The 114995-nt window shown below is 70.2% G+C and carries 94 protein-coding genes, 2 tRNA genes and 2 pseudogenes (2 of these 98 cut by a window edge); 44 read left to right on the top strand and 54 right to left on the bottom strand.

Annotation, left to right across the window (positions count from 1 at the left end; translation table 11 throughout):
* Positions 1–1032, bottom strand: the 5' portion of a protein-coding gene (gene dacB, locus ACWCQ6_RS06110; RefSeq protein WP_451085888.1) for a D-alanyl-D-alanine carboxypeptidase/D-alanyl-D-alanine endopeptidase. The gene continues 474 nt to the left of window position 1, outside the view; 1032 of the gene's 1506 nt are visible here — the first part of the coding sequence; it begins with the start codon at positions 1030–1032; its stop codon lies off the left edge, out of view.
* Between the two features lie 86 nt (positions 1033–1118).
* On the opposite strand from dacB, the gene ACWCQ6_RS06105 reads away from it, so the two are divergent.
* Both ACWCQ6_RS06105 and ACWCQ6_RS06100 read left to right on the top strand, forming a co-directional pair.
* The gene (locus ACWCQ6_RS06105; protein ID WP_031090989.1) at positions 1119–1613 is read left to right on the top strand and encodes an inorganic diphosphatase; all 495 of its coding nucleotides are present in this window, start codon (positions 1119–1121) and stop codon (positions 1611–1613) included.
* A 203-nt stretch (positions 1614–1816) separates the two neighbouring features.
* Entirely contained in the window at positions 1817–3526 is a 1710-nt protein-coding gene (locus tag ACWCQ6_RS06100) for a threonine/serine ThrE exporter family protein (RefSeq protein ID WP_451085886.1), read from the top strand.
* Between the two features lie 19 nt (positions 3527–3545).
* Here ACWCQ6_RS06100 and ACWCQ6_RS06095 read toward each other — a convergent pair whose 3' ends face one another.
* On the bottom strand, positions 3546–4256 hold the full coding sequence (locus tag ACWCQ6_RS06095) for a DedA family protein (protein WP_451085884.1): 711 nt from the start codon (positions 4254–4256) through the stop codon (positions 3546–3548).
* A gap of 334 nt (positions 4257–4590) precedes the next feature.
* The gene (locus ACWCQ6_RS06090) at positions 4591–5349 is read right to left on the bottom strand and encodes a MerR family transcriptional regulator (RefSeq protein WP_451085882.1); all 759 of its coding nucleotides are present in this window, start codon (positions 5347–5349) and stop codon (positions 4591–4593) included.
* A 133-nt stretch (positions 5350–5482) separates the two neighbouring features.
* On the opposite strand from ACWCQ6_RS06090, the gene ACWCQ6_RS06085 reads away from it, so the two are divergent.
* The 3 genes and pseudogenes from ACWCQ6_RS06085 (at position 5483) to ACWCQ6_RS06075 (ending at position 8653) form a co-directional block, all read left to right on the top strand.
* Positions 5483–6769 carry an ion channel protein gene (locus ACWCQ6_RS06085; RefSeq protein ID WP_451085880.1) on the top strand — a complete coding sequence of 429 codons (1287 nt, stop codon included), beginning with the start codon at positions 5483–5485 and terminating at the stop codon, positions 6767–6769.
* 148 nt (positions 6770–6917) lie between these two features.
* Positions 6918–7160: pseudogene (locus ACWCQ6_RS06080) on the top strand (NAD(P)H dehydrogenase); the annotation flags it as partial.
* Positions 7161–7228: 68 nt separating this feature from the next.
* Positions 7229–8653 (top strand): glutamate decarboxylase, encoded by a 1425-nt coding sequence (locus ACWCQ6_RS06075; RefSeq protein WP_451085878.1) that lies wholly within the window; start codon positions 7229–7231, stop codon positions 8651–8653.
* Positions 8654–8670: 17 nt separating this feature from the next.
* On the opposite strand, the gene ACWCQ6_RS06070 is transcribed toward ACWCQ6_RS06075, so the two are convergent.
* From ACWCQ6_RS06070 to ACWCQ6_RS06055, 4 genes and pseudogenes are all read right to left on the bottom strand, one after another.
* Positions 8671–9312: a PadR family transcriptional regulator gene (locus tag ACWCQ6_RS06070; RefSeq protein WP_451085915.1), complete on the bottom strand. Its 642-nt coding sequence runs from the start codon at positions 9310–9312 to the stop codon at positions 8671–8673.
* Positions 9313–9330: 18 nt separating this feature from the next.
* Positions 9331–9561 (bottom strand): annotated as a pseudogene (locus tag ACWCQ6_RS06065) (mycothiol transferase); the annotation flags it as partial.
* A 5-nt stretch (positions 9562–9566) separates the two neighbouring features.
* Positions 9567–11024 carry an aldehyde dehydrogenase family protein gene (locus ACWCQ6_RS06060; RefSeq protein WP_451085876.1) on the bottom strand — a complete coding sequence of 486 codons (1458 nt, stop codon included), beginning with the start codon at positions 11022–11024 and terminating at the stop codon, positions 9567–9569.
* A 53-nt stretch (positions 11025–11077) separates the two neighbouring features.
* Entirely contained in the window at positions 11078–11959 is an 882-nt protein-coding gene (locus ACWCQ6_RS06055) for a helix-turn-helix domain-containing protein (RefSeq protein ID WP_451085874.1), read from the bottom strand.
* Between the two features lie 329 nt (positions 11960–12288).
* Here ACWCQ6_RS06055 and ACWCQ6_RS06050 point away from each other — a divergent pair, with 329 nt between their 5' ends.
* Positions 12289–12786, top strand: a complete 498-nt coding sequence (locus tag ACWCQ6_RS06050) for an ATP-binding protein (RefSeq protein ID WP_451085872.1) — start codon at positions 12289–12291, stop codon at positions 12784–12786.
* A gap of 96 nt (positions 12787–12882) precedes the next feature.
* Here the strand turns inward: ACWCQ6_RS06050 and ACWCQ6_RS06045 are convergent, their stop codons facing one another.
* Positions 12883–13125 carry a DUF397 domain-containing protein gene (locus tag ACWCQ6_RS06045; protein ID WP_037690973.1) on the bottom strand — a complete coding sequence of 81 codons (243 nt, stop codon included), beginning with the start codon at positions 13123–13125 and terminating at the stop codon, positions 12883–12885.
* 263 nt (positions 13126–13388) lie between these two features.
* Between ACWCQ6_RS06045 and ACWCQ6_RS06040 the strand changes: the two genes are divergently transcribed.
* Complete coding sequence (locus ACWCQ6_RS06040; protein ID WP_451085870.1) at positions 13389–13871, top strand: hypothetical protein; 483 nt, start codon at positions 13389–13391, stop codon at positions 13869–13871.
* A gap of 18 nt (positions 13872–13889) precedes the next feature.
* Here the strand turns inward: ACWCQ6_RS06040 and ACWCQ6_RS06035 are convergent, their stop codons facing one another.
* Together ACWCQ6_RS06035 and ACWCQ6_RS06030 are read right to left on the bottom strand one after the other, a co-directional pair.
* Complete coding sequence (locus ACWCQ6_RS06035) at positions 13890–16061, bottom strand: FUSC family protein (protein ID WP_451085868.1); 2172 nt, start codon at positions 16059–16061, stop codon at positions 13890–13892.
* Between the two features lie 169 nt (positions 16062–16230).
* Entirely contained in the window at positions 16231–17427 is a 1197-nt protein-coding gene (locus tag ACWCQ6_RS06030) for a DUF2786 domain-containing protein (protein WP_451085866.1), read from the bottom strand.
* Between the two features lie 548 nt (positions 17428–17975).
* On the opposite strand from ACWCQ6_RS06030, the gene ACWCQ6_RS06025 reads away from it, so the two are divergent.
* From ACWCQ6_RS06025 to ACWCQ6_RS06010, 4 genes are all read left to right on the top strand, one after another.
* On the top strand, positions 17976–18995 hold the full coding sequence (locus ACWCQ6_RS06025) for a DUF1259 domain-containing protein (RefSeq protein WP_451085864.1): 1020 nt from the start codon (positions 17976–17978) through the stop codon (positions 18993–18995).
* A 211-nt stretch (positions 18996–19206) separates the two neighbouring features.
* Positions 19207–20412 (top strand): cytochrome P450, encoded by a 1206-nt coding sequence (locus ACWCQ6_RS06020; RefSeq protein WP_451085862.1) that lies wholly within the window; start codon positions 19207–19209, stop codon positions 20410–20412.
* A gap of 496 nt (positions 20413–20908) precedes the next feature.
* On the top strand, positions 20909–21967 hold the full coding sequence (locus ACWCQ6_RS06015) for a type III polyketide synthase (RefSeq protein WP_451085860.1): 1059 nt from the start codon (positions 20909–20911) through the stop codon (positions 21965–21967).
* A 124-nt stretch (positions 21968–22091) separates the two neighbouring features.
* Positions 22092–23786, top strand: coding sequence for a bifunctional 3'-5' exonuclease/DNA polymerase (locus ACWCQ6_RS06010; protein ID WP_451085858.1), 1695 nt, complete (start codon positions 22092–22094; stop codon positions 23784–23786).
* Here the strand turns inward: ACWCQ6_RS06010 and ACWCQ6_RS06005 are convergent.
* A complete protein-coding gene (locus ACWCQ6_RS06005) occupies positions 23749–23955 on the bottom strand; it encodes a hypothetical protein (RefSeq protein ID WP_451085856.1) in 207 nt (68 codons plus the stop codon). The two genes, ACWCQ6_RS06010 and ACWCQ6_RS06005, sit on opposite strands and share 38 nt — an antisense overlap.
* A gap of 67 nt (positions 23956–24022) precedes the next feature.
* Entirely contained in the window at positions 24023–24202 is a 180-nt protein-coding gene (locus ACWCQ6_RS06000) for a hypothetical protein (protein ID WP_451085854.1), read from the bottom strand.
* A gap of 185 nt (positions 24203–24387) precedes the next feature.
* Here ACWCQ6_RS06000 and ACWCQ6_RS05995 point away from each other — a divergent pair, with 185 nt between their 5' ends.
* From ACWCQ6_RS05995 to ACWCQ6_RS05985, 3 genes are all read left to right on the top strand, one after another.
* Positions 24388–25068: a phosphotransferase gene (locus ACWCQ6_RS05995; protein WP_451085852.1), complete on the top strand. Its 681-nt coding sequence runs from the start codon at positions 24388–24390 to the stop codon at positions 25066–25068.
* A gap of 597 nt (positions 25069–25665) precedes the next feature.
* A complete protein-coding gene (locus ACWCQ6_RS05990; RefSeq protein ID WP_451085850.1) occupies positions 25666–27090 on the top strand; it encodes a helix-turn-helix transcriptional regulator in 1425 nt (474 codons plus the stop codon).
* A 755-nt stretch (positions 27091–27845) separates the two neighbouring features.
* The gene (locus tag ACWCQ6_RS05985) at positions 27846–29267 is read left to right on the top strand and encodes an aldehyde dehydrogenase family protein (RefSeq protein ID WP_451085848.1); all 1422 of its coding nucleotides are present in this window, start codon (positions 27846–27848) and stop codon (positions 29265–29267) included.
* Positions 29268–29337: 70 nt separating this feature from the next.
* Here the strand turns inward: ACWCQ6_RS05985 and ACWCQ6_RS05980 are convergent, their stop codons facing one another.
* Positions 29338–30000: a LuxR C-terminal-related transcriptional regulator gene (locus tag ACWCQ6_RS05980; protein WP_451085846.1), complete on the bottom strand. Its 663-nt coding sequence runs from the start codon at positions 29998–30000 to the stop codon at positions 29338–29340.
* 433 nt (positions 30001–30433) lie between these two features.
* Between ACWCQ6_RS05980 and ACWCQ6_RS05975 the strand changes: the two genes are divergently transcribed.
* Complete coding sequence (locus ACWCQ6_RS05975; protein ID WP_451085844.1) at positions 30434–31129, top strand: response regulator transcription factor; 696 nt, start codon at positions 30434–30436, stop codon at positions 31127–31129.
* Between the two features lie 54 nt (positions 31130–31183).
* Here the strand turns inward: ACWCQ6_RS05975 and ACWCQ6_RS05970 are convergent, their stop codons facing one another.
* From ACWCQ6_RS05970 to ACWCQ6_RS05950, 5 genes are all read right to left on the bottom strand, one after another.
* Positions 31184–32812, bottom strand: a complete 1629-nt coding sequence (locus ACWCQ6_RS05970) for a sensor histidine kinase (protein ID WP_451085842.1) — start codon at positions 32810–32812, stop codon at positions 31184–31186.
* 571 nt (positions 32813–33383) lie between these two features.
* Complete coding sequence (locus tag ACWCQ6_RS05965; protein WP_451085913.1) at positions 33384–34622, bottom strand: ABC transporter permease; 1239 nt, start codon at positions 34620–34622, stop codon at positions 33384–33386.
* A gap of 71 nt (positions 34623–34693) precedes the next feature.
* A complete protein-coding gene (locus ACWCQ6_RS05960) occupies positions 34694–35404 on the bottom strand; it encodes an ABC transporter ATP-binding protein (protein ID WP_451085840.1) in 711 nt (236 codons plus the stop codon).
* Positions 35401–36690: a peptidoglycan-binding protein gene (locus ACWCQ6_RS05955; protein ID WP_451085838.1), complete on the bottom strand. Its 1290-nt coding sequence runs from the start codon at positions 36688–36690 to the stop codon at positions 35401–35403. The genes ACWCQ6_RS05960 and ACWCQ6_RS05955 overlap by 4 nt, the downstream gene beginning before the upstream one ends.
* A 2-nt stretch (positions 36691–36692) precedes the next feature.
* Positions 36693–37295 (bottom strand): hypothetical protein, encoded by a 603-nt coding sequence (locus ACWCQ6_RS05950; RefSeq protein ID WP_451085836.1) that lies wholly within the window; start codon positions 37293–37295, stop codon positions 36693–36695.
* Positions 37296–37574: 279 nt separating this feature from the next.
* Here ACWCQ6_RS05950 and ACWCQ6_RS05945 point away from each other — a divergent pair, with 279 nt between their 5' ends.
* A complete protein-coding gene (locus ACWCQ6_RS05945) occupies positions 37575–37745 on the top strand; it encodes a hypothetical protein (RefSeq protein WP_451085834.1) in 171 nt (56 codons plus the stop codon).
* 63 nt (positions 37746–37808) lie between these two features.
* Here ACWCQ6_RS05945 and ACWCQ6_RS05940 read toward each other — a convergent pair.
* The 11 genes from ACWCQ6_RS05940 to ACWCQ6_RS05890 all read right to left on the bottom strand — a co-directional run bounded on the left by ACWCQ6_RS05940 (position 37809) and on the right by ACWCQ6_RS05890 (position 55139).
* Positions 37809–37882, bottom strand: a tRNA-Thr gene (locus ACWCQ6_RS05940).
* 127 nt (positions 37883–38009) lie between these two features.
* Entirely contained in the window at positions 38010–39536 is a 1527-nt protein-coding gene (locus ACWCQ6_RS05935) for an alpha/beta hydrolase (RefSeq protein ID WP_451085832.1), read from the bottom strand.
* Between the two features lie 211 nt (positions 39537–39747).
* Positions 39748–40953 carry a DNA polymerase III subunit delta' gene (locus tag ACWCQ6_RS05930; RefSeq protein WP_451085830.1) on the bottom strand — a complete coding sequence of 402 codons (1206 nt, stop codon included), beginning with the start codon at positions 40951–40953 and terminating at the stop codon, positions 39748–39750.
* A 424-nt stretch (positions 40954–41377) separates the two neighbouring features.
* On the bottom strand, positions 41378–44542 hold the full coding sequence (tmk, locus tag ACWCQ6_RS05925; RefSeq protein WP_451085828.1) for a dTMP kinase: 3165 nt from the start codon (positions 44540–44542) through the stop codon (positions 41378–41380).
* Positions 44543–44738: 196 nt separating this feature from the next.
* Positions 44739–47597, bottom strand: a complete 2859-nt coding sequence (gene topA, locus ACWCQ6_RS05920) for a type I DNA topoisomerase (RefSeq protein WP_451085826.1) — start codon at positions 47595–47597, stop codon at positions 44739–44741.
* 329 nt (positions 47598–47926) lie between these two features.
* On the bottom strand, positions 47927–48124 hold the full coding sequence (locus ACWCQ6_RS05915; protein ID WP_451085824.1) for a hypothetical protein: 198 nt from the start codon (positions 48122–48124) through the stop codon (positions 47927–47929).
* 382 nt (positions 48125–48506) lie between these two features.
* A complete protein-coding gene (locus tag ACWCQ6_RS05910; RefSeq protein ID WP_451085822.1) occupies positions 48507–50021 on the bottom strand; it encodes a DUF7059 domain-containing protein in 1515 nt (504 codons plus the stop codon).
* A gap of 52 nt (positions 50022–50073) precedes the next feature.
* Positions 50074–50685 (bottom strand): small secreted protein, encoded by a 612-nt coding sequence (locus ACWCQ6_RS05905; RefSeq protein WP_451085820.1) that lies wholly within the window; start codon positions 50683–50685, stop codon positions 50074–50076.
* 325 nt (positions 50686–51010) lie between these two features.
* Positions 51011–53461 (bottom strand): sodium-translocating pyrophosphatase, encoded by a 2451-nt coding sequence (locus ACWCQ6_RS05900; protein ID WP_451085818.1) that lies wholly within the window; start codon positions 53459–53461, stop codon positions 51011–51013.
* Between the two features lie 344 nt (positions 53462–53805).
* A complete protein-coding gene (locus ACWCQ6_RS05895; RefSeq protein ID WP_451085816.1) occupies positions 53806–54288 on the bottom strand; it encodes an ATP-binding protein in 483 nt (160 codons plus the stop codon).
* A gap of 497 nt (positions 54289–54785) precedes the next feature.
* On the bottom strand, positions 54786–55139 hold the full coding sequence (locus tag ACWCQ6_RS05890) for an STAS domain-containing protein (RefSeq protein ID WP_003967428.1): 354 nt from the start codon (positions 55137–55139) through the stop codon (positions 54786–54788).
* Between the two features lie 78 nt (positions 55140–55217).
* Between ACWCQ6_RS05890 and ACWCQ6_RS05885 the strand changes: the two genes are divergently transcribed.
* Complete coding sequence (locus ACWCQ6_RS05885) at positions 55218–57707, top strand: DEAD/DEAH box helicase (RefSeq protein ID WP_451085814.1); 2490 nt, start codon at positions 55218–55220, stop codon at positions 57705–57707.
* On the opposite strand, the gene ACWCQ6_RS05880 is transcribed toward ACWCQ6_RS05885, so the two are convergent.
* From ACWCQ6_RS05880 to ssd, 7 genes are read right to left on the bottom strand one after another with little or no spacing between them, the layout of a single operon-like run.
* The gene (locus ACWCQ6_RS05880; RefSeq protein WP_451085812.1) at positions 57637–58233 is read right to left on the bottom strand and encodes an Rv3654c family TadE-like protein; all 597 of its coding nucleotides are present in this window, start codon (positions 58231–58233) and stop codon (positions 57637–57639) included. The genes ACWCQ6_RS05885 and ACWCQ6_RS05880 overlap by 71 nt on opposite strands.
* Positions 58230–58628: a TadE family type IV pilus minor pilin gene (locus tag ACWCQ6_RS05875; RefSeq protein ID WP_451085810.1), complete on the bottom strand. Its 399-nt coding sequence runs from the start codon at positions 58626–58628 to the stop codon at positions 58230–58232. Before ACWCQ6_RS05875 ends, ACWCQ6_RS05880 begins: the two co-directional genes overlap by 4 nt.
* On the bottom strand, positions 58615–58815 hold the full coding sequence (locus ACWCQ6_RS05870; RefSeq protein WP_451085808.1) for a DUF4244 domain-containing protein: 201 nt from the start codon (positions 58813–58815) through the stop codon (positions 58615–58617). The genes ACWCQ6_RS05875 and ACWCQ6_RS05870 overlap by 14 nt, the downstream gene beginning before the upstream one ends.
* A 57-nt stretch (positions 58816–58872) precedes the next feature.
* On the bottom strand, positions 58873–59697 hold the full coding sequence (locus ACWCQ6_RS05865; protein ID WP_451085806.1) for a type II secretion system F family protein: 825 nt from the start codon (positions 59695–59697) through the stop codon (positions 58873–58875).
* The gene (locus tag ACWCQ6_RS05860) at positions 59694–60575 is read right to left on the bottom strand and encodes a type II secretion system F family protein (RefSeq protein WP_451085804.1); all 882 of its coding nucleotides are present in this window, start codon (positions 60573–60575) and stop codon (positions 59694–59696) included. Before ACWCQ6_RS05860 ends, ACWCQ6_RS05865 begins: the two co-directional genes overlap by 4 nt.
* Entirely contained in the window at positions 60572–61720 is a 1149-nt protein-coding gene (locus tag ACWCQ6_RS05855; protein WP_451085802.1) for a TadA family conjugal transfer-associated ATPase, read from the bottom strand. The genes ACWCQ6_RS05860 and ACWCQ6_RS05855 overlap by 4 nt, the downstream gene beginning before the upstream one ends.
* A complete protein-coding gene (gene ssd, locus ACWCQ6_RS05850) occupies positions 61717–62778 on the bottom strand; it encodes a septum site-determining protein Ssd (RefSeq protein ID WP_451085911.1) in 1062 nt (353 codons plus the stop codon). The genes ACWCQ6_RS05855 and ssd overlap by 4 nt, the downstream gene beginning before the upstream one ends.
* Before the next feature lie 564 nt (positions 62779–63342).
* Between ssd and ACWCQ6_RS05845 the strand changes: the two genes are divergently transcribed.
* Positions 63343–64182 carry an HAD family hydrolase gene (locus tag ACWCQ6_RS05845; protein WP_451085800.1) on the top strand — a complete coding sequence of 280 codons (840 nt, stop codon included), beginning with the start codon at positions 63343–63345 and terminating at the stop codon, positions 64180–64182.
* A 511-nt stretch (positions 64183–64693) separates the two neighbouring features.
* Here the strand turns inward: ACWCQ6_RS05845 and ACWCQ6_RS05840 are convergent.
* Positions 64694–65518, bottom strand: a complete 825-nt coding sequence (locus tag ACWCQ6_RS05840) for an oxidoreductase (protein WP_451085798.1) — start codon at positions 65516–65518, stop codon at positions 64694–64696.
* Positions 65519–65620: 102 nt separating this feature from the next.
* Between ACWCQ6_RS05840 and ACWCQ6_RS05835 the strand changes: the two genes are divergently transcribed.
* A complete protein-coding gene (locus ACWCQ6_RS05835) occupies positions 65621–66616 on the top strand; it encodes an ATP-binding protein (RefSeq protein WP_451085796.1) in 996 nt (331 codons plus the stop codon).
* Between the two features lie 104 nt (positions 66617–66720).
* On the opposite strand, the gene ACWCQ6_RS05830 is transcribed toward ACWCQ6_RS05835, so the two are convergent.
* Entirely contained in the window at positions 66721–68064 is a 1344-nt protein-coding gene (locus ACWCQ6_RS05830; RefSeq protein ID WP_451085909.1) for a hypothetical protein, read from the bottom strand.
* A 390-nt stretch (positions 68065–68454) separates the two neighbouring features.
* Between ACWCQ6_RS05830 and ACWCQ6_RS05825 the strand changes: the two genes are divergently transcribed.
* The 6 genes from ACWCQ6_RS05825 (at position 68455) to ACWCQ6_RS05800 (ending at position 77098) form a co-directional block, all read left to right on the top strand.
* A complete protein-coding gene (locus ACWCQ6_RS05825) occupies positions 68455–71106 on the top strand; it encodes a SulP family inorganic anion transporter (protein ID WP_451085794.1) in 2652 nt (883 codons plus the stop codon).
* Between the two features lie 194 nt (positions 71107–71300).
* Positions 71301–73298 (top strand): acetate--CoA ligase, encoded by a 1998-nt coding sequence (gene acs / locus ACWCQ6_RS05820; RefSeq protein WP_451085792.1) that lies wholly within the window; start codon positions 71301–71303, stop codon positions 73296–73298.
* A 321-nt stretch (positions 73299–73619) separates the two neighbouring features.
* Positions 73620–75035: a Na+/H+ antiporter NhaA gene (nhaA, locus tag ACWCQ6_RS05815; protein ID WP_451085790.1), complete on the top strand. Its 1416-nt coding sequence runs from the start codon at positions 73620–73622 to the stop codon at positions 75033–75035.
* 47 nt (positions 75036–75082) lie between these two features.
* On the top strand, positions 75083–75616 hold the full coding sequence (locus ACWCQ6_RS05810; RefSeq protein WP_451085788.1) for a phage holin family protein: 534 nt from the start codon (positions 75083–75085) through the stop codon (positions 75614–75616).
* Complete coding sequence (locus ACWCQ6_RS05805; protein WP_451085786.1) at positions 75613–76788, top strand: alpha/beta fold hydrolase; 1176 nt, start codon at positions 75613–75615, stop codon at positions 76786–76788. Before ACWCQ6_RS05810 ends, ACWCQ6_RS05805 begins: the two co-directional genes overlap by 4 nt.
* 106 nt (positions 76789–76894) lie before the next feature.
* Positions 76895–77098, top strand: coding sequence for a hypothetical protein (locus tag ACWCQ6_RS05800; RefSeq protein ID WP_451085784.1), 204 nt, complete (start codon positions 76895–76897; stop codon positions 77096–77098).
* 155 nt (positions 77099–77253) lie between these two features.
* On the opposite strand, the gene ACWCQ6_RS05795 is transcribed toward ACWCQ6_RS05800, so the two are convergent.
* The 3 genes from ACWCQ6_RS05795 to nth form a co-directional block, all read right to left on the bottom strand.
* The gene (locus ACWCQ6_RS05795; protein ID WP_451085782.1) at positions 77254–78459 is read right to left on the bottom strand and encodes a MarP family serine protease; all 1206 of its coding nucleotides are present in this window, start codon (positions 78457–78459) and stop codon (positions 77254–77256) included.
* Positions 78460–78547: 88 nt separating this feature from the next.
* A complete protein-coding gene (locus ACWCQ6_RS05790; RefSeq protein ID WP_451085780.1) occupies positions 78548–79420 on the bottom strand; it encodes an NUDIX hydrolase in 873 nt (290 codons plus the stop codon).
* A 94-nt stretch (positions 79421–79514) separates the two neighbouring features.
* Positions 79515–80345 (bottom strand): endonuclease III, encoded by an 831-nt coding sequence (gene nth, locus ACWCQ6_RS05785; protein ID WP_451085778.1) that lies wholly within the window; start codon positions 80343–80345, stop codon positions 79515–79517.
* A 313-nt stretch (positions 80346–80658) separates the two neighbouring features.
* On the opposite strand from nth, the gene ACWCQ6_RS05780 reads away from it, so the two are divergent.
* Positions 80659–81333, top strand: a complete 675-nt coding sequence (locus ACWCQ6_RS05780) for a Crp/Fnr family transcriptional regulator (RefSeq protein WP_014046869.1) — start codon at positions 80659–80661, stop codon at positions 81331–81333.
* Positions 81334–81551: 218 nt separating this feature from the next.
* Here ACWCQ6_RS05780 and ACWCQ6_RS05775 read toward each other — a convergent pair whose 3' ends face one another.
* The 4 genes from ACWCQ6_RS05775 to ACWCQ6_RS05760 all read right to left on the bottom strand — a co-directional run bounded on the left by ACWCQ6_RS05775 (position 81552) and on the right by ACWCQ6_RS05760 (position 84084).
* Positions 81552–82382, bottom strand: a complete 831-nt coding sequence (locus ACWCQ6_RS05775; protein ID WP_451085776.1) for an MBL fold metallo-hydrolase — start codon at positions 82380–82382, stop codon at positions 81552–81554.
* The gene (locus tag ACWCQ6_RS05770; RefSeq protein ID WP_451085774.1) at positions 82379–83272 is read right to left on the bottom strand and encodes an NUDIX hydrolase; all 894 of its coding nucleotides are present in this window, start codon (positions 83270–83272) and stop codon (positions 82379–82381) included. Before ACWCQ6_RS05770 ends, ACWCQ6_RS05775 begins: the two co-directional genes overlap by 4 nt.
* Before the next feature lie 183 nt (positions 83273–83455).
* Entirely contained in the window at positions 83456–83926 is a 471-nt protein-coding gene (locus ACWCQ6_RS05765) for a RidA family protein (RefSeq protein ID WP_451085772.1), read from the bottom strand.
* Positions 83926–84084: a DUF4177 domain-containing protein gene (locus ACWCQ6_RS05760; RefSeq protein ID WP_003967454.1), complete on the bottom strand. Its 159-nt coding sequence runs from the start codon at positions 84082–84084 to the stop codon at positions 83926–83928. The genes ACWCQ6_RS05765 and ACWCQ6_RS05760 overlap by 1 nt, the downstream gene beginning before the upstream one ends.
* 71 nt (positions 84085–84155) lie before the next feature.
* Between ACWCQ6_RS05760 and ACWCQ6_RS05755 the strand changes: the two genes are divergently transcribed.
* Positions 84156–85142, top strand: coding sequence for an ArsA family ATPase (locus ACWCQ6_RS05755; RefSeq protein ID WP_451085770.1), 987 nt, complete (start codon positions 84156–84158; stop codon positions 85140–85142).
* A complete protein-coding gene (locus ACWCQ6_RS05750) occupies positions 85139–86557 on the top strand; it encodes an ArsA family ATPase (RefSeq protein WP_451085768.1) in 1419 nt (472 codons plus the stop codon). The genes ACWCQ6_RS05755 and ACWCQ6_RS05750 overlap by 4 nt, the downstream gene beginning before the upstream one ends.
* 13 nt (positions 86558–86570) lie before the next feature.
* Here ACWCQ6_RS05750 and ACWCQ6_RS05745 read toward each other — a convergent pair whose 3' ends face one another.
* Positions 86571–86921, bottom strand: a complete 351-nt coding sequence (locus tag ACWCQ6_RS05745) for a WhiB family transcriptional regulator (protein ID WP_187438703.1) — start codon at positions 86919–86921, stop codon at positions 86571–86573.
* A gap of 386 nt (positions 86922–87307) precedes the next feature.
* Between ACWCQ6_RS05745 and ACWCQ6_RS05740 the strand changes: the two genes are divergently transcribed.
* The gene (locus ACWCQ6_RS05740; protein ID WP_451085766.1) at positions 87308–89536 is read left to right on the top strand and encodes a transglycosylase domain-containing protein; all 2229 of its coding nucleotides are present in this window, start codon (positions 87308–87310) and stop codon (positions 89534–89536) included.
* 108 nt (positions 89537–89644) lie between these two features.
* Here ACWCQ6_RS05740 and ACWCQ6_RS05735 read toward each other — a convergent pair whose 3' ends face one another.
* Positions 89645–90109, bottom strand: coding sequence for a GatB/YqeY domain-containing protein (locus tag ACWCQ6_RS05735; RefSeq protein WP_451085764.1), 465 nt, complete (start codon positions 90107–90109; stop codon positions 89645–89647).
* Between the two features lie 79 nt (positions 90110–90188).
* Here ACWCQ6_RS05735 and ACWCQ6_RS05730 point away from each other — a divergent pair, with 79 nt between their 5' ends.
* The gene (locus tag ACWCQ6_RS05730) at positions 90189–91127 is read left to right on the top strand and encodes a metallophosphoesterase (RefSeq protein ID WP_451085762.1); all 939 of its coding nucleotides are present in this window, start codon (positions 90189–90191) and stop codon (positions 91125–91127) included.
* Positions 91128–91228: 101 nt separating this feature from the next.
* Positions 91229–91302, top strand: a tRNA-Pro gene (locus tag ACWCQ6_RS05725).
* Between the two features lie 191 nt (positions 91303–91493).
* Here the strand turns inward: ACWCQ6_RS05725 and ACWCQ6_RS05720 are convergent.
* Complete coding sequence (locus tag ACWCQ6_RS05720) at positions 91494–92366, bottom strand: hypothetical protein (protein WP_451085760.1); 873 nt, start codon at positions 92364–92366, stop codon at positions 91494–91496.
* A 585-nt stretch (positions 92367–92951) separates the two neighbouring features.
* Between ACWCQ6_RS05720 and ACWCQ6_RS05715 the strand changes: the two genes are divergently transcribed.
* The 7 genes from ACWCQ6_RS05715 (at position 92952) to ACWCQ6_RS05685 (ending at position 99770) form a co-directional block, all read left to right on the top strand.
* Positions 92952–93485 carry a hypothetical protein gene (locus ACWCQ6_RS05715; protein WP_451085758.1) on the top strand — a complete coding sequence of 178 codons (534 nt, stop codon included), beginning with the start codon at positions 92952–92954 and terminating at the stop codon, positions 93483–93485.
* A gap of 353 nt (positions 93486–93838) precedes the next feature.
* On the top strand, positions 93839–94516 hold the full coding sequence (locus ACWCQ6_RS05710) for a class I SAM-dependent methyltransferase (protein WP_451085907.1): 678 nt from the start codon (positions 93839–93841) through the stop codon (positions 94514–94516).
* Positions 94513–95829, top strand: a complete 1317-nt coding sequence (locus ACWCQ6_RS05705; RefSeq protein ID WP_451085756.1) for a N,N-dimethylformamidase beta subunit family domain-containing protein — start codon at positions 94513–94515, stop codon at positions 95827–95829. The genes ACWCQ6_RS05710 and ACWCQ6_RS05705 overlap by 4 nt, the downstream gene beginning before the upstream one ends.
* Positions 95830–95848: 19 nt before the next feature.
* Positions 95849–96997: a glycosyltransferase family protein gene (locus ACWCQ6_RS05700; RefSeq protein ID WP_451085754.1), complete on the top strand. Its 1149-nt coding sequence runs from the start codon at positions 95849–95851 to the stop codon at positions 96995–96997.
* A 6-nt stretch (positions 96998–97003) separates the two neighbouring features.
* On the top strand, positions 97004–98602 hold the full coding sequence (locus ACWCQ6_RS05695) for a hypothetical protein (protein WP_451085752.1): 1599 nt from the start codon (positions 97004–97006) through the stop codon (positions 98600–98602).
* A complete protein-coding gene (locus tag ACWCQ6_RS05690) occupies positions 98554–99108 on the top strand; it encodes an FkbM family methyltransferase (RefSeq protein WP_451085750.1) in 555 nt (184 codons plus the stop codon). The genes ACWCQ6_RS05695 and ACWCQ6_RS05690 overlap by 49 nt, the downstream gene beginning before the upstream one ends.
* A gap of 23 nt (positions 99109–99131) precedes the next feature.
* Positions 99132–99770: a histidine phosphatase family protein gene (locus ACWCQ6_RS05685; protein ID WP_451085748.1), complete on the top strand. Its 639-nt coding sequence runs from the start codon at positions 99132–99134 to the stop codon at positions 99768–99770.
* Between the two features lie 32 nt (positions 99771–99802).
* Here ACWCQ6_RS05685 and metG read toward each other — a convergent pair whose 3' ends face one another.
* On the bottom strand, positions 99803–101527 hold the full coding sequence (gene metG / locus ACWCQ6_RS05680) for a methionine--tRNA ligase (protein WP_451085746.1): 1725 nt from the start codon (positions 101525–101527) through the stop codon (positions 99803–99805).
* 354 nt (positions 101528–101881) lie between these two features.
* Between metG and ACWCQ6_RS05675 the strand changes: the two genes are divergently transcribed.
* The 4 genes from ACWCQ6_RS05675 (at position 101882) to ACWCQ6_RS05660 (ending at position 106740) form a co-directional block, all read left to right on the top strand.
* Complete coding sequence (locus ACWCQ6_RS05675; protein ID WP_451085744.1) at positions 101882–103177, top strand: nucleotide sugar dehydrogenase; 1296 nt, start codon at positions 101882–101884, stop codon at positions 103175–103177.
* A gap of 11 nt (positions 103178–103188) precedes the next feature.
* Positions 103189–104139 carry an NAD-dependent epimerase/dehydratase family protein gene (locus ACWCQ6_RS05670; protein WP_451085742.1) on the top strand — a complete coding sequence of 317 codons (951 nt, stop codon included), beginning with the start codon at positions 103189–103191 and terminating at the stop codon, positions 104137–104139.
* 147 nt (positions 104140–104286) lie between these two features.
* Positions 104287–104913, top strand: a complete 627-nt coding sequence (locus tag ACWCQ6_RS05665; protein ID WP_451085740.1) for a hypothetical protein — start codon at positions 104287–104289, stop codon at positions 104911–104913.
* A 168-nt stretch (positions 104914–105081) separates the two neighbouring features.
* Positions 105082–106740: an N-6 DNA methylase gene (locus ACWCQ6_RS05660; protein WP_451085738.1), complete on the top strand. Its 1659-nt coding sequence runs from the start codon at positions 105082–105084 to the stop codon at positions 106738–106740.
* Here ACWCQ6_RS05660 and ACWCQ6_RS05655 read toward each other — a convergent pair.
* Together ACWCQ6_RS05655 and ACWCQ6_RS05650 are read right to left on the bottom strand one after the other, a co-directional pair.
* Positions 106700–107953, bottom strand: a complete 1254-nt coding sequence (locus ACWCQ6_RS05655) for an McrC family protein (protein WP_451085736.1) — start codon at positions 107951–107953, stop codon at positions 106700–106702. The two genes, ACWCQ6_RS05660 and ACWCQ6_RS05655, sit on opposite strands and share 41 nt — an antisense overlap.
* A complete protein-coding gene (locus tag ACWCQ6_RS05650) occupies positions 107950–109818 on the bottom strand; it encodes a DUF4357 domain-containing protein (protein ID WP_451085734.1) in 1869 nt (622 codons plus the stop codon). Before ACWCQ6_RS05650 ends, ACWCQ6_RS05655 begins: the two co-directional genes overlap by 4 nt.
* A gap of 136 nt (positions 109819–109954) precedes the next feature.
* On the opposite strand from ACWCQ6_RS05650, the gene ACWCQ6_RS05645 reads away from it, so the two are divergent.
* A complete protein-coding gene (locus ACWCQ6_RS05645) occupies positions 109955–110575 on the top strand; it encodes a hypothetical protein (RefSeq protein ID WP_451085732.1) in 621 nt (206 codons plus the stop codon).
* 58 nt (positions 110576–110633) lie between these two features.
* On the opposite strand, the gene ACWCQ6_RS05640 is transcribed toward ACWCQ6_RS05645, so the two are convergent.
* The 3 genes from ACWCQ6_RS05640 to ACWCQ6_RS05630 form a co-directional block, all read right to left on the bottom strand.
* Entirely contained in the window at positions 110634–111188 is a 555-nt protein-coding gene (locus ACWCQ6_RS05640; protein ID WP_451085730.1) for a hypothetical protein, read from the bottom strand.
* Positions 111185–113626, bottom strand: coding sequence for an AAA family ATPase (locus ACWCQ6_RS05635; RefSeq protein WP_451085728.1), 2442 nt, complete (start codon positions 113624–113626; stop codon positions 111185–111187). The genes ACWCQ6_RS05640 and ACWCQ6_RS05635 overlap by 4 nt, the downstream gene beginning before the upstream one ends.
* A 472-nt stretch (positions 113627–114098) precedes the next feature.
* Entirely contained in the window at positions 114099–114521 is a 423-nt protein-coding gene (locus tag ACWCQ6_RS05630; RefSeq protein ID WP_451085726.1) for a hypothetical protein, read from the bottom strand.
* Between the two features lie 305 nt (positions 114522–114826).
* On the opposite strand from ACWCQ6_RS05630, the gene ACWCQ6_RS05625 reads away from it, so the two are divergent.
* Positions 114827–114995, top strand: partial view of a helix-turn-helix domain-containing protein gene (locus ACWCQ6_RS05625; protein ID WP_451085724.1) — the beginning only. The gene runs 680 nt beyond the window's last position; the window shows 169 of its 849 coding nt (coding positions 1–169); it begins with the start codon at positions 114827–114829; its stop codon lies beyond the right edge, outside the window.

The raw sequence follows: 114995 nt of genomic DNA, 5'->3' as shown, positions 1-114995 counted from the left end.
GGCGATGTCGTTGTCGCTGTTGGTCAGGGCCCGTTCGACCAGGGCGGAGAGCGGGGCCGAGCGGTGTTCGGCCACCTTCTCGGAGCCGGCGGCCGGGCGGCCGCGCTTCGGGCCGGACCCGGTGGCGATCCCGGCGTCGTCGAGGAACTTCGCGAAGGTGCGGGCGGTGTCGCCGGCCGGGTCGTCGCTGCGCGGGGCGGGTCCGCTGTCGCTGTTGTCGAGCCTGCCCTCGTCGGTCATCAGGGCGCTGACGGGTGCGATGTTCTCGTTGGGGCCGATCGGGTGCCGGGCGGGCCCGGAGTAGCGGGAGGTGTCGTATCCGAGGCGGACCTTGTCGACGCCGCGGTCCTTCAGGGCGCGGGCGGTGTCGGCGGCCAGTTCGCGCAGGGCGGCCTTGTCGAGCGTGGGGTCGCCGCCGCCGACCAGGACGATGCTGCGGGAGTCGGCGGAGGCCCGGACTGTCGTGGCGATGCGGTGCTCGGGGCCGAGGGCGCTCAGGGCGGCGACCGCGGTGGCGATCTTGACGGTGGAGGCAGGCGTCATGGGTGTGTCGGCGCCCTGGTCGTACAGCCGCTCGCCGCTGGCGGTGTCGATGACGACGGCGGTGCGCCGCTTGCCCAGGGCGGGGTCCTCCAGCAGCGGGTCGAGGGCGTCACGGAGCGCGGCATCTGCGCCGTCCGGGGCGGTGCGGGCGTCGGGGGCGGAGTTGTCGACGGCGGCGGCGGAGAGGGCCGTGAGGACGGCCGGGGCGCTGGGTGCGGGGGCCGGTCCGAACGGGGCGGCGGGCTCGTGATGTGCGCCACCTGTTCGGTTCCGGGCGGCGGCCAGGTCCGTCTCGGCCTTACGCTGACCCGAGTCCCAGGGGCCGGCGGCAAGGACGACGCCGGCTGCGAGCACCAGGCCGAGACCGGCGAAGACGGCGGTGAACTGCCGGTCGTTCAGTCCCTTCGACCTGATCACGGCGGCCCGAGGGGTGAGCCTGCTCAGCTTGTCCAGCGGGTTGACCGACGGTCTTTTCACCGGCTCGTCCACCGTTGACCAGCCCCTTTCGCGAGCACACATCTGCGTGGGGGACACTTAATCACCAGTCGTATGTGTTGATCATGGAGGAGCCACCCGTGGAGTTCGACGTCGTTATCGAGATCCCGAAGGGTTCGCGGAACAAGTACGAGGTGGACCACGAGACCGGTCGGATCCGTCTGGACCGTCGGCTCTTCACCTCGACCAGCTACCCGGCGGACTACGGCTTCGTCGAGAACACCCTCGGCGAGGACGGCGACCCGCTGGACGCGCTGGTCATCCTGGAGGAGCCGACCTTCCCCGGCTGCCTCATCAAGTGCCGCGCCATCGGCATGTTCCGCATGACGGACGAGGCCGGCGGCGACGACAAGCTGCTGTGCGTGCCGGCCTCCGACCCCCGGGTGGAGCACCTGCGCGACATCCACCACGTGTCGGAGTTCGACCGTCTGGAGATCCAGCACTTCTTCGAGGTCTACAAGGACCTGGAGCCCGGCAAGTCCGTCGAGGGCGCCGACTGGGTCGGCCGTGCCGAGGCCGAGGCCGAGATCGAGGCCTCCTACAAGCGTCTTGAGGCACAGGGCGGCGCGCACTGACCCGAGGGTCGTGACCCGGTTCCGTTTCCACGGTTCCGGGCAGGGAACGGGCGGTACTCCTTCCGAGGGGTACCGCCCGTTCCGCATGTCCGCCCGGCCCGCGCGCCGGCCTCTTTCCGTCCGTGGGAGGCCCTCTCTCGTCCCCGCCCCGGCCCGTGGCCATACTGGGCACAAAGGGCGCAGCCAACGAGGAGCGAGATCGAGTGGTGGCGGAACAGGGCGGTCCCGAGGACCAGAAGCCCCAGTCCGACGAGGCGCGCAGCGCCTTCGTCCCGCCGGCCGGGGTGGACCGGCGCACGTCCGCCTCCGAAGACGACCAGCCGACCTCGGAATTCGCGATTCCGGCAGGTCTGACGACCGAGACCCAGGCGCCGACGGCGGGTTCCGCTTCGGGTTCCGCACCGGGGTCGGGATCGGGTTCGGACACGATCGGATCCGCCTTCGCCCCGCCGCGCACCTACAGTGCCCGGCACGCGCCGCCCGCCTTCACTCCGGCACACGGCAGCCCGATGATCCGGCTGACCAAGGAGGCCCCCTGGCAGGACCGGATGCGCACGATGCTGCGGATGCCGGTCACCGAACGCCCGGCGCCCGAGACGGTGCAGAAGCCCGACGAGACGGGTCCCGCGGTGCCGCGCGTGCTCGACCTGACGCTGCGCATCGGGGAGTTGCTGCTGGCGGGCGGCGAGGGCGCCGAGGACGTCGAGGCGGCCATGTTCGCGGTGACCCGCAGCTACGGACTGGACCGCTGCGAGCCCACGGTCACCTTCACCCTGCTGTCGATCTCGCACCAGCCGTCACTGGTCGACGACCCGGTGACGGCGAGCCGTACCGTACGCCGCCGCGCCACCGACTACACCCGGCTGGCCGCCGTCTTCCGGCTGATCGACGACATCACCACCGAGGACGCCGAGGTCTCGCTGGAGGAGGCCTACCGGCGGCTGGCGGAGATCCGGCGCAACCGGCATCCGTACTCCGGCTGGGTGCTGACGCTGGCCGCCGGCGGTCTCGCGGGGGCGGCTTCGGTGCTGCTCGGCGGCGGTCCGCTGGTGTTCCTGGTGGCGGCGGTCGGCGCGATGCTCGGCGACCGGCTCGCCTGGCTGTGCGCCGGGCGGGGACTGCCGGAGTTCTACCAGTTCGTGGCGGCGGCGATGCCGCCTGCCGCGCTGGGGGTGGCGCTGACCCTCACCCACTGGTCGGACCTGCAGCCGTCCGCGGTCATCACCGGTGGGCTGTTCGCGCTGCTGCCGGGACGGGCCCTGGTGGCGGGTGTGCAGGACGGGCTGACCGGTTTCTACATCACCGCGGCCGCGCGGCTGCTCGAAGTCATGTACTTGTTCATCGGCATCGTCGTCGGTGTGCTGATGGTGCTGTATCTGGGGCTCCAGCTGGGCGCCCAGCTGGATCCCGGGGCCGGGTTCATCGCCCACGAACGGCCGGTGGTGCAGATCCTGGCGTCGATGGCGCTCTGCTTCGCCTTCGCGATCCTGCTCCAGCAGGACCGGTCCACGGTGCTGGCGGTGACCCTCAACGGCGGTGTGGCCTGGGTGGTCTACGGGGCGATGGCCCTTACCGGCAATATCTCGCCGGTGGCCGCGACGGCGACGGCAGCCGGTCTGGTGGGCCTGTTCGGGCAACTGCTCTCGCGCTACCGGCACACCTCGTCGCTGCCGTTCATCACAGCGGCGATCGGCCCGCTGCTGCCCGGTTCGGCCACGTACTTCGGTCTGCTGGCCGTGGCTCAGGGGCGGGTGAACGCCGGGCTCGCCTCGCTGTCGACCGCGGTGGCCACGGCGCTGGCCATCGCGATCGGGGTGAATCTGGGGAGCGAGATCTCCCGGCTGTTCATGCGGGTGCCGGGTGCGGTCGGCGGGGCCGAGCGCCGCGCGGCCAAACGGACGCGCGGCTTCTGAGAGGCTGTCGGGGCGTACGTCAGCGCTTGGCGTGCCGGCCGCGCTGGCCCGAGGACGGGCTGCCCCCGATGGACGGGTTGGGGCGCTCGCCGCCGGACGCCGCTTCCTTCTTCGACCTGGAGCGGGCCCGCAGGTACTCGACCGCGATCGGCAGCACCGAGATGAGCACGATCAGGATGAGAATCGCTTCGATGTGCTTGTGGACGAATGCGATCTGGCCGAGGGCCGCGCCGAGCAGCGTGACACCGACGCCCCAGAGCACTCCGCCGATGATGTTGAACAGGATGAACGAGCGGTAGTTCATCCGGCTCACACCGGCGATGATCGGGGTGAACGTACGCACCACGGGCACGAAGCGGGCCAGGATCAGCGACTTCGGTCCGTACTTCTCGAAGAACTCGTGCGCCTTCTCGACGTTCTCCTGCTTGAAGAGGCGGGAGTCCGGGCGCTTGAAGAGCGCGGGGCCGACCTTGCGGCCGAAGAGATAGCCCACCTGGTCGCCGACGATCGCGGCCAGTGCCACCAGGACGCAGACCAGCCAGAGCGGTGTGTGCAGCTTGCCCGCCGTCACCAGCAGCCCCGTGGTGAACAGCAGGGAGTCGCCGGGCAGGAAGAAACCGATCAGCAGTCCTGATTCGGCGAAAACGATGACCAGCACACCGATCAGTCCGAACTGCCCGATGAGATAGTCCGGGTCCAGCCAGCTCGGTCCGAGCGCAAGCGTATTCAAGGGTCCGGGCTCCTGGATCGTTCGATGGCGGCTGCGTGGCTGCCCAAAGCTATCAACGCCGGATGACGCCCCCGGGTTCCAGATGGCCCCCACGAAGCCCGGCCGGGGACACACTCCGGATCAACCGGGACAAAGCTGCCCCCGGAGGTGCCGCACGACGGAAATTGAGGACTACGGCGGCGGCCGGACGCGGCCGACGTGGGCACGGAAGTGTGCGCGTACGGCACCGCGGCCGTGATCAGCCGGGGCCAGGGTCTTCCGTTCGGATCGTGCCGGGCTCGCGGGGTCCGGCGCGCACGCCCGCCGCGGGGCGGGGTGCCCCGCCCCGCGGCGCTCAGGCCAGGCGCCGGGCGTTGGCGTCGATCGCGTCCCGCAGATGCTCGGCCAGGCCCGGCCGCACCGAGTCGTAGAACGCGCGGAACCGCGGGTCGGACACATACATCTCACCGAGCCCCCGGTGCATCTCGGCGGAGCACTCGTAGAACCACTTGCCGATGTGGAGCCGGTGGGCCTCGGCCAGCTCCATCGCCCGTTCTCCGGCGGCCGGCTCCCCGGCCTCCATCAGCGCGTCGTAGGCGGCGCCCCATTCGGCCGCCTCCGCCTGCATTCGCTTCCAGTCGTCCTTGGTGTATCGGGCGACCCGGCGCTGCGACTCGGCGTACGCGTCGGTGCCGCCCCAGCGGCGTTCGGCCTCCTCGGCGTGCTCCTCGGGGTCCTTGCCCCCGAAGACCTCGAACTTCTCCTCGGGTGTGAGGTTGATGCCCATCTTCCGTGCCTCCATGGCTGTCTCGACGGCGTCGGCCATCCTTCGCAGCTCGGCGATCCGGTCGAACAGCAGCCGGTGCTGGCGCCGCAGATGCTCCTGCGGGTCCGCCCGCGGATCGTCGAGCAGTACCGCGATCTCGTCGAGCGGGAAGCCGAGCTCCCGGTAGAACAGGATCTGCTGGAGCCGGTCGAGATCACCGTCGTCGTAACGGCGGTGCCCGGACCGGCTGCGCCCACTGGGCGAGAGCAGTCCGATGCCGTCGTAGTGGTGCAGGGTGCGCACCGTGACTCCGGCGAATCCGGCGACCTGTCCCACGGGGTACTCCATGACTCCCCCGCTCCCTTCTTCGATCGGGTGCGTCCCGAGCCTGGGTCCTGACGCGACGTGAGGTGCAAGTCCGCAGTGCCGCCCGACACCATTCGAGGGGTTGTATATCTTTTTAGGCCGTTATGGTGATCCGGTGCCCACCGAATCCTCCGCTCTCGCCGAATCCGCTCCCGAGCCCACCCCCGTACGACGGCTGCTGCCCGTCATCGTGCCCGCCGTGGCCGTCGGGATCCTCTGCGCCCTCGTCCTGCTCGGCATCGACCTGCTTGCGGAGAAACTCCAGGGCGTGCTCTGGGAGACGCTCCCCGACGCACTCTCCGTAGACCGCCACTCCTCGCTGTGGATCATCGTGATGCTCACCGCGAGCGGGCTGGCGGTCGGGCTGCTCATCCGGGTGGTGCCCGGTCACGCGGGTCCCGATCCGGCGACCACCGGGCTGGTCGATCCGCCGCTGCCGCCGGGCGCGGTCCCGGGGCTGCTGCTCGTGACAATCCTCACCCTGGCGGGCGGGATCAGCCTCGGCCCGGAGAACCCGATCACGGCCGCCAACATCGCGCTGGCCTTCTGGCTCGGCCGCCGATTCATGCCCAGCGCGCCCGCAAAGCTCTGGCTCTCCCTCGCCGCGTCCGGCACCATCGGGGCGCTCTTCGGCACCCCGGTCGCCGCCGCGCTGATCCTCTCCGAGATCCTCGCCTCCCGCGCCGAACCGGGCCCGCTCTGGGACCGCCTCTTCGGCCCGCTCGCGGCGGGCGCCATGGGCGCGCTCACCATGACCCTGCTGGCCCGTCCCAGCTTCGACCTGGCACTGCCGGCCTACACCGACCCGCACTGGGGCGACCTGCTCTCCTCCATCGTCATCGCACTGGCGGGCGCGGCGCTCGGACTGCTGGCGGTGTACGCGTTCCCGTACGTGCACCGGTTCTTCCGGACCCTGAAACACCCGGTCCTGGCGCTGACCACCGGCGGGCTGCTGCTCGGCCTGCTGGGCGCCCTGGGCGGCCCGCTCACCCTGTTCAAGGGGCTCGAAGAGGTGAAGGAGCTCGCCGCCGACCCGAGTGGCTGGTCGGCCTGGCAGTTCGCGGGCATGGCCCTGGTGAAGACGGCCGCACTACTGATCGCGGCGAGCTGCGGCTTCCGGGGCGGGCGGATCTTCCCCGCCGTCTTCGTCGGGGTCGCCCTGGGGTTCTGTGCCCACGCCCTGGTCCCGTCGGTGCCGGTGACGCTCGCGGTGACCTGCGGGGTGCTGGGAATCCTGCTGGCCATCACCCGGCAGGGCTGGCTGAGCCTGTTCACCGCGGCGGTGCTGGTCGGCGACACGGCCGTGCTCCCGATACTGTGCATCGCCTCACTGCCCGCCTGGCTGCTGGTGACCGGACGGCCGCAGATGCAACTGCACGAGGACGGTACGCCGCTGAGGTGAGCCGGGCCGCCCGCCCGACGCGCCGGATGCCCACCCCTTCCGTATCGTCGCATCCGTACGGATTCGTCCCGTCAGGTCCGTCGGAGGACTCCGCCATGCCCACGCCCCTCAACGTCGCCGTCGTCTGCTCGTCGACCGGAACCGTCGCCAGGAGTCCACGCTGCCGGCGCTCCACAACACGATCCGTCACTTCGGCGGCATCCTGGTCGCCCCCGACGGCCGCACGGACCCGTCGAAGTTCGTCGACGGCAATCCGTACGGCACCTCGCACGTGGCCGGCCAGGGCGACATCCAGGCCGGCGAGCAGACCCTGGCCGCCGCCCGGGTCCAGGCCGAGCTGGTCGTGAAGTTCACCCGGGCCGTCAAGGAAGGCCCCGCCGCCGAGAGCTGACGGCACCGCACACCGACCGGACCACGGGTCCCACAAGACCGCCGAGAGCCGAGAAGGGCTGTCCGCCGATGCCTCTCCACAAGGGTTCGCCCCCAAGTACGGAAATGCCCGAAGGGCGCCGCAGGCTCGCCCTCAACCCGTTCTACGGGGAGGCCGACCCGGCCGCCGGCATGGAGTCGGCGCCGCCCCGGCACCGGCTGCCCGACGGGCCGATGCCGCCGTCGACCGCGTACGGGCTGGTCCACGACGAGCTGATGCTCGACGGCAACGCACGGCTCAACCTCGCCACCTTCGTCACCACCTGGATGGAGCCCCAGGCCGGGGTGCTGATGGGCGAGTGCCGCGACAAGAACATGATCGACAAGGACGAGTACCCGCGCACGGCCGAGCTGGAGCGGCGCTGTGTGGCGATGCTCGCCGATCTCTGGAACGCCCCCGATCCCTCGGCGACCGTGGGCTGTTCGACGACGGGATCCAGCGAGGCCTGCATGCTCGCGGGGCTGGCGCTGAAGCGCCGCTGGGCGGCCAGGAACGCCGACCGCTATCCGGCGACCGCCCGGCCGAACCTGGTCATGGGCATCAATGTGCAGGTCTGCTGGGAGAAGTTCTGCACCTTCTGGGAGATCGAGCCGCGGACGGTCCCGATGGAGGGCGACCGCTTCCACCTCGACCCGCAGGCCGCGGCCGACCTCTGCGACGAGAACACCATCGGTGTCGTCGGCATCCTCGGCTCCACCTTCGACGGTTCCTACGAGCCGGTCGCGGAGCTGTGCGCGGCGCTGGACGCCCTTCAGGAACGCACCGGTCTCGACATCCCCGTCCATGTGGACGGGGCTTCCGGGGCGATGGTGGCTCCGTTCCTGGACGAGGACCTGGTGTGGGACTTCCGGCTGCCGAGGGTCGCCTCCATCAACACCTCCGGGCACAAGTACGGCCTGGTCTACCCGGGCGTCGGCTGGGTGCTGTGGCGCTCGCCCGCCGAGCTGCCCGAGGAGCTGGTGTTCCGGGTCAACTACCTGGGCGGCGACATGCCGACCTTCGCGCTGAACTTCTCCCGGCCCGGCGCGCAGGTGGTCGCGCAGTACTACACCTTCCTGCGGCTGGGCCGGGAGGGCTACCGGGCCGTTCAGCAGGCGTCCCGGGACGTGGCCTGCGGGCTCGCGCGGCGGATCGAGGAGATCGGCGACTTCCGGCTCCTGACCCGGGGCGACCAGCTGCCCGTCTTCGCGCTGACGACCGGGCCGGACGTGACGGCGTACGACGTCTTCGACCTGTCGCGGCGGCTGCGCGAACAGGGATGGCTGGTGCCCGCGTACACCTTCCCGGCCAACCGGCAGGACCTGGCGGTGCTGCGGGTGGTGTGCCGCAACGGCTTCTCGTCGGACCTCGCCGAGCTGCTGCTGGAGGACATCGGGCTGATCCTGCCCGGCCTGCGCCGCCAGCCGCACCCGATGAGCCACGACCGGCAGGCGGCGACGGCCTTCCACCACTGAGCGGGACCGGCGCCCGCTCACTCGTCGTCGCCGGGGTCCGGCACCCCCGTCGCGTACGGATTGCGCTGCCCCTCGGCGAGCACGCCGACGAAGGGCTCGCCCTCCCCCGCGAAGGTGTACGCCCCGTCCTCGATACGGGCGATCAGCCCGCGCGTCCACTCGGCCCCGGCGTCTGCCGAATGGACCCACAGGTTCATGATCTCGCCGATGTGGCCGATGGACCCGAGCCCGGCCTCCGGCACGTAGTGCTCGGTGACCGTGGCCCGCCAGGCCGCGAGACCGGCGACCCGCTCCTTGAGCAGCGCGACCGCCTCGGACCGCTCCAGGTCGACGATGCCGCCGAGGGCCGCCGACAGCACGTCCGGCTTCTGGTCGTACGAGGTCAGCGCCGCACGCAGCAGCGTGAAGTACTCCTCGTCGCCCCGCTCGGTGATCTCGTACTCGGTACGGGGCGGGCCGCCCGCCGTGCTCGGGGCGGTCTCGTGGGCGAGCAGCAGCCCTTGCTTCGCCATCTGCTTCAGCGCGTGGTAGACCGACCCGGGCTTGGCATTGGACCACTCGTGCGCACCCCAGTACTCCAGGTCGTTGCGGACCTGATAGCCGTGCGCCCGGCCGTGCTGGCGCACGGCGCAGAGGACCAGCAGCCGGATCGCGGACATCTCACGCACCCTTTCTACTCAACTTTGACGAGAGTAGCCCCCCGCCTCGGCGACCAGCTCGAAGGCGGTCCGGCCGTCCAGGGACTCCCGGATGATGTCGGCGTGCCCGGCGTGCCGGGCGTGCTCCTCGACCAGATGGGCCAGCAGCCACCTCATCGAGACCCGCTCGTCCTTCGGGAACCAGGGCGCCTCCGGCAGCGGGAAGGTGTCGTCCAGGCTGGGCACCGAGCGGATGAACCCCTCCATCTCGACCATCAGAAGGGGAAGGCCGCCCGGCCGTGCTGGATGGAGATCCACTTCCGGGTGGTGAACGCGTCGACGGTCGCCTCACCGTTCAGCCGGCCGGACCCGGAGGACTTCTCGCCGCCGAAGGCCACCAGCGGATCGTCCTGGACGGTGGAGTCGTTGACGTGGAACATCCCGCTGACCACGCGCCGCGCGAACCGCACCCCGCGTTCGGTGCTGCGGGTGTGCACGGCGCCGCTCAGCCCGTACGGGGTGTCGTTGGCGATCCGCACGGCCTCCTCCTCGCCGTCGAAGGTCACCAGCAGCGCCACCGGGCCGAATATCTCCTGGGACATCAGCGGGGAGTCCTCGGGGAGCCCGGCGAGCACCGTCGGCTCCACGAGGTTGCCGCGGGTCCGGCCGCGGACGAGCGCGGTGGCTCCGTCGGCGACCGCCTGGTCGACCAGGGCGGTCAGCGCGTCGGCATGGAAGGTGTTGATGACGGGACCGATCCGGGTCTCCGGGTCGCGCGGGTCACCGGTCCTGAGCGCGGCCACCCTGGCGGTGAACTTCTCGGTGAACTCCCGCTCGACGCGACGGTCCACCAGGATGCGGTTGGCGGCCATGCAGACCTGCCCCTGGTACACGAAACGGCTGAAGACGGCGGCATCGACCGCGTAGTCGATGTCCGCGTCCGCGAGCACCACCAGGGCGCTGTTGCCGCTGAGTTCGAGGATCGTCCGCTTGAAGTGCCCGGCCGCGACCGCGCCGACATGGCGGCCGACCCGGTCCGAGCCCGCGAACGAGATCACCTTGGGCACGGGGTGCTCGATGAACGCGTCCCCGATCTCGGCGACATCGGTGATCACGACATTGAGCAGCCCGGCGGGCAGTCCGGCGTCCGCGAAGATCTTCGCGATCAGCGTGCCGCCGACGACCGGGGCGTTCTGATTGGGCTTGACGACGACCGCGTTGCCGAGCGCGAGGGCGGGGGCGACGGACTTCATCGCCACCAGGAAGGGGAAGTTGAAGGGGCTGATCACGCCGACGACGCCGACCGGCAGCCGGTAGAGGCGGTTCTCCCTGGAGTCCGCCGGGGCGGGCAGGACGCTGCCCGGCGGGCGCAGCGCCCGGTGGATCGCGTCGCGCAGGAACTCCTCGGCGACACGGACCTCGTACTCCGCCTTGACCCGGGTACCGCCCAGTTCGTCGATGATCGCGTCGACTATGTCGTCGTGCAGTTCCCCGACGATCCGCAGCGCGCGGTCCAGGACTTCGCGGCGCTCGTACGGTCCGGTGGTGGCCCAGGAGCGCTGGGCGCGTTCGGCGGCGCGGTAGGCCAGGTCGACCTCCTGCGCGGTCGCGATGGTGATCGCGGCGAGTTTCTCCCCGTTGTAGGGGTTGAAATCGATGATGTCCCACGAGCCGGTACCGGTCCGCCACTCACCGTCGATGTATTGGTCGGCCAGCTCGTAGAAGAAGGACATGCGATCCCTTAACTCAGGTGCAGACTCCGTCGAACCGTCATCGTACTGACGAATCAGATGAGTTGAAGCAGACCGCGAAGCAGATCACGGCTCCCCTCGGGCCCCGGGCTGTCCTCGTGCAGCCGCGTCATGGCCTTTTCGTACTGGGCGACGTCCTCGGCCTTGTCCAGATAGAGCGAACTTGTCAGCTGCTCCAAATAGACAATGTCCGACAGATCGGATTCGGGGAATCGCAGCATCGTAAAGGAACCGCCCTCGCCGGCATGCCCGCCAAAACTGAAGGGCATGACCTGGAGAGTGATGTTGGGCTGCTCCGACATTTCGATCAGATGCCGCAATTGCCCGCGCATCACTTCACGGTCGCCGTACGGCCGGCGCAGCGCCGCCTCGTCCAGTACGGCATGGAAGTGGGGGGCGCGTTCGGAGACGAGGGCCTTCTGGCGCTCCAGCCGCAGCGCCACGCGGCGGTCGATCTCGACGGCGGGCGCGGCGCCCATGCCGCGGGTGACGACCGCGTGCGCGTAGGCCTCGGTCTGCAACAGGCCGTGGACGAACTGGACTTCGTACACCCGGATGAGCGACGCCGCACCCTCCAGGCCGATGTATGTCTGGAACCAGCCGGGCAGCACGTCTCCGTAACTGTGCCACCAGCCCGCCACATTGGCCTCACGGGCCAGGCCGAGCAGAGCGTCCCGCTCCGCTTCGTCCGTGACTCCGTAGAGCGTGAGCAGGTCCTCGACGTCCCTGGCCTTGAAGCTCACCCGTCCCAACTCCATGCGGCTGATCTTCGATTCGGAAGCCCGGATGGAGTAGCCGGCCGCCTCACGGGTTATGCCGCGCGAGTCGCGCAGCCGCCTGAGCTGCGAGCCCAGCAGGATGCGCCGCACCACAGATCCACTCGACTCGCCTGCCGCCACTGGCCCGGTCCTCCCCATCGCTTCCTGGACACCGGGGCTCCCCCCTGAACCCCAAGTGCCGGATTCTGCCATCAAAACGCTTCAGCCCGTACTCATTCGATTACGGAAATGAGAAGCCTTACAGAGAGCCGCGAAAATACCCGTGGGAAGAAATGACCAAGAACCGGCACGGGTTCGGACAGGTCAGGCGCGTGCACGTGCATCTGCCCTTGCATCTGCCCAGGGCATTGGGAACCATGGGGCTCGCGCACCTGCGTGCTCGTTCGTGTTGTGCCGCTGTACCCCCCGCAGTACCGATACAGCCGCGAATCCCGGGAGTGCCTCGCATGGGGACGAATGGATCGACGATGCTCGAGCCGTTACGGCAGGGGCTTCCCCCCATCGATCCCTCAGCCGTCTCCGGATCGGCGACCTGCACCCTGCCCGCCCGCTACGAAGCGGTGGGCGGAGCAAGGCGGTTCACCCGGACGACGCTGAACGCATGGGGTCTTTCCGAGCGCTTCGACGATGTCGCACTCGTGGTCTCCGAACTCGTCACCAACGCCCTGCGGCATGCCCTGCCCCCGGACAGCGGCGCACCCGATTCACAGGATCCGCCCGTACGGCTGCACTTGATGCGCTGGAGTTCACGCCTGGTGTGTGCCGTGCGCGATCCCAGCCAGGAGAGCCCGATCGCCTCCGAGGCGCCGGACTGCGCCGAATCCGGCCGCGGTCTCTTCCTCGTGGAGTCCTTCAGCGACTCCTGGGGCTGGCACCCCTCTCCTGAGCCGGAGGTCCCGGGCGCGCTGTCGGCACCGCGCGGCAAGGTGGTCTGGGCGCTGTTCCGGCTCTCCGACGGCGTGTGACCCGGCCGGCCGCGACGAGGGCTCCCGCTCGGACCGTGCCGGGCGGGAGAGCCGCCGGCCGGCGGTCCGGGCCGGACTACGGCCCGCGGAATGTACTCAGCCGCCCGCTATGAGGTGGTCGAACTCCCCGTCCTTCACCCCGAGCAGCAGTGCTTCTATCTCCGCCGGTGTATAGACCAGCGCCGGCCCGTCGGGGTGGCGCGAATTCCGCATCGCCACATCCCCGTCGGGCAGTTTCGCGAACTCCACGCAGGAACCCTGGGAGTTGCTGTGTCTGCTCTTCTGCCAGACGACTCCGCGAAGCTCTGTGGCCGCCATGCCGTTGTACACGTGGTGCACAGGACGCTCCCCGATTTGCAAGGTGCAAGTGTCAACTGTCCGGGATCATAGCTGTGTTCAAATTTCCCTGCATGGGCAGATGCATGCGCGGATGCACGTGCACACGGGGTGTTCTCGCGATTACAGCTTTACCGTACGGACATCCACATGGACAGACGCATCTGATGCCGTTTCGGCTCCGTCTACCCCTGTTCGAGCTCACCATCCCGCCGTATCCCGCTGATAACTTGGCCCGGTCTTTCGTCGACAAGGGGGAATTAAGGATGCGCAGAGGTGTACGTACCGGTGCCGTGATCGCCACCGGAATCCTCACCGCGGTGGCACTGACCGGCTGCAGCAGTGACAGCAAGAAGAACGACGAACCGGCCGGCGGCTCCGGCGCCGGGCAGACCGCCCCGGCTCCCGGCGACGACAGCGGCTCCGAGACGGACGCCGCGGCGCTGGAGGGCGGTTGGGCCGGAAAGACCGACGGCAAGGCAGTCGTCCTGTCGGTGTCGTCGGGGAAGGCCGCACTCCTCACCGAACAGCACGCCTGCACGGGCACCGCACAGGGCACGGGCAAGGTGACACTCACGCTGAAGTGCGTCGACGGCGGCGAAGACCGCACCACGGGGTCCGTCGAGTCCAACGACGGCAAGACCGTCGTGGTGTCCTGGGACAGCGGGGTCAAGGACACCCTGGCCAAGACCGACCCGGGCGCACTGCCGTCCGGCCTGCCGGACCTGGAGGGCCTGCCGACACCCTGACGGATTCCGCACGCTCCGTCAGACCGCTGTATCCCCGGGCGGGTTGCGGGCCGGCTCGGGCTTCCTCCCCGGTTTCCCGTCCAGTCCCCGGGAGAACTCCTCCAGGGCATCGAGGAGGAGGTGGGCCCCTTCCCGTACGAAGGGGTCCGCCTCGCCCTCGTCCGTGCGCTGCCGCGCGTCCCACTGCGCCAGCGCCTCGCGCACCTCGGTCCAGTCCGGCACCCGCCGCTCCCGCACCGCCTTCGCGCCCTGTTCGGTGGCCCGGCGCAACGCCTCGGCCAGGCGTGCCGCGTCCGGTACGGGGGTGGCGCCGCCGCCCGGCAGATGGGCCTCCAGCAGCATCGCGGCCCGGCCGAGCTGGGCGAGCGCGTGCTGGGTGTCGTCGGCGGCGGCGCGGGAGAGGCCGCGGTTGCGCACCGGTTCGTGCTGGGCGGCGGCCAGCGCCTCCTGCCAGGCGACCCGGGCCTCACGGGTGTCGAGCAGCGCGGAACGCACGTCGTCGTGGCCGCGCGCGGCCGGCTCGGCGTACTGGTCGACCACCGAGGCGGCGTACCGCCCGTCCGCCTTCAGCCAGTCGCCGAGCCGGCCCCGGAGCCTCGGCGTCTCCCAGGCCGGGTAGAGGGCGTACGAGATCATCGCCAGGAGGCCGCCCGCGAGGGTGAGGACGACCCGTTCGAGCACGGTCTGCGACCAGTCGTCGCCCGCCATGCCGAGCAGGAAGACGACATACGCCGAGATGCAGGCCTGGCCGACCACGTACCCGGTGCGCATCAGCAGATACATCAGCAGGGCGCAGAACACGGAGAACACCGCGGCCATGGTCACCCCGGGGCTGGTGGTCTCGACGATCGCGGTGGCGAGCGAGACGCCGACGATCGTGCCGCCGAACCGGGCCACGGACCGCCCGTACGTCTGGGAGAACTCCGGCCGCATGACCATGACGGCGGCCATCGGCGCCCAGTAACCGTGACCGAACGGCAGCGCGGTGCCGATGAGATAGCCTCCGGCCACGACGACGGAGACCCGGACGGCGTGCCGCAGGATCGGTGACCCCGGGCGCAGTTCGGCGCGCATCGCCCTCAGGGCGACGGGGAGCAGCCGCAGCAGGGTGGGGCGGCGGCGGTGCGGGGCCGCGGGAGTCCCGTCCGCGGGCGCCTTGATGGCCTCGGCGGCCTCCTCGGCCCTGGCGTCCTGCTCCTTCGTGCCCTCGCCCTCGGCCGTTTCGATGACGTCGGAGAGCAGCGCGCCGAGCCGGTCGGCGGCGCGCAGCGGCGGGCCGGTGAGGAGCGTCCCGGTGTCCGGGGTCTTCAGCGCGGCCACGGCGGACGGGGCGAGTTCGACCGGGTCTCCGTGCCGGATCGCGCGGGCGGCCGAGTCGAGCACCGATCCGGCGGCGGCGAGCAGCTCGCGGACCCGTTCCCGCTCCGGCCCTTCGGACGGCACGCCCAGCGACGGGTCGGCGAGCGAGGCGAGCACCGGCCTGATCCGCTCGGCGACCCCTCGCGGACCCCGCAGCTCGGGCGGCCGGCGGCGGGCCTGGCGCGGGGTGACCGCGGCGGCGCTGCGGGCCGTCATCAGCGGAACCGGGTCGAAGGGGGCGAGCGGGTCGTGGCGCAGCCGGCGGGCGTAGTCGGCCTCGGCGGCCAGCGCGTCGGCGAGCGCGTCACGCTGGGCGCCCCATCTCCGTACCGGGAACAGGACGATCAACGCCGCCTGCACCAGGCCGCCGAACAGGATCATCACGGCGTGCAGGGCCGAGTCCGCGACGGAGGTGGGCAGGGTGACCGTGACCAGCATGATCGCCACGTTCGACGCCGCGATGATGCCTGCCGTCGGCCCGGCCGCCCAGGCCAGGCCCGCGAGGAACGTCCAGAGCACCAGCAGGGCGAGGAACAACAACAGCCGGGAGCCGGTGAGATAGCCGAGGAACGTCGACACGGCGAGGCTCGCCCCGGAGACCAGGGCGAGCACGGGCCGGGGGCGCCAGCTGCGCTGGAAGGTGGCGATGGCCGCCTGGAACGCGCCGAACGCGGAGCTCGCGGCGACCACGGGCCCGAAGAACGCGAGGCTGATCCCGATGACGAGGGCGAGACCGGCCGCGCCGCGGATCGCGATGAGCGGTTCGAGGCGCCGCCGCTCGATCGACAGGCCCGAGCGGGCGGTCTCCTTCAGCGCCCGGAGCCAGCTCATGCCCAGAGCCTAACCGGAATCACCGTTTGGTCCGAGTTGCCGGAAATCCGCTCGCGATGGCGGCGCCTACCACTTGCCGCGCCCGTCTCGCAGCTCCGGACCGCTCGCGGCGGCGCCTACCACTTGCCACGCCCACCCCGCAGCTCCCCACCGCTCGCGGTGGCGGCGCCTACCGCTTCCCGCGCCCGCCGCCGAGCTGCGGACCGTTCCCGCCCATCCGCGCCCGGTCCGCCGCGGCCGTGCCGTGGGTCCAGCCGTCCAGGTCGGTGGCGCCCCGGACCCGGGTGGTCGTGGTCTCGGGGAACATCCGCTCGGCGGTGTCCGTGACGGCCATGTCGCGGGCGGCGAGCACCGGGAGCAGATGAGGGGCGCCGGACCCGGCCGGACCGGCCCCGCCCCCACCCTCGGCCTCGGCCTCGGCGGTGACACGGGCAGCGTCGGCGGCGAGCCTGCTGCCCAGGCGCTGGGCGTACGCCATCAGGAACGACTGCCGGAACGTCTTGGTCCGCTTGCGTCCGCCGGCCCGCTGTCCCGCCTCCGCCTTCGTCATCGCCGCCGTGCCCTGGACCAGCAGGGAGGTGTACAGCAGTTCCACGGCGTCCAGGTCCGGCTCGAAGCCGACCACCGTGGAGAAGCCGAGGTCACTGTTCCACACCGCACGGCAGCGGTTGGCGGCGGCCACCGCGTCGAGCAGGATCGCCTTCGCCGTCTCGTACGGCGCGTCGACCCCGATCCGGCACGCGCCCGGCGCCTCCTTGCTGTGGGTGCGGGCAGCGAGCAGGGCCTCGTCGATGGAGTGCCGGGCCATCAGCTCCTGCGCCTTGGTGGTCAGGGCCTCCGCCTCCTCGGGGAAGCCGGTCGCCTCCGCCTTGGCGAGCAGGGCACGGATCCGGGTCAGCATCCGGGGCTCGTCGTGCGCGGGCGGCAGCCGAAGTCCGTGCGGGGCGGCGCCGGGCGGGGGCCCGACCGGCTCGATGGCGGGAAGCCGGAGCAGCAGCCGGTACAGGCCGAGGACGGCGCAGGCATAGGAGAAGCGGTCCGGGCGGTTGCGGGGCGGGGCGTCCGGGAGTGCGTCGAGCTGGGACCGCCAGCGCGGCGGAAGCCTCTCGTACCGGGCGGTCTCCGAGCCGATCAGCCCGGCGGCGAGGCCGGCCGCGTTCTCGTCGAGCTCGCGGCGGACGAGGCGTACGACATCGGCGGGCTGCCAGCCGCGCTCCCAGGCCCGGCGGACGAACTCCTCGCCGCGCCGGAACAGTTCCGCGTCGGCCGCCGGGTCGGCGGCGAGAAGGGAGGCCCCGGTGTCGAGACCGGCGTCGCCGTCCGAGTAGAGGGCTGCCGCGAATGCCTGATCGACCACCGGTTCCATGAGGTCAGGGTAGGCAGGGCGGTGTCCCCTCCTACGGCTGGCCCCGCCCCTGGCCGGCCCTGCCCCGTGGACGGGCTCCGGTGGTCGTGACCACGGGGCTCGGAGACGCTTCGACAGCGAGGCCGGCCACAGACTCACTCATCCACACCCTGTGGATATCGAACCCCCGCACGATCCCGGAGGCTCGCCCCGGTGACGCGGGACGACGGCGGGGGCGCCGTACGCGCCCGGCACGCGCCCGACGCCGTGGGTGCGGACGCGCCCGTCGCCGAGGTGTGCGCACATCTGCCGCGTTGTCGCCGATCGACAACGCACTTTCCCTCACCTCTCAGCTGCGTTCGAGCAGGGGAGACCCCACCCGCCTCGATCCTCCGCCTCGCAGCTGCACGCACCCGGCCCCGCCCCTTCTCCCGCCCTCCCATTGCCGACCGGTCTTAGTCCATCCAGCGACACCCGCTGACGGTGCATCCGCTTTCTTCCTTTTGTCGCGATTTCGCATGCTTTCATCTCGCCATGAAGGCGACCAGGCGACCCATGGAGGCGAACCGATGATGACCGGAGACCGACAGCAGGACAGCGGCGCAGGGGCGATCACGTCACGACGGCGGATCCTTGCCGCCGCCGCCCTCGCGCCCGTACTGACGGTGGCGAGCCCCACCACCGCCCGTGCGCTGCCCACCGGGACGGCCGGGGCGAGGCACAACGAAGCGGGGCACGGAAAGCGGGTCAGGCCGGTGCCGACCGGCCTCGCCGACTGGGCGGACGTGGCGAACGCACTGGGCCGCACCGGCAGCATGCTGCGCGACACGATCTACCACACGAGCTTCCCCCGACGGGATCTCCGCGTGGTCTCCGACGGCATCGTCGTCACCCCGGGGCTCGCGCTGGGCACGCATGTGGCCTTCGTCCGCTACGCCGACGGCACCACGATGCTCATGGGCGACGTGGTGGTCACCGAGCAGGAGCTCCAGCAGGTGACCGACGCATGGCAGGCGCACGGGATCGAGCAGACCGCGCTCCACAAGCACCTGCTCTCCCACACCCCCGACGTCTGGTGGGCCCATGTCCACGGACACGGTCACGACGCGGTCGCCATGGCCCGCGGGCTGCGCGCGGGCTTCGACCGCACCGGCACCCCGCCGCCCGCGCCACCGCTGCCGTCGGCCCCGGTCGACCTGGACATCGCCAGGATGGAGGCGGTGCTCGGCGCCAAGGGCTCCATCGACGGCGAGATCTACAAGATCACCTTCCGCCGCCGCGAGACCATCGCGGACGGCCATCTGATCCTGCCTGCCGGCCTGGGGTCGACCAGCGCGTTCAACTTCCTGCCGGTGGGTGGCGGCCGGGCCGCGCTCAGCGGCGACTGCGCCATGATCGCCGACGAGGTCCCGCACGTGCTGCGGGCCCTGCGACGCGGCGGGATCAAGCTCGTCGAGCTGCACAACCACCATCTGTCGGAGGACCCCCGCCTGCTCTTCGTCCACTTCTGGGCGGTGGGCGACGGCGTCGAGCTCGCCCGCGCCCTGCGCCCCGCGGTGGATGCCACCGACGTCGTACCGAACGCCTGAGACCCCGGCCGCGCCGGTCGTACACCACCGGACCCGTGCCGGTCGCCGGACCGCATTGCGCCGGTCCAGCGACCGGCACCGTCGAATCCGTTCTGCATATGGACCAATCGGCCCGGACCGGCGCGTGGCCCCGTCGGCGATCGGGCACCCATGTCCCGTCCAGCCCGCACCTTCCATGAACCACCCGTCAGACCCCCATCTGGAGCTCCGCATGGAACCAGTCGCCGGCGCACGGCACTGCCCGTTCGACTACGCCGAGGCCCTTGAATTCGACCCGGTGCTCAGGCACTTGATGACCGAAGAACCCGTATCCCGCATCCGTCTCCCGCACGGCGACGGCGAGGCGTGGCTCGTCACCGGCTACGACGACGTGCGTACGGTGACCACCGACCGGCGCTTCAGCCGCAGCGCCATCATCGGCCGGGACTTCCCGCGCATGACCCCCGAGCCGATCGTCCAGGACGAAGCCATCAACGTCATGGACCCGCCGGGCAGCAGCCGCCTGCGCAGCCTGATCTCGAAGGGCTTCGCTCCCCGCCACATGGAGCGCATGCGGGTACGTACGCAACATGTGGTCGACGAGCTGCTGGACCGCATGGAGGAGCACGGCGCCCCGGCCGACCTGTTCGCGCATCTGGCCGCCCCGCTGCCACTGACCACCATCTGCGAGGTCCTCGACATCCCGGAGGCCGACCACGCGCAACTGCGCGGCCACGCCCGGACCATGATGGACACCACGGTCGAGAACAAGGAGGCGGCGATCCGGTCCAAGGCCGAGCTCCGCGCCTACTTCGGGGAGTTGACCGCCGAACGGCGTGCCAACCCGGGTGACGACCTGATCAGCGCACTGGCCACCGCGCGCGACGGGGACGAGATCCTGAACGACCAGGAACTGACCGTCATGGCCATGGTCCTGCTCATCACCGGCCAGGACACCACCACGTACGAGATCGGGAACATCGCCTACACGCTGCTCACCAGGCCCGATGAGCTCGCCACGGTGCGCGATCGCCCCGAGATGCTCCCGCAGGCCATCGAGGAGCTGCTGCGCTTCATCCCCTTCCGCAAGGGCGTCGGCATCCCCCGTGTCGCCACCGAGGACGTGGAGCTGAGCGGAGTGCGGATCCGGAAGGGGGACATCGTGCACGTCTCCTATCTGACGGCCAACCGGGACGGCCGCAAGTTCGACCGCCCCGACGAGCTGGACCTGGAGCGCCAGGGACCGTCCCACATGACCTTCGGGTGGGGCGGGCACCACTGCCTCGGCGCCCCGCTCGCGGCCACGGAACTGGAGGTCGCCATCGGAACGCTGCTGAAGCGCTTCCCCGCCCTGAAGCTGGCGACACCGGCCGAGGAAGTGCGCTGGAACAAGACGTCGATCTGGCGCTATCCCCTGGAACTGCCCGTCACCTGGTGACCGGGGACCGCGGGGTGACTCGCCCGTCGTGGGCGACTCACCCGTCGCGGCCGTGGCCGACGCCGGGCCGTCATCGATCATGCGTCGGCCCACGGCGTCCGGCAACCGGGGAGGTCCCGGGGCGCCGGACGCCCCGGAGACTCCCGGCACGAAGCCCAGCCGCACGGCGATGTACGCACCGCCCGCGACGGGCCGTGCGTACATCGCCGTGCGGCTCGACATGCGGCCCCGATCCGCCTGCCGTAGCGTGTACCCGACGGCCACCCCAGCCGTGGCGGAACCTCCTTTCCGCCCACGAACGGCTAGGACTCAGTCTTCCGACGGTCGGCCCGTCCGCGCCCGTTCCAGGGGTACCTGACCCGGCGCCGGAATCCACCACAGCTCCACGTCCGCGCAACGCCGCGCGTACGGAGCCGCAGTGGCCGTCTCCGGCAGGCGAACGCCCCGGAACCCTTCGGGCCCGGCCGTGTGGACCATGTCCGCTAGGAGGAGTTCCATGGCGGTTCTCTGCAAGCCGGCCATCGCGGTTCCCGAGTACATCATCACCAACGAGGAAACCCTTGAGCTGGCTGAACGGTTGCACGGCGACCATCCGCAGCTCGACCTGGTTCTTCGTCTGATCGAACACACCGGGGTGCAGAAGCGGCATCTGATCCAGCCGATCGACAAGGTGTTGCAGCACCCGGGCTTCGACGCCCGCAGCATCACGTACGAGGAACACACCAAGGCCCGGGTCCCGGCGGTCGTGCGCCGGGCGCTCGACCACGCCGAACTGGAGCCGCAGCAGATCGACTTGATCGTCTACGTCTCCTGCACCGGCTTCATGATGCCGCCCCCGACCGCGTGGCTCATCGGGGAGATGGGCTTCCGGCCGGAGACCCGGCAACTGCCGATCGCACAGCTCGGCTGCGCGGCGGGCGGTGCGGCCGTCAACCGGGCGCACGACTTCTGCACGGCCTACCCCGACGCCAATGTGCTGATCGTGGCCTGCGAGTTCTGCTCGCTCTGCTATCAGCCCACCGACCTCGGTGTGGGTTCGCTGCTGTCCAACGGTCTGTTCGGCGACGGCATAGCCGCCGTCGTGCTCCGCGGCAGCGGCGGCACGGGAGTACGCCTGGAACGCAACGGCTCGTACGTCATCCCGGCCACCGAGGACTGGATCTCCTACGCGGTCCGGTCCACCGGGTTCCACTTCCAGCTCGACAAGCGGGTGCCCGGAACCATGGAACCCCTCGCACCGGCCCTGGAGGCGCTCGCCGAGGAGCACCAGTGGAACGCCGGAAAGATGGACTTCTACATCATCCACGCGGGCGGTCCGCGCATCCTGGACGACCTGAGCCACTTCCTGGACGTGCCGCCCGAGGCGTTCCGCTTCAGCCGCGCCACGCTCACCGAGTACGGCAACATAGCCAGCGCCGTGGTGCTCGACGCCCTCGGTCGCATGTTCGACGAGGCCTCGGCTCTCGACGGTCACCGCGGCCTGATGGCCGGCTTCGGCCCCGGCATCACCGCCGAGATCTCCCTGGGCACCTGGACCTCCGAATCCGATTCCTGACGCCCTGCGCTCCCCCGGTCCCGGCGCCGTCCCCGGCGCCTGCGGACCGGGGGACACCCGCCACCCGCCACCGTGCGTCCGAGTACCAGCATCGATGTCAGTGCCGGGTGCCAGACTCACAGGCATGACCGAACGTTGGGCTCTGGCCATGACGGAGACCGGCGGCGCCGTCCTGGCCCCGCTGACCGCCTCCGGCCTGCCCGCCGCCCCGGTCGTCACCGAGCCCGATCTCGTGGCGGCGGTCCGCGCCCGCCCGGACGTCACCCGCTGGGTGTGGCGCTCCACCGCCGAGATCTACCCACGGCTGCTCGCGGCCGGCGTCCCCCTGAGCCGCTGCTACGACATCGAGGTCGCCGAATCCCTCCTGCTCGCCCATGAGGGCCGCCTCGGCGAGCCCCGCTCGGCGTCCGCCGCCCACGCCCGACTGCACAACGCCCCCGTACCGCCCGACCCCCCGCCCCGCTCCGCGGAGCCCGGCTCGCAGTCCTCGCTCTTCGAGCCCCCGTCCGGCACCCAGCTGCCCTTCGACGGCCTGCTCCAGGTCTACGCCGACCAGCTCCGCCGCCACGACGCCACCGAGCACCCCGGCAGAATGCGCCTGCTCACGGCCGCGGAATCGGCCGGAATGCTGGTCGCCGCCGAGATGAACCGGTCCGGCCTCCCCTGGCGCGCAGACGTCCACCGGGAGGTCCTCCACGAGTTGCTCGGCGAGCGTTACGCGGGCGGCGGTGAGCCCCGCAGACTGGCCGAGCTGGCCGACGAGGTGTCGGCCGCCTTCGGCAGACGGGTCCGCCCCGACCTCCCCGCCGACGTGGTGAAGGCCTTCGCGCAGGCCGGCATCAAGGTGAAGTCCACCCGCCGCTGGGAGCTGGAGGAGCTGGACCACCCGGCGGTGCAGCCCCTCATCCAGTACAAGAAGCTGTACCGGATCTGGACGGCGCACGGCTGGAGCTGGCTCCAGGACTGGGTGCGCGACGGCCGCTTCCGCCCCGAGTACCTGCCGGGCGGCACGGTCAGCGGCCGCTGGACGACCAACGGCGGAGGAGCGCTGCAGATCCCCAAGGTGATACGGCAGGCGGTCGTCGCCGACGAGGGCTGGAGCCTGGTCGTAGCGGACGCCGACCAGATGGAGCCCCGGGTGCTCGCCGCGATCTCCCGGGACCCCGGTCTGATGGAGGTGGCGGGCCACGACGGCGACCTGTACACGGCCCTGTCGGACCGGGCGTTCCACGGCGACCGGGACCACGCCAAGCTCGCGCTCCTCGGCGCGGTCTACGGCCAGACCTCGGGCGACGGCCTGAAGAACCTGGCCGCCCTGCGCCGGAGGTTCCCGCTGGCCGTGGCCTATGTCGACGATGCCGCGAAGGCGGGCGAGGAGGGACGCCTGGTACGGACCTGGCTGGGCCGAACCAGCCCCCCGGCGGCCGGGAGCGAGGCGTACGAGGAGGCCGGCATCCCGCAGGAGAGCGCCGAGACCTCATCCACCGACGGCGGGTTCACCCCTGGTCACGCATCGGCGAACGCCCGCGCGCGGGGCCGCTTCACCCGCAACTTCGTGGTGCAGGGCAGCGCGGCCGACTGGGCGCTGCTGCTCCTGGCCGCCCTGCGCGGCTCGCTCCGCTCCGCCGGCCTCCGCGCCGAGCTGGTCTTCTTCCAGCACGACGAGGTGATCGTGCACTGCCCCCGGGAGGAGGCGGAGGCGGTGGTGGCGGCGATCCGGGCGGCCGGTGAGCTCGCCGGGCGGACCGCCTTCGGTGGGACTCCGGTGCGTTTTCCGTTCACTACGGCGGTGGTGGAGCGCTATTCGGACGCGAAGTAGAAGCGCTGCCCGGTCCCTTGCCCGGCACCTCGTCGAACCCGGCCAGCCCTTGGTCGTAGTGCGCCGGAGGCAGATGCCGATGCCGATGCCGGGTATTGAGCAGATGGATGACGAACGCCGCGACCGCGATCATCGCCAGGACGACCACGACCATGACCAAGGTGTCCATGCGATACCGGCCCCCTTCGATGCCCAAGGCCGACCCAGCGGCTCACCGGGAGCCGTAGGTATTCAGGCTACTCCGCCGCCCGGCCCCCCGCTCCGACAGGAACCGGGGCCGGGAAGGGATCCGGGCCGGTGGGGGTACGGAGGTCGGGGACCGGATCGGCGGACGCGCTGCCGGTCAGACCTGCCAGCGCGAGCACACCGACGGCCACGGCGGCGGTGCACGCGGCCAGGGCACGTCTGCGGAGCATGGATCTCTCCACGGAACTCTCCTTGACTTCGGGGGAATTGCCGCCAAGGTAGCCGCGTACACGTCATCCCCAGGAGATCCCGTCCGCCCCCTCACTTCGCGTTATGGGGCCCCTGACCAGCGCCTTCGGTCCCCATCTCGCCACCACGCCGCCACATCCGGCGTCCGCCCCCGTAGGTTCGCCTCATGCGAATTGGTGAGCTGCTGGGTGCGGGACGGTCCGCCGATGTGTACGCCCTCGACGAGAAGTGGGTCCTGCGCCGTTACCGCGACGGCATGGACGCCACCCCCGAATGGATGGTCATGTCCTACCTCGGCGCACACGGCTACCCGCTCCCCCGACTCGGACCCCGGGACTCGGAGACGCCCCCCTGCGACCTGGTGCTGCAACGCCTGAACGGCCCGACGATGCTGGACTCCATGCTGACCGGCGACCTGTCGGCGGCCGACGCGGCGGCCATGCTGGCCGGCCTGCTCGCCGAACTCCACACCGTCCCGGCCCGGCTCTCCCCGCACCCCGAGGACCGGATCCTCCACCTCGACCTGCACCCGGACAATGTGATGCTGACGGACCGGGGCCCGATGGTGATCGACTGGGGCAACACCAGGGAGGGCGATCCGGCCGCGGACCGGGCCATGTCGTCCCTGATCCTGGCCCAGGTGGCGGTCGACCACGACTCCCCCGCTTCGGCGGGCGCCCGCGCACTGCTGGACGCCCTGCTGCCGCACCTCTCCGCCTCCGGCGGCATCCCCGACCGTCGCCTCGCCGAGGCCGCCTCGCAGCGCGCCGCCAACCCGACGATGAGCCCGCACGAGGTGGCGCTCATCGGCCGGGCAGCATCCCTGATCACGGAGCTGACGCCCTGAAAGGCGCCCCCGCCGCCCGGCTCACTTCTCGGCAGGACGCACCGGCAGCGAACAGACGTGCTGCGGGGTCGTCCTGGACTCACCGGGCGAACGAGGACGCGACGACGGCGATCGGGGTGCAGGTCAGGGTCGAACTCATGGACGGCACGGTCGAGACCGAGGAGTGCGGGGAGTGCGAGGTGTTCGCCGGCTCCGCAGGAGCTTCGACCGACTCGGCCCGGAAATGACATCCGCGGCCGCGGAGAAGGCCATGGACATGGCGGTGCGATGTTTCAGCCAACGCTGATCTTGTCAGGTGACCGCGGTGGGCCTTCTCTCGCCCCTCCCGTCCCTTCACTTTTCGAAATTCCGAACGACAAAGTCGCCATATCCCCGCTTTTCGGCCACCTTGCCCGATGGCCTGAATCCATAGCCCCCGGCGGCAAGTGCCTGGTGCCGGCAGAGGGGCGGAATTAACGTGGCAGGGGGCACCGGCACGAGGGGGACGCGGGCATGACTGGCAAAGGGGAGGGGAATTTCGAGAAGTTTTCGAATTCACCACCCTTCGATATCTCCTCACTGAGCGACATACTTTATCTCATCAATTCCCGGAACCTGTTGGATTCCGAAGCCGAGCCTCTCGCAGAACTCGACGAGGCCCGGATCAGTTTCATCCGCGGGCACAGCCGCCTCGCGCTGCGCTCGATCGACGCCATGCTGCGCGGCATGGATCCGTCGGCCCGCGAGTACCTCGACATCGTCGCCCTCCGGCTCCTGGTCGTGGCGATGACGGGGGAGGACGCCGGATCCCTGATCGCCGAGGCCGGTAAGTCGTACCAGACCGGTTCCAAGGCTCTGGATGTCATGGCGCTCTGCCTGAAGGCGAACAGGTGCTGGTACGCGGGAGACCTCATCCAGGGGCTCTGGCTGAATCAGGTCGCGGTCGAGCAGGCCCGCAATGCCGCTCCGATGTGGAAGTTCTACGCGAATTTCCTACTCGCGAAGCGGCTCATCGACATCCACGTCCCTTATCAGGCGGACCGGATCATCCAGGACACGCGGGAACTCGCCGGCAGCGCGGGCCTCTTCGTGTTCGGGCCGATGCCCGAAGCTCTCGAGGCGGTGCGGCACTGGCAGGAGGGACGGCTGGACGAGGCCGAGCGATCCGCCCAGCTCACCATTCGGCTCAGTCAGCAGTACGCCTCGACCTTCGGGGTCAAGATAGCGCTGTCGGTCCTGGCGATGGTGAGCCTGGGGCGTGCGGACTGGGCGAAGACCGCGGAATACCTGGAGGTTTCTCGTACCAGGTCCGAGCTGTACGGCATGCCGGATTCCGTCGCGCGCGCCGAGTGCGGGGAGGTGGCCCTGGCCTACGCCCAGGCAGGACCGCGCGCCGCGGCCGAGCAGATCCGGGTGCGTTGGGCCCGGCTGGGCACCGGTTCGGGGTTCTTCGTCGAGGACCCCGCCCGCCCGGCGTGGCTGATCGCCGTCGCCGGGCAGGCGGGTGACATCGCGCTGGGCGAACGGCTGCTGGGAGAGATCGAGCATCTGGTCGAGATCAATCCCGGCGTGGCCGTGCTGGAGACGGCGGCGGACAGTGCGCGTGCGGCGATGGCGGGAGACCGGCTGGAGCTGTCGACGGTGCTGCCGCTCACCCACCCCACCGCGGCACCGGCTTCCTTCCCGGGCGGGCAGAGCGCGCCGAACGTGCGGCGAACCGCCCGGGAACAGACGGACACCGACGCCGTGGCGAGCACATCGGACGCATCGGCTCTCGTCGCCCGGCTCACCCGTCGGGAGCTCGAGATCGCCCGGCTCGTGGGACGCGGCATGACCAATCAGGGGGCCGCGCAGCAACTCGGGCTCTCTCCGCACACGGTGAACTTCCACCTTCGCAACGTCTTCAGGAAACTCTCGATATCGACGAGGGTCAGGCTGAGCACGATCATGTTGCAGGCGGAGCCGATCATGTTGCAGGCCGAGCACAACCAGCCGGGCGGCGTGGCCACGGCCTCTGCACGACGCCATGACACCCGGCGTTGAGCTGGATCGATCTCCAGCTCTGCGCCGGGGACCGGAGCGCCTGAGTGGACCGGTCGAGCGGACCACGGTGAGTGCTGTGCGGTTCGGCCCCGGCCAGGAGTTCACAGGAGACGGCGAGATCGCCGAAGACCTGCACCAGCGGCCCCGCCAAGCGCGTGGGACGCGGCCCGGTCGACGACGAGTCCCAGGTCGTCCCTGTCGCGCAGCCCGGTAGGAGCGCCGGCCGGCCAGGAAATGCACCCACGGGAGTGCCGCTCCGCGAAGGGCTGTCCCGTAATCCCCGGTGGATCAGCGCGCGGCGTCAGATGCGGTGCATCGCAAGGCGGAGGGGCGTCCGCGTACTGGACGCATGCGGACGTTCCGACAACGCGGCGAGGAGTGGGGTCTCCCCTGCTCGAGCGCAGCCGAGAGCTTGGGGAAGCAGCTGTCGTCGCGCGCCCGCCGGGGATTACGGGACAGCCCTGAGGAGAGGCCGAACATCTTGGCGGAAAGTCGCAGCCCCTTTGCGACGGTCGGCGGAAGCCGGAATGCCGGGCGAAGGCAACCATCGAGGAGCACGGCCACGCGAGGCCACGCGGGACGCCCTGGGACGGAACACCTGCCGATGAGCGGGTTCGACGACCTCCGGGCGACGCTGAGCAAGGCGGCGAAGACCGACGCCTACGAAGCGACCCGTCCTGGCTGGCTGCCGACGACGCTCGGGTCATGACAGAGCCCGATCGTGGAGAACGAGGAAGAAGAGAGCTGGAAAGACGATGGCACATCTGTACGGCATCGATGCCCGGTCCGGCGAGCGTCTGGAGCCCCCGGTCCCGGAGACCACGCCCGAGGAGGTGGCGGAGCGGTGCGCGGCGGCCGACCGAGCGACACCTGTCCTGGCCGCGCTGCCGCTCGGTACCCGAGCCCGGATGCTCGAGGCCGTCGCCGCAGCCCTCGACGCCGTGGCGGACGAACTGATCGCCTCGGCCGACACGGAGACCGCGCTGGGGCGTGCCACCCTGGAGGCCGAACTGGTGCGGACCACCAACCAGTTGCGCCTTCTGGCCGAGGAGGTGCGACGCCCCGACTTCCTGGGCGGACGCACCGAGCCGGGCCCGGACGGCACGCCGTCGTTCCACCGGACCCTGCTGCCCGTCGGCCCGGTCGCGGTGTACGCGGCGAGCAACTTCCCCTTCGCACTGGCCGTCGCCGGTTCGGACACCGCCGCGGCGCTGGCCGCGGGGTGCCCCGTCGTCGTCAAGGCGCACCCCGGCCACCCCCTCACCTCGCGGCGCATCGGCGACATCGTCACCGAGGCACTGCGGGACGCCGGAGCGCCGGACGGCACGTTCTTCGTGGTGCACGGGATGGCGGCCGGACAGGCGCTGATCACGGATCCGCACATCAGGGCCGCCTCGTTCACCGGTTCCCAGACCGGCGGCCGCGCGCTGTTCGACGCTGCCGCCTCCCGCCCCGACCCGATCCCGTTCTTCGGTGAGCTGGGCAGCGTCAACCCCGTGTTCATCACCCGGGCGGCCGTCTCGGCCCATCGGGCGGAGATCGTGTCCGGCTTCGTCACGGCAGCCACCCGCTATGTCGGCCAGCTGTGCACCAACCCGGGGCTGCTGTTCCTGCCCGCAGGCCACAGTCTGGAGGAGGCTCTGGCGGCCGAGCTGTCCACGATCCCTGCGGCCCCCCTGCTCAACCAGCGGATCCTGGAAGGCTTCCGCCAGGGCATCCAGCGCCTGACCAAGGCCGCGGACCCGCTGGTGGCCACCGTCGACGGTCCCCATCTTTTCCGTACGACGCTCCAGGACTTCCTGGAGCGCCCGGAACTCACGGAGGAGTGTTTCGGCCCGGCGTCCGTCCTCGTCGCCTACGACGACGAGGCGGAACTGCTCGCGGCAGCTGCGCGGTTGCCGGGGTCCCTGACTGCCACCCTGCACGCCGAACCGTCCGATGCCGCGCTCGTGGGGCAGCTTCTTCCCGTGCTGACCCGCAAGGTGGGGCGCGTGGTGTGGAACGGCTGGCCCACCGGCGTGGCGGTGAACCGGACGATGCACCACGGCGGACCGTGGCCGGCGACCACCGGGGCCGCTCACACCTCCATCGGCACCGAGTCCGTCCGCCGCTTCCAGGTTCCGGTGACGTTCCAGGACTTTCCCGGAGAACTGCTTCCGGCCGCACTGCAGGCGTAGTCGCCGATGGCGTGAGGCGGGACGCGGTGGCCGAACGACCGCGTCCGCCCCACGCCGCCGTGCTCGCTGATCAGGAGGCGGAGGGCTGCCGTCGCAGCGTCAGCAGCCGCATCCTCTCCGCCTTGTTCATCGCGCCGATGCGGGTGTCGACATCCAACTTCAGGTAGATGTTGGTCAGATGACGCTTCACCGTTCCTTCGGAGATGAACAGCGACCGGGCGATGTCGGAGTTGCGCAGCCCCTGCGCGACCAGTTCGATCACCTCGATCTCCCGCTCGGTGAGGATCCCTCCGTCCGGATCGCTCAGCCGCTCCATCATCCTGCGCGGCACGGACAGCAGGACACGGTCGTGGCTGCGCGCCGCACCACGGATCGTGGCGACCAGGTCGGCGCCGGTCGACTCCTTGGAGATGAAGGCGTGCACACCGAGACCCATCGCCTTGCTCACCGTGCGGACGTCCTCATCCGCGTGCAGGACGGCGATGCTCACCGAGGGCCCGAGATCGAGGAGTTGACGCAGCAGCGTCATGAGTGGCGGCCCCGGCAGCTCCGCGTCGACCAGCACGACATCGGGACACTGCCGCGTCGCCGCCGCGAGTACCGCTGACCCGGTGTCGCCCTGTCCGACGACGTGCACATCCGACGTGGCGTCCAGGATCTTGGCGACTCCCTCCCTGAAGAGATCACGCCGACCGCCCACCAGCACACGAATCCGCTCCTCAGCCCTCAGCACGCAGCCTCCAAGACTCTGCAGAGCGATCCCCGCTCAGATCCATACGTGCGATCGTAGGCACTCCCACCTGGCCCGCGCAGCCCGCACATTCATGCCGATGAACCCACTCGATTCAACGGCCACCCATGCTGGAGACGCACTCGACCAGTACCCGGCATCCGGTCGGAGACAACGACGAAGAACGGGAGCAAATGAACCTGACTCCCGCTCTCCCCTGTCGACATTCGCACAGGTCAGAACTTGTTTGCCGCAGTCCGGCCGGCGGGTGCCGCGGTCAGGACCCGAACCTGCACGCACGCCCGGAGGCGCGGCGGCCGGCCCCGGTGGGATGGGGAAGGGGCGGTTTCGGCCGGGCGGCCGAAGGGCGACGAAAATTCTCGGCCGGTTCTGCATTACGGTGCTGGAGTTCACAGATCTCGCTGGGGGAGAAGCGTTGAGCGCTCGAATTCTGATCGCCGAGGATGACATAAACCAGTCTCGGCTGATCCGGATTTATCTGGAACGGGAGGGCAATGCGGTGCAGGTCGTGGCCGACGGTCGCGCCGCGTTGGAGAAGGCGCGGTCGGTCCGGCCCGACCTGATCGTGCTCGACGTGATGCTGCCGTACGTCGACGGACTCGACGTGTGCCGCATCCTGAGAACCGAGCCGGGCACCGAGGACATCCCCATCCTGCTCCTGACCGCCCGCACGACCGAGGAGGACATGCTCCTCGGGCTCGACCTCGGCGCGGACGACTACCTCACCAAGCCCTACAGCCCGCGCGAACTGACCGCGCGGGTACGGGCGCTGCTGCGGCGGGCCAAGAAGTCGGCGTCGTCCGGGACGACGCTGCTGCGGGTCGGCGAGGTGGAGCTGGACACCGCGCGGTTCGAGGTCCGGGTCGCGGGCCGGCCGGTGGCGCTGACCTCGAAGGAGTTCTCCATCCTGGAGTCGCTGGCCCGCGAGCCCGGGCGCGTCTTCACCCGGGCCCAGATCATCGAGCGGGTCTTCGGCTTCGACCAGGACGTGCTGGAGCGGACTGTCGACGCGCACGTGATGAACCTGCGGCGGAAGCTGGAAGCACCGGGGAGCCCACGGCTGCTGGAGACGGTGTACGGACGGGGCTACCGGCTCGCGGATGAAACCTGAGCGGCTCCGGGGCGCCGGACGTGCGCGGCTTCGAAGCGCCGGGACCTGAGCGGTTCAGAGGGCCGGGGCCGGGCACGTGCCCAGGACGATGGTGAACGTCGTGCCCACCCCGACCGTGCTCGCCACGTCGATGGTTCCCTGGTGGTCGGTCACGATCTGCCGGGCGATCGACAGGCCGAGACCGCTGCCGCCGGTTGCCCGGCCCCGTGACGCGTCCGCCCTCCAGAAGCGGTCGAAGAGGTGCGGCAGGTGCTCCGCCGGTATCCCCCTGCCGGTGTCCCGCACCTCGACGACGGCCAGCTCGCCGCGCGGGACGAGGGCCAGCGTCACGCGCCCGCCGGACGGCGTGGCGCGCAGCGCGTTGCCGACGAGGTTGCTGACGACCTGGCGGAGCCGGTCCGCGTCAGCGGTCACGTACACCGGGTGCGGGGCCTCCACCTCCAGCGCCACGCCCGCCGTCCCGGCGTGGGCGCGGTGCGCGGTGCGGGCGGCTTCGAGGAGGTCCCGCAGATCGACCTCGGAGCGGTGGTAGGTGAGCGCGCCGGCCTCGGCGAGCGCGAGGTCCTGGAGGTCGTCCACGATCCGCTGCTGGAGCAGCGCCTCCTCGTGGAGCAAGTCGAGCAGTTCGGGCGTCGGCTCGACGACCCCGTCCCGCAGGGCCTCCAAGTAGCCGCGCAGGTTGGCGAGCGGGGTGCGCAGCTCGTGCGCGATGTCGCCGGTGAGGCGGCGCTGGCGATCCTCGCCGGCCTGGATGGAGTCGGCCATGCGGTTGAACGCCCTGCCGAGCTGGGTGATCTCGTCCTGCCCGGAGACCGGCACGCGCCGCTCCAGATCCCCCTCGCCGAGCCCCTCGGCGGCGAGCGTCATGGCCCGCACGGGCCGCAGCACGGCCCGGCTCAGCAGCAGCGCCCCGAGGATCGCGGCGAGGACGACCCCGACGGCGACGGCGACGGTGGGGGCGGCGGCGATCGTGGGCGGGGACTCGTCCTGGTACCCGAGGCGCACTTCGAGGCGGGGCGGGGCGACGGAGGCGGTGCGCTCGTTGAAAACGCGCTGGAGGCAGGGGACGAGCGGCTGGACGGGCTCGCATGCCTTGGCCGCGGCCACATCCCGGGCTCGCTGCGGATCGCGGGCGGGCTGCGGCTCCTTGCACCGGTCCGGCCGGCTCTCGACGGCGACCACGGGGATGCCCATGCGGTCGGTGCGGACCGTCACCTCCGCCCCTGCCCGGGTCAGGCACGCCGCGTCGGCCGCTGCCGCGCGGTATCCGGCGATCGCCACCACGGTCAGCTTCTCGACGGCGCTCGGCACCAGACCCTGGTCGAACCGCAGCACCGGGCGCGGGTCGACCAGAACCGGGGGCTGGCTGCCCAGCGGGCGCGGCTCGCGGCCCGCGAGGGTGTCGGAGTCGGCGAGCAGGACGCCGGTCTCCGTGGCGACCCGGACGCGCTGCCCGGTGTCCCTCGACAGCGCGCCCACTGCCGGTGCGAACCCGTCCCAGGTGCCGTGCGCGAAGCCGTACGCACGCAGCTCGCCGATGACCCGGGAGACCTCCTCCTGGCCGGCCGTCACGGCCTCCTGCACCTGCCGGTTGGCCTGCCGCAGGGTGAGCCAGGCGGTGGCGGCCGTGGCAGTCACGGCGATCAGCATCAGCACACCGAGCACCCGAAGTCGGAAGCTCATCGCGTGCTTCCCACCCCGGACTTCGGGACGTGTGCGCTCAACGGGACTCCTTCGGTCGGGTTTCCCAAACTACGGGACGGTCGCTGGGTTGCGGGGATCACTCCGGTTGATGCGAAGGCCGCTGTATTTCCACTGAGTTCCGTCAGGTTCCTGAGTGCAGCGCTGACGAACGACACCATTGGGCGTTCCGAATGAAGCATCGACTCGCAGCAATTCTTCCCGCCGTCGCCATGGCCGCCCTGGCCGTCCCGACGGTCACTGCCACCCCGGCCGCTGCGCACACCAACTGCGGCACCGGCGCCTCGGACAAGGACGGCGGTTCGTGGGGCAAGTGGGCCAACGGCGCCAACAAGCGCAGCGGCTCCAGTACCGGCTGTGATATCAACGGTGCGGCCTGCTCGGCCCGGACGCTGGACCACCACTGCTGCACGGTGGGCAACGACGGCTGCACCTGGACGTTCGCCCGCAACGTGAACACCGGGCAACCGGGCTGGATCCATGACGACGTACTGCCCTACGGCGGCTCGTACGTGTACTGCGGCTTCCGGCCCCGCTCCAGGCGCTGTCCGGCTCAGGTGCCGGACAGCGCCTGGGTCGGTGACAGCCTGCTCGCCCGGACCGCCGGGTACAGGCCGGCGATCATGCCGATGAGCAGCGTCGAGCCGATACCGGCCGCGCTCGCCCAGGCCGGGACGACCGTCGGCCAGTCCCGGCTGAAGGCGTATCCGGCCGTGATCAGCGTCCCGAGCACGGTTCCGCCGAGGCCGCCGATCAGCGACAGCAGCAGGGACTCCGTCACGAACTGGGTGCGGATCTGGCCCTTCGTGGCCCCCAGGGCCCGGCGCAGACCGATCTCCGGCCGGCGTTCCAGGACCGAGATGACCATGGTGTTGCCGACGCCGACCCCGCCGACCAGGAGCGCGACGCCGCCGAGGCCGAGCAGCAGGCCGGTGAGCGCCGACTGGGTCGCCTCGCGGGCCGCGAGCGCGTCGGAGGGCCGGGAGATCTGCACCTCGCCGGGCTTCGCGGGATTGGCCGTGGCCGCGAGCACCGCCCGTACCGACGTGACCTGGCTGTCCTCCGCCCGGACGTAGATCGTCGACGGATGCCCGTCGAAGCGGAGGTACGTCCTGGCCGCAGGCCGGCCGACCAGCGCGGCGCTGTCGAGTTCCGGCGCGAGCGGCACCTGATCGAGGACGCCCACCAGCGAGAACCAACGGCCGCCGAGCCAGACCCGGGTGCCCGGGGTGTACACGTCGAGCCGCTGGGCGGCGGTCGCGCCGAGCACGACGGCCGGGTACTTCTCCGTCGCGGAGTCCAGCCAGCGGCCCTTGCGGACGTGGCCGCCGACGGCCGGGAGCAGGTCGGAGCCGGCCGCCAGCACGTCGAGGGAGCCGGTGCGGCCGATGGCGATGCGGTCATTGCGGTAGATGTGCGCCCCCGTCGACCCGGTGGCGGCGACCTGCTGCACGGGCGGGACCCGCCCGATCATCGCCACGGACTCCACGGGGAGCTTGGCCTCGGCGCCGTCGAGCGTCTCTCCCGGGGCGACCCGCAGCAGGTTCGTGCCGAGTGCGTCGAGCCGGCGGTCCACCTCCGCCCGTCCGGAGCCTGAGATGCCGACCACCGCGATCACGGCGGCGACGCCGAGGGCGATGCCGAGGGCGGACAGGAAGACCCGCAGCGGGCGGGTCCGCAGACCGGTGCCGCCGAGCCGGACGACGTCCGCGGGAGCGAGCCGGGCGGCGCGCAGCCTGGCCTGCGGCCGTGACGGTTCCCGAGCCCCGACGGCCGGGGACTCGGGCGTCAGTGCACGGATCCGGACGGTCTCGGGGTCCGCCTTCCGGCTGCCCTGCCGGGAGGAGTCGGTGGTGTGGTCCGTCACCGGGGCGCCCCGATCGTCGTGCTCTGTGCGATGTCGGCGACCAGGCGGCCGTCGCGCATCTCGATGCGGCGTGGCAGCTCGGCGGCGATCTCACGGTCGTGGGTGATGACGACGACGGTCGTGCCTGCGGCGTTCAGCTCGCGCAGCAGGGTCAGCACCACCGCGCCCGATATCGAGTCGAGGTTGCCGGTCGGCTCATCCGCCAGCAGCACCGACGGCTCGCCGACCACGGCGCGGGCCACGGCGACGCGCTGGCGCTCGCCACCGGAGAGCTGATGCGGGAGGTGGTGGACGCGGTGGCTGAGCCCGACCCGTTCCAGGGCGGCCGACGCTTTGGCCCGGCGCCGGCGCATGGGCACGCCCGCGTAGAGCAGTCCGTCCGCGACCGAGTCCAGTACAGGGACGCCCACGGCCAGGTGGAACTGCTGGAAGACGAAGCCGATCCGGGTGGCCCGCAGCGCGGAGACCTCCCGGTCCGACAGGCTCGCGACGTCGTGGCCGTCGACGAGGACCCGGCCCGCGGACGGGCGATCGAGGCTGCCCATGAGGTTGAGCATGCTCGACTTGCCCGAGCCCGACGGGCCGACGATCGCGACCAGTTCGTCCCGCTCGATGCGCAGGCTCACGTCGCGTACGGCGGCCACGCCGCCCGGATAGGTCTTGGAGACCGCGTCGAACTCCACGACAGTCGTCGCGTCGCCGCTCACTCGGGGATCCTCACCTTCATGCCCTCGCGGACCGCGGCGCCGCTGATCTCGACGTTGCCGTCGGCGAACAGCCCGGTCCTCACAGCGACGAATCGGCCGTCCGCGGTCTCCAAACCGTGTCCGCCCTCGGCGAGGGCGACGAGCGCGGAGACGGGGACGGTCAGCGCGTCCTTGACCTCCTTGCCCACGTACTCGACCGTGACGGGTCCGCTCTCCAGCTGACCGACGGCCTTCTGGTCCTCGATGGTGACGGTCACCGGGATCGTGGCGGGCCGGCCCAACCCGCCGCCCTCGCCTCCGCCGTCGCCCCCCTCGGGCGCGGTCGCCTGCTTGCCGATCGCCGCCACCTCGCCCTGCACAGGGTTGCCGTTGGGCAGCCTGACCGCGACGCGCGCGCTGCGGACAGCCCAAGCGGCGTCTGCGGCAGAGGCGTTGACGGTCACCTTGCGGGCCGTTCCGGTGTACGTGAGGGTGTTCTCCCCGACGGCGGAGCCGAGCCGGGTGCCGGGCCGGCCGATCCGTACCTTGCTCGCGGAGTAGATGACGTCGCCCACGTCGACCGTGCCGGTCCGGGCCACACCGAGCGACTTCTGCCAGCGCTTGACGGCGTCGGCCGTGCCGCTCGTGAACTTCTCGTCCACGGTGAAGCCGGTGTAGCCCAGGGCGGCGAGATTCGTCTCGAACTGCATGACATCCATGCCCTTGAGCTCGCGCGGCGCCCGGGAGGAGCCGGGGTCCTCCCCGGTTCCGGTGCCCCCCGGCGCCGTTGATCCAGAGGGATTCGGGGACTTGCCGTCCCTGCCTCCGTCACTCTGCTGCTGCTCGTCCGAGTTCCGGTCGTCGGAGCCCTGCGCGTTCTCCTGGGCCGTCAGCCCCAGGGACCGGTACATCGGCAGGCTTCCGTACATCAGGACCACCGGCCGGTCGTCGACCCGGAGCAGCTCGTCGCCGCGCTCGACCGTGGCGCCTGTCTCGGGCAGCCAGGTCACGGTTCCCTGCGCCTTGACGGGCAGCGGAAGCTCCGTACCGTACCCCAACTGACCGTCTACCGTGGTGCGTTCGGTCAGCGTCGCCCGGGTCACCGAGACGACGGATCCGGTCCGGGGCGGGGCGCTCGGAGCTTCGTCCTCCCCGCCGCCGAGTCCGAGCGCGCCGACCACGGCGACCGCCGCCACGACGACCACGGCGGAGGCGATCAGCGCCGTACGCCGACCCCGCCTGCCGCGCGGCGGCGGCGTGGAAGCCGTTCCGGGCTCGTCATCGATATGCGTCACCGTCTCGGTCATCGTCAGCCCCTGCCCACCGGGGGGTTGGCCGGGTCGCCGATGACGGGTGCGCAGGTGCGCGTCGCGCGCTGCGCACCGGCCGAGCTCTGGTTCCACTCCGGCACACCGGAGTTGTTGTCGCCGGCGTAGCCGTCGGGGCCCGGGTCAGGGAAGTCCGGGGCGCCGTTCTTCTGCATGCACTCGGCGTATTCGCGCTTGGCCTTGATCTGCTCGGGAGTGAGCTTGGGCCGGTTGGCCGCCTCGACGCTCTCGGGGACGGCGGGCTTCTTCGCGGAGCACTTCTTCGAGGCATCGATGAACTTCGGGTTCTTTTTGAGGGCGAGACCCTGACCGGAGAGGTCGACCTGCCCGGTCTCGTCCGGGTCGGGGACATCGACGCCGTTGTCGCGCACGCACTTCACCCACTCGCGCTGCCCCCTCACGTACGCGGCCAGTTCGTCCTCGCCGCCACCCCCGCTGCCGCCACCGGTCGCCCCCGCCGAGGCGGACTTGTCGGCACCGCCCGCCGAAGGAACCTTCGCACCGTCGTCGTCGTTGCCGCAGCCGGTCAGCGCGAAGACCAGGACCGACGCCGTCGCGGCCAGTAGTACCCGGTTCGTCCTCATCGGTTCTCCCGCTCCTCCTGTCGCACCCGGCCGCGGGTGCGACAGGCAGGGTGACCGTAGGCCGGAGACCATGAAGAACTTTTGAAGAACCTGTCACGCGATCATGCGGTCCTCTCGTCTCCGGCGAGGTCAGTTCCTGGCCGGGGGTGCGTCACTCGGGACCGGGTTGCCGCCGACGGCCCCGCGGTGGCGCTTCGCGCGCTGAGCGCCTCGCGTGTACCTGAAACCGCGCATCGGAAACCGGCGTCCGGACCGGCTGCGTGTCAGCCACCTCAGCTGATGTTCACGGACATCCGCGACGCCAACGCCCAGATCCTGGAGGCCAACGCCCAGCGGCGAGCCCCGATCGACAAACTGGCCGCGCGCCGAGCGCCCAAGAAGCAGGTCTCCGGGCGGCTCCGCTCATGCATCGCTCACGCAAGCAAGGTCACAGCGTCCCAGCTCGCGTGACGTGTCATGCCCCGAGCAACAGAAAACCCCAGGTCATAAGCTATGTGACCTGGGGTTTCTCTGAGCCGCCTTCGGGATTCGAACCCGAGACCTACGCATTACGAGTGCGTTGCTCTGGCCAACTGAGCTAAGGCGGCACGCCCTGTCGCACTATGGTGCGATCAGCAGCGTCGCCAAGTCTACACAGTTTCCAGGGGTGCTCCGCACCACCCTCGTGCCGAGCCGTTTTCGCAGGTCAGCGGCGGGGGCGGGTTGATCAGGCGATCAGGAGCACGTCTTGCCCTCGGCCGGCGGGGTGCCTTCCAGGAGGTAGGTGTTGATCGCCGTGTCGATGCAGTCGCTGCCACGGCCGTACGCCGTGTGGCCGTCGCCCTGGTAGGTGAGGAGGATGCCGGAGTCGAGCTGGTCGGCGAGGGACCGGGCCCACTCGTACGGGGTGGCCGGGTCGCGGGTCGTGCCGACGACGACGATCGGGGCGGCGCCCTTCGCCTCGATGCGGTGGGGGGTGCCCGTGGGCGGGACCGGCCAGTCGGCGCAGTTCAGGGCGGCCCACGCGAAGGACTCACCGAAGACCGGGGACGCCTTCTCGAAGCTGGGAACGGCCTGGGTCACGGCCTCGGGGTCGGCGAAGGCGGGCGGCAGGTCCAGACAGTTCACGGCGGCGTTGGCGAACATGAGGTTGGCGTACGTGCCGTTCGGCCGGCGTTCGTAGTAGTTGTCCGACAGCGCGAGCAGGCCGGAGCCGTCGCCGTTCCGGGCGGCCGAGAGGGCCTCGCGGAGCTGGGGCCAGGCCGACTCGTCGTACATGGCGGCGATGACCCCCGTGGTGGCCAGGGACTCGGTGAGCCTGCGGGAGTCACCGGTGGCGATCGGGTGGGCGTCCAGGTCGGCGAAGAACCTCTTCATACGGTTGGCGGCATCGGTGGTCGAGGTGGTGCCGAGCGGGCAGCCCTTCTTCTTCACGCAGTCGGCGGCGAAGGCCTGGAACGCCGTCTCGAAGCCTGCGGTCTGCTGACGGTTGAGCTCGACGGCGTCGAGCGACGGGTCCATCGCACCGTCGAGGACCAGTCGGCCGACCCGGGCGGGGAAGAGTCCGGCGTAGGTCGCGCCGAGGAAGGTGCCGTACGACGCCCCGACGTAGTGCAGCTTCTCGTCGCCGAGCAGGGCTCGCAGCATGTCCATGTCGCGGGCGGTCTCGACGGTGGAGACATGGGGCAGGATCTCGCCGGAGCGCTCCTCGCAGCCACCCGCGAACTGCTGGAACGAGTTGTTCAGCGTGGTGACCTCGCGGGCGTCGTCCGGAGTCTGGTCGACCTGGGTGTAGGCGTCCATCTGAGGACCGGTGAGGCATACGACGGGCTCGCTGCGGGCCACTCCGCGCGGGTCGACGGCGACCATGTCGTAGCGGGCCCGGACCTGGGCCGGGTAGCCGACGCCCGCGTAGCTCTGGAGGTACTCGATGGCGGAGCCGCCGGGGCCGCCAGGATTCACCAGGAGGGAGCCGATCCGCTCGCCGGGGCCGGTGGCCGTCTTGCGGGCGACGGCCAGCTTGATGTCGCCGTCGTCCGGCTCCTCGTAGTCCAGCGGCGCGATCATCGTGGTGCACTGGAATCCCTCGACGCCGCAGTCCCGCCACGTCAGTTGCTGCGCGTAATACGGCTTGAGCGCCGCGGGGACGGGCGATGCGGACGGCGGGGCGCTCGTCGAACTGCCGCTGGAGCAGCCGGAGATGAGCAGGCCGGCAGTGCCGAGCGCGGTGGCGAGAATGCGGAGCGAGCGCCTGGAGTCCATCCCCGGAGGGTAGTCGCCGCAAGGCGGTTCGCCCCGATTCGCTCCCCGTACGGGTGAATGAGCCATCATGAACGGGCGATCACGAACGCACCGGATGCGGATCGACGGCCACGAACGGGCTGGATGCGGATGTGCGGCCACGAACCGGCCGGATGCGGATGGACGGCCACGAACCGGCCGGATGCGGATGCGCGGCCACGAACGGGCCGTGTCAGCCCGCGCGCAGTGCCATCGTCATCGCCTCCACCGCGAGCAGCGGCGCCACATTGCGGTCCAGCGCCCGGCGGCAGGCGATCACCGCCTCTATCCGGCGCAGGGTGCGCTCGGGCGTGGAGGAGCGGGCGATGCGGTCGAGGGCGTCCTGGGCGTCCACGTTGGCGATGGCGATCCGCGAGCCCAGCTGGATGGCCAGGACGTCGCGGTAGAAGCCGGTCAGATCGGTGAGCGCGAGATCGAGGCTGTCGCGCTGCGTACGCGTCTTGCGGCGCTTCTGTCTGTCCTCCAGCTCCTTCATCACCCCCGCGGTTCCGCGCGGCAGCCGTCCCCCCGCGGCGGCGCCGAGCGCGGCCTTCATCTCCTCCGTCTCCTTGGCGTCGACCTCCTCGGAGACCTGCTTGGCGTCATCGGTGGCGGTGTCGATCAGCTCCTGGGCGGCCTTGAGGCAGCCCCCGATGTCCTCGACCCGCAACGGCAGCTTGAGCACGGCGGCGCGGCGCGAGCGGGCCCGCTCGTCGGTCGCGAGGCGGCGGGCCCTGCCGATGTGGCCCTGGGTGGCCCGGGCGGCGGACGCGGCCCGCTCCGGATCGATGCCGTCACGCCTGATCAGGACATCGGCGACCGCGTCGACCGGGGGTGTGCGCAGCGTGAGGTGGCGGCAGCGGGAGCGGATGGTGGGCAGCACGTCTTCGAGGGAGGGCGCGCAGAGCAGCCACACCGTGCGGGGCGCGGGCTCCTCGACCGCCTTCAGCAGTACGTTGCCCGCGCCCTCGGTGAGCCGGTCGGCGTCCTCCAGGACGATGACCTGCCAGCGGCCGACGGCCGGGGAGAGCTGGGCGCGGCGGACCAGATCGCGGGTCTCCTTCACACCGATGGAGAGCAGGTCGGTCCGGACCACCTCGACGTCGGCGTGCGTGCCGATGAGGCTGGTGTGGCAGCCGTCGCAGAAGCCGCAGCCGGGCGCGCCGCCCAGGGCGCGGTCGGGGCTGGTGCACTGGAGGGCCGCGGCGAAGGCACGCGCGGCGGTGGAACGGCCGGAGCCCGGCGGCCCCGTGAACAGCCAGGCGTGGGTCATCTTCGACCCCGGCGGGACCGGCTCCCCCGCGGCGTCGGCGGTGACCAGCGCATCGGCGTCCCGGGCGGCGGCGCCGAGCTGCTCCTGCACCCGGTCCTGGCCGACCAGGTCGTCCCATACGGTCATGAGTCACCGCCCTTCCGGTGGTGTGCGCGCCGCGCGGCCGTCGTGCGATGCCACCGCGCAGCTTCGATGTCGCTGGTTGCGGCGCTGATGCCGCCGCTCGTCGGTCCGGCTTCCCCGAGCCGCCTCCCATTGTGGGGGACGGGTCCGACAACCCCGGCGACAAGGCGGTCCGGCTGCCGGGCCGGGCCCAGGGTGTGTTTCGCAGGTTCCGCCGGGCCGACAACGCCCGGCGCTTCCCCAAGCTCTCGGCTTCGCTCGAGCAGGGGAGACCCCATCGCTCGCCGCGTTGTCGGTCGTCGGTGCGGCCCGCCGCGCTCCCCTCCCTCCGCCTTGCGATCGCACGCACCGGACGTCCCCGCCCTCCGGGCGGACGACGCCACTTCCGCAACACGCCCTGAATCGCCCGCCCGGCAGCCGTCGCACATCAGCGGCGCGGGCGGCGTCCCCGGCCCGAGCGGCCCGAGTCCCCGTCGTCGTGCTGGTCGCGATGATCGCCCAGCAGTTCGTCCGCCAGCGTCGGCAGATCGTCCAGCGGGGTCTCCTCGGCCCAGTCGGGGCGAGGACGGCGGGCGAGGCGTTCCTGGCGCTCCCGGCTCTCCCAGTGTTCCTGGACGGGTTGCGGGCCACCCGCGCGCGGATCGCCGATCTGCGGAAGCTCACGGGTGCGCTCGTTCTCGCTCTCCGGTACGGAGCCCGCCGGGCGCTCGTCGCGGAAGATGCCTCGCGGAATCCGGTCCGCCGGGTCCGCGTCCCGAACCGGAGGAAGGACCGCCGTCTCGTCCGCCGCACCGGCAGCACCGGCCGCACCGGGCCGCTCCGGCCGCTTCGGCCTGTCCTGGATCTTGGGGATCATCGCCGTCTCGGCCTCGTCGGAGGGCGTGGCCGAGCTGTCCGGTGCGGGCACCTGCTGCGTCACGTCGTTCGGGTCGACGATCGGCGTGGGCACCGTGATCTCGTTGTCCGGCACGGACGCCGCCGCAGCGGCCTCCGCCCGGGCCTTCTCCGCCGCGGCGGCGGCCTCGGCCTCAGCACGCCTGCGCGCCTCCTCGGCCCGCACCAGCGCCTCCTCGGCCTTGCGCTGCTTCTCCAGCCGCAGGGCCTCGGCCTCCTTGCGGAGCCGCGCCTCCTCCTCGGCCTGCTTGCGGAGCCTGGCCTGCTCGGCCTCGCGGGCCGCTTCCTCGGCCTCTCGCCGGGCCCGCTCCTCCTCGGCCACCCGGCGGGCCTCCTCGGCCCGCTGCCGGGCTTCCTCCGCCTGGCGTTCGGCCTCGCGGCGGCGGGCCTCCTCCAGCTCGCGGGCCTTGCGCTCCTCCTCCTCGGCACGGAGCTTGGCGAGCTGCTCCTGCCGCTCGCGCTCCAGCCGCTCCTCCTCGGCCTTGCGGGCCGCCTCTTCCTCGGCCTTGCGCCTGGCCTCCTCCTCGGCCGCCTTGCGCGCCTCCTCCTGGGCCTTGATCTCGGCCTCGGAGAGCGGCAGGAGCTGGTCGAGCCGGTGACGTACGACCGTGGTGATCGCCTCCGGTTCCTGGCCGGCGTCCACGACCAGGTAGCGGGTCGGGTCGGCCGCGGCCAGAGTCAGGAAGCCGGACCGCACCCGGGCGTGGAACTCCGGAGGCTCGGACTCCAGCCGGTCGGGCGCCTCGGTGAACCGTTCGCGCGCGGTCTCCGGATCGACGTCCAGCAGCACCGTCAGATGCGGTACGAGCCCGCCCGTCGCCCAGCGCGAGATCCGGGCGATCTCGGTCGGGGAGAGGTCGCGGCCCGCGCCCTGGTAGGCGACGGACGAGTCGATGTAGCGGTCGGAGATGACGATCGCACCGCGCTCCAGCGCCGGGCGGACGACCGAGTCGACGTGCTCGGCGCGGTCGGCGGCGTACAGCAGCGCCTCGGCCCGGTTGGACAGCCCGGCCGACGAGACGTCGAGCAGGATCGAGCGCAGCCGCTTGCCGACCGGCGTCGCGCCCGGCTCACGGGTGACGACGACCTCGTGGCCCTTGGCGCGGATCCACTCGGCGAGCGCCTCGACCTGGGTGGACTTGCCCGCGCCGTCGCCGCCCTCCAGGGCGATGAAGAATCCGGTCGCGGCGGGAGCGACGGCCGGTTCGCCGCCGCGCAGTGCCTCGCGCAGATCGCGGCGCAGCGGAACCCCGGAGCGGTCGTCCGTCCTGGCGAGGACGATCACGGCGACCGGCAGCAGCAGCGCGCCGATCAGCATCAGGGCGAAGGCCGCTCCGCCGTGCTCGAAGACGAAGTCGCCCGAGGCCAGCCGGTGGGTGCCGATCGCGGCGGCCAGCAGCGGGCCCGCGAGCGCGCCGAGCGCGATGAGGACCCGTACGACGGCCTGGAGGTGCTCGGTGGTCCTGGCCCGGCGGGACTCCTCGGTCTCCTGGTCGATCAGCACATGCCCGGTGCGGGCGGCGACGCCCGCGGCGTATCCGGCGAGCACCGCGGTCATCAGCACGGTCGCCGTGTCCGGCACGAGGCCCATGGCGAGCAGCGCGATGCCGGTGACGGCGGTGGCCAGAGCGAGCAGCCTGCGCCGCGACAGGGTGGGCAGCACCTTCCCCGCGGTACGGATGCCGACTCCCGTGGCGCCGGTCAGGGCGAGGATCAGCAGCGCGAGGGTGACGGGTCCGCCGCCCAGGTCCGCGGCGTGCAGCACCGAGACCGCGGCAGCGGCGGCGATGGCCCCGGCGACCGCGGCCGACGCGCCGACGACCAGCGGGACGGCTCCGGTGCGGCCCCGGTCGGGTCCGCTGCCGGTCGACGGCCGCCGCAGGCCCTCCAGCGGCGAGCGCGGGCGGGGTGTCTGCGTACCGGGCAGTTCCAGGAAGTACAGGACGGAGATCGACGCCGAGAAGAGCCCGGCCGCGACGTACGAGCCGAGGGCCGCCTGGTGGATCGAGAACCACTCCAGGCCCGAGCCCAGCAGGTTGCCGACGAGCGTGGCGACCAGCAGGACGGCCGCCGCGAGCGGGATCGCGGCGAAGTCGGTACGGATGAAGAGCCGGCGCAGTGCGTCGAGGTGGTCGGGCAGCGGGCGTACCGCGGCGCCCTCGGGGGGCGGGGCGGGCAGCAGTGCGGGGGCGGCGCCGTCCTTGGCTACCGTCCACAGGCGCTCGGCCGCGCCGACGACGAAGACGGTGATGAGGATCATCATGAGTGCCTTGTCGGGCATCCAGTCGATCCACAGCGGTGCGACGACCAGCAGCGCGAGCCGCAGGCCGTCCGTCCCGATCATCAGCCACCGCCGGTCAAGCGGCCCTCCGGGCGCGGTGAGGGTCGTCAGCGGTCCGAGAAGTACGGCTCCGAAGAGCAGGGTGGCAAGGGTCCGGGCACCGAACACCGCGGCGACGGCAAAGGCCGCGCCTCGGTACCCGGCTCCGAATGAGCCCTCCAGGACCGCCGCTTGCAGCGACAGCAGCACCAGCACGAGAAGGGCGAGTGCATCGCCGGTACTGCCGACGAGCTGCGCGCTCCACAACCGCTTCAGCGGGGGAACACGCAACAGGGCACGTACGGCACGCTCGCGTGAGTCTGCGGCAAGTGTGTCGGAGGTGGGGCTCACGACCGTTGGCTGCTCGGCTCGCGTCATCCGCCCAGCCTATCCGGAGCGGCGGGGTCCCCGGAGGCCCCGTCCGAACATGTGGGCGCCCGAGCCGTCCCGGCGCTTACGGCCCGCCCCGCCGGGACCGGCGCGTACGCGGGAGGGGCCGGGTGTCCCGGCCCCTCCCGCGTACTCGACGCGCAGCGCTCAGTACCTTGGCTCAGTACTCCGTCCGGTCCTGCGCTCAGTCCTCCACGGAGGTCACGACAGCCGTCTTCTTCGCCGCGGTCGCCTTCTTGGCGGTCGTCTTCTTCGCGGCAGTCGTCTTCTTCGCCGCGGTCTTCTTGGCCGCCGTCGTCTTCTTCGCGGCGGTCTTCTTCGTGGCCGCGGACTTCTTGGCCGGGGCCTTCTTCGCCGTCTTCTTCTTGGCGGGCCCCTTGGCGCGCTTCTCGGCGAGCAGCTCGTAGCCGCGCTCCGGCGTGATGTCCTCGACGCTGTCGCCGGTGCGCAGCGTCGCATTGGTCTCGCCGTCGGTGACGTACGCGCCGAATCGGCCGTCCTTGACCACGACCGGAGCCCCGCTCACCGGGTCCGTGCCCAGTTCCTTCAGCGGCGGCTTGGCGGCGGCCCGGCCGCGCTGCTTGGGCTGGGCGTAGATCGCGAGGGCCTCTTCGAGGGTGATGTCGAACAGCTGGTCCTCGGAGGTGAGCGACCGCGAGTCCGTGCCCTTCTTCAGGTACGGGCCGTAGCGGCCGTTCTGCGCGGTGATCTCGACACCCTCGGCGTCCTCACCGACGACGCGCGGCAGCGACATCAGCCTGAGTGCGTCGGCCAGCGTCACCGTGTCCAGGGACATGGTCTTGAAGAGCGAGGCGGTCCGCGGCTTCACCGCGTTCTTGCCGGTCTTCGGGGTGCCCTCGGGCAGCACCTCGGTGACGTACGGGCCGTAGCGCCCGGCCTTGGCGATGATCTGGTGGCCGGTGACCGGGTCCGTGCCGAGCTCGAAGTCGCCGCTCGGCTTGGCCAGCAACTCCTCCGCGTACTCCACGGACAGCTCGTCGGGCGCCAGGTCCTCCGGCACGTCCGCGCGCTGGTGGCCCTCGGCGTCCTTCTCACCGCGCTCGATGTAGGGGCCGTAGCGGCCGACACGGAGCTTGATGTCGTTGCCGACGGGGAAGGAGGAGATCTCCCGCGCGTCGATCGCACCGAGGTCGGTGACGAGGTCCTTCAGACCGCCGAGATGGTCACCGTCGCCGTTGCCCGCGTCGGAGGCCGCGCCCGCGCCCGCCGTGTCGTCGTCGCCCGCGCCGAAGTAGAAGCGCTTGAGCCACGGCACGGCCTGGGCCTCACCGCGCGCGATGCGGTCGAGGTCGTCCTCCATCTTCGCGGTGAAGTCGTAGTCGACGAGCCGGCCGAAGTGCTTCTCCAGCAGGTTGACCACGGCGAAGGAGAGGAACGACGGGACGAGCGCCGTGCCCTTCTTGAAGACGTAGCCGCGGTCCAGGATCGTGCCGATGATCGACGCGTACGTCGACGGGCGACCGATCTCCCGCTCTTCCAGCTCCTTGACCAGCGAGGCCTCGGTGTAGCGGGCCGGCGGCTTGGTGGCGTGGCCGTCGGCCGAGATCTCCTCTGCGGACAGCGCGTCGCCCTCGGCGACCTGCGGCAGCCGCCGCTCGCGGTCGTCGAGCTCGGCGTTCGGGTCGTCGGCGCCCTCGACGTACGCCTTCATGAAGCCGTGGAAGGTGATCGTCTTGCCGGACGCGGAGAACTCGGCGTCCCGGCCGTCGCTCGCCCGGCCCCCGATCCGGACGGTGACGGAGTTACCGACCGCGTCCTTCATCTGGGAGGCGACGGTCCGCTTCCAGATCAGCTCGTACAGCCGGAACTGGTCGCCGCTCAGGCCGGTCTCGGCGGGAGTGCGGAAACGGTCGCCGGAGGGGCGGATCGCCTCGTGCGCCTCCTGCGCGTTCTTGACCTTCCCGGCGTACGTGCGCGGCTTGTCCGGCAGGTAGTCGGCGCCGTAGAGCTGGGTGACCTGCGCGCGGGCCGCGGCGACCGCGGTGTCCGAGAGGGTCGTGGAGTCGGTACGCATGTAGGTGATGAAGCCGTTCTCGTACAGCTTCTGTGCGACCTGCATGGTGGCCTTGGCCCCGAAGCCCAGCTTCCGGCTCGCCTCCTGCTGGAGGGTCGTCGTACGGAACGGGGCGTACGGGGAGCGGCGGTACGGCTTCGACTCGACGGACCGTACGGCGAACGTGGCGTCGGCGAGCGCGGCGGCCAGGGCGCGGGCGGTCGTCTCGTCCAGGTGCAGCACCTGGCCGGAGCCGGGCTTCAGCTGCCCGTCCGGACCGAAGTCACGGCCCTGCGCGACGCGGCGGCCGTCGACCGTGCTGAGCCGGGCGGCGAGCGCCGAGGGGTCGGAGGAGTCACCGGCACGGCCGGTGGCGAAGGTGCCGGTGAGGTCCCAGTACTCGGCGGAACGGAAGGCGATGCGCTCGCGCTCCCGCTCGACGACGAGCCGGGTCGCCACGGACTGGACACGGCCGGCCGACAGGCGCGGCATGACCTTCTTCCACAGGACCGGCGAGACCTCGTAGCCGTAGAGGCGGTCGAGGATACGGCGGGTCTCCTGGGCGTCGACCATGCGCTGGTTGAGCTCGCGCGGGTTGGCGACGGCGGCCCGGATCGCGTCCTTGGTGATCTCGTGGAACACCATCCGGTGGACCGGGACCTTGGGCTTCAGGACTTCCTGCAGATGCCACGCGATGGCTTCGCCCTCGCGGTCCTCATCGGTGGCGAGGAAGAGTTCGTCGGACTCGGCCAGCAGCTGCTTGAGCTTCCTGACCTGCGCTTTCTTGTCCGCGTTGACGACATATACGGGCTGGAAGTCATGCTCGACGTCGACGCCGAGCCGACGGACCTCGCCGGTGTACTCGTCCGGAACCTCTGCGGCGCCGTTCGGCAGGTCGCGGATGTGCCCGACGCTCGCCTCGACGACGTATCCGGGGCCGAGGTAGCCCTTGATCGTCTTCGCCTTGGCAGGCGACTCGACGATGACGAGTCGGCGGCCGCCCTGTGCGGTCTCGCTGGTCGGGGACAACTTCGCTCTTCTCTCCGGTCGACGCTCGGTGGGCATCCGGGCAACGCGATGACGCTGCCGGCGGTGCTGTCGCTGCGGAGTGTGACGGTACAACCCGCCCCCGTGTCAAACGGCAAAAGCCCGCAACGGCCACTCGAACGGTAACCCGACTTCCGCCATTCCTGCCGCCCGGACCGTCCGGTACGCCGTGTGCGCGGTCGCTGCCTGCGGGTTTCCGGGAGCTGTTGCGGCATTGCGGGCCTCGGCGGCGGGCCGTGCACGGTTCGGGCGTGTTCCCCGTCACTGCCTGCCGCGTTCTGCCGGTCCCGGCCGGGCCGGTGGGAAGTGGATCAGATACGGGTGAAGCACCACACGCCGAGGACGAGAAAAAGTACGCCGAACACAGTGGCGAGAGTGACGGAGGCGACGGGGCTCACCCCATGCGCCACCGGCGCGCGGTGCAGCACGCGCGACCCCGTCCACAGCAGCAGCGCGGCACCGAACAGCGCGAACGCCGCCCCGGCGAAGACCGCAGGTCCGCTCTCCATACCCGTACGCCTCCCTGTCCCTGCCCGGCCGGGGCGGATGCCCTCCGGTCCGGGGGAGGCTGCCACCCCGGGGCGTCGCCGATGCGAACCCCGGGTGAATGGCCGGATTCGCCCACCTCCGCCCCGTCTCACGGATATGGGGCGAGCGGACGGGCGGGCGCCCGGGCCAAGGGCTGTCCCGAGCGCCGTCCGGACCCCTCGCCCGCGCGTCATCCGGAATCCGCGGCCCCGTCCACGCACCGGTCGGCGACGAGCCGGAAGCCGCTGATCGCAGCGCTCCTTCGTTACGCACGGCAGTACGCGCCCGCAAGGGAGCGGAGCCCGGGAGAACCGGCAGCACGACCGGCGCACCACCGGCCCTGCCCGACCGGCCCGGCGCCGATCAGCTCGCCGGAGGAACCGGTTCCAGGAAGCCCTCCTCGACCAGCAGCCGGATCGCCTGCGGGGTCCGGTCACGCAGCAGCACCGGGTCCTCGTTCATCAACTGGGCGATCGCGTCCAGAATCCGGCCCGCGGGCAGTGACCCGTCGCACACGCCCGCGAAGCCCGCGCCGACGGCGTCGACCTTCGTCGCGCGCCGCATGCCCCGGTGCTGACGGAGCACCACGTGCTCCGGGTCCTCCGCGCCCGGCAGGCCGACCTGCTCCTGGACGACCTCGGCGGCCAGGGTGAAGTGCCCGGCCAGGAGCGCCGCGTCGTCCTGCTCGCGGAGGTAGTCCTGACGGGCGAAATGGGCCTCGACGGCCGGGCCGAGCGGCTGCTCCACCGCGTGCGGCCACTCCTCGATCACGACGGACGGATTGCCGGCGGCGGCTGCGGCGGACTTGCGCAGGGTGATCCAGCCGAAGCCGACGCCCTTGGTCTTGCGGGCCTCGAACTCGTCCAGCCAGGCGTCGTACCGCGCGGCGTACTCGGCGGGGTCCGTGCGGTGGTCGCCGCTGTCGCGCAGCCACAGCTCGGCGTACTGCGTGACGTCCTGGACCTCTCGCTGCACGATCCAGGCGTCGCAGCCGTACGGAATCCAGGAACTCAGCCGGCTCTGCCACTCCTCGCCCTCGACGTGCTGCCAGTTGGCGAGGAAGTGGGCGTATCCGCCCTCGTTCAGCCGGTCACCTGTCTGCTGCACCAGAGTCCGGCACAGGTCGTCGCCGCCCATGCCGCCGTCGCGGTAGGTGAGACGGGCGCCGGGCGAGATGACGAACGGGGGATTGGAAACGATCAGGTCGTACGTCTCGGCGCCGACCGGTTCGTACAGCGATCCCTGGTGCAGTTCGGCCGGGGCGGCGCCGGACAGCGCGAGCGTCAGCCGGGTGAAGCCCAGCGCACGCGGGTTGAGGTCGGTGGCCGTGACCCGGGTGGCGTGCTGCGAGGCGTGCAGCGCCTGGATGCCGGAGCCCGTACCGATGTCGAGCGCGGAGGCGACAGACGTACGGACGGTGATCCCGGCGAGCGTGGTGGACGCCCCGCCGACCCCCAGGACCACGCCCTCCTCGCGCGAACCGATGCCGCCCGCGCCGCCCACCGCACAGCCCAGGTCGGAGACGATGTACCAGTCCTGTCCCTCGGGCCCGCTGTACGGCCGTACGTCGACCGTGGCCCGCACCTCGTCGTCGACGTGGGTGACCCAGCCGTCCTCGACGCACTCGGCCAGCGGGAGCGCGGCGCGGGCCCGCTCGTACGGCACGGGGTGCTGGAGCAGGAAGAGCCGCACCAGCGTGTCGAGCGGGGAGTCGCCCCGGGTGGCGCGCAGCGCCGGGACCGTCTCGCTGCGGGCGAGCGCGGCGTAGGCGGGCGCACCGAGCAGGTCGAGGAGCCCATCGGCGGTGAAGGCGGCGGCAAGCAGGGCTTCGCGGAGCCGGGGCGAACGGTCGGGCACGGGGAGACTGGTCGTACTCACCCACCCATTGTGGCCGCTCCCGCTGACAACCGCTGCTGCTGCCGCCGCCCGGTCACGACTTCTTGCTGGGCGAGGCGGAAGGCGCCGTGGACGGCGACGTGGTGGACTTCGGCGGCACCGAGGCCGTCGGCTTCTGGCAGCCCTTCTGCTTCGCCATCGCGGTGCCGACCTCGCCGGACTGAAGCTTCTTCAACGCCTCGTCACCACTGGTGCTGATCTTGTTCAGCTCGTCCGCGATGCCCTTGAGCCCGTCGGCGAACTTCGCCTGGTCCTTCGTTTCGAGGGCGTCGACCTTCTTCTGCAGGTTCGCGTACGCCGCGGAGGACGCTTCGAGCTCCTTCACGGCCTCCTTCTGCGTGGCCTCAGCGTCGTCGACCGGCGGCGGGCCCGCGGATTCGACCGCCGCACCCAGCGCCTTGTACGCCTCCGAGATCTGCTGGAAGGCGGCCGAGTCGGTCTTCTGGACATCGGCGGGCTTGCTGTTGTCGGCGGTCTGCTGCTGGATGGCGGCGTTGGCGTTCGCGATCTTCTGGAGCTGGGGCTGCACCTGGTCGCAGACCTTCTTGGCCCAGTCGTTCACCTTGTCGCTGTCGTCGCTGCAGCCCGACAGCGTAAGTACCAGTACCGCACCACCGGACAGCGCGGCCGCAAGCTTCTTGTTCACCGGATCGGTCCCTTCCAAGGCTCTCGGCCCCGGAACTTACACGGCGAGCGCCCTCCGTCCGGGTGCCGGGCGTCCGATGAGTTACCTTTTGCAGCCATTTGCACCAAGGGAAATGAGGGAGATACAACTCACCCACACAACCCCCGGAAGTCGGGAACATCTGAACGAGCAATCACGCGAACGGATGTCAGATCGGCGACAGGCCGGCAGTGGACCGGCGCGTCGGCCGAGATGCGACGGGACGGGCGGTGCATCAGACTGCGCCGCCCGCCCCGTCATTGGGCCGAGGCCGGCCATGCACCGGCAACCCGCCCCGGCCGCGGTGTCACGAAAGGGCCGCCTGGCCCGGCGACTTGGCCGGCCGGTCCCCCTCTCCGTCCCCGTCGCCGGGGTCTTCCCCGTCGCTCACGGCGATTCCGCGCCTCTTGGAGACGTAGACCGCGCCGACGATGACCGCGACGGCCAGCACCGCCACCACGGCGCGCACGCCGGCACTCGCGTCCTGCCCGTGGCTGAACTGCACCACCGCCGGGGCGATGAGCAGGGCGACCAGGTTCATCACCTTGAGCAGCGGGTTGATCGCCGGCCCCGCCGTGTCCTTGAACGGGTCACCGACCGTGTCGCCGATGACGGTCGCGGCATGGGCCTCGCTGCCCTTGCCGCCGTGATGACCGTCCTCGACGAGCTTCTTGGCGTTGTCCCACGCGCCACCCGAGTTGGCGAGGAATACCGCCATCAGGGTGCCGGTCCCGATGGCACCCGCGAGATAGGACCCGAGCGCTCCGACACCGAGCGTGAAGCCGACGGCGATGGGCGCCATGACAGCCAGCAGGCCGGGCGTGGCGAGCTCGCGCAGGGCGTCCTTGGTGCAGATGTCGACCACGCGCCCGTACTCCGGCTTCTCGCTGTGGTCCATGATCCCGGGGTGCTCGCGGAACTGCCGCCGCACCTCGTAGACCACGGCCCCGGCCGACCGCGACACCGCGTTGATGGCGAGACCGGAGAAGAGGAAGACGACCGCGGCACCGAGGATCAGGCCCACCAGGTTGTTGGGCTGCGAGATGTCCAGGCTGAGCGTCATCTCCCCGGCCTTGGCACCGACCTCGCCGACCGCCGTGGCGATCGCGTCGCGGTACGAACCGAAGAGCGCCGACGCCGCCAGGACGGCGGTGGCGATGGCGATGCCCTTGGTGATGGCCTTGGTGGTGTTGCCGACGGCGTCCAGGTCGGTGAGGACCTGCGCACCGGCGCCCGTGACATCACCGGACATCTCGGCGATGCCCTGCGCGTTGTCCGAGACCGGGCCGAAGGTGTCCATGGCGACGATGACACCGACAGTGGTGAGCAGCCCGGTCCCCGCCAGGGCCACCGCGAAGAGCGCCAGCATGATCGACGTACCGCCGAGCAGGAACGCCCCGTAGACGCCCAGGCCGATCAGCAGCGCCGTGTAGACGGCGGACTCCAGACCGATGGAGATACCGGCGAGTACGACGGTGGCCGGACCGGTCAACGAGGACTTGCCGATGTCCTTGACGGGACGCCGGCCGGTCTCGGTGAAGTAACCGGTCAGCTGCTGGATCAGGGCGGCCAGCACGATACCGATGGCCACGGCGACCAGGGCGAAGATCCGCGGGTCACCGCCGTGCGAGGTGATGGCGCCGTCGGTGACCCCGTCCAGATCCGCGTACGAGGACGGCAGATAGGCGAAGACACCCACGGCCACCAGCACCAGCGAGATCACCGCGGAGATGAAGAATCCGCGGTTGATGGCGGTCATACCGCTGCGGTCGGCGCGCCGCGGGGCGACCGCGAAGATCCCGATCATCGCGGTGATCACACCGATCGCCGGAACGATCAGCGGGAAGGCCAGCCCGGCGTCGCCGAAGGCGGCCTTGCCGAGGATGAGCGCGGCGACGAGCGTCACGGCATACGACTCGAAGAGGTCGGCCGCCATTCCGGCGCAGTCACCGACGTTGTCGCCCACGTTGTCGGCGATGGTGGCCGCGTTGCGCGGGTCGTCCTCGGGGATGCCCTGCTCGACCTTGCCGACGAGGTCGGCGCCGACGTCCGCCGCCTTGGTGAAGATGCCACCGCCGACCCTCATGAACATGGCGATCAGCGCGGCACCGAGGCCGAAGCCCTCCAGCACCTTCGGGGCGTCGGCAGCGTAGACGAGCACGACACAGGACGCGCCGAGCAAGCCGAGGCCCACAGTGATCATGCCGACCACGCCACCGGTACGAAAAGCGATCTTCATCGCTTTGTGCGAAACAGCGGTGAGATCTTTTTCCGGCTCACCGTCTGCCGGAGTCGCCTCACGCGCAGCAGCGGCCACACGGACATTACTGCGTACCGCGAGCCGCATCCCGATGTATCCGGTGGTCGCCGAGAAAAGCGCACCCACCAGGAAGAACAACGAACGGCCGACGCGTTGCGACCAGTTGTCGGCCGGCAGCAGCAGAAGCAGGAAGAAGACCACAGCGGCAAAGATGCCGACGGTGCGCAACTGCCGAGCCAGATAGGCATTCGCGCCTTCCTGTACGGCTGCCGCGATCTCCTTCATGCGGTCGGTGCCCTCGCCGGCCGCCAGCACCTGGCGCACCAGCAGTCTGGCGACGATCAGGGCGGCGACGGCGACGACCGCGATGACGATCACGATGACGCGATTGTCATCGGTGAGAACCGCGGCCGCCAGAGAAGCGGATCGGCCGGAAGGTGCGGAAAATGCGGAATCTTGTGCGGGTCCTGCCAGTGGGGTGTTGAAGAACTCCGCCATACGTCCTCCTTGACGCTCAGCGCTCAAGACGTGGACGGATTGTAGGGAGCGGAAGCCGATCAAAACAGTGTGCCATAAATGCAATTGACCTTCACCAGCCGATCGGCAAATGATCGAAGCCCCGGATCAACCCGAATGCAGTAATGGGGCAGGCGCATTTTCCGCAGATCAACGATCCCACATAAATGATCACACATAAATGAATAAGGCCCTGCTCGGCAGGGCCTCAAAAGGCGGATCAAGAAACGGATCGGGGAAGGAACCCCGGGTGCCTGGGGCGCCCGCGACGCCCGGGGCACCTCGCAGGAGCCTTCAGAAGGGCAAGGGGTGCCCGGGGAGCATCGTCACGGCAGCACTGTCGCGGGCGTCTTCGGCCAGCTCATACGGATCACTCCGCCATTGGCTCCCGATCTGACTTCCACATCGTCGACGAGGCCACTGATGACCGCGAGGCCCATCTCGTCCTCGCCGTCCGCGTCACTTTCGTGATCCGGCTCATCGAGCCCCGCGCCGGGCGTGGCGCCGCGTGTCGCGGAGGCCACGGCCGGTCCACCGAGAGCGGGATCGTCCCCCGGTCCGGGGACCTCGTCGCCGACCTCGGCGGAGAAGGACTTCTCCTCCTCGATCAGGGCGACGGAGACGGGAGCGGTGATGCCATGGCTGCGGTGCAGCCCGACTGCACGGCTGCAGGCCTCACCGACTGCGAGTCTGACCTCGTCGAGCACGGCTTCGTCGACCCCTGCCCGGCGCGCCACGGCGGCCGCCACGAGGCGGGCCGTCCTGACGTGTTCGGGCTGGGCGCTGAAGCGGAGTTCAACGGTGGTCATGCGATCCCCCTCAGACGTACGGGCGTGCATCCCAGGGGCCCGGGCACGCTGCCCGGTGTCCCTGCTGTCTTTTTCTCTTCTTCCGGGCCGACGGCTCGTCTTTCGTAGCCGTTCGCCGCGCGTGTCCGTTTGCCGCGCGTGTCCCGCCGGAAAAACCGACCGGAGCCGACTTGGTCGACGGACGGCACGGCCCTCGAACGGCAGAGCGACGGACCACTGGCCGGCTGCCGAACGGCTCGTCGGCCGACTGGCCGACGTTCCGTCCAACTCCGGCCGGCCCGGTTGTCCAGCCGCTCGGGGCGCCGGACATCCGGCTCCCAGGCCTCCGATCGCCCGGCCGGTCCACTGTTCCGACCGGCCGATCGGCGTACCTCACGGCATGCCAGCCAGGTACGGCCACGCGTCGCACCTGCCGCCCTGCGGGCAGCGGGTGCGCCGGGCTGCGACCGAACCGGCCTTCGGCCGATCCGACCGGCGGACCGGCCTTGGGCCGACCGTCAGTCGGTGGCCGCGACGGCCTCGTCGACCGTGGTGTGAATGGGGAACACCTTGGTCAGACCAGTGATCCGGAAGATCTTGAGAATGCGCTCCTGGTTGCAGACCAGGCGCAGCGAGCCCTCATGGGCCCGGACACGCTTCAGGCCGCCCACGAGCACGCCGAGGCCGGTCGAGTCGAGGAAGTCCACGCCTTCCATGTCGACAACCAGGTGGTAGCTGCCGTCATTCACCAACTCGACCAACTGCTCGCGCAGCTTGGGCGCGGTATACACATCAATCTCGCCACCGACCTCGACGACCGTACGGTCGCCACCAGGGCCGGACACATTGCGAGTCGACAAGGACAGGTCCACGGATCCTCCAGCACCTTGCTATCGAGCGGTCGCCCCTCAGTCTCCCCGGCGGAGCCAGGGAACGGATCGCCAGCCGCGATGGCATTCAATCACTTACCAGCAGCCATGCACGACGCCTTGGGACCATTGTCCGTCATGCCAGTGACACACTCGGTGCCGATGGCCAAGAATCACCGCCCCAGTCGACCACCCGGGAACAGCGAGTCCAGCCCCTCTCCCGCCATGGTCCTCGACCGGCTCGCCGCAGTGGCGGGCCGGTCCGCGCGCATCACTCATACGGAGCACATGCCCCCGCGCGCGGGAACCCATGCCATTTGGCCTGATCGCATCCGGCCGGAAGTCGTCGCCGCGATCCAGAAGGCCGGAATCGGCCATCCGTGGGTGCACCAGGCGGCCGCCGCCGAGCACGCGCTGGACGGCGAGTCCGTGGTCATCGCCACCGGCACGGCGTCCGGCAAGTCGCTCGCCTACCTCGCCCCGGTCCTCAGCGCCCTGCTCGACGGCTCCGAGGCCCCGAACGGCCGCGGCGCCACCGCCCTGTACCTGGCACCCACCAAGGCCCTGGCCGCCGATCAGAGGCGTGCCGTGAAGCAGCTCGCCGCTCCGCTCGGCAGCGCCGTCCGGCCCGCGGTCTACGACGGCGACACCCCGGTCGAGGAACGCGAGTGGGTGCGTCAGTACGCCAACTACGTCCTGACCAACCCCGACATGCTGCACCGCGGGATACTCCCGTCCCACCCCCGCTGGTCCTCCTTCCTGCGCGCCCTGCGCTACGTCGTCATCGACGAGTGCCACACCTACCGCGGTGTCTTCGGCTCCCACGTCGCCCAGGTGGTACGCCGCCTCCGCCGCCTGTGCGCCCGTTACGGCGCCGATCCGGTCTTTCTCCTCGCCTCCGCCACCGCGGCGGAACCCTCCGTCGCGGCCGGCCGTCTCACCGGTCTCCCGGTCAAGGAGGTCGCCGACGACTCCTCGCCCCGGGGCGAGCTGGTCTTCGCGCTGTGGGAGCCGCCCCTGACCGATCTGCACGGCGAGAAGGGCGCCCCGGTCCGGCGCACCGCCACCGCCGAGACCGCCGACCTCCTCACCGATCTCACCGTCCAGGGCGTCCGCTCGGTCGCCTTCGTACGTTCCCGGCGCGGTGCCGAGCTGATCTCCGTCATCGCCAAGGAGCGCCTTGCCGAGGTGGACCGCTCCCTGCCGGCCCGGGTCGCCGCCTACCGCGGGGGCTACCTGCCCGAGGAACGCCGCGCCCTGGAGCGCGCCCTGCACTCCGGGCAACTGCTCGGACTGGCCGCCACCACCGCCCTCGAACTCGGCATCGATGTCTCCGGCCTGGATGCCGTCGTCATCGCCGGCTACCCCGGCACCAGGGCGTCGCTGTGGCAGCAGGCGGGCCGCGCCGGGCGCTCCGGCCAGGGTGCACTGGCCGTCCTGGTGGCCCGCGACGACCCGCTGGACACCTTCCTCGTCCACCATCCCGAGGCGCTGTTCCAGCAGCCCGTGGAGTCGACCGTCCTCGACCCGGACAATCCATACGTCCTCGCCCCTCATCTGTGCGCCGCCGCCGCCGAGCTCCCCCTCACCGATCCGGACCAGGAGCTCTTCGGCCCGGCCATGGCCGAACTGCTGCCGCAGCTGGAAGCCGCGAAACTGCTGCGCAAGCGGCCATCGGGCTGGCACTGGACCCGCCGCGAGCGCGCCGCCGATCTCACCGACATCCGTGGCGAGGGCGGCCGCCCCGTCCAGATCGTCGAGGAGGGCACCGGCCGGCTGCTGGGCACCGTCGACGAGGCGGCCGCGCACACCGCCGTCCACGAGGGCGCCGTCCACCTGCATCAGGGCCGCACCTACCTGGTCCGGAGGCTGGATCTGGAGGACTCGGTGGCCCTGGTCGAGGAGGCCGTCCCGCCGTACTCGACCACCGCACGCGACACCACCTCCATCGCCGTGCTGGAGACCGACACCGAGATCCCGTGGGGGGACGGGCGCCTCTGCTACGGCTCGGTGGAGGTCACCAGCCAGGTCGTCTCCTTCCTGCGTCGCAGGCTGATCAGCGGTGAGGTCCTCGGCGAGACCAAGCTGGACCTGCCGCCCCGCACCCTGCGCACCCGCGCCGTCTGGTGGACGGTCACCGAGGACCAGCTCGACGCCGCCCGCATCAACCCGGAGATCCTGGGCGGCACCCTGCACGCCGCGGAGCACGCGTCGATCGGGATGCTGCCGCTCTTCGCCACCTGCGACCGGTGGGACATCGGCGGCGTCTCCGTGCCGTTGCACCCGGACACCCTGCTGCCCACGGTCTTCGTGTACGACGGCCACCCGGGCGGTGCCGGGTTCGCCGAGCGTGCCTTCCACACCGCCCGTGCGTGGCTGACCGCCACCCGCCAGGCCATCGCGTCCTGCGAATGCGAGGCGGGCTGCCCGTCCTGCGTCCAGTCCCCCAAGTGCGGCAACGGCAACGAACCACTGCACAAGCGCGGTGCCGTGCGCCTCCTCACCGAACTCCTGCGCTCTGCGCCTGAGGCAGCCGGGGATCCCGGCCCGGCGGATCCGCCGGAGGCGTAGGAGGCCGGGGCTGGAGAGGCCCAGTCGCAGGCGGCCCGGACACAGGAGGCCGGAGCTGGAGAGGCCCAGTCGCAGGCGGCCCGGACACGCCAGGCCGGGGCACAGGTGCCGGCCCGGGAGGACCGGGAAGAGCCTCCGGAGGGCCGGCCCTGGACCTGACCGCCGGTTCGTACGGACCGAAACTCACCCGGGCCGTCACATCGGCGACCTCCCCACTCACCGCACACCGGACCACCACAGCCCCCTGCGCCGCGGCCACCTTCCCGGCGGCCCCGCATGCCGCCCCAGGGCCTTGCAGGGCCCGGTCGGCGGCCGCCAGGGCTGCCAGGTCCGCCGCACCGCCCGCCCGGTGCCGAACAACCACCACCTGCCCGAGGGCCAGCACAACCGCGAACACCGCGCACAACGTGGCCGTGGTCATCGCTGCCCACACCGTGGCCAGGCCCCTGTCCCCGTCCCCCGGCCCACCGCTCCCGCGCAGGCGAGCAAGGGCGGCAGTACGCCACTTCCGGTGCGCCCCGGTCATTGCGTCACCCCCACCGTGTCCTCGGCCAGTGCCGCCGCCTCCGCGTGAAGCTTCAAGGCCAGTGGTCCCGGCCCCGGCATCGACGCCGCCACCCGTACCCGCCACAGCTCCCCGGTCCGTTCCATCGCGACTTCGGCCCCGCCGGGTGCCGCCGAACGGGCGGCCTCCAGCACCTGCGCCTCCGGCTCGGAACGGGCCGCCGCTCTCGCCCCTGCCCTCGCCGCGTCCACACACCGGATCTGGGCGGAGGCGGCCATCAGCGCCCACACCAACGTCAGGGCGAACACCACCAGCACCGGAATCGCCATGGCCGCTTCCGCTGTCACCGCGCCCTGATCCCCTCGGGCCCCGGCTCCCCCGCTTCCCCCATTTCTCCCGCGCTCAGAACTTCGCATCGAGCGCGTCTTTCAACAGTGACTGCAGCGCGGACATGACCGGCTGGCTGGTGACCACCTTGTAGAGCACCGCCGCGAATGCACAGGCCGCGATCGTCCCCACCGCGTATTCGGAAGTCGTCATTCCGTTGTCCGAGCGGACTCGGCCTGCCATGCCACGCACCCAGTCCTTGATTCGCCGTACCATTCCAACCCCCGCGGAATTCCTAATTCATACTGAATGGTTTTACTCATACTTTTTCGGTTACCCGATGCGAAGCAGTCCGGTCGCCAGACCGACCACCACCGGTGCCACCCCGACCATCAGGAATGCGGGCAGAAAACAGAGTCCGACGGGGGCAGTGACCGCCACCCCTGCCCGCTGGGCGCGCGCCACGGCCGCACTCGCACGCTCCGCCCGCATCGCCTCGGCCAGCCGCGCCACCGGCTCCGCCGCCGGGGCTCCCGTCGCCCCGGCCCGGTCCAGGCAGCGGGCCAGCGCGCTGGCACCCGGTATCTCCCCGAACCGCCCCCAGGCTGCCGCAGGTTCACCACCGAGACGGATCTCCGCGGCCGTCCGCGCCAGACGCACGCCGACCGGTCCGCCGAGCGACTCCCCCACCGCCTCTGCCGCCTCCCGGGGCCCGGCCCCGGCCGAGATGCAGGCCGCCAACAGATCGGCCGCCAGCGGGAGCTGACGTGCGGCCTCCGCCATCTCCGCCTGCCCGAGCCCCGGTTCGGGTCTGCGTCGGGCCCGCTGCCACCTCCAGGCGCCGTACGCCGCCGCCAGCCCCGTCGCGCACCCCGGCAGGCCGCCGACCAGGACCCAGCTCGCCGCCACAGCACCCACCGATGCGATCCACTCCTTCGCCCGGACACCGGTTGCCGGGTGCCCAAGGCCCTGCCCACAGCCGCGCCTCTGCCCCCGCCGACGCTTCTGGACGCCGATCTCCAGCAGCATCGCGCCCCGGCGACGCACGGTCCGCCTCCGCCGTACTCCCGCCAGGGCAAAGGCCGTACCGGCGACCACGCTCAGCACCGTGCACACTGCCGCCACCCGGTGGACGGCTTCGCCGGTGACCCCGCTCATGCCGCCTCCCCCGCCCGTACGATCCGGCCGGCCCAGTACAGCCCGGCCGCCTCCAGCAGTCCGCCCGTCGCCAGGCAGACCAGCCCGGCCGGCGTGTGCAGCAGCACCCTCAACGGGTCGGCCCCGAGCGCCGCCCCCAGCCCCAGGCCCAGCACCGGGAGCAGAGCCAGTACGGCCACCGTCGACCAGGCGCCCGCCAACTGGGCCCGCAACTCCTCCCGTCTGCGCCGCTCAGCCCGCAACGCGCCCTCCAGGCGGTCCAGCCCCGCCGCGAGCCCGGCCCCGCCGTCGGCCGCCACCCGCCAGCAGGCCGCCACCCCGGCGAGCCCGTCCAGGCCCGGCTCCCGTGCCGCCTGCCGGAGCGCCCCCGGCACATCGCCACCGAATCGCGCCGCTGCAGACACACCAGCCTCCGCCGCCCCCATCACCCCGGTGCCGCGGACGGCGACGAGCAGCGCCTGGCCCGGTTCGTGTCCGGCCCGCAACTCACCCACGACGGCACCGCACAGCGCCACCACCCCGGCAGCCCGGCGTTCCCGCTCCTTGCCCTGGGCGCTCCTCCGCAGCCACCGCCGCACCAGCGGCACCGCCACCGCCCCGGCCAACAGGGGCAGCACCGACTCCCCCAACGCAGCGACGAGCACCGCCACCGGGAGGCAGAGCCACTCCCGCCGCTCCCACACTCGCTCCCGCACCCGCGCCCCGGCCCGTTCCCAGCGGACACGCAGCGGCGACCGATCCACCTCGTCGACAAACAGCACCCGGGCCCTCCGTCGCCCGTGGTCCTGCGCCGCCATCAGCCAGGCCGCCGCCCCGACACACAGGACCACCGCGCAGCTCACGCCCGCCGACAACCCCGTCGGCGCACCCCCGGTCACAGCGCACCCCCGATCAGTGATCGCAGCCGCTCCCAGCCCCGTTCCCGCACGAATCCTTCGGCGCCCCAGCGCAGCGCGGGCACGGTCACCACCAGCCCTGCCGCGTCCCGCTCCAGGACCTGCACCTCGGCGATGCGCCGCTGTCCGGCCCGGTCCCGCACGAGATGGACCACCACCGACAGCGCGGCCGCCAACTGGCTGTGCAGCGCCGTCCGGTCCAGCCCCGCCGCCGTCCCCAGCGCCTCCAGACGGGCCGGTACATGCTCGGCCGCATTGGCGTGAACCGTCCCGCACCCGCCTTCGTGGCCGGTGTTCAGCGCGGCCAGGAGCTCAGTGACCTCGGCGCCGCGCACCTCCCCGACCACCAGCCGATCGGGCCGCATCCGCAGCGCCTGCCGCACCAGGTCCCGGAGCGTCACCCGGCCCGCCCCCTCCTGGTTGGCGGGGCGCGACTCCAGGCGCACCACATGGGGATGGTCCGGCCGCAGCTCCGCTGAGTCCTCGGCGAGCACGATCCGCTCGCGCTTCCCGACCGCACCCAGCAGACTCGACAGAAGAGTCGTCTTGCCGGCACCCGTCCCCCCGCTGATCAGGTACGAGACCCGGGCCTCCACCAGGGCCCGCAGCACCCGGTCACCACCGGGCGGCACCGTCCCCGCCGCAACCAGCTCCGTCAGCGAGAAGGCCCTGGGCCGCACGACCCGCAGCGACAGACACGTCGAGCCGACGGACACCGGCGGCAACACAGCATGCATGCGGGTGCCGTCCGGGAGCCTCGCGTCCACCCAGGGGCGGGCGTCGTCCAGCCGTCTCCCCGCCACGGCGGCCAGCCGCTGTGCCAGCCTGCGCACCGCGGCGGCGTCCGCGAAGGTCACCCCGGTGAGTTCGAGGCCGCCGCCCCGGTCCACCCACACCCGGTCCGGCGCGGAGACCAGCACATCCGTCACCATCGGATCGGCGAGCAGCGGCTCCAGCACCCCGGTCCCGACCAGCTCGCCACGCAACTCATCGGCTGCACCCAGCACTTCGGTGTCTCCGAGCAGCCGCCCCTGGGCCCGCAGCGCGGCCGCCACCCCGGCCGGGGTCGGTGCCGTGCCGCTCTGCGCGAGCCGCTGCCGTACGGCATCGAGCAGCGTCTCCGTCATGACGCACCTCCACCGGCGCGTGCCCCCACACCCTCCGGTGCGAGTGCCCGCTCCCAGAACGCTGCGCAGAACCTGCCCAGCGGACCGCGCGCACTGCCACCCGGCGGCGTGCCACCGTCCTCGGCGACCGAAAGCCCGGCGTCGAGCGGGAGTTCACCGGCAAGCGGCAGCCCCAGCGCCTCTGCCACCCACCGTTCGTCGAGGCCCGCCGCGTACGGCCCGCGGGACACCACCCGCAGATCGTCCAGGACCATCCCGGCCATCGACGCCACACGCTTCGCCGCCGCGACCGCGCGAAGCTCTCCCGGGACCACCAACAACCCGAGATCCAGTTGTGCGAGCGCCTCGGCCACCGATTCGTCGACCCGGCGCGGCAGATCGACGACCACCACCCCGCCGAGCCTGCGTGCGGCAGCCAGCACAGCCCGTATGGCCTGCGGCGGGATGACCACCCAGTCGTCGCGGCCCCAGCTGAGCACCCGCAGCCCGTGGAGCGCCGGAAGTGATTCCTCCAGCGCGCCTCCGCCGACCCGCCCCTTGGAATGGGCGAAATCCGGCCATCGCATCCCCTCGGCCCTTTCACCGCCGAGCAGCACGTCGATGCCGCCGCCGAGCGGATCGCCGTCGATCAGCATGGTCCGCTGTCCTGCCCTGGCCGCGGTCACCGCGAGGGCGCAGGCCAGCGTGGACGCGCCGGAGCCGCCCCGGCCGCCGATCACACCCACGGTGAGCGCCGGCCGGCCCACGCCTTCCGACGCATTGGCGATCTGATCGACGAGCCAGCTCTCCGAATCAGGCAGCCTCAGCACATATTCGGCCCCGATCTCCACAGCGTGGCGCCAGACGTCCGGGGCGTCCTGATCCCGGCCGACGAGCATCACGCCCCGCCTGCGCACCGCCCCCCGACATCTCTGGGCGGCATCGTCGCCCACCAGAACCATGGGGGCCTGCTCCCAACTGCCTCTGTTTTCGGGCAGCGAGTGATGAACTTCCGGTTCCGCTCCAGCGGCCGCACACAGCCGCAGCAGATCGTCGAGCAGTTCCACATCCTCGGTCACGATCAGCGGTCCGCCCCGCGCTCCGGCGGCCGGCAGAGGATCCCGTGCGATGAGCTCGGCCACGATCTCCGCCCCCTTCTCACTGCACCTTCATCGCGGATCGCGTTGATCCCGGAGCGTTCCGGGACCAGCGATTCCACACCCCGCGGACTTCGCGGCTGGAATCACCGTGCAGCGCTTCGGAAAATCGCGTGGATCTTGCTCGAAAACTGTGGACAACCCCAACGTTGTGGATATCTCCGTAGCTCAAACCGGCGACTTCCGGAGCGCACCTCTTTCGCTACGCACCGTGACGAGCCAAGGTGAGGGGAGACGGAGCGAGAAGCGGGCCGTCACGGCCGAAATGGAGGCAGAATGCTTGGTTCCGAGCGGCAGAAACGCGTCCGGACATGCGACGACCCCCGCCGGGGGGGAGAGCGGGGGTCGTCCCCACGGCCGACTCGGGGGGGGGAGGAGCCGGACCGGGTTAGCACGGTCGCGAACGATCCGTGACTTCCATGGTGTACCCGAGCGCCTTCTCAGGCAAACCCACGCGCCAGAGTTTACGCCGAATGGCGTCCCCCTATGCTCTGCCTTGTGGAAAACCGCTTCTTGCCGCGCACAGCCGCCTTCTTCGACCTGGACAAGACGGTCATTGCGAAGTCTTCGACGCTGACCTTCAGCAAGTCCTTCTACCAAGGCGGACTGATCAACCGCCGCGCTGTACTGCGCACTGCGTACGCACAGTTCGTGTTCCTTGCCGGGGGCGCAGATCACGATCAGATGGAGCGGATGCGGGAATATCTCTCCGCACTCTGCAGAGGCTGGAACGTCCAGCAAGTGAAGGAAATCGTCGCCGAGACCCTTCACGATCTGATCGACCCCATCATCTACGACGAAGCCGCAACACTCATTGAAGAGCATCACACCGCCGGACGCGATGTGGTGATCGTTTCGACCTCGGGCGCCGAGGTCGTCGAACCGATCGGCGAGCTGCTCGGCGCCGACCGGGTCGTCGCCACCCGAATGGTCGTCGGCGACGACGGCTGCTTCACCGGCGAGGTCGAGTACTACGCATACGGGCCGACCAAGGCCGAGGCGATCAGGTCCCTCGCGGTATCGGAGGGGTACGACCTCTCACGCTGCTATGCGTACAGCGACTCCGCCACGGATGTACCGATGCTGGAGTCGGTCGGCCATCCGCACGCGGTCAATCCAGATCGCGCGCTGCGGCGCGAGGCGACCCTCCGCGAGTGGCCGATTCTCGTCTTCAACCGCCCGGTCCGGCTCAAGCAGCGACTGCCCGCGCTCTCGCTGCCGCCGCGACCGGCGCTCGTCGCGGCGGCAGCGGTGGGCGCGGCCGCCGTCACGGCAGGCCTGGTCTGGTACACCTCCCGCCGCCGCGCCGCCACGACCTCCGCCTGACACACACCCCGGACGGAGGCTCGGCGTACACCGAAACGGCCGGCACCGAATTATCCAACTCGCCCGTAATTGAACCCAAAAGTAAAGAAGTGGGGCCAGCACTACCGCTCACCCCGGCTCTGGAGTACAAATGACTCAACGGCCCGCGAGACCAAGGACATCCGAGAGGATTACCTGTAACGCAGAGACGGCCCCACGGACCGAGCATGAAAACCGAGCACCCACGCGACGTCGACCCGTCGAATACGGGCCAGCCACACCAGGGAAACGGGCAAAGCATCCCGACCTGATGGGCATATATCGAGGACGCATGGTAACTGGGTAGACATGCCAGCGGCGGTACCGAGGACGGTACCGCCGCAACCCTTTTGCTGGGCAATGAAGTCGACGCGGTGAAGACAATTCGGCGAAGTTACCGCAATGAAGTTACTTCGGTGGATTTATCTCTACGCACAGCTCGACGCACGTCGCGGCACTCGGCGCGACACGCACACGGCGCGGCCGTCGCCCGTTACGCGGCTCCGCGCTGCAGTGCCTCGCACACCGCCGTCGACTCCCTGACACCCAGCTCCACGGAGCGTCCGCAGTGCGCGATCCAGGCCGCCATCCCCTCCGGCATTCCCGACAGATAGCCCTCGAACGCCGCGATGTACGCCGCCCGCCCTTGTTCAGCGTGGCCGACCTCGGCGGGGCAGATCGATTTGGGGTCGAGCCCGCTCCCGATCAGCACGATCCGCTCGGCGGTCCGAGCCACGAGGCCGTTGTACGAGCCGAAGGGGCGCAGGGCCAGCAGTTCGCCGTGTACGACCGCCGCCGCAACCAGCGCGGGCGCCGAAGTGCCCGAGAGAATCAGCCCGGAGAGCCCCTCCAACCGCCCGGCCACCTCGTCGGCATCCGGCAGCGGCGCCTCGACCAGCGGCTCGTCCACGTGCTCACCCGCCAGCCTCGGCCGGCCGACGGCGTCGTCGGGTGCCGCCCCGCCGGCCGCGACCAGATGCAGCCGTGCCAGCACCCGCAACGGTGACTGCCGCCAGATGGAGAGCAGTTGACCCGCTTCGGCGGTCAGCCGCAGGGCTGCCCCGACCACCTGCGCCTCGTCGTCACCACTGAAGTCGCTGCGCCGGCGCACCTCCTCCAGATTCCAGTCGGCGCCGGACAGCGCCGCCGATCCGCGGGCGCCGCGCAGCGCCGCTTCCGCGGTGACCTCATTGCTGCGGCGCCGCATGACGCGGTGACCGTAGACCCGGTCGACGGCCTTGCGTACGGAGTCCACCGCGTCGGCGACGCCCGGCAGGGTGCCGAGGACGGCGAGCGGATCAGAGGCAGTCGTACTCATAGGTAACGAGGCTACGCGCCTCCTGCGCCGATGCCGCTCAGGAGTGGCCTTCTTCACGAAGTGCGACAGCGGACCGCGATCACACCACTACCCTAGGTGAACATGAAGATCGCTTTCGTAGGGAAGGGCGGCAGCGGCAAGACGACGCTGTCCTCGCTCTTCATCCGCCACCTCGCCGCCAATGAAGCCCATGTCGTCGCGGTGGACGCCGACATCAACCAGCACCTCGGGGCCGCGCTCGGCCTCGACGACCAGGAGGCCGCCGCGCTGCCCGCCATGGGGGCGCACCTGCCTCTGATCAAGGAGTATCTACGCGGCAGCAATCCCCGTATCGCCTCCAGCGAGACGATGATCAAGACGACTCCGCCCGGCGAAGGCTCCCGGCTGCTGCGGATCCGCGAGGACAACCCGATCTACGACGCGTGTGCCCGTGCGGTCCGGCTCGACGACGGGGAGATCCGGCTGATGGCCACCGGGCCGTTCACCGAGTCGGACCTGGGCGTGGCCTGCTACCACTCCAAGGTCGGCGCGGTCGAACTCTGCCTCAACCATCTCGTCGACGGCCCCGACGACTATGTCGTCGTCGACATGACGGCGGGTTCGGACTCCTTCGCCTCAGGGATGTTCACCCGCTTCGACATGACGTTCCTGGTCGCGGAGCCGACCCGGAAGGGCGTCTCGGTCTATCGCCAGTACATGGAGTACGCGCGGGACTTCGGTGTCGCACTGAAGGTCATCGGCAACAAGGTGCAAGGTGAGGACGATCTGGAGTTCCTGCGCGCCGAGGTGGGCGACGACCTGCTGGTCGCTGTCGGGCACTCCGACTGGGTACGGGCGATGGAGAAGGGCCGCCCCGCTCGCTTCGAGCTGCTGGAGGCGGACAACCGGATGGCTCTGCAGGCGCTGCAGAACGCCACGGAGGACTCGTACGAACAGCGGGACTGGGGCCGCTACACGCGGCAGATGGTGCACTTCCATCTGAAGAACGCGGAGAGCTGGGGCAACGAAAAGACGGGCGCAGATCTGGCCGCCCAGGTCGACCCCGCCTTCGTCCTCGACGAGCGGTACGCGCAGGACGGCGCCGCTCAGCCCGCCTGAGCCATTGGCACCCCCGTCGGCGGGATTGGCTCCTCCCCGTGGGAGCCGTTGCATCCCCCGGGCGCCGGACGGGATCGGTTCTCCGACCCGTCCGGCGCTCGACGCTACCGCCCGGCCCGTCCGGCACCTGGCACGCCGGGCGCAACCGAAGGCCGCACAGCTCTGCGGTCGTGCCCGGCGGTACCCCGGTCACGCGTGTCGGCCTCCGTCGCCCGGTCGGTCCCGGAGGTCCCCGTTCCGCCGAGGAACGCGGTCCATCCCTCCGCGGGTGCCTGGCCGACTTCGAGCGTGCCGAGCTTCGCCAGCGTCGTCGGATCCTGTGCGTCCAGCCAGTCGGCGAGCTGCCGGAAGGACACGCAGCGCACGTTCTTCTTCGTGCAGACCGTCGCGATGGTCTCCTCGACGGCGCGCATGTAGGCGCCGCCGTTCCAGGACTCGAAGTGGTTGCCGATGATCAGCGGGGCGCGGTTTCCGTCGTAGGAGCGGTCGAAGGCCTGGAGCAGGCCGTCGCGCATCTGGTTGCCCCAGTACTCGTGCCGGTCCGGGTCGCCCTGCGTCGTACCGGACTGGTTGAACATGAAGTTGTAGTCCATCGACAGGGTCTCGAACGCGCGTCCCGGCACGGGAACGAGCTGCATCGACAGGTCCCAGAGCCCGTCCTTCTTCTTCGGCCAGACCTGGTTGTTGACCCCACTGGAGTCGTAACGGAAGCCCATCGTCCGTGCTGCGGCCACCATGTTCTTCTGCCCCTCCAGGCAGGGGGTGCGGCCGCCGATGAGTTCCTTGTCGTAGTCGAAGGGGAGTGGCTTCTCCCCTTCGAGGCTGGGGGCGTTGGTCTTCCAGTTCTTCACGAAGGACTTGGCCTGGCTGATCTCGCTCTTCCACTGATCGACGGACCAGGTGCCGCCGCCCTCGGGACCGCAGAAGTGGCCGTTGAAGTGAGTGCCGATCTCGTCACCGTCCTCCCAGGCCCCGCGCACCTGGGTGATGGTGTTCCGGATTCCCTCGGTGTCGTTGAAGCCGATGTCGGAGCTGCCGGCGTTGTGCTTCGGCGGGTCGTAGAGCTCCGCCTTGTCCTCCGGCAGCATGTACACGCCGCTGAGGAAAAACGTCATGTTCGCGTGGTACTTCTCGCCGACCTCGCGGAAGTGCGAGAACAACTTCTGGCTGTCCTCGCCCGCGCCGTCCCACGAGAACACCACGAACTGCGGGGGCTTCTGGCCGGGCGCCAGTCGCTTGGCCGCGGGCTGGTTCGGCTGGTCGCCGGTGAAGGCGGTCGAGCCGTCACCGATGAGCCGGAAGACGCTCTTGGGCGCGGCTCCAGGGGCCTTCTTCCTGGCCCCTGCAGCGGGCTTCTTCGCTCCAGCGACCGGCTTCGCCGCTCCTGGACCGGCGGCCCCGCGGCCGGCATCGGAACCGGAGGAGCAGCCAGCCGCTCCCGCGGTCAGCGCGACGACCACGACCCCCAGGGCGACCCGCCCGGCGTTGGCCCTCTGCGCGGTGGCTCTCCTCGCAGCGGCTCTCTTCCCGGCGAGTCTCGTCGTGGCAGCCCTCACCCGCCCACCTCTTCCTTGCCGGTAATTTCCATTGAAGTGCCGATACCGCACGGTCAAGCTCGCACACAGTTCCGTCTGATCAGCACGACAGGCCGAATGAAAAGATGCTTATTCATCCAAATGAGTGACTAGATGGGCTATTTGACCTGAAGTATGGACGCAAATCTTTACTCTCCATTACGATCTATTTACTGAGAGTTGAGAAATCCCGCCGCTGCACGCTGTGACCCACGGCCGCGTCCTCACATTCCGCGACCGCACTGCCCCGGAGGAGACGGGAACATGTCCGCTTGCGTCCCCACTCGTCACAACCGCACATCCCGTAGTTCGCGCCCACCGCGCGCCACGGGAGTCAAGCGACCACACAGCCCGCCGCCACCACGCGGCGGACGATTCCGCATCACGGGCGCCGATCTGTCCGCATCGATCACGGTCTTCCTGCTCGCCGTCCCCATGTCGCTCGGCCTCGCCGTCGCCATGGACGCCCCGCTGGAAGCCGGCCTCATCTCCGCCGCGATCGGCGGCATCGTCGCCGGACTGCTCGGGGGCACGCCCCTCCAGGTCAGCGGCCCGTCTGCCGGACTGACCGTGGTCACCGCCGAGTTGATCCATACCTACGGCTGGCGCACCACCTGCGCGATCACCATCGGCGCCGGGCTTCTGCAGATCCTGCTGGGCTCGCTGCGGGCGGCGCGCAGCGCCCTCGTCGTCAGTCCCGCCATCGTCCACGGCACCCTCGCCGGCATCGGCGTGGCCATCGCGCTCGCCCAGCTGCACATCGTGCTCGGCGGTTCGCCGCAGAGTTCCGCCGTCGCCAACACCCTTGCACTTCCCGACCAGTTGGTCCGGGTGAGCCCGGCCGCGCCGCTCATCGGCGTGCTGACCATCGCGGTCCTGGTCCTGTGGCCGCGGATTCCGGGCCGGATCGGCAGCGGTGTACGACGGATTCCGGCCGCCCTCGCCGCAGTGGTGACCGCTACGGCGGTGGCCGCGATCGCCGCCCCCGGGATAGCCCGGGTCGATCTGCCATCCTGGCGCTCACACGCCCTGCCGGAGATGCCGCACGGCCCCGTACTCGCCCTGGCCACCGCCGTGTTCACGGTGATGCTGGTGGCCAGCCTGGAATCGCTGCTCGCCGCGATGGCCGTGGACAAGCTGTCGGCCTCGCCTTCGCACTCGGCCCCGGCCGCGGCATCGGCCACGCCGTCCGGCTCACCGGGCTCGGCCGCCTCACCCACGCTGCCGGCCAGACGCTCCGATCTCGACCGTGAGCTGCGCGCCCAGGGCATCGCCAACACCCTGTCCGGGCTGGTGGGCGGGCTGGCCGTGTCCGGCGGTGCGGTGCGCAGTTCGGCGAACGTACGCGCCGGGGCGACCGGGCGCGCCTCCACCGTGCTCCACGGCGTCTGGGTGCTGCTCGCCACCGGGCTGCTGGTCACGGCGCTGGAGTGGATCCCGTTGGCCGCGCTCGCCGCGCTGGTGATGATGGTCGGCATCAAGATGGTGAGCTTCGCCCACATCCGCAACGTCCACAAACACCGCGAAGTCCTGGTGTACGGGGCGACGATCACCGGCGTGATCCTCTTCGGCGTGCTGAAGGGCGTGGCGATCGGCATCGCAGTGGCGGTGGCGGTCGCCCTGCACCGGCTGGCCCGCACCCGGATCACGGTCACCGATCAGGGTGGACAGCATCTGGTCGTCGTACAGGGCCAGTTGACGTTCCTCGCAGTGCCTCGGCTCAGCCGCACGCTCGGCCAACTGCCCCAGGGCAGCGATGCCGTCGTCGAACTGGACGGCTTCTTCATGGACCATGCGGCGTACGAGGCGATCCAGGACTGGAGCACCGCCCAGACCGCGCACGGTGGCCGGGTCGTGTTCACCGGCAGGTCCGGCGGCCGGATCGCGGAGCCCGCCTCGGCGGCGCACTCCTGTTGCCGCCCCTGGACGCCCTGGCGCAACCACCACTGTCACGACGAGTCCGGCAGCACGCCCGAGGCCGGTCACTTCATCAGCCGCTCCGCCGAAGCCCACCCCGGAACCGACCACATCGAAACATTCCATATCGACACATCCCGCAACGCTCCCCCCAGCGCCCCCAACCCCGCTCGCTCCCTCGCGCCGGGACCTGCCCCGGACGCCGCCTCCGGCCCGGACCCCGCTGCCCACCGCTCCCCCGACCGGGCGGCCGGCCCGCACTCCGCGGCTGCCCGTCGACCCGGCGGCAATCGGCTGATCAGCGGCCTCAGTTCGTTCCAGCGCAACACCGCTCCACTGGTGCGCAACGAGCTGGCCCGGCTGGCCGCCGAAGGGCAGCGCCCCTCTCAGCTCTTCATCACCTGTGCGGACTCCCGCCTGGTCACCAGCATGATCACGGCAAGCGGTCCGGGCGACCTGTTCACCGTGCGGAACATCGGCAATCTGGTACCCCTGCCGAACGCCGAGTCGGGCGACGACTCGGTGGGCGCGGCAATCGAGTACGCGGTGGAGGTACTGAAGGTGGAGTCCATCACCGTATGCGGGCACTCCGGCTGCGGAGCGATGCAGGCACTGCTCGGCACCAGACCGGACCGGGGCACTGCGCCCACGTCCCTGTGGCGGTGGCTGAGACATGGGCTGCCGAGCCTGGAGCGAATGGCGTCCCGGCACCACGCCTGGGCCCGGATCTCCGGGCGACTGCCGACCGATGCGCTGGAGCAGCTCTGCCTCACCAATGTGGTTCAGCAACTGGACCATCTGCGGGCACACGAATCGGTGGCGCGGCGGCTCGCGGAAGGCACGCTCCGGCTGCACGGCATGTACTTCCATGTGGGCGAGGCGCAGGCCTATCTGCTGACCGAGGGGGCGAGCAGCGGGCTGGAGCTCGACGAGGTCTTCGACCGCGTGGGCCCCGGCGAACCCTCCGGTCCGGGCGAGTTGGAACGCAGTGGCGTCTGAACCACCTTTACCCCGGGTCCGTGAGAGCTTGTGGTCCTGCCTCCGCACTGCGGCGCATCACGTCGCCCCGCGCCCGCACCGCGTCAACCGCGTCGCGCCGCATGTGGATGTGGGACCGTGTCTCCGTACACGAGACACAGGTCTAAACCAGTTCCGGGCAGACACTTGTCACCCGGCCTTTGGCCTGATGAGCTATGCCCTGGGACACAACGGGCACCCTGGGAATGGGAGATGTCGTGAGCAACGAAAGCCTGGCCAATCTGCTCAAGGAGGAGCGGCGGTTCGCACCGCCTGCCGATCTGGCCGCCCACGCCAATGTCAAAGCGGAGGCGTACGAGCAGGCCAAGGCGGACCGGCTGGGCTTCTGGGCCGAGCAGGCCCGTCGCCTGACCTGGGCCACGGAGCCGACCGAGACGCTCGACTGGAGCAACCCGCCCTTCGCAAAGTGGTTCGCGGACGGCAGTCTCAACGTCGCGTACAACTGCGTGGACCGTCACGTCGAGGCCGGCAACGGCGACCGGGTCGCCATCCACTTCGAGGGCGAGCCCGGCGACAGCCGCGCCATCACCTACGCACAGCTCAAGGACGAGGTCTCCCGGGCCGCCAACGCGCTCATCGAGCTCGGTGTCGGCAAGGGCGACCGCGTCGCCGTCTATCTGCCGATGATCCCGGAGGCCGCCATCGCGATGCTGGCCTGCGCCCGCATCGGCGCCGCCCACTCTGTGGTCTTCGGCGGCTTCTCCGCCGACGCCATCGCCGCCCGTATCCAGGACGCGGACGCCAAGGTCGTCATCACCGCCGACGGCGGCTACCGCCGCGGCAAGCCGTCCGCGCTCAAGCCCGCCGTGGACGACGCCGTCTCCCGTATCGATGGCGTCGAACACGTCCTCGTGGTGCGGCGCACCGGCCAGGACACCGCATGGACCGAGGGCCGCGACATCTGGTGGCACGAGATCACCGGCCGCCAGTCCGCCGAGCACACCCCTGAGGCCTTCGAGGCGGAGCAGCCGCTCTTCATCCTCTACACCTCCGGCACGACGGGTAAGCCGAAGGGCATCCTGCACACCTCCGGCGGCTACCTGACGCAGGTCGCGTACACCCACAACGCGGTCTTCGACCTCAAGCCGGAGACCGATGTCTTCTGGTGCACTGCCGACATCGGCTGGGTGACCGGCCACTCGTACATCGTCTACGGCCCGCTGGCCAACGGTGCAACACAGGTTATGTACGAGGGCACGCCCGACTCCCCGCACCAGGGGCGTTTCTGGGAGATCGTCCAGAAGTACGGCGTCACGATCCTCTACACCGCGCCGACCGCGATCCGTACGTTCATGAAGTGGGGTGACGACATCCCCGCCAAGTTCGACCTGAGCAGTCTCCGGATCCTTGGTTCGGTCGGTGAGCCGATCAACCCCGAGGCGTGGATGTGGTACCGCAAGCACATCGGCGCCGACAAGTGCCCGATCGTTGACACCTGGTGGCAGACGGAGACCGGCGCGATGATGATCGCGCCGCTGCCGGGCGTGACGGAGACCAAGCCGGGGAGCGCCCAGCGCGCTCTGCCCGGTATCTCGGCCACGGTCATCGACGACGAGGCCAACGAGGTTCCGAACGGTGGGGGCGGCTACCTCGTCCTCACCGAGCCGTGGCCGTCGATGCTCCGCACCATCTGGGGCGACGACCAGCGCTTCATCGACACCTACTGGTCGCGATTCGAGGGCAAGTACTTCGCGGGTGACGGCGCCAAGAAGGACGAGGACGGCGACATCTGGCTGCTCGGCCGGGTCGACGACGTGATGCTCGTGTCCGGGCACAACATCTCGACCACCGAGGTCGAGTCGGCGCTCGTCTCGCACCCCTCGGTCGCCGAGGCAGCCGTGGTCGGTGCCGCCGACGAGACGACCGGACAGTCCATCGTCGCCTTCGTGATTCTGCGCGGTACGGCCGATGCCTCCGACGAACTCGTCGCAGAGCTGCGCAACCACGTCGGTGCCACGCTCGGCCCGATCGCCAAGCCGAAGCGGATCCTGCCGGTCGCCGAGCTGCCGAAGACCCGCTCGGGCAAGATCATGCGCCGTCTGCTGCGCGACGTCGCCGAGAACCGCGAGCTGGGGGATGTCACGACGCTGACCGACTCCTCGGTCATGGCGCTCATCCAGACCCAGCTGCCGTCCTCCCCCTCCGAAGACTGACCACAGTCTGCGAGCACTGACCACAGTCCGCAAGGACCGACCACGGCTGCGAGCACTGACCACAGTTCGCGAGGCCTGACCACGGCCTGCGAGGCCAGGCCACACCGAGTAGCAGTACGTCCCGAGGGGCATCCGGCAACGCGCCGGATGCCCCTCGGGGATTTAAGGTGAAGATCACCGGATACAGCCCTGCATGCCCCAGGTACAGTGGCAGCCGCGTCAATAAAGCAATAAGAAAACTCCACAGGGGTGCCGGGAAGTCTGGTCGGCAAGTGCATCTGCCATGCCATCGCTGCCGTACCGACCCGGAGGTCTTCGCTCGTGGCCGCGCCCACCCCCGCCCCCGCACCTCCTTCTCCCTCCCGCCGCACTTTTCTCGGGAGGCTTTCCCTCCCTGAGCGGAACTACCTCGCCGACGCCCTGCGCACCGAGACCGTCGGCGGCGTCATCCTGCTGGTCGCCGCGATAGCCGCCCTGGTGTGGGCGAACACCTTCGGCTCCAGTTACAGGTCCGTCAGCGACTTCCACTTCGGGCCGGAGTCGCTGGGGCTCAATCTCTCGGTGGCGCACTGGGCGGCGGACGGGCTGCTCGCGATCTTCTTCTTCGTCGCGGGCGTCGAGCTCAAGCGGGAGCTGGTCGCGGGCGAACTGCGCGACCCCAAGGCGGCTGCCCTCCCGGTCGTCGCCGCGCTGTGCGGAATGGCGGTTCCGGCCATCGTCTACACGCTGGTGAACGTGGTCGGCGGAGGTTCGACGGACGGCTGGGCCGTCCCCACCGCCACCGACATCGCCTTCGCGCTCGCCGTACTCGCGGTCATCGGCACCTCGCTGCCGAACGCGCTGCGTGCCTTCCTGCTGACCCTGGCCGTCGTCGACGACCTCTTCGCGATCCTGATCATCGCGGTCTTCTTCACCGAGCAGATCGACTTCATGGCGCTGATCGGCGCAGTCATCGGGCTGGCCGTCTTCTGGCTGCTGCTGCGCAGGAACGTGCACGGCTGGTACATCTACGTACCGCTCGCCCTGGTCATCTGGGGCCTGATGTACAACAGCGGCATTCACGCCACGATCGCCGGTGTCGCCATGGGCCTGATGCTGCGCTGCACCCGCCGGGAGGGCGAGACCCACTCGCCCGGCGAGCACATCGAGCACCTGGTCCGCCCGCTGTCGGCCGGTGTCGCCGTGCCGCTGTTCGCCCTCTTCTCGGCCGGTGTCTCCCTCTCCGGCGGCGCCCTGGCGGACGTCTTCACCCGGCCCGAGACGCTCGGTGTCGTCCTGGGCCTCGTCGTCGGCAAGAGCGTGGGAATCTTCGGCGGTACGTGGCTGGCCACCCGCTTCACCAAGGCGGAGCTGAACAAGGACCTGGCCTGGGCGGACGTCCTCGCGGTCGCCACGCTCGCCGGGATCGGCTTCACCGTCTCGCTGCTCATCGGTGAGCTGGCCTTCGTCGGCGACGAGGACATGATCAACGAAATCAAGGCCGCCGTGCTGATCGGTTCCCTGACGGCCGCCGCGGTCGCCTCCGTACTGCTCAAACTCCGGGTACGCAAATACCGGGCGCTGTACGAGGCGGAGGAGCTCGACGAGGACGAGGACGGGGTGCCCGACGTCTACGAGCAGGACGATCCGGAGTACCACCTGCGGATGGCCGCGATCCACGAGAAGAAGGCGGCCGAGCACCGCCGCCTTGCCCAACTGGCGGGGGCAGCGAGCAACGAGCCGGACAGTCCGGCATGATCGGACACCAGATGTGTTGAGCAGCAGAACAGGAGAGGGAGTCAGGGATGAGCGACCCCGGCAACAACGCGGGCAGCGCCGACCGCAGTCTCGGGCAGTTGGTCGCCGCGGCGACAGCCGAGATGTCCGCACTGGTGCACGACGAGATCGCCCTGGCCAAGGCCGAGGTACGGCAGGATGTCAAGCGCGGCGTCGTCGGGAGCGTGGCGTTCATCGTCGCAGCCGTGCTGCTTCTGTTCATGATGCCGATGCTGAGCTTCGCGGCCGCCTATGGGATCAACAACCTGGGCCTGGGCCTGGCATGGTCGTTCCTGATCGTGGCCGGCGGGTTCTTCCTCCTGGCCGCTCTGCTGGGGCTGGTCGGCTGGCTCAAGTTCAAGAAGCTGAAGCCGCCGGAGAAGTCCATCGCCTCGGCGAAGCAGACGGCAGCCGTGCTCCAGGGCGTCAAGCCGCACCCGCGGCCGGCCGTCACGGCGGGGACGAGCCGTCCGGCAGCCTCGGGCAGCACGCTGGCGGGCACGGCCATGGAGAAGGCTCCGGTCCAGGACAAGGGCTCCTCTGTGGCACGCTCGTCCACATGACGGTCCCCGATTCCAGCGCATTCGACCCAGAAGGCCCGGCAGGCCCAGAAGGTCCGGCAGACCTTGTAAGCCCGGCACATCCTGTAAGCCCGGCACACCCTGCAAGTCCGGCAGATCCCGTAGGTCCGGCATGCCCGGTTGACCCTGTGGGCTCGGCAGGTCAGGCAGCCCCCGCGAGCAAGGACGGCCGGGCAGGCTCGAACGGCCCAGCAGCCCCGGGCTCTGCCTCGCCGGGCCCAGCCGTCCCGGGGGGCTCCGGCGGACCCGTACGGATCGAGGGGCCGTGGACCCACCGGGACGTGGCGGCCAACGGCGCCCGCTTCCACATCGCCGAGCTCGGCGAGGGGCCGCTGGTGCTGCTGCTGCACGGCTTCCCGCAGTTCTGGTGGACCTGGCGCCACCAGCTCACCGCGCTGGCCGACGCCGGTTTCCGGGCCGTCGCGATGGATCTGCGCGGGGTCGGCGGCAGCGACCGTACGCCCCGGGGTTACGACCCCGCCAACCTGGCGCTCGACATCACCGGCGTGATCCGCTCGCTCGGCGAACCGGACGCGGCCCTGGTCGGCCACGACATGGGCGGCTACCTCGCCTGGACGGCTGCGGTGATGCGGCCGAAGCTGGTGCGCCGCCTCGTGGTCTCCTCGATGCCGCATCCGCGCCGCTGGCGCTCCTCGATGCTCTCCGACTACGCGCAGTCCCGCGCCGGCTCGTACATCTGGGGATTCCAGCGCCCGTGGGTACCGGAGCGTCAGCTCGTCGCGGACGACGCGGCGTTGGTCGGCCGGCTGATCCACGAATGGGCCGGCCCCCGGACCCCGGACTTCCCCGACGACGCGACGGTGGAGGTCTACCGGCGCGCGATGCGCATCCCGTCGACGGCGCACTGCTCGATCGAGCCATACCGCTGGATGGTGCGTTCCCTCGCCCGTCCGGACGGGATCCAGTTCAACCGGCGGATGAAGCTCCCGGTGCGGGTGCCGACACTGCATCTGCACGGTTCACTCGATCCGGCGATCCGCACACGGAGCGCGGCGGGCTCCGGCGAGTACGTCGAGGCGCCCTACCGTTGGCGACTTTTCGACGGTCTGGGGCACTTCCCGCACGAGGAGGATCCGGCCGGGTTCTCGGCCGAACTCATCAGTTGGCTCAAGGATTCCGAGCCCGACCGCTAGCCATGTGGGCACAGTTGTGCGACGAACAGCCAATTGCCCGGCGCATAGGCCAATTGGCTGACGGATGGGCGGTTACCGACCATGAGGCACGGGCAGACGTCCCGGTATGGGCTGGACGCACGACTTCGGTGACACAGCACGCGACCGCCGCTCAACCGCCGCGGCGGGTTTGAGCGCTCATGAGGGGGGCAGCCCCCAGGGCCGGGTGCACGATATGCGTGTTCTGCATGATCCCCGGCTTGGCATTCCGCGCATTCTGCGCCGTCGGGCCCGCTGGGTCTCGGCGCGGCTGCGCCATCCACGCGGATGATCTCCGCCCCGCCCGGTCGGTGAACGCTCACCGGCCGGGCGGGACTTCACCACGGCTCTCCCGGGTCTCGGCGCGCCGTGCTGCGCCCGGCCCCTGCCGCACACAGGCCGCTCGCACACAGGCCGCTCAAGGACCGGCCGCTCAGGGGCAGGTGTTCAGAGCGCGCATGCCTGGCTGTCGACCTGCTGGTTGGCGGAGCGGCCGCGCTTGATGTCCTGGCGGATCTCATCGGCCGTCAGCGCGTAGCCGGTCTCGGGGTCGTCGAGCGACTTGGCGAAGACGACGCCGAACACCTGGCCGCCGGGGGTGAGCAGCGGGCCGCCGGAGTTGCCCTGACGGACCGTGGCGAAGAGCGAGTACACATCCCGGCGGACGGTGCCCCGGCGGTAGATGTCCGGGCCCTTGGCGCCGATACGGCCCCGGACGCGCGCGGCACGTACGTCGTACGAGCCGTTCTCCGGGAAGCCCGCGACGATGGCGCCGTCCCCCGTCCGGGCATCGTGGTCGGTGTCGGCGAACTCCAGCGGCTTCGCGTCGAGGTCCGGTACGTCGAGCACGGCGATGTCGCGCTGCCAGTCGTACAGGACGACCTTCGCGTCGTACAGCCGGCCCTGGCCGCCGATCTGGACGGTCGGCTCGTCGACGCCGCCGACGACGTGCGCGTTGGTCATCACCCGGCGGTCGGAGAAGACGAAACCGGTGCCTTCGAGGACCTTGCCGCAGCTCGGGGCCGTACCGACGACCTTGACGATGGACTTCTTGGCGAGGGCCGCGACAGGGCTGCCCACCAGCGCCGGGTCCGGGGCCTGGACCTCCGTGATCGGCTCATTGGCGAACGGGCTGAAGACCTGCGGGAAGCCGTTCTGCGCGAGGACCGAGGAGAAGTCCGTGAACCATGTGGAGGCCTGCGTGGGCATCACCCGGGAGATGCCGAGCAGGACCGAGGAGCTGCGGACCTCCTTGCCCAGCGTCGGCAGTGAGGTGCCGGCCAGCGCGGAGCCGATCAGCCAGGCGACCAACAGCATCGCGACGACGTTGACCAGGGCGCCGCCGGTGGCGTCGAGGGCGCGCGCGGGCGACCACGTGATGTACCGGCGGAGCTTGTTGCCGAGGTGAGTGGTGAATGCCTGGCCCACCGAGGCGCAGACGATCACGATGACGACGGCGACGACGGCAGCCGTCGACGAGACCTCGGAGCCGTTCGTCAGCTGGTCCCACAGGACCGGCAGCAGGTAGACGGCGACGAGACCGCCGCCCAGGAACCCGATCACCGACAGGATGCCGACGACGAACCCCTGTCGGTAGCCGATGACCGCGAACCACACGGCGCCGGCCAGCAGCAGGATGTCCAGCACGTTCAACGTCTATAGCCTCGCAGATTCGTCACCGGGCCCGTTCCTTCGGCTGGGTCCGGGCGGGGCCGGACAGCTCAGCAGGGGTCTCAGACTGTCATGCGCGCCAGTCGAGCGGCACCTGCCTGGCAGTGTCCCAGGGGCGCTCCCAGCCCGCGTAGTGCAGAATGCGGTCGATCACGCCGGCCGTGAAGCCCCACACCAGGGCGGATTCGACCAGGAATGCCGGGCCTCGGTGGCCGCTCGGATGGACCGCGGTCGCGCGGTTGGCCGGATCCGTGAGATCCGCCACGGGAACGGTGAAGACCCGGGCCGTCTCACCCGGATCGACAACACCGACCGGACTCGGCGAATGCCACCAGCCGAGGACCGGCGTCACCACGAAGCCGCTCACGGGGATGTAGAGCCGTGGCAGCACTCCGAAGATCTGGACCCCGCGCGGATCGAGGCCGGTCTCCTCCCTGGCCTCCCGCAGAGCGGCCCTGAGCGGCCCTGTCGTCGCCTGGTCGCCGTCCTCCGGATCCAGGGAGCCGCCGGGGAAGGACGGCTGCCCGGCGTGGGAGCGCAGACTTCCGGACCGCTCCATGAGGAGCAGCTCGGGGCCGCGCTCTCCCTCACCGAAGAGCACGAGCACGGCGGACTGCCGCCCGGCACCGCTCTCCGGCGGCAGAAAGCGGCTGAGCTGGTCGGGCCCGACCGTCCGCGCGGCCCGGGCCACGGGGTCGAGCCAGGCGGGCAGGCCCGCGGTCGTGACGGCGATCGCGGCGTCCTCACCGGCGCCTGCCGCGGCGGCGGCCGCCGCGACCGCCGCCGCCGGACTGACCGCTGCCGGGCCTCCCGCTGCGGGCGCGGTTACCGCCCGGTTTCCCGCTGTGGACGCGGCCGCCACTTCCGTGCCGTGTCCGCGCTCCGTGCCGTGTCCGCGCTCAGCCCCGCGCCCGCGTTCCGTGCTCTGCTCGTGCGTCTTCATAGGCACCCCTCGTCTCACAACGCCTGTCGTCACGCATTTCGTTCCGGCCGTTCCGGACCGGCGGCGTGCGTCGGCTCCGGAACGGTGCCGTGGCTCAGTCGGCCCCGAGGGGCGGCGCGGGCCTGCCGGGGTAGTCCGCCGGCGGGCTCAGCCGCTGCCCCGGCTGGCCGCCCATCTCGTACTTCAGCAGCTTCTTGGCCTTCTCCGGGTCCGTCTCGCCCTCGCCGTACGCGGGACAGAGCGGGGCGATCGGGCAGGCGCCGCAGGCGGGCTTGCGGGCATGGCAGATCCGGCGGCCGTGGAAGACGACCCGGTGCGAAAGCATCGTCCATTCGCTCTTGGGGAAGATCGCAGCGATTTCGGCCTCGACCTTCTCCGGATCCTCCTGATCCGTCCACCGCCAGCGCCGGACCAGACGGCCGAAATGGGTGTCGACGGTGATGCCGGGGACGCCGAAGGCATTACCCAGAACGACATTGGCGGTCTTGCGGCCGACCCCCGGAAGCGTGACGAGATCAGCGAGCCGGCCCGGGACCTCGCCGCCGAAATTGTCCCTGAGCGCGACGGAGAGGCCTATCAGCGACTTGGTCTTGGCCCGGAAGAATCCGGTCGGCCGGATGAGCTCCTCCAATTCCTCCGGGACGGCCGCGGCCATGTCCTCGGGGGTGGGGTAAGCAGCGAAGAGCGCGGGGGTGGTCTGGTTGACCCTCAGATCGGTGGTCTGTGCGGAGAGGACTGTGGCGACCAGGAGCTCGAAGGGGTTCCTGAAGTCCAGCTCGGGGTGGGCGTACGGGTAGAGCTCGGCGAGCTCGCGGTTGATCCTGCGGGCGCGGCGCACCATCGCCAGACGCGATTCCGGCTTCCACCCCGCTCCCGCTCCCGCCGCCTCTGCCGACTTCGGCTGCGCCTTCGCGGGGCGTTTCACCGACTCCCCCACGGGGCGTTTTGTCGCTTTTTCCCGACGAATCGCACCCTGTTCGCCCACAGCGGAATCACGGCCTTCCGACACCCCATCAGCCCCCTTGGCCTGCGCTCTCACCGGCGACTTGGACACCCGGCCAGCCTAGAGCCACACGCTGACATCTGCGCCTGTCACCGTGCATCGGCCCCCAATCGGCCCCCTGCCGCTCGGATCGGCACGCCCGTGCGTCAAACTGGTTTGTGATTGATCGCACTGTTTTACCGTCCGGCATGATGGGGACCACGGTTCCCTGGACAGGCCGACAAGGAGAGAACTCGTGGACGACGTTCTGCGGCGCGCCCCGCTTTTCGCGGCGCTCGATGACGAGCAGGCCGCGGAGCTCCGCGCCTCGATGAGTGAGGTGACCCTCGCACGCGGCGACGCGCTCTTCCACGAGGGTGACCCGGGCGACCGCCTCTACGTGGTCACCGAGGGCAAGGTGAAGCTCCACCGCACCTCCCCCGACGGACGCGAGAACATGCTGGCCGTCCTCGGCCCCGGCGAGCTGATCGGCGAGCTGTCGCTCTTCGACCCGGGCCCCCGCACCGCCACCGCGACCGCGCTGACCGAGGTCAAGCTCCTCGGCCTGGGCCACGGCGACCTCCAGCCCTGGCTGAACGCCCGCCCCGAGGTGGCCACGGCCCTGCTGCGTGCCGTCGCCCGCCGCCTGCGCAAGACCAACGACCAGATGTCCGACCTGGTCTTCTCCGACGTGCCGGGCCGTGTCGCCCGCGCCCTCCTCGACCTGTCGCGCCGCTTCGGCGTCCAGTCGGAGGAAGGCATCCACGTCGTCCACGACCTGACCCAGGAAGAGCTGGCCCAGCTGGTCGGCGCCTCCCGCGAGACGGTCAACAAGGCACTCGCCGACTTCGCCGGCCGCGGCTGGCTGCGCCTGGAGGCGCGCGCCGTGATCCTGCTGGACGTGGAGCGCCTGGCGAAGCGGTCACGCTAGGGCCTGTCCGGCGGATCAGGGTCGGACAGGGCGCGGCGTCCGGTGCGGGTGCATCGCAAGGCGCCGGAGCGTCTTGATAGCGGAGCTGTTCGGACGTTTCGGCAACGCCGCGAGGCGCCGTGCCAGACGCCGCGACCCCAGCCATGATCCGCCGGACAGGCCCTAGCCACGGGAAGGCCCCGCCGCCCGGCGTGGCCTTCCCGTGCTTGTGCCGCCGATCAGACCAATCCGTGCTCGCCCAGGTACTCCAGCTGAGCCAGCACCGAGAGTTCCGCGGCGGGCCACAGGGATCGGTCCACATCCGCGTACACCTGCGCCACCACCGCCGACGCCGACCGGTGGCCCGCCTCGACGGCCGTCTCCACCTGGGCCAGCCGGTGCGCGCGGTGCGCGAGGTAGAACTCGACCGCGCCCTGCGCGTCGTCCAGCACCGGGCCGTGCCCCGGCAGCACCGTGTGCACACCGTCGTCGACGGTCAGTGACCGTAGCCTGCGCAGCGAGTCGAGGTAGTCGCCGAGCCGCCCGTCCGGATGCGCGACGACCGTGGTACCGCGCCCGAGGATCGTGTCCCCCGTCAGCACCGCCCGGTCGGCGGGCAGATGGAAGGAGAGCGAGTCCGCGGTGTGCCCGGGGGTCGGCACGACCCGCAGCTCCAGGCCGCCGGTGGTGATCACATCGCCCGTGGTCAGCCCCTCGTCGCCCAGCCGCAGCGCCGGGTCCAGGGCACGCACCTTCGTACGGGTCAGCTCGGCGAACCGCGCCGCGCCCTCCGCGTGGTCGGGGTGTCCGTGGGTGAGCAGGGTGAGCGCGATCCTGCGGCCGGCCCGCTCGGCGGTCTCGATGACGGCCCGCAGATGCGTGTCGTCCAGCGGGCCCGGGTCGATGACGACAGCCAGATCGGAGTCGGGCTCGGCGACGATCCAGGTGTTGGTGCCGTCCAGCGTCATCGGCGAGGCGTTGGGGGCGAGGACGTTGACTGCACGGCTGGTGGCGGGCCCGGACCGGACCACTCCGCGCGGCTGCCCCGGAAGGGCTGTGGCCTCGGTCATACGGCCTCACCGCCCACGCCGCCGCTCGGAATGTGCTTGGTGAACTCGTCGTGTCCCGGCCAGCTCAGCACCAACTCGTCGCCCTCCAGCCGCGCCTGTGCCAGTACGGGGGCGAGGTCCTGGGAATCCGCCGCCTTCAGGGCCTCGGCGGCCGTCCCGTACGGCCTCAGTGCCCGCAGCGTCGACACGGTCGGCGGCATCATCAGCAGCTCGCCCCTGTCGTATCCGTCGGCCGCCTCGCCGGGCCGGATCCACACCGTGCGGTCGGCCTCTGTGGAGGCGTTGCGGGTGCGCTGGCCCTCGGGGAGCGCGGCGACGAAGAACCAGGTGTCGTAGCGGCGGGGCTCGAACTCGGGGGTGATCCAGCGTGCCCAGGCGCCCAGCAGGTCCGAGCGCAGCACCAGCCCGCGCCGGTCCAGGAACTCGGCGAAGGACAGCTCCCGGGCGACCAGCGCCTCCCGGTCGGCCTCCCAGTCGGCGCCGGTGATGTCGCCGACCACCATGCCGGCGCCCGGACCCGCGAGCAGGACGCCCGCCTCCTCGTAGGTCTCGCGGACCGCTGCGCAGACGATGGCCTGGGCCTCGGCCGGAGTCCCGACGCCGAGCCGCTCGGCCCAGGTCTCCAGCGCGGGCCCGGCCCAGCCGACGAGCCGGTCGTCGTCGCGCGGGTCGACCCCGCCACCCGGATAGGCGTACGCCCCTCCGGCAAATGCCATGGAGGCGCGGCGGCGCAGCATGTGGACGGCGGGACCGCCCTCGGTGTCGGCGGCGGAGTCCCGGAGCAGCATCACCGTGGCGGCCCGCTTCGGGGTCGCGGCCGTCAGCTCACCTGCGGCGAGTGCCCGGATCCGGTCGGGCCATTCCGGTGGGTACCACTGACCATTGGACATGGCCGGAGGCTATCCGGAACCGCGCCGATGTTCGAGAGGTGCATGGGAAAGCGCATCGAGAGGCACACCGGGTCCGGCAGGCACATCGATGCTCAGCTGCCGTACCTGCCCCCGTACATGGACGATCCCGCCCGGTCGCGGCAACCGGACGGGATCGGAAAAAGCGGTGGAGAACCTGAATCCCTAGGCCTCGACCAGCTCGACCTGGACCTCGACCTCGACCGGTGCGTCCAGCGGCAGCACCGCGACGCCCACCGCGCTGCGCGCGTGCACGCCCTTGTCGCCGAGCACCGCGCCCAGCAGCTCGCTGGCACCGTTGATCACGGCGGGCTGCCCGGTGAAGTCGGACGCCGAGGCGACGAAGCCCACGACCTTCACCACCCGCGCGATCCGGTCCAGGTCGCCCGCGACGGACTTCACGGCGGCCAGCGCGTTGAGCGCGCAGGTCTTCGCCAGTTCCTTGGCCTCGTCGGGCGTGACCTCGGCACCGACCTTGCCGGTGACGGCGAGCTTGCCGTCCACCATCGGCAGCTGGCCGGAGGTGTGCACGTACACCCCCGACTGCACGGCCGGCTGGTACGAGGCCAGCGGCGGTACGACGTCCGGCAGCGTCAGCCCGAGCTCGGCGAGCTTCGCCTCGACGGCGCCCGCCACTACGCCTTCTCCCGCTTCAGGTAGGCCACGAGCTGCTCGGGGTTGTTCGGGCCGGGAACGACCTGGACCAGCTCCCAGCCGTCCTCGCCCCAGGTGTCCAGAATCTGCTTGGTCGCGTGCACGAGAAGGGGCACGGTCGCGTATTCCCACTTGGTCATGGCCCGACTGTAATACCTGGCACGCACGGCCTCGTGCGTAGGCTGCGGCGCGACTGGTTAGGCTCGAATACGTGAGCAGGTTCCAGGTCGTCAGTGGCAAGGGCGGTACCGGTAAGACCACGGTCGCCGCCGCCCTCGCGCTTGCCCTCGCGACCGAGGGCAAGCGCACCCTTCTCGTGGAGGTCGAGGGCAGGCAGGGCATCGCCCAGGTCTTCGAGACGGAGTCCCTCCCGTACGAGGAGCGCAAGATCGCCGTCGCGCCGGGCGGCGGCGAGGTCTACGCCCTCGCGATCGACGCCGAGCGCGCCCTTCTCGACTACCTCCAGATGTTCTACAAGCTGGGCAGCGCGGGCCGGGCGCTCAAGAAGCTCGGCGCGATCGACTTCGCCACCACGATCGCGCCCGGCGTGCGGGACGTGCTGCTGACCGGCAAGGCCTGCGAAGCCGTACGCCGCAAGGACAAGCAGAACCAGTACGTCTACGACTACGTGATCATGGATGCCCCGCCCACCGGGCGCATCACCCGCTTCCTCAATGTGAACGACGAGGTGGCGGGGCTGGCCAGGATCGGCCCGATACACAATCAGGCCCAGGCCGTGATGCGGGTGCTGAAGTCCCCGGAGACCGCCGTCCATCTGGTGACGCTGCTGGAGGAGATGCCGGTCCAGGAGACCGCGGACGGCATCGCCGAACTGCGCGCCGCCGAACTGCCGGTGGGCCGCGTCATCGTGAACATGGTGCGGCCCCATCTGCTGGACGAGGACACCCTGCGCACCGCCGCGGGCGGCCGCCGCAAGGAGATCGCCAAGGCGCTGACCCGGGCGGGAGTGACCGGCTCCGCGGGGCTCGTGCGCCCCCTGGTCGAGCAGGCGGCCGAGCACGCCCAGCGGGTCGAGCTGGAGCGCGAACAGCGCGCCGTCCTCGCGGACCTGGAGCTTCCGGGGTACGAACTCCCTTTGATCGGCGAGGGGATGGACCCGGCCGGTCTCTACGACCTGGCGACCGAGCTCCGCAAGCAGGGCGTGGGCGAAGGGGCGGGACAAGGGGTGGGCACATGACACAGCGCACGGAAACGGCCGCGACCGCGAAGACGGACACGGCCGGATCCCCCGCATCCGCACCCGTTTCCGCGCCCGCGCTGGACACCGACGCACTGCTCGACGATCCCGACATCCGAATCGTCGTGTGCTGCGGTTCGGGCGGCGTCGGCAAGACCACGACCGCGGCGGCTCTGGGCGTACGGGCGGCCGAACGCGGCCGCAAGGTCGTCGTGCTCACCATCGACCCGGCCCGCAGGCTCGCCCAGTCCATGGGCATCGACTCGCTGGACAACATCCCTCGCCGGGTGCCTGGCATCGACGGCGAGGGCGCCGGGGAACTGCACGCCATGATGCTCGACATGAAGCGGACCTTCGACGAGATCGTCGAGGCGCACGCGGACGGCGAACGGGCCCGCGCGATCCTGGAGAACCCCTTCTACCAGTCCCTGTCGGCCGGATTCGCGGGCACGCAGGAGTACATGGCGATGGAGAAGCTCGGACAGCTCCGGGCGCGCAACGAGTGGGATCTGATCATCGTCGACACCCCTCCGTCGCGCTCCGCGCTGGACTTCCTGGATGCGCCCAAGCGGCTCGGTTCGTTCCTGGACGGAAAGTTCATCAAGCTGCTGATGGCCCCGGCGAAGATGGGCGGCCGGGCGGGGATGAAGTTCCTGAACGTCGGCATGTCGATGATGACCGGCACCCTCGGAAAACTGCTCGGCGGTCAGTTCCTGCGCGACGTACAGACCTTCGTCGCGGCCATGGACACCATGTTCGGCGGATTCCGTACCCGGGCCGACGCCACGTACAGACTCCTCCAGGCCCCCGGTACGGCGTTCCTCGTCGTCGCGACACCGGAGCCGGACGCGCTGCGCGAGGCGGCGTACTTCGTGGAACGGCTGGCCGCGGAGGAGATGCCGCTGGCCGGACTGGTGCTCAACCGGGTCCATGGCAGCGATGCCGCCCGGCTTTCCACCGAGCAGGCTCTGGCCGCCGCAGAAAATCTTGACGGGGTCGGCATTGTGGATCAGACGGCCGGGAAGGCTGGACTTCGTGACCCGGCCGACCGGTCGGCCGACTCTCCCGAGGCCGTTCCTACGCCCGGTGCCGCACCGGACACCACCCCCGACGCCACGTCCGACAACTCCGAGCGCGAGGACACCGAAGACCGCGAGCCGACGCCGGGACACATTCCCGATACCCCCGGAACCCCCTCCGTCGAGGAGCTGACCGCAGGTCTGTTGCGGTTGCATGCCGAACGGATGCAAATGGTCGCGCGCGAACAGCGCACACGCGACCGCTTCACCGCACTGCACCCCGAGGTCGCCGTGACCGAAGTGGCCGCGCTGCCCGGTGACGTACACGACCTCGAAGGGCTTCGGGCCGTAGGGGACCGGCTCGCGACCGGTTCTGTCCCGGCCGGAGCTGCGTAACCGCTCGTCAGTCCTATCCCACCGCGGCGTACCTCTCGTGAAGTTCGTCGTCGTCCAGTCCGATCGCCACGGGCAGAATGCCCGCGGACTGCTCGTACTCGCTGCGTGCGGTCTCCAGCAGCCGGCGCCAGGACGTGACGGTGGGCCGCCTGCGCAGCAGTGCGCGACGCTCCCGCTCGGTCATTCCGCCCCACACGCCGAATTCGACGCGATTGTCCAGCGCATCGGCCAGGCACTCGGTCCGCACCGGGCATCCGGTGCACACCGCCTTGGCCCTGTTCTGCGCTGCCCCTTGTACGAACAGTTCATCCGGATCGGTAGTGCGGCAGGCTGCCTGCGCACTCCAGTCGGTTACCCAGCCCATCACGGCGCCGTCCTCTCCCGAATCGAGGCTCCCCCACGGCGGTAGCGGCATATTCACCGCTGCCAGTTGAGGACGTTACGGAAGGTAGGGGCAGCACAACACCCCCTTCGGGCCCAATCTTGAATGGCCCGAACGGACTATGCGTATGCGGCAGATCACCCAGGGGAGTGAGGCGAGGGCATACGCGACCATCCCGGCAGAATCAGGACAGTTCACCTGGATCACAACGGACGTCGAGTGACACACGAGGCGAATTCGGGAGTGCCTGAGGCCGTGGCCGGGATGTGCACGGGGGTTGGTACGGAACCGGACAGCTGTGACAGTTGAGAGCAGCTTAGGCCAAGGCATATACGTGTGTCCGGCGAATGAGAACGTAGGCTGCCCCCATGCCAAAGAAGCGCTCGGGCGGGGGTCTCTCGACGACCCAGCAGGCCGCCAAGTTCCTCGGAGTCGCCGCACTCTCCGGAGTCGTTCTCGCGGGCATCGCGCTGCCGGCCGCCGGAGCACTGGGGCTCGCCACCAAGGGAACGGTCGAGGGATTCGACGAGATCCCCGCCAACCTCAAGACCCCACCGCTGAGCCAGCGCACCACGATCCTGGACAGCAAGGGCGGAATGATCGCCTCGGTGTATTCGCGCGACCGCACGGTGGTCCCGCTGAAGGACATCTCGCCGTACATGCAGCAGGCGATCGTCGCGATCGAGGACGCCCGCTTCTACGAGCACGGGGCCGTCGACCTCAAGGGCATCCTGCGCGCGCTGAACCGCAATGTGCAGGCGGGCGGGACCGCCGAGGGCGCCTCGACCCTCACCCAGCAGTACGTGAAGAACGTCTTCGTCGAGGAGGCGGGCGACGACCCGGACAAGGTCGCGCAGGCCACCCAGCAGACGATGGGCCGCAAGGTCCAGGAGCTGAAGTACGCGATCCAGGTCGAGGAGGAGCTCGGCAAGAAGAAAATCCTGGAGAACTACCTCAACATCACCTTCTTCGGGCAGCAGGCCTACGGCATCGAGGCCGCCTCCCAGCGCTACTTCTCCAAGTCGGCGAAGGACCTGACGCTGGAGGAGGCCGCGCTGCTGGCCGGCCTCGTGCAGTCGCCCAGCCGCTACGACCCGGTCAACGACACGGCCGAGGCGACCAAGCGCCGCAACACCGTGCTCCAGCGCATGGCGGACGTCGGCGACATCACGCAGGCCGAGGCCGACAAGGCGAAGGCGAACCCGATCAAGCTGAAGGTCAAGAAGCCGCAGAACGGCTGCATCACCGCCGTCAGCGGCGCCGGCTTCTTCTGCGACTACGTACGCCACGTATTCCTCACCGACCCGGTCTTCGGCAAGACCAAGGAGGACCGGGCCAAGATCTGGAACCGGGGCGGCCTGACCATCCGGACGACGCTCGACCCGCAGTCCCAGCAGTCGGTGCAGGCCTCGATCAAGAACCACGTCTACAAGACGGACAAGGTCGCGACGGCCGTGACGCTGGTCCAGCCGGGCACCGGCAAGATCATGGGCATGGGCCAGTCCAAGCCGTACGGCTTCGGGACCAACGAGACCCAGTACAACTACTCGGTCAACAAGTCCATGGGCGGCTCCAACTACGGCTTCCCGACCGGTTCGACCTTCAAGCCGTTCCTCGCCGCCGCGGCCATAGAGGGCGGCAAGCCGGCCACGCAGGTCTATCCGTCGCCGTACGAGATGGACTACCCGGACACGGTGCGGTCCTGCGGAAAGCCGTGGGTCAACGACGGGGTGCCGAAGTATCACCTGGAGAACGAGAGCGAGACCGAGAAGGGCCCGTACGCGCTCAAGGAGGCGATGGAGAAGTCGGTCAACACCTACTTCGTCCAGATGCTCCAGGACATCGGCATGTGCCCGGTCTCGAAGATGACCGACAAGCTCGGCTTGGTGCAGGGCGACGGCACCAAGCTCCCGCAGAACCCGTCGACCCTGACCCTCGGCTCCAACGGTCTGTCGCCGCTGACCATGGCCAGCGCGTACGCCGCCTTCGCCAACCGCGGCACGTACTGCACGCCGATAGCCATAGAGGCGGTCAAGCAGGCCGACGGCAGCTCGCTCCCCGTGCCCAAGACCTCCTGCTCGCAGGCGATGTCGCCGACGACGGCCGACACCATCAACACGCTGCTGCGCGGCGTGGTCGACTCCGGTACCGGCCAGGAGGCGGGTCTCCAGAGCCGCGACAACGCGGGCAAGACCGGTACGACCGACGCCCGTAAGAACGCCTGGTTCGTCGGGTACACGCCGAACATGTCCGGCGCGGTCTGGGTCGGCAGCCCGTCCCAGAGCGTCGAGATGGAGCACATCACCATCGGTGGCGTGTACCAGGACAAGGTGTACGGCGGACAGGTCCCCGGACCCATCTGGCGCGACGCGATGACGGGGGCCCTCAACGGCGTGGCCGCTCCCTCCTTCAACACGGTCGACATCCCGGACGCGCCGAAGAGCGACGACCGGGGCAGGGGCGGGGACCGGGATGAGGGACGGCCCGGCGCCGGGGGCAAGAAGCCCACCGGCAAGAACCCGTTCCCCGGCCTCACCGGCGGGAACAACGGCGGTGGCCACCGCGGCCAGACCAACGGCGGCACACAGGGCCCCTGAGCCACGGCTCGTCCCCTGACATGAAGGTGGGGTGCCCGGATCGGGATCGATCCGGGCACCCCACCTTCTCCATGTCCCTGCACGTACGTCTGCGTACGTGGCGCGGGCTCAGCCCGCGAGAAGCTTCTTCACCGAGGCGGCCACCCGGCCGCCGTCAGCCCGTCCCGCCACCTTCGGGTTCACGATCTTCATGACGGCGCCCATCGCGCGCGGCCCCTCGGCCCCGGCGGCCTTCGCCTCCTCGACTGCGGACGCCACGATCACGCCCAGTTCGTCGTCGCTCAGCTGCTTCGGCAGATACGCGTCGAGAATCTCGCCCTCCGCCCTCTCACGCTCGGCCTGCTCGGTCCGGCCGCCCTGTGCGAAGGCTTCGGCCGCCTCCCGGCGCTTCTTCGCCTCCCTGGCGATCACCTTCTGCACCTCGTCGTCGGAGAGCTCGCGGGCCGTCGTGCCGCTGACCTCCTCCTTCGTGATGGCGGTGAGGGTCAGCCGCAGCGTGGACGAGGTCAGCTCGTCACGCGCCTTCATGGCTGTGGTGAGGTCTTCCTTGAGCTTGGACTTGAGCGTGGTCATGTGCTGATTGTGGCAGGTACGGGGCGATCGGCGCCCGCCGGTTTTCTGCTGGCCGCACGGTGTCTGCGACGATGGGCGCATGCGCGCACGCTACGGAGTACCCCTGAAAGTCACGGCAGTCGGCGCGGCGATCGGCGCAGCCGGTCTCGCCTACGCCGCCGGATTCGAGGCCCGCTCGTTCCGGCTGCGACGGGTCACCATCCCTGTACTCCCGCACGGGGCACGCCCGTTGCGCGTGCTCCAGGTCTCCGACATCCACATGGTGAACGGCCAGCGCAAGAAGCGTGCCTGGCTCCAGTCGCTGGCCGGCCTGCGCCCGGACTTCGTCGTGAACACCGGCGACAACCTCTCCGACCCCGAGGCCGTGCCCGAGCTGCTCGACGCGCTCGGTCCGCTGATGGAGTTCCCGGGGGTGTACGTCTTCGGCTCCAACGACTACTACGGCCCCAAGCTCCGCAACCCCGCCCGCTACCTCCTCGAAAAGGCCCAGGGCAAGCACGGGCTCAACGGAAACGCGCCCGCGGTCGGCGTCGTCCACAACCCGTGGGAACCGATGCGCGACGCCTTCGACGAGGCGGGCTGGCTGGGCCTGTCCAACACCCGCGGCCGCCTCAAGATCGACGGCCTGGAGATCGCCTTCACCGGCCTGGACGACCCGCACATCAAGCGCGACCGCTACGCGGAGGTGGCCGGCGGCCCCGAAACAGGTGCCGACCTCTCCATCGGCGTGGTCCACGCCCCCTACCTGCGCTCCCTGGACGCCTTCACCAGGGACGGCTACCCCCTGATCCTGGCCGGTCACACCCACGGCGGCCAGCTCTGCATCCCCTTCTACGGAGCCCTGGTCACCAACTGCGACCTGGACACCGACCGGGTCAAGGGCCTCTCCACCCACTCCGTCGACGACCACCGCGCCTACCTGCACGTATCCGCCGGCTGCGGCACCAACCGCTACACCCCGGTCCGCTTCGCCTGCCCCCCGGAGGCGACCCTGCTGACCCTGACGGCCCGGGACTGAGCACCCGGCCCCCTTCCCCGGCCGATGGAACAGAAACCGGATTTCGTCTGCGGGCGCGGGTGGGCTAAAGTAATCGATGTCGCCGGGACACCGGCGGCGATCGGGGTGTAGCGCAGCTTGGCAGCGCGCTTCGTTCGGGACGAAGAGGTCGTGGGTTCAAATCCCGCCACCCCGACAGCTGAAATACCAGGTCAGGGGCCTGATCCACTTAGCGGATCAGGCCCCTGACTCGTTCCTGGGGCCATCTTGGGAGCCGTTTGGGAGCCGACCTCGGAACGCGGCTCTCAGGGAGCCGCCGATGAGTCTGCCGAGCAGAATCTCGACGAGACACCTACGGGACGGATGCCTGGCAGAGCCTGTCCGCGGTCAAGCAGCGGGCTCCACCCCTGGGGCGGAATCCTCCGGCGGGTCAAGGAGCTTGAAAGCGCAGTCTTCCGGGCGCCGCCCCAAACGCTGGACCATCAGAGCACCCAGGAGCGCAGCCCCCGGGCCGCACACCGGTCCCGCCTCCGTGCCGACATAGAACAGGCCGTTCTCGTCCGGTTCCCGGTCCTGGTACTCGGTGCTGGCGGCCAGCGCAAGGCAAAAGCCGAGGAGGTCGACGCGCAGACCGACGGCCAGATCGCGGCGAAGGAACACCAGTGGGTGAGCCAACCCCTCATCGTCATAGCCAGCGGCGACAACGGCGCCCAGCCCGTCGGGCAACGGGTACATCTCCTCAGGGATGTCCTCCACGACGCCCTTCAGGTCGATGGCAGCAAGTTTCAAAAGCTCCGCGAGGACCTCTTCGTCGCTCCGCCACCCGTCCTTCGGCGCCCAGTTTCCGTCCCCGTAGAGATGAAGGACATCGGCCGTCACGTCCGGCGGGTCTTCCAGCACCGAGTCCGACAACATGTCACTCGGCTCCTTCACCACTACGCCTTGCCCGTCCCGCTGTGGCCAGAGAACCAGGTGTGGGGCAGGACGGTGAATGTATCGAGCGAGAAGTGACCGGATGGCGACCGACAGTTGTTGCTCGCTGAGGCCGGGGCGCACCAGCACGCAGATCCGGCCTGAGAGGACAGTCAATGCCGCCTGCATGCCGTGCTGCCCTAGGTCGATCTCCACTGCCTGTGCGTTCATCGTGTCCAGCAGCACCGGCAGCTCCAATGCCCAGGCGTCATGTGCTCGGATCCTGCCGCGGGTCTTATCCTCACCATGGGCGCTCTCGGGTACGAATTGCAATGCTCGCTTCTGCACGGGGCTTCCTTCCGTCGTTTGAACCGGGTGAGCCAGTCTTGGCCCGGTTCATGGCGAGGAAGGCGTAAAGTCGTGAAACGCCATGTCGTGTGCGTCGCGCCTGCCACGCTCATCAGCGCCGGCTCACGTCCGAGGCATTGGGCCGCAAGAAAACCTTCCCAGGCGCCTGGGTGATTTCTCGATACAGGTTGTGCTGACGCGAGCACACACGGTACGACCGTGACCATGCACCGTTGGTCGCCACTCAATGATCGCCAGCTGGTCCTGCTCACCCGCATCGGGGAGGGGACGGAGCCTGTGACCTCAGACAGCCCGGAACTTGCCGCCACCGCTCACGCCCTCAAGGGGCGGGGCTTGATCACCATGCCGAAGCAGAGCGGGAGGTGGCAGGCGGACATCACCAATGACGGACGCTTCTACCTGAAACACGGGCACCACCCGGACCGGCCGGAGCGGACTCCACGCAGGCAGCGTTCGGCGGCCCCCAAGCTGACACCACAGGCTGGCCCTCCCCGCCGACAGACAGCGCCCGCGTCCGCGACTCCGAAGCCCCCTCGCCCCTCACCGGCCGCGATTGGAGCGGCCTTGATCACCCAAGTACAGGAGGCCGGACGCTTCCTCCGCATCCCGAACCCGAGCGACGAGGAGCGGGCCCGCTACCGGCGAGCATTCGACGCGGCGCGGCAGTGTGCCCCCGAGGGGTACCACCTCAAGCACACCGGGCGGGAGAGGGGTGATCTCGTTCTCGGCCTACTCAAGGTGACCGGCGAGGACAACACCGAGTGGAATCGGATTCGCCTGGCGCGCAGCCGTGTGATCACCGACGTTGAGGACGTGGTCGCCGCGGTCACCGCAGACCACAGTGCCTTTGAAATTTCCGAGGAGGTCCTCCCCCGGGTGATCTCACTGCTCCGGCTCCTCACTGAGCAGGCTCTCGTCCGTCATGGCGAGATCGCGGTATCCAAGAAACGCAGGCAGGCACGCCCCCTGCTAACGGTCCACGGCAGAACGTACGAGGTCAGCTTCCGCGAGCGGCAGAAGCAGGTCCGGTACGTGCCCAAGCAACCGGGCCGGCGTACCTACGACTGGGACACCGTCCGGTCGCTGACGCCGAGGTAGGACGCGAAGCCACGCACGCTCCGACGCGTCGCGAGCCGCAGAGCGCGCGCCTCCCGTCCGGTCCAGCGCTGCACTGTGGCCACCGAAGCTCCTTCGACCGACACCAACGACGGTAACAGGGTAGGGCGGTCTGACCAGCGGCGTAGGGCCTTCACTGCGACGGGAGTTCAGCACGGATGCGACACCCGGGCCATCTCGGCCAGGTCTGCCCGAGCACGCACCCGCCGCCTGGCCAGCGGCGGTTTTGCATCGCGAGTGCGACACCACGGCAGCCCGCTGCCCGACGCAGCTCGGCAGTCTGCTCAGCACGGAGCTCCACCGCTCCGCAGGCAGACGAGAGGGGTGGTCACATGATGACCGAAGCGAAGGCACAGCAGCACGGTTCGGACGACTGGTCCGAACAGCAAATCGCCTACTACCGCGATCGAGCCGGCGAGTACGACGACACGTACAGCGACCGCATGAGCATGCCGCGGCTCGCGAAGGCCCTTGACGCGCTACCGGTCAACGGTGACGTCCTGGAGCTCGCCTGCGGCACGGGCCAGTGGACCAAGTTGCTCCTCCCCCAGGCCCACAGCCTGACCGCGCTGGACGCGGCACCGGAGATGCTCCGCCGAGCCCGCGACCGCATGCGGGGCACCGTGACCCGTTTCATCGAAGCGGACATCTTCGACTGGGAGCCGGACCGCCAGTACGACACAGTGTTCTTCGCCTTCTGGCTCAGCCATGTCCCGCCGGTCGAGATGGAGCCGTTCTGGGACCTGCTTCGGCGGGCGCTGGCGCCGGGCGGCCGCGCGGTGTTCCTCGATGACTCGTCGGCGAAGGCGGAGATCGAGGAAACGGTGGACGAGGCGCCGGTACCGACCGTGTGTCGCACCCTCTCCGACGGTTCCCGCCACGTCGCCGTGAAGGTGCTCCGAGACCCCGCAGACCTCACCTCCCAGCTGGATGGTCTGGGTTGGGACGCCCGCGTCGAGACGATCGACGCGTTCCACCTGTCCGGTGTGGCCCGCCCCAGGGAGGGCGCGTGATCCCGGTCAACGGATACGCGGCCCGGCCCAGCGTCCGCGCCGGCGAGGTGGTGCGCCTGCACATCGCCACCACCGCTCCCCACGTACACGTTGACTTCTACCGCTGGGGAGCCACACCGCAGCATGCGGGACACGTCGAGTGGCCCGGCCGTGCCGCGTCCTCCGGACGTTTCGACGCGGACTGGAGCTGGCCCGCGTACGAGTTCCTCGTACCCCCGGAGTGGCGGTCCGGCGTCTACATCGCGGTCTTGGGCACGGAGCGCGCGTCCGGCACTCCGCCGCTGGATGCCAGGGAGGGGCGCATCCTCCTGGTCGTCACTCCCTCCGCGCCCTCTGGCCGCAGGATCCTGTACAAGATCCCGACGTTCACCTACCAGGCGTACAACACAGCGGGCGGCGGCAGCCTCTACAGCGCCTCCCAGATCACGACGCGCCGCCCCGGGGGCGGTGTCGGCGGGCCGGTGAAGGGCCTGCCGGACGCGTACGACCCGTCGTCCCCCCGGCAGACGTTCGCTCATTGGGACGCCCACTTCATCGCCTGGATGGAACGGAACTGGATCGAGGCCGACTACTGCACCGACCTGGATCTCCACGAGGGCCTGTTTCTGCGTGACGGCTACCGTCTCCTGGTCTCCGCCGGTCACGACGAATACTGGAGCACCGACATCCGCCGCCACGTGACCGCCTTCCGTGACGCCGGTGGCCACATCGCCAACTTCGGCGCCAACACTTGCTGGTGGCGCGTCGGCGTCACTCCGGACGGGGCGGGGTTGTCCTGTGACAAGTTCCCGCCCGGCGCCCCCGCCGGTACCGATCCGGACAGCTCGTACGGCTGCCCGGACCACTGGTGGGAGTTAGAGCCGGAGAACGCGCTCCTGGGCGTGAGCTACCGCAACGGCGGCGGTCACTGGGACGGCACCCGAGCTTGCCGGGGCTTCATCGTCACGGACCCCAGGCACTGGGTGTTCTCCGGCACGGGGCTGAGTGCCGGAGACAGCCTCGGACACGACGGGGCGCTGATCGGCTACGAATGCGATGGCGCGGCCTACGAGTACGACGCCGCCGGCCGGCCGCGTCCCACCGGGCAGGGCGGAACGCCGAAGGACTTCGAGATCCTCGGCATCGCCGAGCTCCCCCCGGACTGGAACTTCGCCGCCCGTGAGCCGATGTCCAGCCCCCGGGCCGCCACCCTCGGCGTCTTCACAGCGGGCGGCACGGTCTTCACCGCCGCCACCACCGACTGGGCCCGCCTCCTGGCCACAGACCCCCAGGTCTCCGCGGTCACCCGCAACGTCATCACCCGGCTCTCCTGACCGAAGAAAAGGAATCCTCATGTCCGGAAACGGCAACGAACAGCCGCTCAACGTGATCATCGGCGTGAACGGCATCGGCATGGGACACACGGTCCGGCAGAGCGCGATCGCCCAGTACCTCCGCGACCGCGGGCACCAGGTTCGGATCATTACCAACGGCTCCGGTCGGATCGCGTACTTCCGGGACCTCGGCTTCTCCGCCTGGGACGGATGGATGCCGACGCTCCTCGCACGCGACAACCGGATCCACGCTCGCGACGCCGTGCGCGCGAACATCCGCCAGGTGCCCGGAGGTCTCCGCCGGCACCTCCAACTGCGTCGGCTCGTCCGAAGCAGCGGTGCTCCGGATCTGTTCGTCACCGACTACGAGCCCAACACCCCGCGCCTCGCCTACCACTTCGGCCGACCGCTCATCTCCATCGACCAACAGAGCAAGTACCGACACCTGGACCTTCCCGTCGTCGACCGGTACGCCCGTACGGCCGAAGAGCAGCGACTGCGGTACTTCGCCCCCCGCGTCGACCGGTCCTTCATCTGCTCCTACATCCCACTGGGCGCCGGGGACCAAAGAGTCGAGTTCATCGCCCCGGTCATTCCCGATCTCATCAGATCGGCACCGGTCACCACCGAGCCCCTCGTCACGGCCTACTTCTCCCGCTACTTCGACCACGGCCCGGAAGAGTCCGTCCGCGAACTGGCCTCGATCTTCCGCCAGTCCATACCGGACCGAACGCTGCGGATCTACACGCAGCCAACGGAGTTGAGGTCCCTGCGCGGGTACGCCGACGCCCGTGTGGAGATCCGCGCCTTCGACCGCGAGGCGTTTATCGCGGACATGGCTCGCTCCGAGGCGGTGTTCTCCAACGCCGGCTTCAACCTGATCAGCGAGGCACTCGTCCTCGGCAAACCGGTCCACCTCATCCCGTTACCCACCTACGACCAGCACTGGTGCGCGAAGGTCACCGACGAGGCCGGACTGGGAACCGCGGCCCCGCGCATCGAACGGCGGGCTGTCCTCGAATTCCTCACGCGCGGTCGGGCACTCAGCGACAACGTCGTACGCCACCGGGACCTGTATCTCTCGGCTGACCCCCGGGAGCGGATCGCCTCGTACCTGGAGAGCCTGCCAGCGGTCGACCAGCCTATACCCGCTCCGGTCGCGGGGTAGCTGGACATGTCGACTCCCCTGACTACCTCGTACGTGGTGACCGCGGCGGTCGTAGCCGCCGTCGTGGCGTGCTACCGCCTCGGTGTCTCCCCGGCCGTACGGGCCCTCGCCCGTCACCCCACGCCCCTGGCCGTGAGCGCGGCCGTCGCGGTCATCGCCCCTCTGGCGCTCCGGACGTCGCCCCTTCCCGGGCCGCTGCGTTGGTTCGTCGTCTTCGTGATCACCTTACTGACCTGGCGCGGCGTGACGAGCGACTACGACGTCACGGAGTCCATCGGTCCGCAGCGTCGGGACAAGCTGCTCCTCCTGTTTCTCGCCGTCGTCTCGTGCCTTTGGGCTCCCGCTCTGTTGGCGTGGCTCGCCGTGTACTGCGGCAGGCTGCGCGGCTGGCAGCACCACGCGATGATGCCGGTGCGCCTGCTGAAGGCGTACCTCGCCTGGTTCCTCGTGACCGCGGTCCTCGCCCCGCCCTCTCCCGGCTCCACGGCCGGTCTCGTGCTGGTACTCGGCTGCGTCTCGCTGTCGCACTACGTCAAACCGGCCTGGAGCAAGGCACGTCTGGGGCCTCGCCCCTGGTCCTGGGCCTGGCACAACCGCACTTATTACCTCGTGGCCTCGGCGTACTGCTGGGGCTGGGCGCGCTTCCTCCCCTCCCGGACGGTGTCCCGGCTCCTACGCCGAGCGGGCGTCATCGACCGCCCCGCCAACCTCCTCACGATGGTCGTGGAGGCCGCCGGGCTGGTGGCGTTCCTCGACCGCCGGTTACTGATCGCGATCCTGGTGGCGACCGCGCTCTTCAACGTCGTCGTCGCACTCGCCTCAGGCATCCTCTTCTGGGAGAACGTCGCCGCCAACATCGGCCTCGCGACAGCCTTCGGGCTGCTTCCTGGCACGGATCACGGCACGGCGTTCGGCTGGCCGGCCGCGCTGGTCGCACTCACTGTGATCCTGCTCAGCACCGCCGACCTGCTGTGGCAGCCCTGGCATCTGGGGTGGTGGGACTCGCCCTTCACCGCCCGGCTCCACTGGCAGGTGGAGACCGTCTCCGGGGCGACGGGGGGTCTCTACAACGACTACATGTGCCCGTACGAACGCGAGTTCGGCCGCGTCGAGGGCTACTTCCTGACGGACGAGCCCGTCCTCCACGGCCACCTCGGAATCGTCTGGGACCGGCGTCTTCGGGATCTCCTCGTCCAGGCCGGCGGGGCCCCGGATCGGCTGCACGCGCTCAAGCAGACCTACGGCCGAACGCACAAGGACGAGGAACGGTCGGCCGAGCACCTCGCCTTCCTGACCACCATGTTCACCCGACTCAACGCCGGTAGTCGGAAGAGCCCCCTGCCCCGGTGGCTACATCGCCTCAAGGCGCCCGGGGGCCAGCTCTACCGGTGGGGCGATCTGCCTGCCTACCGCGGCGAGGAGCCCGTCCGCCGCATCACCATCCGCTACGTGGAGCGCTGCTACCTCCCCCGGACCGGCGACTTCGTCACGCTCGCCGATCACGTCGTACGGGAGATCGACCTCGGCGCTCCGATGACCGACCAGGAGAACACCTCATGCGCAAGATCTTCGTCGACTGCGGCGCCAACCTCGGAATCGTGCTGAGGCACTTCATGCACGAGCTCCCAGACCACGACTTCTACGCCTTCGAGCCCAACGCAAGCCTGCTCCCCTCCATCCGCGCGAACGTCGAACAGGCCCGGCACGCCGGCGTAGTTGAGGTCTCCCCCAGCGCGGTGTGGACCGAGGACGAGACGATCGACCTCTTCCTCGGCCACCACGAGAGCTCCACCGTGATGCCCGGCAAGCGGGTCCCTCCCATGTACGACCAGCAGATCGACTACAGCTCGCCCGTCCCCGTACCCGCGGTGGACTTCAGCGCCTGGCTCCGCCGGACCGCCGCCCCGGAGGACCACGTCGTCGTGAAGATGGACATCGAGGGCGCCGAGTACCCCGTGCTGAGGAAGCTGCTCGCCGACGGGACGATCGACCTCGTCTCCGTCCTCTACGTCGAGTGGCACCACGACCGCTTCCCCGCCATGAGCCAGGCCGAGCACGACGAGGTCGCCGCCGCCGTCTCCGCACGCGCCGACGTCCGCCACTGGGACTGACCGAAGTGAGGGGACACGATGCCATGAACACCCAGCGCATCTACCTGATCAAACACGGCGAGACAGAGGAGAACCTCCAGGGCATCCACCAGGGCCGCGCGGTCGGCGGTCGGCTCAGCGAGCGCGGGCGCGCCGACATACGGTGGGTCGGTGCCTGCCTCGCGGCGGCCGGGGTCACCGTGGACCAGCTACTCGTCAGCCCGATGTCCCGTTGCCGGGAGTCGGCCGAGCTCCTCACCGCCGCGCTCGCCCCCGCCGATGTCCGCGTCGACGAGCGACTGGCCGCCAAGGACAGCGGGCACCTCGGGGGCCGGCCCAGAGAGCTCGCCGCCGCTGAGGCCGCTCGCCACGATGTGCCGATCCACCGGCTCCGCACGCCGGGCGGCGAGTCGTCGGAGGATGTCCAGGCCCGTTACGTGGATCTGTGGGACGAGGTCTGCTCCGGAGCACGGCAAACGACCGTCCTTGTCGGGCACGGTGGAGGAATCGCCTGCCTGCTGCTGTGGCTGACCGGGAACGGGTTCGACCGTTACCTCCAGCACGTGCCCGGCTCGGCCGGGATCACGTGGGTGGAGGTCGGCGGCCCGACTCCGCGTATCCGGCTGATGAACGCCTCGCCTGCGGAGCTGCCCGGCCACCTCGACGCCCGTACCGCCCGATGAGAGCCGGGACGGTACGGGTGCGGGGATGCCTGTCAGGCTTCCGAGGCGCCGCCGAAGCGCTCACGGTAGGACTCCAGGTCCTCCTCCGTGATCTTCGCGAAGAGCACCGGCGGCACCGTGAACGCGGTACCGGCCGGGACGGTGTCCAGGGACTTGGCCTGGTCGGCGGTCACCCAGGTCGCGGTGTCGTTCTCCAGAGCGAAGGCCCCGCGCATGGCGGCGGTCGAAGTCGGGATGAACGGCTCGGAGACGACCGCGTACAGGTGGATCAGGTTCATCGCCGTGCGCAGCGTCAGTGCGGCGCCGTCGGCGTCAGTCTTGATCTCCAGCCAGGGGGCCTTCTCCTCAAGGTAGGAGTTGCCCGCGGACCACAAGGCGCGCAGGGCAGCGGCAGCCTTGCGGAACTGGAGCGCCTCCATGCGCTCCTCGTACTCGGCCAGCAGGCGCGCGATCTCCTCGCCCAGCTTCGCTTCCGCCTCGCCTGCGGCACGACCGGCCGGGACCTCGCCGCCGAACCGCTTGCGGGAGAACGACAGCACGCGGTTGACGAAGTTGCCGAGGGTGTCCGCCAAATCCTTGTTGACCGTGGCGGTGAAGTGCTCCCAGGTGAAGGAGGAGTCGTCCGACTCGGGGGCGTTGGCGATCAGGAAGTAGCGCCAGTAATCGCCGGGGAGGATCTCCAGGGCCGCGTCGGTGAAGACGCCGCGCTTCTGGGAGGTGGAGAACTTGCCGCCGTAGAACGTCAGCCAGTTGAAGCCCTTGACGACGTCGACCTTCTTCCAGGGCTCGCGCACGCCGAGCTCGGTGGCGGGGAACATCACCGTGTGGAAGGGGACGTTGTCCTTGGCCATGAACTGCGTGTAGCGGACGGTGTCGTCGGCCTCGTACCACCACGACTTCCAGTCGCGGTTCTCGCCGTCCAAGGACGCGTCCGCCCACTCCTTCGTCGCGCCGATGTACTCGATCGGGGCGTCGAACCAGACGTAGAAGACCTTGCCCTCGGCCGCGAGCTCCGGCCAGGTGTCCGCCGGGACGGGCACGCCCCAGTCCAGGTCGCGCGTGATGGCGCGGTCGTTCAGGCCCTCGGTCAGCCACTTGCGCGCGATGGACGTGGACAGGTGCGGCCACTCGGCGCTGACGGTCGCGATCCACTCCTCGACCTCGTGCTGGAGCTTGGACTGCAGCAAGAAGAGGTGCTTGGTCTCGCGGACTTCCAGGTCCGTGGAACCGCTGATCGCCGAGCGCGGGTCGATCAGGTCGGTCGGGTCGAGGACGCGGGTGCAGTTCTCGCACTGGTCGCCGCGAGCCTTGTCGTACCCGCAGTGCGGGCAGGTGCCCTCGACGTACCGGTCCGGAAGGAAACGGCCGTCGACCGGCGAGTACACCTGCCGGATCGCACGCTCCTCGATGAAGCCGTTCTTGTGGAGCTGACGCGCGAAGTGCTGCGTGATCTCGACGTTCTGCTGCGAAGAACTGCGGCCGAAGTAGTCGAAGGCCAGCTCGAACCCGTCGTACACGGCCTTTTGCGCGTCGTGGGCCTGCGCGCAGAACTCGGCGACCGAGAGTCCGGCCTCTTTGGCGGCCAATTCGGCCGGCGTGCCGTGCTCGTCTGTGGCACAGATGTAGAGGACGTCGTGACCGCGCTGGCGGAGGTACCGGGAGTAAACATCTGCCGGAAGCATCGACCCGACCATGTTGCCCAGGTGCTTGATCCCGTTGATGTAGGGAAGCGCGCTGGTTACCAGGTGTCGAGCCATCCTTGGATGCTCCATTTCGTACGCAATACGGCGCCGGTGCCACTGCCACGGCGGGCCCAGGTCGGGAGGCCGCAGTCGACGCGATCACTCCGATCGCACGATCACGTCACGCACGGTGACGGAACGGGGCTGCAGGCCATCGTCATGGTATCGAACCGGGGGTTCGGCCAGCCTGCGGGTTTTCCCGGCTCCCCATGCCGTGCCCGAAAAGCACTCGGCCGTCCGAGACAGGCGGCCAAGCGAGTCCCGTACGGCCGAGGCGTCCCCCCATCTTACGGCCACCCTCCACCGCGGATCCCGCGCCGCGTATACGTCCCCGCTACCCAAGCCCCCGATTTCAGTGAGGTGGACCGCATGACCAGGAATCACGAGACCGGCCGGCTCCGCGTCGTCGTCGTGGGGCAGGGATACGTCGGGCTCCCGTTGGCGGTACGAGCCGCCGAGGTCGGGCACCACGTCGTCGGCCTCGACGTGGACGCCGGGCGGATCAAACGACTCGTGATCGGTGAGTCGTACGTCGAGGACATCTCGAACAGGCGGCTGGTGCCCCTTCTCGCCGCCGGGGTCTACCGGCCGACCGTCGACCCGTCCGACTGCGCCGGGTTCGACGTGGCGGTCGTCACCGTCCCGACGCCGCTGCGCGACGGCGCCCCGGACCTGTCGCACGTCGAGGAGGCGGCGCGGACGCTCGGCCACCAGCTCACCCGCGGAGCGACCGTCGTCCTGGAGTCGACCACGTACCCCGGGACGACCGAGGAGGTATTCCGACCGCTCCTCGAACGTGGCTCCGGGCTGACCGCCGGCCTCGACTTCCACCTCGGCTACAGCCCGGAGCGCATCGACCCCGGGAATCCCACCTGGAAGCTGGAGAACACGCCCAAGGTCGTCTCGGGCATCGACCCGTCCTCCATGGAGGCGGTCCGCGCCTTCTACGCGTCGCTCGTCGACACGGTCGTGCCCGTGGCCAGTTGCAAGGAAGCGGAGCTCACCAAGCTCCTTGAGAACACCTTCCGGCACGTGAACATCGCCCTCGCCAACGAGCTGGCGATCTTCGCCCACGACCTGGGCATCGACGTCTGGGCGGCCATCGACGCGGCGTCCACCAAGCCGTTCGGGTTCATGCGCTTCTCCCCCGGCCCCGGGGTCGGAGGTCACTGCCTGCCCGTCGATCCCTCGTACCTGTCGTGGCGGGTCGAGCGGGCCCTGGGGCAGAACTTCCGCTTCGTCGAACTGGCAAACGACGTCAACAACCACATGCCCGACTACGTGGTCCGGCGTCTCGTCGCGGGCCTCAACGAACGAGGCAAGCCGCTCAAGGGCTCCCGGATCCTGCTGCTCGGCCTGGCGTACAAGGCCAACACCGGGGACGCCCGGGAGACACCGGCCGCTCGCATCGCTGAACTCCTCACCGGCATGGGCGCCGAGGTCCAGGCCGCCGACCCCCACGTCTTGGACGAAGCCCACCCCCGCGCCGTCGGCTTGGAGAGCCTCCAGCAGGTCGACGTAACCCCCGTCCGCCTCGCGGCGGCCGACGCCGTCGTCCTCCTCGCCGACCACGACGCCTTCGACTACCCCCTGATCAGCGCGCACGCCCCGTACATCCTCGACTGCCGCCGCCGACTCGTCGGCGCCCACGTCGACTCCCTCTGAAGGGCAACACCATGCAGATCGTCATCACCGGCGGTGCCGGGTTCATCGGCGGCAACCTCGCCCACGCCCTGGCCGAGCAACCCCACGTCACACGACTCCGGGTCGTGGACAACCTCTCCACCGGGGACAAGGCGCATCTCGCCGGCCTCGACGTCGACTTCTTCGAGGGAGACGTCCAGGACGCCGCTCTCCTCGACCAGGCGTTCCGCGGCGCCGACGCCGTCGTCCACCTGGCCGCCCTTCCCTCCGTACCGCGCTCTTTACAGGACCCCCTGGCCAGCCACCACGCAAACGCGACCGGCACCCTCCAGGTCCTCGAAGCCGCCCGCCGCGCCGGCGGCCCGCACGTGATCGCCGCCTCCTCGTCCTCCGTCTACGGCTCCAACCCCCACCTGCCGAAGCACGAGAACCTCGTCGCTGGCCCGATGAGCCCGTACGCGGTCACCAAACTCACGACGGAGGCGTACCTGAGCGCCTACCACCACAGCTTCGACCTGCCGGTCCTCCCCTTCCGCTTCTTCAACGTCTACGGCCCCGGCCAGCGCGCCGACCATCCGTACGCCGCCGTCATCCCAAAATGGATCAGCGCCGCCCTCGCTGGCGAGCCCCTTACGATCCACGGCGACGGCACCCAGACGCGGGACTTCACTTACGTGGGCACGGTCTGCCACGTCCTCACCGCCGCTCTCCTTCGCCGGGTGGTGGACCCCCGCCCGGTAAATCTGGCTTTCGGGAGCCGCACTTCGCTGCTGGGTCTGATCCAGGAGATCGAGACGGCAACTGGGCACGTCGTCAAACGGCAGCACGTGCCTGCGCGCACTGGCGATGTCGCCCACTCCCAGGCCGACAGCGGCCGCCTGCGAGCGCTCTTCCCGAGAATGGCGCCCATGGCACTGGAGGAGGGGATCTCCGCGACAGCGGACTGGATTCAGACCTCGATCATGGGCGCAACTCCGAGATGAGCCAACTCTGGATCGGATGAGGTCGGAAAAGATGCATGATCGCGGCGATGCTCCGTTTGGCCTCTGCCCAGAGGGCGGTGCTGAGAGCGCCGCTCAGGACGGGCGCTACTGGCAGGCTTAGCCCTACTTCATCGTTCGGAGGACTGCATGGGAGCCGAGCTTGGTCCGTTGCTCATCGCGCGCCGCAGTGGCAATGAGCCGATACAGGCCGACGGCAAGACGGTGGGCAAGCTCGCTGACTTCTGGAGTTGGGCGTGCTCCGACCTGACCAACAACACCATGCGTGGCGTCCTGGCCGAGTATCTCGTGGCCACCGCGCTGGGCGCTGCCACCGGTACCCGTACCGAATGGGACACGGTTGACATCCGCACGCCCCAGAACTGGCGTATCGAGGTGAAGTCGACGGCCTACCTGCAGTCGTGGGCACAGTCGCAGACGTCGAGAGTCTCCTTCCGCATCGCGCCTGCCTCCGGTTGGGACGCCCAGACCGACATCACTTCAGCCGATGTGCTGCGCCGCGCCGACGTGTACGTGTTCTGCCTTCTGCATCACCGGGAGAAGCAGACGCTAGATCCTCTCGACCTTGACCAATGGACCTTCTATGTCCTGCCCACTCAGGTCCTGGACGAGCGTTGCCGACTTCAGAAGACCATCACCTTGTCCAGCCTTGAGCGCCTCAAGCCGTTGAAGTCCGGCTTCGTCGGCCTCCCGGAAGCCGTCTCGGCCTGTGCCGAAGTCTCTCGGCGGAACCAGGGGGAATTAAGCTCCGGCTGATCGTCCTCGATCAATGTGGCGCACTCCGTCAAGGGGATCTCGAGGGCGATCCGCCAACAAGATTTAGCACCTAGGCACCACTAGATTCGAGCAGACCCCGATGCGCTCGTTGACATTGCCAACGCACTACCTATCGGATCTCAGGCGAACAACGTGTACGGTGGAATCATGAAGGAATCAACTCCACCAGCCGCCGAATCACTGATCACCGGAGCAGAGATCGCCAGGCTGGCGGGGGTGACACGTGCCGCCGTCTCCAACTGGCGACGGCGGTACAGCGACTTTCCCGCCCCTGCCGATGCCGGAGCGAGCACGCCGCTCTTCTCTCTCGCCGAAGTCCGTTCCTGGCTCGCCAAACAGCAGAAGGGCACGGACGTCTCGGACGACGTCCGCCTGTGGCAAGCGCTACGAGGCGGCTTCGGCGACGACATCATCACGGGCGTCACGGGCGTCGCCCGCCTCCTAGCCCGCGGCGACGCCAACGGGCTGGACGAGGACCTGGCCGACCTGGCCACGGGCCTGGCCGCTAAGGAAACGCCGGCCCGGGTCGTCGAGCAGCTGGTGGAGCGTTTCCGCGACTCCTCGCGACGCGTCGGCTCCGACCAGGTCACTTCGCTACGCCTGGTCAAGGCGGTGAGCCACTTCGCGGGGCCGTTGTCCGGCGACTCCGTCATCCTCGATCCTGCCTGCGGCATCGGGACCCTGCTCCTGTCCGTCGGACCCGCGGAGGGCCCTCTACGGCGTGGTCAGGAAATCGATCCGGCTGTGGCGGAGCTGGCGCAGGCGCGAGCCGACCTCGTCGGGTACCGGAGCACGGTGATCGAGACCGGGGACTCCCTGCGCCAGGACCACTGGCCCGATCTCCGTGCCGACCTCGTCATCTGCGACCCACCGACTGCCGGTCCGGACTGGGGCCGCGAGGAGCTGCTTCTCGACTCCCGCTGGGAGCTGGGCACGCCCTCGAAGGCGGAAGGGGATCTGGCCTGGCTCCAGCACTGTTACGCCCACACCGCGCCCGGCGGCAGGGTCGTCGCCGTCATGCCCGCGTCCGTGGCCTACCGGAAGGCTGGCAGACGCATCCGTGCGGAGATCGTCCGCCGGGGCATCCTCACGAATGTCGTGGCCCTGCCGCCCGGGATGGTGGCCTCACACGCGCAGCCCGTTCATCTGTGGGTCCTGCGCCGCCCGGCCGACGCGTCCGGCGGCTCCAGGTCGGTGCACATGGTGGACCTAACCTCCAACTCGCCTGACGGCCCGATGGAGCCCGCGGCCGGGCAAGCCGTCGACGTGCCGCTTATCGACCTGCTCAACGACTCCGTCGACCTCACCCCGAGTGCCCATGTGGACGCCGCACGCGAGGATCTGCCTGCTGAATACCGCGCCCTCCGGCAGCGCATCGAGGAGAGGCTGGGGCAGCTGAACGCCCTGCTGCCCGCTCTCTCAGCAGGCGAGGGGCCTGGGACGCTGGACGGCGCGACCATCAGCTTGGCCGACCTCTCCCGCGCCGGACTCGTCGAGCTCACCGATGCCGAACCAAGTTCGAAGAGCGACCAGTTGGACACCGAATATCTGCGGGGTTTCCTGCGGAGCGCGTCCAACAACCGCCGCTCGACCAGCAGTAGCGGTTCCTACCGCCTCGACGTGAAAGGCGCGCGCGTCCCGCAGATGGCCGTGGAGGAGCAACGGCGTTACGGTGCCGCCTTCCGCGCCCTGCGGGAGTTCGAGGCGTGCGTAGGCGAAGTCGCCCGGCTGACGGAGCAGGCGAGCGCTCTCGCTCGCGACGGTCTCACCAACGGGGCTCTCGTGCCGCCTGAGGACCCCGCCTGACGGGCGCGTCACCAGTCCCGCCCGCCATCGTGCGGGCGATGGCGGCGATCTCGGCCAGCAGCTCTCCCGGCGGGCGGTCCAGAGCCAGGGCGTGCTGGTGGATGCGGATTCCGGCGTGGCGCACCCGGTGCGTCACGCTCGGCTCGTACCCCCTCGCGTAGACGAGGTGGCCGTCCGGAAGGCCGAGCGCCGTGCAGTAGGCGAGCATTTGGTAGAGGTCGGCGTCCGGGAATCCCTCGGGCTTCTCCGCCTTGTACTTGGCGTCCACGACGGCCCTTGGTCCGCCGTCGTCGCCATACCAGACCAGGTCCGGACGCATCGCTACGTTCCGGTCCTCGTCCAGGTGTACGCCACGGGCCTGGAAAGCCGCGCGCCCGCCGTGATCCGCCAGCGCCTCACGCAGGGCCACGCAGACAAAGTCCTCGAAGATCTTGTGCGTGTCGATGAGATACCCGTCGACGGATACCCCGCCTGCACCGTGCTCCACCGACGAACCGCGCAGGATCGTCTCGGCCAGCCGTAGTGCGGGCTGGTAGCGGTGGTTCAGCCGGCCGGCCCGCCACCGAGGCAGGTCGCGCACCCCCCGCTTCAGCGGTTGTACGTCCAGCAGGCGGCGCCGGTGGTGGCGGAGTCGGCGGCGTACGTCTTCGGGTACGCGGTCCAAGGGGAGCAGCCGCTCCACCGCCCCCCTCAGGAGGCGGTTCTCCGGGATGTCGGTGCCGTAGTCGTCGTAGGCGATCTCGACCGGGAAGGCCCGCCCGTGGTGACGTTTGGCCTGGTCGGCCTCCCGGATGCGCCCGCGGACGACCGGCGAGGTCTCCTCGGTGTGCCGGTATCCCTGGAGAACGCCTTGACGCAGCGCGCGTTCGACAGCCCTCTCGAAACCGTGGGCCAGTGCCGGAAGGACCTCGTCGTGCTCGGTCACGTCCACCTCGCCGTCCCGGTGGACCCGGGGGTCGGCGGCGTAGCCGATCAGGAAGAACAGCCGCCGCACCGGCACCTTGGCCGCGATCCTGAGGGTCACGGGGTCCTGCCCCGCCACCCTCACGGACACCGCTCCGACCTTGCCGCCAGCCCTCAGCCGCCAGGCGCCCGGCAGATACGGGTCGGGGGCCGCCTCGACGATGCGGGAGACGGCGAGCGCCCGGCCGATCCCGTCCGGGAGCGGCACGCTGACGGCGGCTCCGTGCTCGTCCAGCTCGACGGTCGTCACGGGGTGGCGGCGCCCGGTCCGCCGTCGCCGAGGGACTGAGACAGGGCGTCGAGTCCGTACCTCTTCGCGATGTCGAAGGACTCGCCGTAGTGGTGCTCCTCCAGCAGCGGAAGGATCTTGGTCCGCCAGGTCCGGTCCAGACCGCCCTCCCGGTGCACGCTTTTCTTCATCAGGTACGAGGGGCCGATGAGGAAGTCCTCGTCGTCAATGCGGGAGTTGAGGGCGTCCAGGAGGTCCGCCGGGCGGCCGTCGACCCCCTGTCGGCCGAGCCAGCGCCGCAACAGGCCACGCGTGGGCTCGGTGCGGGGTGACAGCTCGACGAAGGCGAAACGCCTGCGCATCGCGGCGTCGACCAGCGCGATCGACCGGTCGGCGGTGTTCATCGTGCCGATGACGAAGAGGTTGGGCGGAAGCAGGAAGTCATCGCCGGAGTAGGTGAGCCGCACGGACCTCCTACGGTACTCCAGGAGGAAGTACAGCTCGCCGAAGACCTTGGCCAGGTTGGCCCGGTTGATCTCGTCGATGATCAGGAAGTGCGGGATGTGGTGGTTGCCCTCGCGGGACGCCAGGTCGGCCAGCTCTCGCAGGGGCCCGGCCGTCAGACGGAAGGCGACCTCACCCGTCTTCGGGTCCTCGCGGGGGCGAAAGCCCTCGAAGAAGTCCTCGTAGGAGTAGGAGGGGTGGAACTGTACGAGCTTCACACGCTCGGCCCCGCCGCCGAGGTACTCGGCCAGTGCGAGGGCGGTGTATGTCTTGCCGGTGCCCGGCGGGCCGTAGAAGATCAGTTGCTTCTCGTCCGAGAGCAGGTCGCGGACTTCCCTGAGCCATCCGACGTCGTGCGCCAGCAGCTCATCGGCGAGGGCCTGGTCGGGGACGGGCAGCTCCAGCTCGCGGCGGGCGGCGAGCGCGGGTGTCGTACCGCTGGGGTCGCGCTCTGTCTCCACGGCCTCGTCAGCCAGTTCCTCGTCGGTGAGGCCGAGCCCGTCGATGTGCGGCTGGACCACCGTGAGGTCCACGACGTCGTGCTGGGCGGCGAGGCGCTGCTGGATCTCCTCGGGCAGGGTGTCGTAGGGGTGACCGGTGCTCTGCCATTCGACGGGCCGCCGGAGATTGGACAGACCGTTGTCGGAAGCCGTCTGTTCGGCCGGGCCGGAGATCTGTCCGACGTAGAGCCGCCCTCCCGAGAGCGTGCACACCGTGTCGCCCGGCTTCATCCGGGAGAGGAAGGCGTGCAGTTCCTCGACCAGTTCGAGCTTCTGGTTGTACGTGGCGGTGGTTCCCCAGTCCTCCTCCACAATGGCGCGCAGACGCTCCTTGCTCACCCCCTGGCCGACCCCCTGGCTCAGGCGCGGGGCGGCGAGGGAAACGCGCCCCTCGGGAAGCCACAGCTTCTGGACGAGGTCGGCGCCGGAGACGTTGTTGCCGCGTACCAACCAGGAGCGGGCAGGCCCGGACCAGACGCCCTCCATGAAGTCCGAGAGCGGTATGTCGGCTTCCGTTTTCCAGTCGATCCACCCGTTACGCGGTGACCCCACCAGCACACCGGCGGCAAAGGAGGGCGAGCCGCAGTCGATGTCCTCGGCCGCCTCCAGCCATCCCGGCCAGCGCGTGGACGGGCGCAGCACACCCGTCTGCTTCAGCATTGCGCGTACCCGGGCCGTAGCGACGAAGTGCTTCGAGAAGGACGGCATCTCCCGGTCCCGGGCCGGCGAGCCGGCGAGGATGCGGAACTTCCGGCTTCCGTTGGTCCCGACCGCGTCCAGCAGGAAGCCCCGGGCCCGGTCGACTTCGCCCGCGCCGGGCAGCCGGAGCAGGAACTCGGGCGTCTTGTCCGGGCTGCCGGGCCCCGCCTCGGTGCCGCTCATGCCCTCTTCCCCGTTCCGGACAGAAACCGCATCGCCACCTTTTCCAACACTCATCCTTTTCTGCGTAGTTGAGCGCATAATCTCCACCCAGGGGAGCACGGTGTGTGCCACCCCACAGAGGAGGGGCGTGGTCGCCATGACCATCATGGATCAGTTCGTTCTGCGACGGGACGGCATGGTGCCGAAAGGCGTCGCGGCCACGTGTTCCGGCGCGCGGTGCGGGGGCACGGCGGTGGTGTGGCGCGTCAAGCTGGAGAACCGCCCGGAGCTCACGATCCATGACACCCGATGGGAGAACGGCGAGCGTGATCTCGTTCTGTACCAGCCCGCTGTGGTCCCGGAGATGCCCGCGCCCCTGTCCAACCTGCACAACCGGCGCCGTGCGGGTATCCAGGAGACGGCTCCGGGCAGTGAGGAGCTCCGCGTCATGGGGTGGGTCGCGGTGCCCGGAGACCGGCCGACCGTCAAGAAGACATTCACCACCGCCGACTTCGTCGAGGTGTGCGGCCGGGACGAACTACGCGAGCTGACCAGCAGGCCCGGCGTAGTGCTCGACTCGGCCTACGTGCTGCCGGACCCCGTCCGCTTCGATCTGGACGACCCGCAGGACGACGTCTCCGTACAGCACGCGCTCTTCTTCCCCGAGGAGGACGAACGGACCCCCGTCGTCTTCTTCCTGCTCAGCCGGGTCGTGCCGACGCTCCGGCACATCGGATGGCTGCCGAAGCCCGTCCGGCGGATGCCCGTCCGGTTGTGAGGGCGAGGGGTGCCGTCCGCCGACAACCATGAGAGGTCCGGACGGCTTTCCCTTACGCTCACTGGCCACCGATGACCGGAGGTGCGGCCCGCCGTCCCGGTGGCGGGCCGGGCTTCGGAACGGTGCTGCTCGGCTGTCGGCCCGGTGCCGGGCACGCGGCCGGGGTGGTGGCCGAGGAGGCCGACCGGCCCGCGTCCTCCGGTCGCGAGGACGGGAGCGTCACGGCGGACGGGACCGTGGGCCCCTTTTCGAGCGCCTCCAGCAGGGCTTCCACCGTCGGCAGGCGGCCCTGGATCTCCGAGGGCGCCGGAGGCAGTTCGTGCGCCCGGTAGTGGCAGGCGGTGCTGAGCGCGGACCAGGTGATGTAGCAGCGCCTGGCGGTCTCCCGGTCGGTGTACGCCCCCAGGCAGAGGATGCGGTGCTTCCCGATACGCGTCATACCGGGGGCCACGCCCCGCCAGAAGTCGTCCAGGCCGCGTTCGAGCGCCCGACGCAGCAGCAGGGCCGCGGCACGGGCCCGTACTCCGGGGCCGAGTGACGTCATCGTGCCAGCCGGGGGCCGCAGGAGGGACTGGGCGGCGGACATGTCCGCACGCGCGGTGTCGCCCGTCATCGGGCACCGCCCTGCGGGTCGACGGCGCCCCGGGCCCGGCGCCGGATGGCCTCGGCCAGCCGTTCCGTACGCGTCACCAGCTCCTTGCGGTCGGTGACGGCCGCCGGACCCCAGTGCGAGCCCCCGTTCAGCTCCTCGATCAGGTCCCAGCCTCCACGGTGCAGCCCTTCAACGGCTGCCCTGGGCTTTCCGGAGGGGTCCCCCAGGAGTGCGAACGCCACGTACTGCTTGGCGCTTCCCTGGATCGGCACCCGCTTCTCGAACTCCGCGAGACTCAGGCGGCGGCCCTTCTCGTCCCGCAAGGTCCGGCGGGCGGTCTCCACGCAGGCGACCTCCAGGGCAGCGCGGCACATGGCCGGAATGACCCGGTCGGCCACGGCCTGGGGCACGGACGGGTCTTTGGAGACATCCTCAGCCTCACTGAGCGCCTGCCGAAAGGGGTCCCGCGTCCGCTCGACCGTCACGTGCGACTTCTCCTCACGGGAGATGCGGTGGACCGTCGCCTCGATCCCGAGGTGGGTGATGGCCTGTTCCAGCCGGGTGTCGTGGGTGAAGACGACGACCTGGCGGTGCCGGGCACACTCACTGAGGACGGTAACCAGCCCCTCCACCTTCTGCGTGTCCATCGACTGCACCGGGTCGTCGATGACGAGAAAGCCGAACGGGCTGGCCTCGTGCGTGGCGCGCGGGATGAACAGCGACAGTGCGAGCGAGTGCAGTTCGCCCTGGCTCATCACGCTGTACGCGGCCGCCTCGTGGTCGTCCACCGAGACGTCGAGCTCCACTCCGCCCTGCTTGGCCGTTCCCTTGAGCTTGACGCGGCCGAGGGAGACGCTGCTGCTCTCGCAGAGCTTCGTCCACACCTTCTGGGCGTGCTCGTCGAAGCGCTGCATCCGGTCATCCCTCAGCTCGTTCGTCAGCTTCCTGAACCACTCACGGGCCGCCTTGGCCGCCTTGTGCCGACCGGTCGCGTCCTCCGCCTTCTCTGCCGCCTCGACCCACTCCGCGAGCCGCACGGCCACGGGCCGCCAGGCGGTGTCGCGGTCGGTCAGCCGACGCGCGGCCTCCTCCCCGGACTGACGGCAGGCAGCCGCCAGCATCGGCGCGAGGCGTCCGACGCACTCGGCCAGTTCGGCGGGATCGGTGAGGCTCCGGCAGAGCGACCACTCACGCCACAGTTCCGCCAGCTCGGAATCCTCCGTCCGCAGCAGGTCGGGAACGGGCTGCACCAGGTCGTGCACGGCACGCTTGGCGCTGCTGAGGGTACGGCGTACGGAATCGGCCTCGGCCGCCTCCGCCTGGAGCCGCTCGATCTCGGCCCGCGCCGCCTCGGCCCACGCCTGGTCGAGACGGTCCTCGGTACCGCAGACCGGGCAGTGGGGGCTTCCCGACCGGCGACGCTGTTCGAACGCGGCCTCCAGCAGCGCGGCCAAGCGGCGCGCGTCCTCCGCGTTGGAGTGCCGTACGTCCTCGAAGGCCGCGATGGCCTCCCTCAGCCGGGCCAGCGCCCCGGCCACCTCCGTCTCATCGGGTCCGGTCAGGGAGGCGCGCGCCCGGAGTCGGGCCGCTTCGCCCTGGTCGGCGACCGCGTCCTGGTCGAGCAGGGCCCTTACGGCGTCGACATCGGGGACACGCCCGCCCAGAGCCCGCATCGCGTCGACGGCACGCCGGTCGTCCAGGCCGTTCAGTGCCTCGACCGCCGCGGTCCTCAGCGGGCGGGGCCTCGCCTCGATGTCCTCGCACTCCTTGACCCGGGCCGCGAGACGGATGTCCATCTCACCGAGCCGGCCGAGCCCGATGAACGTGGAGATCTTGCGGTACAGGTCGCGCATCGTGCCGTCCACCATCGAGCCCAGCTCGCTGTAGGGCAGGAACGGCCTGTAGACGTCGAGCATGGCGGCGTTCACACACTCGTCCAGCTTCAGCTCGGTGCCGTCTTCCCGGACCACCGTCGTGCGCGCCTCCTCGACCTCCTTTCCGTACCAGGTCCGGCGTACCGTGACCGGCTCGGCGGCGTCGTCCAGGGTGAGACTCACGGCGACCTGGGGAGCCGCGGCGTCATGCAGGTTGCGCCACCCCTTGCGCCAAGGCACCGCGCGGGGCTTACCACCGTTGCTGCCGTCCCAGCGGGCGTTGAACCCGGTGAGCGCGATCTCGGCGGCCTCCGCGAAGCTTGACTTCCCGGTGCCGTTGCCGCCCGTGATCACGGTGAGGCCGGGGCCGTACGGGAGGTCGAGCGTCGCCTCGGGACCGACGCCCCGCCAGCCAGCCGCCGTGATGGACCGCAGGTACACGGGACCGGCCCGCCCCGCCTCCTCCGGAGCGGGATCCGGGAGCGTGTCGCGCAGCAGGGCGGCGGCCTCGGGGGACAGGGCGGACGGCTCGGCGTCGTCGATGCGCTCGGCGATCAGCTGGCGCAGGGGGGTCTCGTGGTGCATGACGTGTTCCTCACAGGAGTGGGCGGCGGTCGCGGCGGGAATGCCGAACCGTTCACTCCGAGAGCATCGCGTACGCACGTTGGCGATGTCAACAGACATTATGGTGCGTCAAAATCGCTCACACTGGCGCCTGTAGAACGTTCGCTCGAATCCCCCACCCCGGGCGCCCACAGCGTGAGCGCCCGGCAACCGCGCACCGTCAGGCAGCCTCCCCCTCGGCGACACCCCGACCCGTCGCCCCCGCCAGGCCGGACCCGATCGACGCCCAGGTGCACACGCCCGTCGCAGGCGGGTGCGCAGCGGCGAACCCTCACTCGCCACCCCGCCGCTCCACCCAACTCCCGCACCGCCGTGAGCGACACCCTGCGGCGCTCGGCGCACTGGCCGGCCAGACGCGAATTGAGGTGCGGGGCGTGCGTGTCGTGCACCACCACCTGGAGGATGCCGTCGAAGCGGCGGAGCACCAGGTGGATCATCTCCCCCGCCCCGTGAACCGGCAGGCGTGGATGGCGAGTTCATGGACCAGTTCGAGGGCCGGTTCGACCAGCTCCTCCTCGACCTCGTGCACGTCGAGCACGGCGTCCGCCGTCTCGTGCGCGATCAGCGGAGTCCCGGTGGCCGAGGGGAGAGTCAGTCCGTAGACGAAGTGGGACGCCGAGGGCTCCCGGAGGTCCGGCGGGGGCGGCGGGCACTGAGTGATCCGGGACGCGACCTGGAGGGCGTACGGCGAACCGAGGGCGTAGGCGGGAAGGGCGGATCGCCCACCCGCCGGGCCGAGTTGACTTTCCCGACGGGCGGCGGGGCTGCGGGGGGAGCGAGGCCGGGGGCTGAGGCAGACACTGCGGGCACCCTGGGCAGACTCTCGGACATGACTGCTCCAATCGAAGGTGAACACCGGCACGCGATCGCGTCGTTGACGAGGTGTGATGACTGCGGGGCATAGCCCCGATGCGGCATGAACGGAACGGCTGGACGACGCGGCGAGACAGTGGCCCGTCTCCCTGGCGCGAGCACACCCCTCCCAGGGCAGGAGGACGCGGGCAGGCTCACGCGATGCTCTTCTTGTTTGCCTTGCGTGAGCGTCGCGTGACTTGGGGTAGAGCATCGCAGGTGGCAATTGCCCCACTCATGAGGCAATTGCCACCAAGTTCGCTTGGCCCCCGGGCGAGCCCAGTGGCCCGAGCCGAGGAGAATCACGGCATGCCACCACGAAGTGTTCCCAGCGAGCGCCAGAAGCGTCTCGGAGCCGAACTGCGAAGGATGAGGAACGACGCGGACGAAAGCACCGAGTACGCTGCCCGGCTACTCGGGCTGGACAGAGCGAAGATCTCGAACATCGAGGCCGGCGTTCGCACCGTCACCACGGAGC

Source organism: Streptomyces sp. NPDC001880, assembly GCF_053594575.1.
The sequence above is the reverse complement of the archived record's forward strand: the minus strand, read 5'-3'. Positions and strand labels throughout refer to the sequence as shown.

Bases quoted from the DNA above. Each gene is read 5' to 3' on its own strand.
- ACWCQ6_RS06015 (WP_451085860.1), top strand. From the start codon at position 20,909: ATGGCGGTTCTCTGCAAGCCGGCCATCGCGGTTCCCGAGTACATCATC.
- ACWCQ6_RS05870 (WP_451085808.1), bottom strand. From the start codon at position 58,815: ATGGTACGGCGAATCAAGGACTGGGTGCGTGGCATGGCAGGCCGAGTC.
- ACWCQ6_RS06050 (WP_451085872.1), top strand. From the start codon at position 12,289: ATGCTCGAGCCGTTACGGCAGGGGCTTCCCCCCATCGATCCCTCAGCC.
- ACWCQ6_RS05760 (WP_003967454.1), bottom strand. From the start codon at position 84,084: ATGACCAAGTGGGAATACGCGACCGTGCCCCTTCTCGTGCACGCGACC.
- ACWCQ6_RS05730 (WP_451085762.1), top strand. From the start codon at position 90,189: ATGCGCGCACGCTACGGAGTACCCCTGAAAGTCACGGCAGTCGGCGCG.
- ACWCQ6_RS05950 (WP_451085836.1), bottom strand. From the start codon at position 37,295: ATGAGGACGAACCGGGTACTACTGGCCGCGACGGCGTCGGTCCTGGTC.
- ACWCQ6_RS05935 (WP_451085832.1), bottom strand. From the start codon at position 39,536: ATGGACTCCAGGCGCTCGCTCCGCATTCTCGCCACCGCGCTCGGCACT.
- ACWCQ6_RS05740 (WP_451085766.1), top strand. From the start codon at position 87,308: ATGCCAAAGAAGCGCTCGGGCGGGGGTCTCTCGACGACCCAGCAGGCC.
- ACWCQ6_RS06010 (WP_451085858.1), top strand. From the start codon at position 22,092: ATGACCGAACGTTGGGCTCTGGCCATGACGGAGACCGGCGGCGCCGTC.
- metG (WP_451085746.1), bottom strand. From the start codon at position 101,527: ATGGCTCGACACCTGGTAACCAGCGCGCTTCCCTACATCAACGGGATC.
- ACWCQ6_RS05885 (WP_451085814.1), top strand. From the start codon at position 55,218: ATGGCATTCAATCACTTACCAGCAGCCATGCACGACGCCTTGGGACCA.
- ACWCQ6_RS05775 (WP_451085776.1), bottom strand. From the start codon at position 82,382: ATGACCGAGGCCACAGCCCTTCCGGGGCAGCCGCGCGGAGTGGTCCGG.
- ACWCQ6_RS06070 (WP_451085915.1), bottom strand. From the start codon at position 9,312: ATGTCCGCGATCCGGCTGCTGGTCCTCTGCGCCGTGCGCCAGCACGGC.
- ACWCQ6_RS05875 (WP_451085810.1), bottom strand. From the start codon at position 58,628: ATGCGAAGTTCTGAGCGCGGGAGAAATGGGGGAAGCGGGGGAGCCGGG.
- ACWCQ6_RS05955 (WP_451085838.1), bottom strand. From the start codon at position 36,690: ATGACCGAGACGGTGACGCATATCGATGACGAGCCCGGAACGGCTTCC.
- ACWCQ6_RS05900 (WP_451085818.1), bottom strand. From the start codon at position 53,461: ATGGCGGAGTTCTTCAACACCCCACTGGCAGGACCCGCACAAGATTCC.
- ACWCQ6_RS06055 (WP_451085874.1), bottom strand. From the start codon at position 11,959: ATGGGGAGGACCGGGCCAGTGGCGGCAGGCGAGTCGAGTGGATCTGTG.
- ACWCQ6_RS05790 (WP_451085780.1), bottom strand. From the start codon at position 79,420: ATGAAGACGCACGAGCAGAGCACGGAACGCGGGCGCGGGGCTGAGCGC.
- ACWCQ6_RS05880 (WP_451085812.1), bottom strand. From the start codon at position 58,233: ATGACCGGGGCGCACCGGAAGTGGCGTACTGCCGCCCTTGCTCGCCTG.
- ACWCQ6_RS06005 (WP_451085856.1), bottom strand. From the start codon at position 23,955: ATGGACACCTTGGTCATGGTCGTGGTCGTCCTGGCGATGATCGCGGTC.
- ACWCQ6_RS06000 (WP_451085854.1), bottom strand. From the start codon at position 24,202: ATGCTCCGCAGACGTGCCCTGGCCGCGTGCACCGCCGCCGTGGCCGTC.
- ACWCQ6_RS05745 (WP_187438703.1), bottom strand. From the start codon at position 86,921: ATGGGCTGGGTAACCGACTGGAGTGCGCAGGCAGCCTGCCGCACTACC.
- ACWCQ6_RS05835 (WP_451085796.1), top strand. From the start codon at position 65,621: ATGAAGATCGCTTTCGTAGGGAAGGGCGGCAGCGGCAAGACGACGCTG.
- ACWCQ6_RS06075 (WP_451085878.1), top strand. From the start codon at position 7,229: ATGCCTCTCCACAAGGGTTCGCCCCCAAGTACGGAAATGCCCGAAGGG.
- ACWCQ6_RS05855 (WP_451085802.1), bottom strand. From the start codon at position 61,720: ATGACGGAGACGCTGCTCGATGCCGTACGGCAGCGGCTCGCGCAGAGC.
- ACWCQ6_RS05800 (WP_451085784.1), top strand. From the start codon at position 76,895: ATGGGCTGGACGCACGACTTCGGTGACACAGCACGCGACCGCCGCTCA.
- ACWCQ6_RS05995 (WP_451085852.1), top strand. From the start codon at position 24,388: ATGCGAATTGGTGAGCTGCTGGGTGCGGGACGGTCCGCCGATGTGTAC.
- ACWCQ6_RS05650 (WP_451085734.1), bottom strand. From the start codon at position 109,818: ATGAGCGGCACCGAGGCGGGGCCCGGCAGCCCGGACAAGACGCCCGAG.
- ACWCQ6_RS05770 (WP_451085774.1), bottom strand. From the start codon at position 83,272: ATGTCCAATGGTCAGTGGTACCCACCGGAATGGCCCGACCGGATCCGG.
- ACWCQ6_RS05665 (WP_451085740.1), top strand. From the start codon at position 104,287: ATGGGAGCCGAGCTTGGTCCGTTGCTCATCGCGCGCCGCAGTGGCAAT.
- ACWCQ6_RS05810 (WP_451085788.1), top strand. From the start codon at position 75,083: ATGAGCGACCCCGGCAACAACGCGGGCAGCGCCGACCGCAGTCTCGGG.
- ACWCQ6_RS06030 (WP_451085866.1), bottom strand. From the start codon at position 17,427: ATGGAACCGGTGGTCGATCAGGCATTCGCGGCAGCCCTCTACTCGGAC.
- ACWCQ6_RS05915 (WP_451085824.1), bottom strand. From the start codon at position 48,124: ATGGAGAGCGGACCTGCGGTCTTCGCCGGGGCGGCGTTCGCGCTGTTC.
- acs (WP_451085792.1), top strand. From the start codon at position 71,301: ATGCCCTGGGACACAACGGGCACCCTGGGAATGGGAGATGTCGTGAGC.
- ACWCQ6_RS05945 (WP_451085834.1), top strand. From the start codon at position 37,575: ATGTTCACGGACATCCGCGACGCCAACGCCCAGATCCTGGAGGCCAAC.
- ACWCQ6_RS05660 (WP_451085738.1), top strand. From the start codon at position 105,082: ATGAAGGAATCAACTCCACCAGCCGCCGAATCACTGATCACCGGAGCA.
- ACWCQ6_RS05700 (WP_451085754.1), top strand. From the start codon at position 95,849: ATGTCCGGAAACGGCAACGAACAGCCGCTCAACGTGATCATCGGCGTG.
- ACWCQ6_RS05675 (WP_451085744.1), top strand. From the start codon at position 101,882: ATGACCAGGAATCACGAGACCGGCCGGCTCCGCGTCGTCGTCGTGGGG.
- ACWCQ6_RS05970 (WP_451085842.1), bottom strand. From the start codon at position 32,812: ATGAGCTTCCGACTTCGGGTGCTCGGTGTGCTGATGCTGATCGCCGTG.
- tmk (WP_451085828.1), bottom strand. From the start codon at position 44,542: ATGACGCGAGCCGAGCAGCCAACGGTCGTGAGCCCCACCTCCGACACA.
- ACWCQ6_RS05825 (WP_451085794.1), top strand. From the start codon at position 68,455: ATGTCCGCTTGCGTCCCCACTCGTCACAACCGCACATCCCGTAGTTCG.
- ACWCQ6_RS05840 (WP_451085798.1), bottom strand. From the start codon at position 65,518: ATGAGTACGACTGCCTCTGATCCGCTCGCCGTCCTCGGCACCCTGCCG.
- ACWCQ6_RS05685 (WP_451085748.1), top strand. From the start codon at position 99,132: ATGAACACCCAGCGCATCTACCTGATCAAACACGGCGAGACAGAGGAG.
- ACWCQ6_RS05985 (WP_451085848.1), top strand. From the start codon at position 27,846: ATGGCACATCTGTACGGCATCGATGCCCGGTCCGGCGAGCGTCTGGAG.
- ACWCQ6_RS06060 (WP_451085876.1), bottom strand. From the start codon at position 11,024: ATGTCCTTCTTCTACGAGCTGGCCGACCAATACATCGACGGTGAGTGG.
- ACWCQ6_RS05695 (WP_451085752.1), top strand. From the start codon at position 97,004: ATGTCGACTCCCCTGACTACCTCGTACGTGGTGACCGCGGCGGTCGTA.
- ACWCQ6_RS05640 (WP_451085730.1), bottom strand. From the start codon at position 111,188: ATGACGGGCGACACCGCGCGTGCGGACATGTCCGCCGCCCAGTCCCTC.
- ACWCQ6_RS05645 (WP_451085732.1), top strand. From the start codon at position 109,955: ATGACCATCATGGATCAGTTCGTTCTGCGACGGGACGGCATGGTGCCG.
- ACWCQ6_RS06035 (WP_451085868.1), bottom strand. From the start codon at position 16,061: ATGAGCTGGCTCCGGGCGCTGAAGGAGACCGCCCGCTCGGGCCTGTCG.
- ACWCQ6_RS05865 (WP_451085806.1), bottom strand. From the start codon at position 59,697: ATGAGCGGGGTCACCGGCGAAGCCGTCCACCGGGTGGCGGCAGTGTGC.
- ACWCQ6_RS06020 (WP_451085862.1), top strand. From the start codon at position 19,207: ATGGAACCAGTCGCCGGCGCACGGCACTGCCCGTTCGACTACGCCGAG.
- ACWCQ6_RS05805 (WP_451085786.1), top strand. From the start codon at position 75,613: ATGACGGTCCCCGATTCCAGCGCATTCGACCCAGAAGGCCCGGCAGGC.
- ACWCQ6_RS05930 (WP_451085830.1), bottom strand. From the start codon at position 40,953: ATGACCGTATGGGACGACCTGGTCGGCCAGGACCGGGTGCAGGAGCAG.
- ACWCQ6_RS05735 (WP_451085764.1), bottom strand. From the start codon at position 90,109: ATGACCACGCTCAAGTCCAAGCTCAAGGAAGACCTCACCACAGCCATG.
- ACWCQ6_RS05845 (WP_451085800.1), top strand. From the start codon at position 63,343: ATGCTCTGCCTTGTGGAAAACCGCTTCTTGCCGCGCACAGCCGCCTTC.
- ACWCQ6_RS05710 (WP_451085907.1), top strand. From the start codon at position 93,839: ATGACCGAAGCGAAGGCACAGCAGCACGGTTCGGACGACTGGTCCGAA.
- ACWCQ6_RS05750 (WP_451085768.1), top strand. From the start codon at position 85,139: ATGACACAGCGCACGGAAACGGCCGCGACCGCGAAGACGGACACGGCC.
- ACWCQ6_RS05895 (WP_451085816.1), bottom strand. From the start codon at position 54,288: ATGACCACCGTTGAACTCCGCTTCAGCGCCCAGCCCGAACACGTCAGG.
- ACWCQ6_RS05635 (WP_451085728.1), bottom strand. From the start codon at position 113,626: ATGCACCACGAGACCCCCCTGCGCCAGCTGATCGCCGAGCGCATCGAC.
- ACWCQ6_RS06040 (WP_451085870.1), top strand. From the start codon at position 13,389: ATGCGCAGAGGTGTACGTACCGGTGCCGTGATCGCCACCGGAATCCTC.
- ACWCQ6_RS05670 (WP_451085742.1), top strand. From the start codon at position 103,189: ATGCAGATCGTCATCACCGGCGGTGCCGGGTTCATCGGCGGCAACCTC.
- ACWCQ6_RS06090 (WP_451085882.1), bottom strand. From the start codon at position 5,349: ATGGAGTACCCCGTGGGACAGGTCGCCGGATTCGCCGGAGTCACGGTG.
- ACWCQ6_RS05690 (WP_451085750.1), top strand. From the start codon at position 98,554: ATGCGCAAGATCTTCGTCGACTGCGGCGCCAACCTCGGAATCGTGCTG.
- ACWCQ6_RS06025 (WP_451085864.1), top strand. From the start codon at position 17,976: ATGATGACCGGAGACCGACAGCAGGACAGCGGCGCAGGGGCGATCACG.